Genomic DNA, 90,003 nt, shown 5'->3' on the forward strand with positions numbered 1-90,003 from the left:
GGGCATGCCCCGCCTCTTACACCACATCTCTGTGCGCTACCTGCTCCGCGACATGGAAGCGATGGAAGCGCTCGCATGGCGCATCCACCAGCGCATGCGAAAGCGGTACCGGAATCGTGTCGATGCCCGCAGGAAGAAGCAAGAGGCGTTGCTTAACACGCTGCGGGCGTGTTTTGGGCTTAAGCTGGTCTAATTCACGTCGAAAATAGGGGGTTAATCATATGCCCTGGCCAAAATATGGCAAATATGAGTACTGTCACTAAATCAGTAACAGCAAAATCAAAGATTTTAGGACTCGGAGGCGGCATAAAGTAAGAAGATAATAAACAAATGTAGAATAACTAAGCATCAGATTGGCGACACTGAGCGCAAAATCTGTCCGAGAGGTCAAAATTGCCTGTTACTAAATTGGTGACAGTACTCATATTTGCCGTTTTTTGGCCACGGCACCCCAAGAAGGGTGCCCCGGAGCTCCCCATAGGGGAGCTCCGGGCTTCACAGAGGCACGAATAGCCCACTCCGACCTGCGAAATCTGTACTCGCGATGCGAATGACGCCCCTAACCTTAAACTTTAGCTTGAACTTAGCTATAATGCGCTACGTTCCTACCAGGCTGTGGTTGCGGACGGACGAAATGCCCGTCCTAGTCCAAGACAGACGCGGTCAAAGGGATCCACGTAAGCGACCGCGTGCGCGCGGCGCGATCATGGCGCGTCCTAGATGTAAGCCGCACCGTCCGTTCTACTTTCTTTGGGGCAATACCGCCTCGCGGGCGAGCGGGCCAGTCGTGAAGGTGGCTGCGGCCTCCCGAGCAAACACCCCGGTGCGCAAGTGTGGGGTCAAATACCAGGTCAGCTGGTGGGAACAATCTGATATTCCGCGCAACGCACGGATCGTATACGACACAGAAGGCAGGGTAGTGGACATGGTGAGGGGCAGCTTGATGCACGCGGCTCGGTTAGGTGCTGGGACCGCAGCGGTCATCGCCGTTTTGGGCCTGAGCGGATGCGCGTTCAACCCGCTGTCTACGTTCACGACTCCCACGATCGACCAGATCGAGTACGAGACCGTCACGCCCACGGTGTCGGATGATGCCCTGGTCACTCCCGGTACCCTGACGGTCGCCCTCGATACCTCCGATGCGCCGCAGGCCATGCAGGGCGCTGACGGCGAGCTCACGGGGTATGCAGTCGACGCTGCCCGCGCCCTCGCAAGCCGCATGGGCCTTAAGGTCGCCTTTGTCGATGCGTCCTCGGCAGGTTCCGCGCTCGGCGACAAAAAGGCTGATATCTTTATCGGCGAGATCAACTCTACGGACGGGGACGTTAGCTCGCTCGGCACCTGCCTGTACGATGCCGCTTCCGTGTTCGGTAAAACCAGCGATGGTGGGTCGCTAAGCGTTTCCACCGATACCCTTAACACGTCTACTCTGGGTATCCAGATGTCCTCGGCCTCGCAGGAGGCGCTTGCTAAGCAGAGCATCACCGCCAACCAAAAGACCTACTCCAACATCAACGAGTGCTTTGAGGCGCTCGAGTCCGGCGAGGTCGACTATGTGATCTGCGACTCCACGGCCGGCGGCTACCTTGCACGCCTGATGAGCGAGATCTCCTATGTCGGTGCGCTCGAGGCACCCTCGACGCTTGGTGTTGCGGGCCTCTCGTCCAATGACGAACTGTGCCGTGCCGTGAGCGATGCCCTCGACGGTATTACGGCCGACGGCACGCTCGAGGCGGTCCACTGCGTCTGGTACGGCACGATGCCCTACGACCTCACCACTAAGACGGTTTCGGGCGCTAACGTGCAGCCGGGCGACTCTGAGTCCAGTGAGACCACGTCCTCTGGCAGCGAGTCCTCCGATTTCAACAATGAGACCGCATCCTCCGAAGACAAATCGTCCAGCCAGGAAGACACCATCACCGACGACGACATTAACAAGCTTAATAGCTAGTTATTGCTAGGGGTGGTGTCTCCTATACGTTGGAAAGGATGCCTCTTCACGGTTTCAACACGCACTGCCGGGCTTCCCCAATAGGGGAGCCCGGCTTTTTCATCTCTATAAAACCAGCAGGTCAAAGCCAATTTTCGGGACCAAATACAAAGTCGCCGGCTCCCTCCTATAGCGCACTTTGCCACAGAAAAGTGCGAGACTTCGGTATGCGGTATCAAGCAATCGTTATTCGGGTCTTTGGGAATCCGCGTGATTAAATGCACGGCAATGGGTACATAGCCAGTACAGTAAGTCCCCGAGGCAGATTGGAGCCACGTATGGATATCAAGGTTTCTGGACGCAAGACGACGGTAACCGATGCTCTGCGTGCGCATGTGGATGAGAAGATCGGCGAGGCGCTCAAGGTTTTCGATATCGAGCCCATGACGGTCGACGTTGTACTTCGCTATGAGAAGAACCCCTCGAACCCCAACCCGGCAATCGTCGAGGTTACGGTTCGTGCCCGCGGTTCGGTGATTCGCGTTGCCGAGCACGGTGCAGATATGTACGCCGCCATCGACCTCTCCGCCGATAAGGTCACCCGCCAGCTGCGTAAGTTCAAGACCAAGGTCGTGGACAACCGCCAGGGCGGTGCCAGCGCCGCGGATGTCGCGCCGGTCGAACGCGTCGAGGATCTGGCCGACCTGCTGCTGCCCGAGGAGGAGGACGACCTGCTCGTCCGCGAGAAGGTTATCGACGTCACCCCGATGACTGAGGAGCAGGCGCTGGTGCAGACCGATCTGCTGGGTCACGACTTCTACGTGTTCGAGAACGCGACGACTGGCCTCATCAATGTGGTGTATCACCGTAAGAATGGTGGATATGGCATCATCAAGCCCCGCATCGAAACACTTGACGAGTAAAATACGTTAACTTGCATGAGTTAACGGTTGGCGGCCATCCCATGCGGATGGCCGCCTTTTTACGTAAGGAGTCGCTTTGATGGACAAGGCCGCATCCGCCGGTCATTCGGACCGTTGCCGCATCGTCGTCGATACCTGCTGCGACTTTAGCCCCGAGGTCGCCGCGAACCTCGATGTCGATATCTTGGGCTTCCCCTTCATTATCGATGGCGAGGAGCGCACGGACGATATCTGGTCGAGCATCACGCCTAAGGAGTTCTACGACCGCATGCGCGCCGGCGCTCGCGTGTCTACCTCCGCCGTGTCACTCGGTCGCTATATCGAGTTCTTTACCGAGTGCGCCAAAGAGGGCACGCCCACGGTCTACCTGTGCTTTACCTCGGCGCTGTCGTCGAGCTACAACTCCGCGTGCCAGGCGGCGGACGCCGTGCGCGCCGAGTATCCCAACTTTGAGCTCTACGTGGTCGACAACGCTCTGCCCTGCGCGACCGGCGCGCTCTTGGCGCTCGAGGCCGTGCGCCAGCGTTCGGCGGGACTGACCGCCAAGCAGCTGGTCGATTGGGCAAACGAGGCAAAGACCTACGTGCACGGCTACTTTACGCTCGAGAGCTTCGACGCACTGGCTGCCGGCGGCCGCATTCCGCCCGCGGCGGCACAGCTCACGGCAAAGCTCGACGTCAAGCCCGAGCTCTCCTACGACCTGGCCGGCTCGCTGTCGCTGATCGGCGTCAACCGCGGCCGCAAGAAGGCGCTCAAGTCCATCCTCAAGTCGTTCCGCGAGAACTACGTGCCCGATCGCACCATGCCCATCGCCATCATGACGGCCGATGCCGAGAAGGACGGCGACTGGCTCGAAGCCGCCATCCGCAAGGAGGAGGGCTGCGCCGACGTCACGATCATTCGCAGCTCCGTGGGCCCCACCATCGGCTCGCACGTGGGCCCCGGCATGGTGGCCTGCGCGTTTTGGGGCAAGAACCGCGCCGACAAGGCATCGCTTTCCGACCGCATCGCCCGCCGCGTGCGCGGTCAGTAGGCAAGTAGCGCGGCCGTAATCGATCCCAACTCACAGCCCAAACGCTGGCACCGAGTATTCAACCTGGTAATAACACCCAACCCAAAAGGAAAGGTTTCATGGCAAACAAGCTCTCTGTCGCATTTATCGGCACCGGAATCATGGGTGCCCCCATCGCCGGCCACATCCTGGATGCCGGCTATCCCGTCACGGTCAACAACCGCACCAAGTCCAAGGCTGCAGCGCTCGTTGAGCGCGGTGCCGTCTGGGCCGATACGCCGGCAGATGCCGCGGCGAACGCCGACGTCGTCTTTACCATGGTGGGTTATCCCTCCGAGGTCGAGGAGCTCTACCTGGCGGGCGACGGCCTGCTGGCCTGCACCAAGCCCGGCGCGGTGCTGATCGACCTCACCACGAGCTCGCCCGAGCTGGCGCGCGACATTGCCGAGGCCGCTCAGGTTTCTGGTCGCATGGCGTTTGACTGCCCCGTCACCGGCGGCGAGTCGGGCGCTATCGCCGGTACGCTCACGGCTATCGTGGGCGCTACCGAGAACGACATCGCGCCGGTCCGCGATATCCTTGCCACCTTTGCGGCCAACATCTGCTGCTTCGACGGCGCCGGCAAGGGCCAGGCTGCCAAGCTCGCCAACCAGGTGTCGCTGGGCGCCTGCATGGTCGGCATGGCAGACGCCATGGCATTTGCCGAGCTGAGCGGCCTCGATCTGGAGAAGACCCGCCAGATGATCCTGGGCGGCACCGGCAAGTCCGGCGCCATGGAGAGCCTGGCTCCCAAGGCGCTCGACGGCGACTACAAGCCCGGCTTTATGGTCGAGCACTTCATTAAGGACCTGCGTCTGGCGCTCGCTTACGCCGACGACCGCGAGCTTGCGCTGCCCGGCGCCGACGTGGCCTTTACGCTCTATGACATGCTCGACGCCATCGGTGGTGCCAAGCTGGGCACCCAGGCCATCACAGTCCTCTATAAGGAGGAGGCCGACGCTATCGCCGCCGGTCTGGACTGGTCGCAGTATCGCCCCGAGGAGCATGGTGCTCACGAGGAAGGCTGCGGTTGCGGCGAGCACGGCGACGACCATGAGTGCGGTTGCGGTCACCATCACGGCGAGGACCACGAGTGCTACGGCGGCCACGGCCATGACGACGGCCACGAGTGCTGCTGCGGCCACCATCACGGGGAGTAGCGCCCATGAGCTGGACGTTCGTGGTGCTTGCGCTGGTACTCTTTCTCTTCGCGATTTACATTGGCTTTTTGTGCGGCCAGTGGGCCTGCGAAAAGCGCGTGATCACCAAGCGCGACTACTGGATTGCCAACTTTGCAGGCGCGGCGGCAGTCGTCCTACTGACCTGGGTGTTCTCGCTGTTCCCGCTGGTGCAGTTTGCGCCGATCGGCTGGCTCGGCGGCTTTATCGCCGGTCTTAAGATGAGCTTTGGCGAGTCCGTCGGTCCGTGGCGCAAGCACGACGAGGTCTTTAACGTCAACAAGGCTCATCGCGCCGCCGCCGACGCGGGCGACGCTGAGGAACGCCGCCGTGCGCGTCGCAATGGCGCGGCCGACCGACAGCTCATCTCGGTCACCGATGACAGCAAGGGTGCTGGCAAGCACGCTAAGAAATAGTAAGAAGAGGTAACTATGGCAGAAAACAAAGACGAACAGCTCACCGACGAGGAGCTGGCACAGCTTCAGCTGGCAGAGGAGAACGAGAACGCCGTCGACCGTCTGGTCAAGGAGCTCGGCTGCCCCACGCGCCGCATCCGCCAGTTTGCCGCCCGCGTGCTGCATCTGCTTGCCGAGCGCGATCCGCAGCGCGTCGTGCCCTGCGTGCCCGCGCTGATCGAGGCGCTCGACCGCCCCGAGGCTCAGACCCGCTGGGAGGCTCTCGATGCCCTGACGGCGCTCGCCACTACCTGCCCCGAGCAGCTGGGCGATGCCTTTGAGGGCGCCGAGACCGCGCTGTTTGACGAGATTTCCTCCACGCTGCGCTATGCCGCCTTCCGCCTGCTGTGCGTGTGGGGCGCCACGAGCGTCGAGCGTTCGCGCGAGGCTTGGCCCATCCTGGACGAGGCCATCCAGTGCTACCACGGCGACCTTGAGTATCGCGACATGCTCGGTTGCCTGTACGAGTTTTGCCAGGGCGAGATCGACGCCGAGGTTGCCGAGAAGCTTGCGCTGCGCCTTAAGTTCGATGCCGAGAACGGTAAGGGCAGCTATCTCAAGGCCCGTTCGAGCGAGATTTGCGAAATGCTTGTTAAACGTTTTGGCCTGGATCTCTCCAAAAAGAAGAAGCGTGCTAGCGTTAAAAAAGCTGACGACGCCGAGGACGAGGAGTAACAGATTATGGCGCACGATGTAGTCCTGATTCCCGGTGACGGTATCGGTCCCGAGATTACGAAGGCCATGCGCCGCGTGGTCGAGGCCGCCGGTGTCCAGATCAATTGGAATGTCCAGGAGGCCGGTGCCGGCGTCATGGACGAGTTTGGCACGCCGCTGCCCCAGCACGTGCTCGATGCGGTCGCCGAGACCAAGGTTGCTATCAAGGGCCCCATCACCACGCCGGTCGGTACGGGCTTCCGCAGCGTTAACGTGGCCCTGCGCAAGCATTTTGACCTGTACGCCTGCGTGCGCCCCTGCCTGTCGCAGCCGGGCGACGGCTCGCGCTTCCGCGACGTCGACCTGGTTATCGTGCGCGAGAACACCGAGGACCTCTACGCCGGCATCGAGTTCGATGAGGGCGCTGCCGAGGTCGAGGAACTCTCGCAGCTCGTCGAGCGCTCGGGCCAGAAGACCTTCGCCGCTGATTCCGCCATCTCGATCAAGCCCATCTCCATCGCCAAGAGCCGCCGCATTGTGGAGTACGCCTTTGAGTATGCCCGCCGCTGCGGCCGCAAAAAGGTGACGGCCGTGCACAAAGCCAACATCATGAAAGCGACCGACGGCCTGTTCCTGCGTGTGGCGCGCGAGGTGGCCGCCAACTATCCCGATATCGAGTTCAACGACAAGATCGTCGACGCCACCTGCATGGGCCTGGTCCAGAACCCCAACGACTTCGATGTCCTGGTGCTGCCCAACCTGTACGGCGACATCGTGAGCGACCTGTGCGCTGGCCTGGTGGGCGGCTTAGGCATGGCCCCCGGCTCCAACATCGGTGCCGACTGCGCAATCTTTGAGGCTACGCATGGCTCCGCGCCCGATATCGCCGGCCAGGATATCGCCAACCCCACGGCCGAGATCCTCTCTGCTGCGATGATGCTCGATCACCTGGGCGAGAACGATGCTGCCAATCGCATTCGTGCCGCCGTATCTGCCACGCTCGACGAAGGTGAGCAGGTTACCGGTGACGTGCGTCGTGCCCAGACCGGTTCCGTTGAGGGCGCCGTGGGCACGCAGGCCTTCGCCGATGCCGTTATCGCGCACCTGGTCTAAGGCATGCAGGCTGCAAACGCCTAAATAGTACTTAAGTGTTTGCGTATAACCTAAGAATCAATACGCCCGGCGCTCCGTCGGGCGTATTCTATTGGGGACTATGTTTCCTAACAAGGAGTAACTGATATGGGTCTGATTCAAAAGAAGGACGAGAAGGACGAGATCGACGGCATCCAGATCATCGAGCGCGGCGAAGGCCCCGACGGTGACGAGGACGAGAAGATCGACCTGGTCGCCGGTACGTCTGCCGAGCACATTGCTGCTGGCACGACGGCCGAGGAAGAGGACGCCCGTCTGGAGGCTCAGATCGCCGCAGATGCCGCTGACGAGAATCTGATGCCCGAGGCCCAGGATGAGGACGACGATATCCTGGGTTCCGACGGGGACGATCACGTATCCAAGCACAAGAAGACGATGATTGCCGCCTTTGTGGTTGCAGTCGTAATCGCTGCGGTGGTCGGCTTCTTTATTGGCAATGGCGGCTTTGGCGGCAAGGGCGTCGGTTCGTCGACCCTGACCGAGGACCAGCTCGATTCGACCGTGGCAAGCTATAGTTATAACGGCAAGAAGAGCGACATCACCGCGCGCGAGGCCATCGAGAGCCAGTACAGCCTCGATACCGTCAAGGATAGCAACGGCAACTACACCGCCCCCTCTGCCGACGTCATCCTGTCCTACGTGCGCAACAAGATTCTGCTCGATGCTGCCGAGGACGAGGGCATTACCGTCTCTTCTAAGGAGATGAAGAAGTACGCCGAGGATTCTATCGGCACCTCGGACTACGACACCATGGCCAAGCAGTATGGCGTGTCCAAGGACCAGGCCAAGCGGATCGTCCGCCAGTCCGCGACGCTGCAGAAGCTCTACAAGAAGAAGGTGGGCGATGCTTCCGCGAGCATGCCGACCGCTCCGACTGAGCCTTCTGACGGCAACGAGGACACCGCGAGCAAGGATTACGCCGATTACATCATCAACCTTGCCGGTGACGAGTGGGATAGCTCGAAGGGCACCTGGAAGGACGAGAACAGCACCTACGCTAAGGCCTTCGCTAACGATGCCTTTACCGCCGAAAGTGCCACCTATAAGCAGGCCATGACCGCCTATTACACCGCCTACCAGCAGTATTCCTCGCAGGCCTCAAGCGCTAGCTCCAAGTGGACCGAGTATGCTAACGGCCTCTATGCCAAGGCCAACATCAGCATCTACGGCCTGTTTGCGTAAGATCTGTCTGCACTACTGCGCGCTAACCGATCTACCTGATTAAGCCCGCTAGAACGACAAAGTTCTAGCGGGCATTTTGTTACCGAAACCACTAGGATAGGACTTGCGCCCGTGCAAGTGCTTCATCGGGTATCCTCAATTCATCCTGGAAAACGGCCGTAAACGATTGCAAATAACCGGTGAACGGTCAAAAACTACCGTTCACCGATAATATCGAAACTGGTTCTAACTGGTATTAAGTCAAAAAGACCAATTCACAAATCTTCACAATGACCTGCATTTTTTCTACACGCCATTTTTAGCCACCCTGCGTTGTTTAGACACGAAAAAAGTTCCGATCTTTCGTCAAATCATTTCGAAACGGTTTCAAAACTGCAGGTAGAAGTGTTAATGAGCGGTAAACGGTCGATTTATCACCGTGAACGGTGCAAAAACGTTTTACTGTATGAATCAGCGAAAGCGACCTCTTCTGGGGTGATATAGTGACAACAACACGTCACGTGGTTACTACCAGTTTAGAAACCACTGGTCTTCAAAGAACGCTTTCTAAGAAGCTTTAAGGGCGAGCGCCCGCTGGCTTCCGAAAATTATCGGACTCAGATCGTACACACCTTCGGAAGGGAAATTTGAATGGTTGGCTTTATTCTTACCGGTCATGGACAGTTCGCACCCGGCCTTGCAAGTGCTATCGCTATGGTTGCCGGCGATCAGCCCGCTTTTACCGTCGTTCCTTTTGAGGGCGACCAGGCTGCTTCCTACGGTGAGGATCTCCGCGCCGCTATTACCGCCATGCGCGAGGAGTGCGATGGCGTGCTCGTCTTTACCGACCTGCTCGGTGGTACTCCGTTCAATCAGTCGATGATGATTGCCCAGGATGTCGACAACGTCGAGGTTCTGACTGGCACCAACCTTCCCATGGTTATTGAGCTTCTGTTCCTCCGCGGTAACGCCACGCTCGCCGAGCTTGGCGAGCAGGCCGTGACCGTTGGTCAGACGGGCGTCACCGCCCAGACGGTCGCATCCGTTGCCGGCTCCGACGAAGAGGATATCTTCGGCGACGAGGACGGCATCTAATGGCCGATTTCGGAGCCAACGTCCTGAGCTCCTCGGTCGCCCTTTTAGGCCTGCTTGTCATCATGGGCTTGATTTACACCATCTGGTCGCAAATCAACATGAAGAAGAAGCAGAAGTACTTCAAGGAGCTGCACACCGAGCTCAAGCCGGGTCAGGAGGTTCTTTTCGCCGGCGGTATCTACGGAACCGTCAAGGGCATCGAAGGCGAAAAGGTCCAGATCAAAGTCCGATCCGGTGCCGTCGTAGATGTTTCGCGTTACGCGATTCAGGAGATCAAGTAACTGTCGTCAGCAAATAACGAAAGGAAGCTGATCAACATGGCAGAACCCAACATTCTTCTTACCCGCATCGATAACCGACTGGTCCATGGTCAGGTCGCTACCCAGTGGAACTCCACCCTGGGCTCCAACCTCATCCTCGTCGCCAACGACGATGTGTCGACCAACACCATGCGCCAGAACCTCATGAAGATGGCCGCTCCCGCCGGCGTCGCTACGCGTTTCTTCTCCCTGCAGAAGACCATCGACGTCATTGGCAAGGCGAGCCCGCGCCAGAAGATCTTCATCGTGGCCGAAACACCGGAAGACGTGCTTACGCTCGTCAAGGGCGGTGTGCCTATAAAGAAGGTAAACATCGGCAACATGCACATGTCGGAAGGAAAGCGCCAAGTCGCCACCTCCGTCGCAGTTAACGACGAGGATGTCGCTGCGTTTAAAGAGCTGCAGGAATTGGGGGTGGAGTTGGAGATCAGGCGCGTTCCGAGCACGCCTGTTGAGGACACGAGCAAGCTCTTCTCGTAATCCTCGTGATCCACGTTGTCAGGATTGAAACCCTGACGTTCTGTACGTGATATCCAAAGTGCGTACATACATTTTGAAAGGAGGAGCAAGATGGAATACTCGATCATCCAGGTCGCTCTGGTCTTCATCGTCACGTTCGTCGCGGCAATCGACCAGTTCAACTTCCTCGAGTCTCTCTATCAGCCCATCGTCACCGGCGCCGTCATCGGTCTTATCCTTGGCGACCTCAACACCGGTCTTCTCGTGGGTGGTACCTATCAGCTCATGACGATCGGCAACATGCCGATCGGAGGCGCTCAGCCGCCTAACGCCGTCATCGGCGGCATCATGGCAGCCATTCTCGCTATCGCTACGGGCCTCGAGCCCAACGCGGCAGTCGGCCTTGCCATTCCGTTCGCTCTGCTTGGTCAGCTCGGCGTTACCCTGGTCTTCACGCTTATGTCGCCCCTCATGTCCTCCGCGGACAACATGGCTCATAACGCTGACACCAAGGGCATCGAGCGTCTGAACTACTTCGCCATGGCTCTGCTCGGCCTGATCTTCGCTGTCGTCGTCACCCTGTTCTTCATCGCTGGCGCTACCATCGGTCAGACCATCGCTTCCGCCATCCCGACTTGGCTGCAGACCGGTCTGTCCGCTGCAGGCGGCATGATGCGCTTCGTCGGCTTCGCCGTCCTGCTCAAGGTTATGATGAACCGCGATATGTGGGGCTTCTTCCTCATGGGCTTTGGCCTCGCGCTCATCACCGTTGCCAACGATTCTCTGGCAACCCCTGCCCTGCTCATCCTCGCTCTCATCGGCTTCGGCATCGCTTTCTGGGACTTCCAGCAGCAGACCGAGCTGAAGGGTGCAGCTGTTTCTGACGGAGGTGACTTCGAAGATGGCATCTAATGAGTATGTGATCCCGGAGCACTACGAGGATCTCACTCCTGCTCCGCAGCTCGACCAGAAGACCCTCAACAAGATGGCTTGGCGCTCCTGCTTCCTGCAGGCATCGTTCAACTACGAGCGCATGCAGGCCGCTGGCTGGCTTTACTCCATCATCCCCGGTCTGGAGAAGATCCACACCAACAAGAACGACCTCGCGGCTTCCATGAGCCACAACCTGGAGTTCTTCAACACCCACCCGTTCCTCGTCACCTTTGTTATGGGTATCGTGCTTTCGCTCGAGCAGAACAAGGTTGACATCCCCACGATCCGCGCCGTCCGCGTCGCCGCAATGGGCCCGCTCGGTGGTATCGGTGACGCCCTGTTCTGGCTGACGCTCGTGCCTATCACGGCCGGCATCACCTCCAACATGGCCATCAACGGCAACGCCGCTGCGCCGATCATCTTCCTGGTGATCTTCAACGTCGTCCAGTTCGCTCTGCGCTTCTGGCTCATGAACTGGTCCTACAAGCTTGGCACCAGCGCTATTGACGCTCTGACTGCCAACATGCAGGCCTTCACGCGTGCCGCTTCCATTATGGGCGTCTTCGTCGTCGGTTGCCTGGTCGTCACCATGGGTGGCACCCAGATCAACCTCCAGATCCCCAACGGCACCACCCGTGGCCTCTCCGCTACTACCGTGATCGTCTCCGAGAAGGAGGCCGAGAACTTCACCGGTATGGAGGGCATCGATACCGAGACCGCTGAGGCCGGTACCATCGCCATGACCGATGAGGACGGCAACGCCCTCACCGCTTCCGATGCCGACGGCAACGCTGTCGAGTGCGGCGTCACCGATCTGGGCAACGGCATGGAGTCCGTTACCTACGGCACCGTCACCGAGGATCCGGTCAACTTCTCTGTTGCCGACACCCTCAACACCATCGTCCCGAAGCTCGTCCCGCTTATGCTTACGCTGCTGCTTTACTACATGTTCGCTAAGCACAGCTGGACCCCGACCAAGGGCATTCTGCTGCTCTTCGTCCTGGGCATCCTGGGCGCTGGCCCGCTTGGTCTCTGGCCGAGCATCTGGTAAGGCTCTAGCTTGAGGGGTGTGTCCCTGCGCGGCTCACACCCCGACCCCTTAAGCCATGTGTATGTTAAAAGCCGCGTGCTCGAAAGAGCGCGCGGCTTTTGTTTTCTTGATGAGTCGGGTGTTGCAGAACGATAATGCTTAACACCCTAGGTAGTTAGCCGAATTCGAGCAAAAGGGAGGATAGGATGGCGATCGGAGCGCGTAGGCAGCCGCTGTACGATCAGCTGGTCGATATTCTGACCGAAAAGATTGACCATGAATATCGCGCCGGTGACATGATTCCTTCCGAGCGCGAACTTTCGGAGCGCTATGGTCTCTCGCGCACTACGGTACGCTTGGCTCTGCAGGAACTGGAGCGTTTAGGACTGGTGGTTCGGCAGCACGGTCGCGGTACCTTTGTGACCGACCGTTCGGCAAAAGCAACCAATCTTATGCAGTCCTACAGCTTTACCGAGCAGATGCGCGCGATGGGTCGAGAACCCGAGACCACGATTCTCGAGTTTTGCGAGATGGAGGCCGATAAGAATCTGGCCGAGCATATGGGATTGCGTATCGGTGATCGCATTTTTAAGCTTAAGCGCCTTCGTTCTGCCGACAACATGCCCATGATGGTCGAACGCAGCTATCTACCGGTTCGTCAATTTCTGTCCCTAAAGCGACCGCTGCTGGAGCGCAAGCCGCTTTACGATGTGATTGAGCAGGACTTTCAGCAAAAGATACGCGTGGCTGAAGAGGAGTTCTATGCGAGCATAGCCCGTCCCACCGACGCCCACCTTTTGGGAATTGTCGAGGGCTCGCCTGTGCTCGATTTGGTCAGGACTACGTATAACGAGTCAAACGAGGTTGTGGAGTATACACTCTCGGCTGCTCGTGCCGATCAGTTTAAATACAAGGTTTACCACCAGCGTAGCAACTAGTGTCCGCATCGTTTCCATATGGTGATTCTTTGCATTTAACTGGTTACTACCAGATAACCAACCGAAGTGTATAATTGCACGTCAGAGGATTACTTCTAGAGAGAGGTATTAGAAATGTTCGAGAAGAGTGTCGAGGAGCTCACCGAGCTCGGCGCCCAGATCACCACGGCCGAGATTGCTCAGCAGCCCGAGCTTTGGCGTGATACGCTCAACATCTATCGCGAGAACAAGGAGGCCATCGAGGCCTTCCTGGCCGAGGCTCGTGCTATGGGCGAGGGCCGTCTGTCCGTTGTCTTCACCGGTGCCGGTACGTCCGACTACGTTGGCGATACCTGCGCCCCGTACCTGCGTCACGCTGGCAACACTGATCTCTACGACTTTAAGCCCATCGCCACGACAGACATCGTGAGCGCTCCGCGCGATTTCCTGCGCGCCGAGGATCCCACGCTCGTGGTTTCCTTTGCCCGCTCTGGCAACAGCCCCGAGAGCCTTGCCGCCGTTGCCGTTGCCAAGGAGCTCGTCCACAACGTCAAGTTCCTCAACATCACCTGCGCGCCCGAGGGCAAGCTCGCCGTCGAGTCCGCCGATGATCCCAATGCGCTGACGCTGCTCATCCCGCGCGCCAACGACAAGGGCTTCGCCATGACCGGTTCCTACACCTGCATGACCCTGCTCTCTACCCTCATCTTTGACGAGGCTTCCGACGAGCAGAAGGCCGAGTGGGTCGAGACCATCGCCAAGATGGGCGAGGAGGTCATCGCTCGCGAGTCCGAGGTTGCCGATTACCTGGCTGGCGACTTCAACCGCGTGACCTACTTGGGTTCCGGCTCCTTCGGTGGCCTTGCCCAGGAGAGCCAGCTCAAGATCCTCGAGCTTGCTCATGGCCTGGTTGCCACTTCCTACGACACCTCCATGGGTTATCGTCACGGACCCAAGTCCTTCGTCGACGACAAGACCCTCGTGTTCGTGTTCGTCAACAACGATGCCTACACCCGTCAGTACGATATCGACATCCTCAACGAGATCGGTGGCGACGAGATCGCTCAGCACACCGTTGCCGTTCAGCAGGATGGCGCTATCGTCTACGAGGGCGAGTCCTTCACCTTTAAGGGCTATGAGGCACTCCCCGAGGGCTACCTTGCCCTGCCGTTCGTGATGTTTGCCCAGGCCATCAGCCTGCTCAACTCCGTGCGCGTGGGCAACACGCCCGATACGCCGAGCCCCACCGGCACGGTCAACCGCGTGGTTAAGGGCGTGACGATTCACCCCTTCACCGCTTAATCGCGTCCCCCCTGTAAGGGCGCCCGTCCGCTCATAACGGCGGGCGGGCGCTTTTTGTTTTCACTTGGACCGGGTATAAGCATCACCACAGTCAACTGCTTTAGAAGCAAGGAGTGCATATGAGCACGTACGCAATTAAGGCTGACAAGTTCTTCTTGCCGGCAGGTCCGCAGCTGGGCGGCTATCTTATGGTCGAGGATGGCGTCTTTGGCGCCTGGCAGGCCGACGAGCCCTCTTGCGAGATCAAGGACTACACGGGATCGTGGATCGCACCGGGTATGGTCGATACCCACATCCATGGCTTCTACAACCACTCAACTACCGATAACGACCCCGAGGGTATCGATATCAGCTCGACTGAGCTCGCCCGTCGCGGTACCACCAGCTGGCTACCCACGACGTTCACCGATGGCGTCGAGCAGATCAAGGACGCCTGCGCCGCCATCGCTCAGGCGGACGAGGGTCGCGGCCCCGACTTCTGCGGTGCTCGCATTCAGGGCATCTACCTGGAGGGCCCCTTCTTTACCATGAAGCACGTGGGCGCGCAGAACCCCGCTTATCTTATCGATCCCTCCGAGGAGGTCTTTGATCAGTGGCAGGAGGCTGCGGGCGGTCGCATCGTTAAGAGCGCCATGGCGGCCGAGCGCGACGGTGCCGCTGCTTATGCGGCTGCTCTGAACGCCAAGGGTGTGGTGACCAGCATCGGTCACTCCGACGCCACCTACGATGAGTGCATCGCCGCCATCAACGCCGGTGCCAGCTGCTTTACGCATACCTATAACGGCCAGCGCGGGCTGCATCACCGTGAGCCCGGTGTCGTGGGTGCTGCTATGTCCACGTCCGAGACCTACGCCGAGATCATCTGTGACGGCAAGCACGTAAACCCTGCCGCCATCAAGGCGCTGCTGCAGGCCAAGGGCTGGCAGCACACGGTACTCATCACCGACTGCCTGGGCTGCGGCGGCATGCCCGAGGGCAGCTACACCAGCGGCGGCATGGACGTCATCATGAAGGACAACCTGTGCTGGCTCGCCGATGGCAAGAGCATTGCCGGTTCGGTGCTCACGCTTGCCCAGGGCGTCAAGAACATCGTCGACTGGGGCATCGCCAGCGCCGATATCGCCATTCGCATGGCAACCGAGGTGCCGGCACGCTCCGCGCACATCGAGGATAAGTGCGGCAGCATCATGCCGGGTCGCGACGCCGACTTTGTCGTGTTCGACCATGAGCTCACCCTCGTCGAGACGTATGTTGGCGGCCAGAGCGTCGGCAACGCCTTTACCGAGTAACGAAAGCAAAAGACGGCGGGCCCGAATCTGCTCGGACCCGCCGTACGGGTTAAACGCTCAAAAGCACCTTTACAGTTACAGCTTGCTAGCGATTTTCTTTGCCGTGCGCTTAACGCCGGCCACCAGGCCTCCTGCAGGATGCTCCTTCTCGTATGCTAGGCGCTTCTCGCGCTTGGCGTACTCTTCGACGATGATGTCTCCATACTCGTCTTCGATCTTGTCGAAGAAGTCGACGGCACCCTTAATTTCCTCAGCGGTCGGGTGCCCCTTTTGGACACCGCCGGTGAGTTTGAACGGCCCCCACGTATCAAAGCCGGGGCAGCCGTAGACACCCATAAAGATGGCCTGCCTCATGCGGCAGATGCCATCGATATCCTTGCCGTACCACTTGTTTTTGCCACCGTAGGTCATAAGGCCAAACACCTTGTCCTGCGGCTGCAACACGTTAGTGAGCACGCGTGCCATGTCCTTGTCGATCTCGGAGTAATAGATGCCCGTGGCGACACCAATCAGATGGTATTCGTGCAGGTTGGGATACTCGTTTTTGCCGAGCGTTTTCACATCGAGGGTATCGATTTCGGGGTGCGCCTCGACGATGGCGTCCACGAGCTTTTTCGTATTGCCGTGGTGGCGTGAGGCATAAAGAATGATGGTTCGCATAAGAAGGCCTTTCAGCTGTAATTGCATCAATGTCTGTATGGTACCCCGTTACATGGCCGGGATACCGGACGCATCGATGAGCGTGCGGGTTTGTTCTATGGTTAGGATTGAAACGGGCGCTTGCGTGAAATAAAGCAGTTGTTCGAAAGGATGGGTAATGGAATACGCTCTCTCCAACGATTCGATTTCTATTAAGGTTTCCACGGCTGGTGGCTCGTTTACCTCGATTGAGGCCGGAGGTCGCGAGTACTTGTGGCAGGGTGATCCCACCGTGTGGTCCGGCCAGGCGCCGATTTGCTTCCCGATTTGCGGAGGCTTGCGCGACAACAGCGCCATGACGTTTGCCGGGCATCATGTAAAGCTCGCTCGCCACGGCTTTGCGCGCAAGCAGGAATGGAAGCTGCTGAGCCAAGGCGAGAACGAGTTGGCTATGTGCCTGGCTTCGGAGGATAACGCCGCGCTGCTGAGCGATTATCCGTATCCGTTTAGGCTCGTCGCCCGCTATACGCTCGAGGACGCCGCCGTGCGTGTCTCCTATGAGGTTACCAACGAGGGCACCGAGGACATGCCGTTCTTTATCGGTGGGCATCCCGGCTTTAGGTGCCCGCTCGATGAGGGCGAGGCCTATACGGACTACGAGTTGCGCTTTGAGAAAGAAGAGGCTGCAGAGCTTTGCACCGCTGTCCCTTCGACTGGCTTGATTGACGTGGACAAGCGCTCCAAGAATCCCATGGTGGGAAAGACGCTGCCTCTGTCGCATGAGCTCTTCGATTTTGCGGAGACCATCTTTGACGTGCTCGAGAGCCGTCAGGTCACGCTTTCCAAGAAGGGCGAGGACAAGGGTGTTCGCCTGAGCTTTGAGGGCTTCCCGTATCTTATTGTGTGGAGTAAGCCCGAGGGTGATTTTGTGGCAGTTGAGCCCTGGGGTGGCCTTTCGACCTGTTCCGATGAGGATGACGTGCTTGAGCATAAGCGCGGCTGCCTGATCGCCAAGCCCAAAGAAACCATCGTGCGCTCGTTCACGATCGAGATTCTGTAATTCCGTTTTGTCGACTCGTATCGCGAGGCACAAGGAGCCTGCGAGATAAGGAGCTAAAAATGATCCTCACCGTTACGATGAACCCGTCTGTCGATACGCGCTATCAGCTCGATGAGCTCGTTATCGACGACGTCAACCGTGTGACGCCCGAAAAGACCGCCGGCGGCAAGGGCCTCAACGTGGCCCGTGTGCTGGGTCAGCTGGGCGACGACGTTGTGGCAACCGGTCTGCTCGGCGGCCACATGGGCGCCTATATGGCGGAACTCATGGATGTCAACGGTATTAAGAATGATTTTGTGCCCATTAAGGGCGAGACTCGTATCTGCCTCAATATCCTTCATGCTGGCAACCAGACCGAGTTGCTCGAGAGCGGCCCGACGATAGTCCCCGAGGAGCTCGATGCCTTTACCGCCAAGTTCGCCGAGCTTGCGAGCAAGGCCGATGTCGTTACCATCTCGGGTTCGCTGCCCCGCGGCGTCGAGGCGGACTACTACGCCAAGATCACGGGCATTGCCGAGAACGCCGGCGCCAAGGTGCTGCTCGATACCTCGGGTGCTTCGCTTGAGGCCGCCCTTAAGTCCGAAATTAAGCCCGAGCTGGTCAAGCCTAACCTGACCGAGATCAACGGCCTTTTGGGTACGAGCTTTACCACCGACGATGTGGACGAGCTCCGCGCCGCGCTCGCCTCTGATGCCCGCTTCTCCGATATCCCCTGGGTCGTCGTGTCCATGGGCGCTGCCGGCTCCGTTGGCTTCCACAATGGCCGTGCGTTCCGCGCAAAGACGCCCGATATCCCTGCCGTTAACGCTACGGGCTCTGGCGATTCGACCATTGCCGGCTTCGCGCATGCGATTGCTGCTGGCGCGGATGACGAGACGGTGCTGCGTACCGCCAACACCTGCGGCAAGCTCAATGCCATGGATCCCATGACTGGCCACTTGGTTATGGATCGTTGGGACGAGGTTTACAACGGCGTTGTCGTGACCGAGCTGTAGGAGCTTGTGCGCCGCCCCCGGCATCGGTTGCTTGCTTGTGGTTAGAGTTGACGGCAAGTGCGGTAGCATTATGCCGGGGCGCGACGCCGAGTTTGTCGTGTTCAATCCCGACCTTACCCTGGTCGAGGCGTATGTGGGTGGCAACAGCATCGGTAACGCGTTTGCCGATTAGCCGCCAAAGAAGCGATCCGAGAGGGGATTTAGATGATTTACGGTGCATTGGGCGATATCGAGGAGTACCGCGGAATGCTCAAGGGCCTCGACGTGCTGATCGACTGGCTCGAGGAGAACGACCCGGCACAGCTCGAGGTCGGCAGCCATCCGATTTTGGGTGAGAAGGTCTTTGCGAACGTCATGTCTCCCACGACGCGTCCCGAGGCCGAGGCTCACTATGAGACGCATCAGCGCTATCACGACCTGCAGATCGACGTCGAGGGTCGCGAGGCCTTTAAGGTCGCCACGGGCAGCCTGACGCTGGTTCAGGAGTTTGACGAGAAGGACGACTACGATCTGGTCGATTCCGACGCTTCGATCGCCGGCGATCTTGCCGACGATAAGTTTGCACTGTTCGTTGCCGGCGAGCCTCACATGCCCACGCTCGAGTTCCCGGGCGATGGCGCACAGCCGGTCAAGAAGATTTGCTTTAAGCTGCTTGCAGATGCTTACTGGGAGGAGTAGCGAACTGCTCGGCTGAGCTGCTCGTCTGATGGCGTGATCCCCTTAGGGAAAACACGCCAGGACCCCGCCAAGCGTTTTTTCCCTAGGGAAATCACGTTTGGCGGGGTTTTCGGTTTTTTGAATAGGGAAGCCTCATTTATTTGCGAAGAACATCGGCTAGCCGCAGGATTGAAATCATCGACCGATAAGTGAGTTCCACTTTTTCGCCCGCAAGCAGTCGTTTCGAGCCAATCTCATCTAGCCCCACAAGCCGAGAAAACAGCGGGCCGCTCATCGTTCCCTCGTCAATTGATTCCCTTATGGTCTTCAAAACGTCCGTATCATGAAGCGATGCCGAGCTGTAGGGGGCAACACGAGCGGAACTCTCAATTAACGACGAGACAAAAGGATGGAGATGCTTTGGACATAGTCCATCAAACACCACGTCCCCATTGTCGTTCGAGCCGACCAGGCGCCAAGTATAATGATCGACCCAGTCATCTCCGTCATATATGGCGTCCATGAGCAACTTCCCGTCTAGAGAGAGAAACCTATTTGGACATCGGGGCGCAAGACCGCAATCCATATCGGGCCTGCAGCAGCTCCAACCCAACGCACCACATAGGTTCCCTTTCGTACATGTGTATCAATCTGCCCCGAAATGCCGGTGAATGCAATTCCAGACCCGTTTGTCGGATAGCAATCGACGTATTTTTGTTTTCCGCTCACAACCTTGTATAGATATATCGTTCCAGCAAAAGAGAAGGGATCGTTCGCAATTTTGTCCGGAAGAACTTGCCACCTCAAAATCCCGCTACCAATATGGTCAAGCTTGACCGTTCCGCCGTCCCCCTCAAAAGTGGCAAGGGGATTTACCCCAGACTGAGAGTCGGCATCGCCCTCCTTAGCAGTTATCAGCAGGCTGCCCGTATAAGACTGCTGAGGCTCACCTTCAGGACAGGCAGCCTCGGCCCAAGAAGGGCCACTCAGGCAGAACAGTCCGAGCAGCATCATTACCAACAAAAGAAAACCCTTAGTTCTTTTCATCTATATCGCCAATATCTCTCGACATTTGTATATTGTGACTATTTTAGATCTATATGGCCAATTTGAGCCCTCACCATGGCAATTGTTGCAGCTGGGTTTCTTTTCATTAAGATTTCACTTTGGTAAATCCCCGCCCCTAAGCATTAAACCCGAAGTCCACCGAGTGGGCCGCCGTTGACGTGGCGATGTTTGGATTGGCGCGCACGCACTCAAAATCGGCAACAAAAAAGCCGCCCGAAAGCGGCTATCTTGTGTAATGGAGCCAGCGACCGGGCTCGAACCGGTGACCCCCGCTTTACGAGAGCGGTGCTCTACCAACTGAGCTACGCTGGCGGCCATATGATGACGCAACTGAGGCGTCAACGGCTGTCTATGATACGGGACATCACACATCCGCGCAAGTGTTCTGACGGCTTTTCTCACTTTAAATGCACTAATATTAGAGGCGTGATGTCTGCAGTGCCCATTTGTTACTTGACCTGCTGTTGAGTTGGTGGTCGACGTCCCGCTCGTATGGGTCTCAAACAGAATGGGGCAGCCATGGCTCAACCCAAGATTCTTCTTACGCGTATCGATGACCGTTTCATTTACGGGCAAGACGTTGAGCTGTGGAACGAAGCCGTGGGTTCCAACCTTGTCTTAATCGTTAACGACGAGATTGCGGCGGATTCGCGCAAGTGGGCGCCTATGAGGGTCGCGGTGCCAGAAGGCGTGTGGACACGGTTTTTCTCGGTGCAAAAGGCCATCGAGGTCATGCATTCTGCAACGCCGCGCCAATGGATCCTGATTATGGTGGCCTCACCCGCCGATGCACTCGCGCTGGTTAAGGGCGGTGTGCCCATTACCAAGATCAGCATAGGTCACATGCGGACAGGGGAGGGCAAGCACCCCGTAACGCCCGCAGTTGCCGTAGACGACGCAGATGTCGCCGCCTTCAAAGAGCTGCAAGAGCTCGGCATAGAGCTAGAAATCCGCTACCTCCCCAGCTCCAATCCCGATCCCCTCGAGAACCTGCTCACGTGATCCCCTGGGGGCGGAGGAAAAACGGATCATTTAGCCCAAATAGAGGGCCTGTGTTGCGCCGCCTGCCAAAACTATGCCGGTTTACTATGGTGAATTGTCAATCGCCGAGCACGCCGAATATGCGAAAAATAAAACCGCAGGTAGACGGGGTGTTCATTTCCTAAAAACCAGCGTGTGGTCGGATATCGCGGGTTTATCGTAGTAAACCGGCATAGTTTTGTTATGCCATCAATTCAGTAGTAGCAATAATAAGCCAAAAGAATGAAAAAGCGCCCGTCGGCGGAGGTGCCGGCGGGCGCTGCTGTGCGATATGTTGCGTTATGGGCTTAATGCCTCATAAAGTGGTATTCGATCACATTGCTGTAGGGGTGACCTGGGCCCACAATGCCCTGCGGGAACAGCGGCTGGTGCGGCGTGTCGGGGTACATTTCTGCCTCGAGGGCAAAGCCGGCGCCCCAACCATAGTTGGCGTCGTCCTTGGCATGCTCGTCGCCCAGCCAGTTGCCGGTGTAGAGCTGCACGCCCGGGGCGGTGGTGTAGTAGTCCATCTCACGACCGGTCCACATCTCCTCGACGTGCATCGCGCGGCGCAGGTTGCGGCCGTACTGATAGCCATCGATGCACAGGCAGTGATCGTAGCCACGGGCCTGCTTGATCTGCGGGTCGTCGGCCTCCATGCCGGGTGCGACGGGGCGAAGCTCGCGAAAGTCAAACGGTGTTCCCTCGACCGGAGCAATCTCGCCGGTGGGGATGTTCTGCTCGTTAATGGGCAGGTAGTGGGCGGCGTTGGCGACAAAGAAATGTTCGCAGTCCATGCCGGCGTTATGGCCTGCAAGGTTAAAGTACGTGTGGTTGGTCATGGACACGTAGGTGGCGCGGTCGCTCTCGCAGCCATAATCGATGCGGAAGACGCCGGTGCGCGTAACGGTAAACACGGCCGTAAAGGTTCGGTTGCCGGGCAGGCCCAGCTCGCCATCCTTAAGCGAGGTGGTCATGCGCACGGCGTTATGGACCTCGTCGAGCTCAACATCCCACACACGTTTGTGCAGGCCGTGCTCAAGGTCGCTGTGCAGGTTGTTGGCGCCCTCGTTGGCGGGCATATGCCAGTCCGTGCCGTCGATGGCGATCGTGGCGCCAGCGGTGCGGTTTGCCACGGGGCCGATGGTCGCACCAAAGCAGGCGGGGTTGTCAAAGTAATCCTCGAGCTTATCAAAGCCCAGCACCACATCGCGTACGTTGCCGGGAATGTCGGGCACATCGATGCCCAGCACGGTGGCGCCATAGTCCATAATGCGAACGCAGATCTCGGGCCCGTTGAGGGTGTAGCGATGAACGGGGGTACCGCACGGCGCGGTGCCGAAAAGCTCGGAAGTGATCATTTGGTTCCTAACATCGAGGTATTCCGACAAACTGTAGCGCGAACAGGCGAGATTATCACTACACCCCACTAAAGCTGGGGGTATTTTTCTCAAAAAAGTGATGATTGGAGCTGTGCGGGCGTTCATTTTTGACGCGTACGAGTCTGATACAATTTGTTCGTTACTGTTTGAATGATATGCGCGCAAAGAACGGCAAGGATTCATCGTGATTAAGGCAGAGCGACAGGATAAGGTTCGTCAGCTGCTCGAGGAGCAAGGCACGGTCTCGGTCAAAGAGATTTCGGATGCGTTGGGCGTTTCGGACATGACGATTCGCCGCGACCTCGAAGAACTTGCGAGCCTAGGCGAGATTGAGCGCGTGCACGGCGGAGCCCGCAGTGCACAGGGCCGTCCGCACGCTATGTTGCGCCATGAGTATTCGCACAGCGAAAAGCGCACTAAGCATGCCGAGGAAAAGCTGCAGATTGCGCGCCGTGCTGTGGAGCTTATCGAGGAGGGCTCGACCATCTTTTTGGGCACGGGCACCACGGTTGAGCAGATGGCGTCGATGCTGCCGACGTTTCGCCTGCGCATTGTGACCAATTCGCTTTCGGTGTTTAACCTGCTCGAGGCGCGCGAAGACTGCGAGCTGTGCCTCGTGGGCGGTATGTACCGCCGCCGCACTGCCGCTTTTGTGGGGCCGACGGCCGAGGATACCCTACGTGCGCTGGGCATCGATGCGGCGTTTATCGGCGCCAACGGTATCTTGGACGGTGACGTATCCACGTCCAACATGGACGAGGGCCGTATCCAGCAGCTCGCCTTTAGCAAGGCCGATTCACGCTATCTGATCGCCGACTCCAGCAAGATCGGCAAGCGCGACTTCTACACCTTCTGCCGCCTGGACAATTTAGACGCCGTGGTGTGCGAACCGGGTATTGCTGATGGAGATCGAGCCGCCATCGAGGAGCACACGCAGGTCATCTGCTAGCTAACGCTGCAGACGATACTTCCGTCCTCTGCCGGCGCGGGGATTATCGCTTCACAATGACGTGCAGAATGACATGCATATACGCTCGGGCCAAGTATTCAGCTTGTGGGCTAGACCAGGCGGGCGTAGTCCAGTGACTGATGAAAGATGTGGGCGATATAGATTGTTTCGTGCTCAAACTTGTATAGACACACGTAGTTGTTGACGGGAAACGAACGGTAATTACGTGCCGCCAGCTCTTGTATGTGCGAGAGGGGACGTAAAAGCGGCTGCTCGCGAAGCAGATCAAGCTGATATTCAAACTCAGCGATATAATTGCCTGCTGCACGCGGATTCTTGAGGATTTGAGCAAGGTATCCGACAGTACTCTCGTACTCATATCGCGCGCTTTTGAGGATTGCGACGTTATAGGTCATATTTGTCTCGTATCGAAGCCGCGAAGGATTCGTAGTCGCTGTAGTCGCCTTGCGATATTTCGTCTTCTGCCAACATCATACGAGACAACAGTTTTGCCTTGGCGATCTCTTCTTGCATGAGGCGATACTGGTCGCTGCTGATGCAGTGCATGGCCTCGTAGCCGTTCTTAGTTACGGTGACGTCGCGCTCAGACTCAACAAGTGCGGTGAATGTGGCAGTGTCCTTCATGTCTCGGACGGGCACACAGATGGGCATAAGTATCTCCTTCGCATTGGGACATAATTGTACCACGCCGTATCGAATAGTCGGCATCGTTGAATTGTCTTGATCTGTAACAGATAGACGCCCAAAACCGGGTTTAGTGTTACAGATCGAGACGGCTCGGCATAGCATCCGTTATACATGAAGCTCGGTATTATTGTATGTTTAGACCAATGCAATGGTCGGTATTTTTGTAGCTATAAGCTCATTTAAAGCTCGGTATTTTTGTATTATTAGATATATCTGAAGGTCGGTATTTTTGTAAACTAGCACGTAAATTATGCTGAGGTGAGATTATGTTTAAACGGAAGGCATATGATCGTCTGCAGGAGTGGAAAGAACGCTCGCAAGGGCGCACTGCGGTGCTTATTGAGGGTGCAAGACGCGTTGGCAAAACGACGCTCGTCAAGTGCTTCGCGCAAAATGAATACAAGGATTATCTGTACATTGACTTTTCGGCTGCTAGCAAAGCCACGCTCGATATATTTCTGAACCATCGTGAAGATGTCGATCTTTTTTTACGCATGCTTCAGCTGCAGTATGGTAAGGCCCTCGAACCGAGAGAGTCGCTGGTCATTTTTGATGAAGTGCAGCGGTTTCCCATCGCGCGCGAATACATAAAGCATCTTGTAGAAGACGGCAGATTTGATTACATCGAGACAGGCTCTCTTGTCTCCATCAAAAAGAATGTCGATAGCATTGTCATACCGTCAGAGGAAGAAAGAATCCCTCTCGAGCCCCTCGATTTTGAGGAGTATCTTTGGGCGACCGGAAAAGATCTTTATGCAGAAGAGATCCGTAAAGCGCGCGAATCTCGGACCGCGCTTCCGGACGGCGTTCATGCGACGTGCATGAGATTATTTGATGAGTATATGCTTGTCGGTGGTATGCCTCAGTCGGTCGACTCCTTTGTGGCAGAGAATGATTTTAGAGGATGCGACAGGGTTAAACGGCAGATTATCGCACTGTACAGGGAGGACATTGCCAAGTTTGGAGGTTCGGACGCTAGACGTGCGCGGGCGGTTTATGACGATATTCCGGGTCAATTATCTGCGGCAAATAAACGGTTCAAATTTGACAGCTTGGAGAAGGGGTCCCGTTTTGAGACATATGAGTCGGCGTTAATCTGGCTTGAGGATGCGCGACTGATTAACCGTTGCTATTTATGCAGTGATCCGAGCGTGGGTTACCGCCTGCACGAGGACGCGTCTTCGCTTAAATGCTATATGGCGGACACGGGATTGCTCGTGAGCTTGGCGTTTGATGATGGTCCGGACCTTATGGATGTTCATAGAGACATTCAATTTGGAAGAATTTCAATTAATAAAGGAATGCTAATCGAGAACATCGTGGCGCAGCAGCTTAAGAGTCTGGGGCATTCGCTTTTTTATTACAGCTGGCAGGAGCCTTCCAAAACAGAGGGGAGTCGGCCCAGAACGCGTGAAATTGATTTTCTTGTTTCGCGCGGCTTTGAAGACGCGGCTGGAAAACCGCGGGTCACTCCTGTTGAAGTTAAATCTTCCAAATCGTATTCAACAATCTCGCTTGACGATTTCGGCAGACGATTCGAACGACGAGTCGGAGAAGAGATAGTTCTTCACCCAAAACAGCTCAGGGCTGAAGGGCATAGGATATATCTACCTCTGTATATGACGATCTTTATCTGATCGGTGGAATGCGGCCAAAAAGGGGGCATGCGGCTGAGATTGTCAGCCCGGTCTATTTTATTTGTCTCGATCTGTAACAGCTAGGGGCGAAAACACAAGCTAGTTGTTACAGATTTAGATTGAAGGGATTGGCTCGCACGTTTATCTAAATCTGTAACAACTAGACGTCCAAAACCGGGTTAAGTGTTACAGATTTAGATATTTCGGCCCGGCCTCCACGTTTGTCTCAATCTGTAACAGGTGGGACCGAAAAACTCGGCTAGATGTTACAGATTGAGACAAACGGACCCCGACCCGCTCAAAAACAAAAAGGCCGGGGGCGGCGCGCCGTGTGACGTGCCGCCCCCGGCTGAGAAATGGGGACAAGTTATGTGAGTGGGGCAATGCCGCTAGTCGCAAGTCGCTAGTCCAGACGACGGGTCTGCGCCACGTGCTTGTACCAGTAGGCGCTTGCCTTGGGCGTGCGCTTCTGGGTTTCAAAGTCTACGTAGAAGAAGCCATAGCGCTTGTTGTAGCCGTTGGTCCAGGAGAACTGATCCTGCAGGCTCCACAGGAAGTAGCCGCCCACGTTGACGCCCACCTCCATGGCCTTGAGCAGCCAGCGCAGGTGCTGCTCGATGTAGTCGATGCGCGGCTGGTCGTCCACAAAACCGTCCTTGTAGGGGTCCTTGTAGCCCATACCGTTCTCGGTGATGAAGATCTGCTTGTAGTTGGGGTAGCGCTGCTTAATGTAGACGAGCAGATCGAACAGACCCTCGGGATAGATGATCCAGTCCCAGTCGGTGGTGGGGATGCCGGGCTTGTTCACATGCTCGCCAATGCCCTTGACGCGCCAGCGACCGGTGCCCTTCTCGCCCGTACCGTTGTGGTGCAGGTCGTTCTCGCCATCGTAAGCCTTGAGGAAGCGGCACTGGTAGTTGTTAACGCCCAGGTAGTCGTTGTAGAGCGCTGCCTCGCGCATAATCTCGAGGTCCTCGTCCAGGATCTCGATGGTGCCGCCCGAGATGGCGGCCAGGCGGTTGGCGCACTCGAGGGTGTCGGGGGCATAGTCGCCGCGGAAGGTGGCGTCGAGCAGGAACTGGTTTTGCAGCACGTGCTCGTTGTTGGCGGCCTTGATGTCGGCGGGGTCGTTCTCGTTGAGCGGGTACTTAAACTCCAGCGACTGAATGACGCCGATCTTGCCCTTAAAGCCTCCGTTGTGGAAGGCCAGTACAGCCTTGGCGTGGGCGAGCATCATGTTGTGCTCGCACTGGAAGGCTTCGGCCAGATGAGCTTTGACGCCGCCGGGGAAGGTGCCCTCGATGTAGGTGTTGGAGGCGTCGGCCCAGATCTCGTTAAAGGTGAACCAGTAGGTTACCTGGTCGGCGTACTCCTTAAAGCAGAAGGTGGCAAAGTCCACAAAGGCGTCGATGGTCTCGCGGTTGAGGAAGTCGCCCTTCTCAAAGAGGGGCAGCGGCGTGTCGAAGTGATGCAGCGTGACAAACGGCTCAACGTGGTGCTTGTGGCACTCGGCAAATAGGTCGTGGTAGAACTGCACGCCCTCGGGGTTCACCTTGCCGGTGCCCTCGGGGAAGATGCGGCTCCAGGCGATGGAGAGGCGAATACCGTTGATGCCAAACTCCTCGCACAGCTCCAGGTCCACCGGATACTGGTTGTAGAAGTCGGAGGCGGGATCGGGAGAGAAGCGGCCCTGGGCCTCCAAGAAGTCGTCCCAGGCGACCTTGCCCTTACCGTGGGTGCGGGTCTCGCCCTCTACCTGGTAGGCAGCAGTGGCGCCGCCAAAGACAAAGTCCTCGGGGAACTGCGCGGGCGGGTTGGTGACGCTGGCGGGGTTAACGGACATGATGATCCAATCGTTTAAATCGAAGGGCCAGCCTGTCTTGGATAGCTGGCTGGCCCTAAGCGTTGCTTACTTCGACAGCTGCTCGCTCACAAAGGCGAGAGACTTGTCGCCGTTCTGGGAGAGCTCAATGTACTGCTTACCACGGCAGGCGACGCACTTGTTGCCCACGCGCTCGCAGTCCTTCTGCAGGTCGGCCAGGTAGCTGGCAGCCTGCGGAGCCAGGACGACCAGGTCAAAGTCGGGAAGCATGTCCACGTGGTTGCCATAGGCATCGGCAGCGGTCTCAAGATCGATGCCGCGCTCCTTGGCGGCCTTGGCCAGCGCGTTGGCGAGCAGGCCCGAGGTGCCGCCGCCCTGGCAGAGCACGAGCACGCGCTTGCCGTTGAGGTCGCTGGCGGCCGTAGCCTCGGTGGTGGCAGCAGCGGGGGCGGCGTCGGTCTTTACGACCTCGGCAGCGGCGCCGGCGGCAACGCTCTTGGCGTCGGCCTTACCCTGGAAGGCGTCGTTGAGCTTGGCGGCCTTCTCGGCGTTCTTGGCGGCGAGCTCCTCCCGGGAGATTTCGGCCTCCTCGGCGCACTTCTGGGCGTCATAGGCACGGAAGAAAGGGTAGTACAGGGCAAAGTCGACGACCAGGATAAGGGCGAGCATCACAAAGGCGAGCGGCTGGAAGCCCAGGCCCATGATGGTGCCAATGGGGCCGGGGACGGTCCAAGGCAGGGTGTACATAAAGCCGTTCATGCCCAAGAAGTCGATAAAGACCTTGAGGATCCAGATGTTGGCGATCGGGGCAAAGACAAACGGGACAAAGAAGACGGGGTTGAGCACGATGGGCGCGGCGAACAGCAGCGGCTCGTTGACGGCAAAGCACACGGGGACGATGGCGGCCTTACCGACGGCGCGCATCTCCTGGGACTTGGCCAGGAAGCAGAACATAAAGACCAGGACGAGCGTGGCGCCGGTACCGCCCATGCAGACGACGAAGTACTGGGCACCCTGGGTCAGGACAGCGGAAGCGTGCTGGCCAGCCTGGAACGCAGCCAGGTTGTCGGTCATGTTGGCAACGAGCGCGGCGGCGATGGCGGGCTCGACGATCGAGGGGCCGTGGACGCCCACGAACCAGAACAGGCTCATGGCGCCGTAGATCACAGCGAGGCCGATGTAGCCATCGGCAGCGGTGAACAGGGGCTGGAACACCTGGATGACGCCCTGGGCAAAGCAGAAGCCAAAGGCAGCGCGGAAGGCGATGTCAAAGACCCAAAAGACGGTGATGCAGACGGAGAAGGGGATGATGTCCTTAAAGGTCTGCGAGATGTTGGGCGGAACCTGCTCGGGCATCTTGACGGTGATGTTGCGCTTGATAAAGAACTTGTAGATGATGCCGGTCACAAACGCAGCGATGAAGGCAGTCAGCAGGCCCTTGGAACCAAGATAGGTGGTGTTGAAGCCGCTGGCGGCGTCCGTGGCGATGGTGTCGCTCGAAAGGAGCAAGAAGCCGATGATGGCCGCGCACATGCACGAGATAAAGTTGATCTGATTGTTCTTGGGCAGATCGCGGTTCTGAGCGTCGGCGAAGTGCTTGGCCGTGGTGGCGGCGCAGGCGATGGCCAGGATGCCCATGGAGTAGTTGTAGCACTTCCACAGGGCGTTGTTGATGTCATCGGGCCAGTAGAAACCCCAGATGTTGGGGACCGAGGCTACCAGGCAGAAGATGGACGAGAAGATGATGATGGGGATGACGGAGATAAAGCCGTCGCGGATCGCCTTGAGGTACTTGTTGCGGGCGATCGCGTTGAAAAAGGGCTGGCCCTTTTCGATGATGGCGATGAGTTGCTCCATGCAATGCTCCTAAGAGTCGGTGGGTTAGCAACGATGGTAACTTTTGGCGTTCGGTTGCCAAAATGTTGACGTTGCCATTTTGCGACACAAAAAAAGACGCGAACTGATGGTTCCTGTGCCTGCGAACCGTCGATTCCTTATGCGTAAACGTTTGAGCCGCCCGGTGGCTCTGTGTTTGCACAATGGCAACGTTAACATTTGGGCGACAAAAGCCGTTCGGGGAAGCAAGATTGTCGGTGAACGGTAGGTTTTAGGTGGTAAACGTATTGTGGGGGAGGTGTTGGATATACTTGAAGGCGTTCATTTGACTGCGTAGGGTGCCGCCAATGGCATCGTTGACATAGAAAGATCGACCTATGGCCGCTGTTAAAAAATCGGTTTCCGTTAAGGACGTGGCGCGTCTCGCGGGCGTCTCGGAGCAGACGGTCTCGCGCACCGTGCACGATTCGCCCAGCGTGCGCCCCGAGACCAAGGAGCGCGTGCGTGCCGCCATGCGCGAGCTGGGGTATCGTCCCAATTTTGCCGGTCGATCGCTGCGCCGCGGCAAGTTTAAGACCGTCGGTGTCGCCATGTTCAACATTACCGGCACCGGCAACCTCGACCGTATGGAGGGCTTTACCGCTGCGGCCGACAAACACGGCTATGCCATCACCCTAACTAAAGTAGACGGGCATCCGTATACCCTCGAGAGTGCATCGTCGCGCATGAGCGCACTTCCGGTGGATGGCATGGTTGTGATCATGAATCGCATGCCGGCGGACTTTGGCACCTTCGAGCCGCTGCCCGGTATGCAGACGGTGCTCGTTACCATGCTGGAGCACCCGCTCTGTTCAACGGTCGATAACGACCAGTTCGATTGCTCGCGCCAGGTGGTCGAGTACTTGCTGGTGCAGGGGCACAAGACCGTGCACTTTATCTCATGCCCCGAGCGCTCGCTTTCGGGCATGCAGCGCGAGGAAGGCTGGCGTGAGACACTGCGCGCACATGGTATTGAGCCGCCGCGACTCGTCCGTGGCGATTGGACGGCACAGAGCGGATATGCTGCCGGTCAGGCTCTAGCGGACGATCCGACCTGTACCGCCATCTATGCTTCCAACGATGCCATGGCCTACGGCTGCATTCGCGGGCTCGAGTCGCGCGGGAAGCGCGTGCCCCAGGACGTGAGCGTAGTGGGTGTTGACGATAGTCTGGGCGACATCGTGCCCGACCGTCGCCTGACCACGGTGCGCTTTGACAACAAGCGCGTCGGCATGTGGGCTGTCGACAAGATTGCCGGCGCCGAGGGGGGTGCGTCTGGCGTGGAGCACATGCTGATCCCCGGCATGCTCGTAGAGGGTGATACGGTGCGCGATGTACGCTAGGGTGTGGACCTGTTTGGGTTGCCACTAATTGTGTTCGATATTGTTCGCATTGGTTTAAAAACCGTTCACGGGCGAAAATCGACCGTTCATAGCTCGAAATTGCGTTTTGCATTGTTCTGTTTTGTTTGAATGTTAATGTTTCTGTCATACACAACGCAGCGCGTATGCCCGGACGCGATGCTCTCCATTGGTTCATATGTGAAAGGAACGCAATATGGCAACCAAAGAAGAAATCTCGATGGTTGGATTCGAGATCGTCGCATACGCGGGTGACGCCCAGACTGATCTGCTTGCAGCGCTCGATGCTGCTCGCGAGGGTGATTTTGAGAAGGCCGAACAGCTGCACAAGGATGCGAGCGATGCACTCATTGGCGCCCACGACACGCAGACCAAGCTGCTTTCGCAGGAGGCCGGCGGCGGCGAGATGGAGATGACCTTCATCATGGCTCACGCTCAGGATACTCTCATGACCACCATGATCCTGGAGAAGCAGACCCGCTTTACCATCGATGCCTATAAGCGCATCGCCGCACTCGAGGCCAAGCTCGCTTAACGAACCTTCGCAACCAAGTCCCCTTCCAAAAACCCTGCCGCGGGTAGCGGCAGGGCTTTTTCTGTTAATCCGGCACTTGGGGACGTTCCTTATCTGCCGGCAGTTTGGGACACTCCTGCCATGCATTTGATCCTTTGAGGATGGAAGAAAACGGGTTATTAGGTTTGTTGCGGTGCCGACTCGACCCGTCGGTTACAAAACTATGCCGGTTTACTACGATGAATCGTATTCTTTCAACTATGGAAAGAACAGCGTTATCAAAGCCGCAGGTAGAAAGCTTGCCATTTTCTGCTAATAGCAAATGTGGTCGGTCCTATCGGTTTTACGGTAGTAAACCGGCATAGTTTTGAAATGGCACTGTTCGACTAGCAGCGTTATGGAGCTTCTGCACGCCCTCTCGTTCGGTTTTTCGCTGGATGGGTATACTTTCACCCGCAATACAGGCCGGAATGAGGAGGTATCCAAATGCCGGATAACGGGTCAATACAAAAAAGAGACGCGCACGAGATGGCTCATGGGCGTCCTGTCCAGATAACCGAGCACACGACGGTAACCGAGCTGCAGCCCAGCCTGTCCGATATCGTGTGCGCAAACAAAAAGCTACAGATTGGCTTTATCGTTGCGCTCGTGGTACTGGCGCTGCTGTCGGGCTTTGTAGCTCGTCCGCATTTTGCCGATACCAAGACTTGGGACTCCACCATCGAGGTCATCGATCAAAAGAAGGGCAATGTTTTGGCGCTCACGACCTCGTGCGTCGCCCTATCTGCGGGTATCACTGCGCTGCCGGGCGATACTGGAACGCCAGTCGCCGAGCAGCTCGCACAGCTTTCAGGCAACCTTGGTATCGTGCTTGCCGTGCTATACCTAGAGAAATATTTGCTTACGATTTTGTGGTCGGTTGGCCTGGGCATCCTGATCCCGTTTGCGCTGGTGCTCTTTGCGATCTCACTTGGCATTCACGGACGCTGGAGCACGAGCACAGTCATTCGCCGCGTGGCAACGCGTGTGCTGGTGGTCGCCATAATTGGCATGGTGTTGGTGCCCGCAAGCGTATGGGTGTCGCAGAAGGTCGATGAAACGTATCGCGTAAGTATTGAGCAAGCTCAGCAAAAGGCTGCGGATGCGGCAGATAGCGACAGCTCCAAAGCAAGCAAGAAAAAGACCGAGTCCACAGAGTCCAAGAATGTGCTTGAGCAGCTTGCCGACGGCGCCTCGGGTCTTGTCACGTCGGTGACCAGCGGCGCCAAGCAGATGACCGATGAGATTGTGCAACAGGTGACCGATCTGATCGAAGGTGTCATCGTGATGATCGTGACCTCGTGCGTGATTCCATTGCTGGTGCTCGCGGCGTTTCTGTGGCTGGGGCACGTGCTGCTGGGGATTGATATTTCCGGCCCGGCGAACTATTTAACGGGCCGCTTTCTGAGTACTCCGTCCAAGCACACCAAAAAGGTGGGCAGTCCGAGTAACTAAAACAGCTGTATATACCGGGGCATACCGCCGAAGGGCGGCCGAGACACGTTCTCGGCCGCCCTTTTGTTTGTTGAACACATGGTCGCTATGTTCGCGCCGGGCCCAAACGGTCGCCAATCATCCGCGAACGGTATTTGTTCAAAAAAGAACAAAGACAAACAAATTATTGTTGCAGTCTCTGTTCGAATGTGTTCAAATAAACATGAACAGTGAAGAACCGCACATTCAGATGCCCGGACCTGAACGCGATTCAACACTTCCAAACAGAAACTGCGCACCTGCGTATCTCTCAAGGAGGATGTCATGAGGGCTGTAATCGCTTCTGATGCCGACGGTATGTCGATGAAGGAGTCCATCAAGGAGATGCTCATCGCCGACGGTCACGAGGTCGTCGACTATTCCGAGACCCCTGCCGCGGACTTTGTCGATTCCGCCACCGCCGTTGCCAAGGACCTGCTGGAGCACAAGGATTCCCAGGGCTTCGCATTCGATAAGTACGGCGTCGGCTCCTATATGGCCGCCGTCAAGATCAAGGGCATGGTCGTCGCCAACATTTCCGATGAGCGTTCCGCTTACATGACCCGCGAGCACAACGGCTCGCGCATGGTCACCATGGGCCCGGGCGTTGTGGGCACCGAGGTCGCCAAGAAGATCGCCCGCGAGTTCCTGCGCGCCCAGTACGCCGGCGGCCGTCACCAGATCCGTGTCGACATGCTCAACAAGATGGCCTAACGAGAGCCACCGAGAACTCGAACTTCTACCTCAACTTGTGAATTCAGACGAAAGGACGTTCTGATGAAGAAGACCATCGCAATCGGTTGCGACCATATCGTTACGGACGAGAAGATCTATCTGGCCGACCGCCTGGAGCAGGCTGGCTACAAGGTGCTCGACTGCGGCACCTACAGCCACACCCGTACGCACTATCCCATCTACGGTAAGGCCGTGGGCGAGGCTGTTGCCAGCGGCAAGGCCGACTTTGGCGTGGCCCTGTGCGGCACCGGCATCGGCATCACCAACGCCGTCAACAAGGTTCCCGGCGCCCGCTGCGCCCTGGTTCGCGACATGACCTCTGCCCTGTATGCCCGTCGCGAGCTCAACGCAAACATCGTGGGCTTTGGCGGCAAGATCACCGGCGAGTTCCTGATGGCTGACATCATGCTTGCCTTCCTGGAGGAGCCCTACGACAAGACTCCCGAGCACGATGCCCTGATTGCCAAGATCGACGCCTGCAACAAGGCCGACGCCGAGGCTCAGGCTGATCCGCACTTCTTTGACGAGTTCCTCGAGAAGTGGGACCGCGGCGAGTATCACGACTAGTGGGGTTACGCGGTTTTGCCAAACCGCGTAACGGGTCGACGCTGCGAAGCCATCTGGCGGGCAATCTGCCGCTCAGCTTCGACGGCATGACCAGAAGGTCAATGCCGTCTCGCTTCACGGCACCTTGCCTCGCCAGCTGGCTTCTCGCTGATGTCTGAGTGACCTGTGGGGTTACCGCTGTTGTTGCGAAGATTTCTGATACGGCAAGCTGCTCCGATAACACGTTTGCTTGCTTGGCTTGAGTGCTTCGCTCTTGGCGGTCCCCGGCATTCTGCAGCTTTTCAATTGACGGCTCGCGTTTCTGTGAGGGGGCGCGGGCCGGTTTTCTATCAGCCCTATTGACTTGGCGGGCTGTCGTAAGAAAGGGAAGGCTCCTATGGAGTTTGTTCTTGATAACGGCTTGATTCGTGTGGCGTTGAGCACGGCGGGCGGGTCGTTCACTTCTATTGCGGCCAACGGCCGTGAGTACCTGTGGCGGGGTGACCCGGCGGTCTGGTCGGGCCAGGCACCCATTTGCTTTCCGATTTGCGGCGGCCTTCGCGACGGTCACGCAATGACCATGGGCGGCCGCGAGGTTAAGCTCGCCCGCCACGGCTTTGCGCGCAAACAGGAGTGGAAGCTCGAGGAACAGAGTGACAACATGGTTGCGCTGAGCCTAAGCTCTGCCGACCATGCCGAACTGCTCGAGCAGTACCCGTATCCGTTTAAGATCGTTGCTCGTTACACGATCGATTCGGAAAAGGTGGCCGTGTCGTACGAGGTGACCAATGAGGGCACCGAGGACATGCCGTTCTTTGTAGGCGGTCACCCCGGCTTTAAGTGCCCGCTCGACGAGGGCGAGTCCTATGACGATTACGAGCTTCGTTTTGAGCAGCGTGAGGCCACCGAGCTCTGTACTGCCGTTCCCTCGACGGGCCTGATTGATGTTGAGCATCGCAGCAAGAACCCCATGATCGGCCAGAACCTGCCGCTGACCCACGAACTCTTCGACTTCGCGGAGACCATCTTCGACGTGCTCGAGAGCCGTGTGGTTACGCTGACCAAGAAAACCGAGGACAAGGGCGTGCGCCTGACGTTCCCCGATATGCCGTACCTGATTGTGTGGAGCAAGCCCGAGGGCGATTTTGTGGCCGTGGAACCGTGGGGCGGCCTGTCTACCTGCTCCGATGAGGACGATATTCTGGAGCACAAGCGTGGCTGCCTGGTTGCCAAGCCGGGGGAGACCGTCACCCGCGGCTTTGAGATCGAGATCCTTTAACGAGCTATCGTATGTTTGGGGTGGGTCATGCCGCCCCGGAACAGGAGTTCAATATGATTCTGACCGTTACCATGAACCCGTCGATTGATACGCGCTATCAGCTCGACAAGCTGGTCATTGACGACGTTAACCGTGTGACGCCCGAAAAGACCGCTGGCGGCAAGGGCCTCAACGTGAGCCGCGTGCTGCTGCAACTGGGAGACGACGTGCTCGCGACTGGTCTGCTTGGCGGCCACATGGGTGCCTATATGGCCGAGCTTATGGATGCCGACGGCGTCAAGAACGACTTTGTGCCCATCGCCGGTGAAACGCGCATTTGCCTGAATATTCTGCACGAGGGTAATCAGACCGAGCTGCTGGAGAGCGGCCCGCAAATCGCCCCGGCCGAGCTCGAGGCCTTTACGGCCAAGTTCGCCGAGCTTGCAGCGAAGGCGGACGTCGTGACGCTTTCGGGCTCGCTGCCGCGTGGCGTCGATGCCGGCTACTATGCCGAGCTCGTCAAGATCGCCGAGGAGGCGGGCGCCAAGGTGCTGCTCGACACCTCGGGTGCATCGCTGGAGGCAGCGCTGGAGTCCGATGCCAAGCCCGAGCTCGTAAAGCCCAACCTGACCGAGATTAACGGCCTACTGGGTACGTCCTTTACGACCGATGATGTCGATGCCCTGCGCGAGGCGCTTGCCGCCGATGACCGTTTTGCCGGTATCCCCTGGGTTGTCGTTTCGATGGGCGCTGCCGGTTCGGTGGGCTTCCATGAGGGTCGCGCGTTCCGCGCCAAGACGCCCGCGATTGCGGCTGTGAACGCAACGGGTTCCGGCGACTCGACTATCGCCGGTTTTGCGCATGCCATTGCTGCTGGTGCCGACGACGTCACGGTGCTCAAGACCGCCAATACCTGCGGTAAGCTCAACGCCATGGATCCCAAGACCGGCCACCTGGTCATGGACCGCTGGGATGAAATCTTCAACAACGTTGTCGTGACTGAACTGTAGAGTTACGCGGTTTTACCAAACCGCGTAACCAGCCGACGCTGCAAACCCGCCAGAGCGGCAATCTGCCTTTCAACTGCGGCGGCATGACCAGAAGGTCAATGCCGCCTTGTTTCAAGGCACCTTGCTCGCTCTGGCGGGTTTTCGCTGTCGTTGCCAAAACATCGACGTAGTCATTGGGGACGCTCTTTAATGACTGGTCGTTTAAGAACGTCCCCAATGGCTACACTCAAAAACGGCGCCCGTCGGCGATGTTGCCGGCGGGCGCCGTTGTCTTGAAGACGAAATGATCCGTTTTCCTTCGTCCCCAGGGGATCATTACAGTGAGTCGATAAAGCGCTGCTGGGCGGCGCGTCCGGCCTCGTCCCACTTAAAGACGCCGGCGTTGTCGAGCACGTGACCAAACACCACGCCAACCTCCTCGTGCAGGATGTCGATGGCGTTATCTGCCGCAAGCTCGTCGGCGCGGCGGGCATAGACGTCCTCGGCCCATGCGGCATGGCTGCGGCAAAGGTCGTCGCCCTCGAGCGCACTGGCAAGGTCGTAGCTGGTATCGGCTTTGGCTGCCAGCAGGTGCTCGCGGACAGCGCCGAGCTCGGGAACCAGGCGCGGCGGAAGAATAGCCAGGCCCATGACCTCGATCAGGCCGATGTTCTCCTTCTTAATGTGGTGATACTCGGCATGCGGGTGGAAAACGCCCAGCGGATGCTCGTCGGTCGTGATATTGCAGCGAAGCGCCAGGTAGGCCTCGTAAATCTCGCCGCCGGCGTTGCCGCGGGAGTCGACGCGGCGGATGACGGGCGTCACGGTGTTGTGCGCTACGCCGTCGGCCGTGTGCGCGATAACGCCCACAGACTCGTCGGTCCACTCGCGCCAGGCGAGGATAATCTTCTCGGCAGCGTCGAGCAGCTGAGCGCGGTCATGCGAGCGCAGGCGCAGCACCGAGAGCGGCCACTGCAGCACAGTGCCGGTGACCTGGTCAAAACCGGGCACGCTAAACTGCGAGACCTCGGCGGCATGCATCATGGGGAACTCGTGCGCGCCGCCCTGGAAGTGGTCGTGCGACAGAATCGAGCCGCCCACGATAGGCAGGTCGGCGTTGGAGCCGATGAAGTAATGCGGGAACAGGTCCACAAAGTCGAGCAGGCAGGTCAGGCCCTTGCGGTCGACGTGCATCGGACGATGCTCGGAGCTCATGGCAATGCAATGCTCGTTAAAGTACGCGTACGGGCTGTACTGGAAACCCCAGCGCTCGCCGTTGAGCTGGATGGGGATAATGCGCAGGTTTTGGCGAGCGGGGTGAGCGCCGCCGTCGGCTGCAGCGGAGCGTCCGGGATAGCCCTCGTTTTCGATGCAGAGCTGGCAAGCGGGATACTTCTCGCCCGTGTTCTTGGCGGCACCTGCCGCGGCGATATCGCGCGGGTCCTTCTCAGGCTTGGAGAGGTTGATGGTGATCTCAAGATCGCCCCAGTTGGTGGGGGTGCTCCATTTGATGTTGCGCGCGATGGCGGCGCGGCGCACGTAGCCGGCGTCGCAGCACAGGCCGTAGAACCAGTCGGTTGCGGCGCGGGGCTCGTTGACGCCCATACGTCCGTTGAACTCCTCGTTTACAACCGAAGGCCTCGGCATGAGCGCACCCATGATGCGCATGGCGATGCGGTCGCGGCCTGACGCCGTGTCCTCGGCGGCACCGTTGGTAACGGCGGCCTCGGAAAGCGCGGCAAGCGTGCCTTCAAGATCAAAGTCGGGCAAGGTATTGGGGTGCAAGAGCGAGAGTTTCTCAACCCGGAGCGCCCAGGCCATATCGAGCGCGGGACCCGTAGCGCCGATGCACTCCAGAATGGTGTTGTATGCCCAGATCCGGTCGTCCTGGCCGATCATCGATCGGTGGATGGCGTACTCGATCAGGTTCTGCGCGGCCTCTCGCACGTCAGTCATTACAGCCATGCCGCGTAAGCCCCCTTGTCAGAGATGGCGTAGTGACGGGCAGAGCCCTCGCCCAGCCAGCCGTTCATCTTGGCAATGAAGGTGTCGACCAGATCGAGCGGCACGAAGGCCTGGATGGTGCCACCAAAGCCGCCACCGTGAATGCGAACGGCGCCGCGGCCGTCGAGCACGTGCTCGGCCAGCGCCAAGGCATACATGGAAGGCTGTTCAGATCCCAGCTTGGCAACGACATTCTGCAGGTACATGGCAGAGCTGGCGCCGGACTCGCGCGTCAGGACCAGGAACTGGTCAATGTCGCCGGCGTTGAGCACTGCCCAGCGCTTGTCGACCAGGCCGTTCTCGTACCAGTAGTGAACGGCGCGCAGGCAGGCGCGGTCGCCCAGCTTGGCGCGCAGCTCGGGGAGTTTAGCGTCAAAGTCGGCAACGTCGACCTCGCACAGGCGTGCCTTGCCAAACTCGGCGGCGACGTCCTGCATCTCGCGCGGAACGGCGGCGTAGTCGTCGGTAGCTGCCACATGGTCGGCGCCAACCTTAACGAGCACAAGCGCATAACCGTGATCCTCAAAGTTGAGCTCGAGCTTTTGGGTCTTAGGCTGGGCCTGGTCCTCAAAGTCCATGTAGGCAAGGCCGCCCAGGCACACAGCGGCCTGGTCCATCAGACCGCAGGGCTTGCCGTAGTAGTTGTTCTCGGTGCGCTGACTCATCTGGGCGAGCGTGACGGGCTCAATGGCGGGCGCGCCCCAGAGTGCCTCCATGGCACGACCGTACGCGGCCTCGACGGCGGCAGAGCTGGAAAGGCCGCCACCCGAGGGGACGGAGCAGGTGAAGGCGAAGTCGAAGCCCTGGGGCTCAACACCAAGCGCTGCGACCTCGTGGGCCATACCGCGCACGAGGCTTGCGGACGTGCCCTTCTCGGACTCCTGAACATTCAGCGTGTCGAGCACGATCTCAAACATGGGATAGCCCTCGTCGGCAACGCGGACCTTGTTGGAATCGGTTGCCACGGCGATGCCGTCAACGGCGACATCGAGCGAGCCGGCGATAACGTGGCCGCCCTCGTGGTCGGTGTGGTTGCCGCTGATCTCGGAGCGGCCGGGCGCGTGCACATAGAGCACCTGGCGATCGCCGATGGGGCCAAACTCCTCCTCAAACAGCTTGGTGAGCGTGGCGAGTGTCTTTTCGTCGGGGGTGGTCATGAGGGTCCTTTCCTTGGCGCATACTGACGAGTTTTCCGTCGTAGTGAGTACGTTAACAATCTGAAGCGGCATAAACTCAGCATCTACGATGCCGCACGTTACGGGCTATGTTAACGTACTCATAACACAACACTTATCACTTTTTGAGAATCTGGTAATCGGTAGAAATTCAGCCGTGAACGGTACTGCCGTATGGACTTATAAAGCAGAAGAGGCGCTGATAGAAAAAGTAGAGTACGTTAACATGCGTCCGACGATAGCGGGCATCGGTGCGGGGCGTATTTCCGCCCGGTCCGACATTCACGCTATTTAGATCTCGCAAGAGCGAAGGTGATTTTGTGGCAAGGCGCCCTTCCAACGATACAGGTATGCGTCCGGTTTCCATGGCCGACGTCGCCCGCGCTGCCGGCGTTTCGCAGCAGACGGTCTCGCGCGTTGCCAACGGCCTTCCTAACGTCAACGAGCAGACGCGCCAGCGCGTGCAAGCCGCTATGCAAGAGCTCGGCTTCCGTCCGAGTTATGCCGGTCGTTCGCTGCGCGATGGTCGTTACCATTCGGTCGGCCTGTGTGTCAACGATGTCACCAAGTTTGGCAACCTGACGATGATCGACGGCATTGCCAGCGCGGCCCGCGAGCACGGCTGCGCCATCACGCTGGTCGAGATGTCCAAGACCGAGGAGTTTTCGCTTGCCGAGGCCACGCGTCGTATGGCCGCGCTGCCCGTGGACGGTATCATCATCGGCATGAGTCGCATGGCGCCCGATTTCGAGACGTTCGATCCGTTGCCGGGCATTGGAACGGTCATCGTTACCATGTACGCGCATCCGCGCGTGACCACGGTCGATTCCGACCATTACGGCTGCTCGCTATTGCTTATGGATCACCTGTTTGAGCTGGGGCACGAGCAGATTCGTTATATCGGCGGCCCGTCGTTCTCGGTCGACGAGCAATTTCGTCGCGCCGGCTGGCAGGATGCACTCGAGCGTAAACACATTAAGCCGCAGGCACCACTCGAGGGCGACTGGTCTGCCAACAGCGGCTACGAGGCCGCTCGGTACTTGGCTGAGCACGACCGCACCATGACGGCGATTTACGCGGCAAACGACCAGATGGCAAACGGCGCCATTGCCGCGCTGCGCGATAGCGGCTTGCGCGTGCCCGAGGACGTGAGCGTGGTGGGCGTCGATGACTCGCTCGACGACTTTGTCGCACATAACGAGCTCACGACCGTTCGATTCGATCTGCATCAGCGCGGGCGCGAGGTGTTCGAGCGCGCAGTTCCCAAGGCGGGGGCATCGGACAAAACCGTCGCCATTCGTATTCCCGGTCAGCTCATCGTTCGACACACCACGGCAGCGCCGCGCGCATAGTTTTCGCAGGTCAACGGCTCGGCGTTGCATATCAATAACAATCGGTAAGGATGCCGGCAGATAGCCGTGACTATGAAGGCGAGTGCTATGATAGACGGGTTCATTTGTCTATCTAGGAGGCTTTGCCTGATGGAGATCACCAAGGATATCCGCTACATTGGCGTTGACGATCATGACATCGACCTGTTCGAGGGCCAGTACGACGTGTCCGAGAACGGTATGGCATACAACAGCTACGTTATCTTGGGCGAGAAGATCGCTGTCGCCGATTCGGTCGATGGCGGATTTGTCGACGAGTGGCTCGGCAACCTCGAGACCGTACTCGACGGCCGCACGCCCGACTACCTGGTCATCCATCACATGGAGCCCGATCACTCCGCCGGCATCGCCGCCTTTATGGAGCGCTATCCCCAGGCGCAGATTGTGGCAAGCATGGGCGCCTTCCGCATGATGGTCAACTACTTTGGCACCGACTTCCCCGAGCGCAAGATGGTTGTCAAAGAGGGCGACGTGCTTGATCTGGGTGGCCACAGCCTGACCTTTGTCGGCGCCCCCAACGTTCACTGGCCCGAGGTACTCTTCTCCTACGAGGCTACCGACAAGGTGCTCTTTAGTGCCGACGGCTTTGGCAAGTTTGGCGCCAACGACATCGAGGATCCGGAAGGGTGGGCCTGCGAGGCGCGCCGTTACTACTTTGGCATCGTGGGCAAGTTCGGCAAGTTTGTGCAGGCCGTGCTCAAGAAGGCCGCCGACCTGGACATCCAGATCATCTGCCCGCTTCACGGCCCCGTGCTGACCGAGAACCTTGGCTATTACCTTGACACCTACAACACTTGGTCGAGCTATCAGCCCGAGGACGAGGGCATCACCATTGCCTACGCGAGCGTCTACGGCCATCTGAAGGCTGCCGTTGAGGAGCTTGCATCTGCGCTCGAGGCCCGCGGCCAGAAGGTTTCCGTCTTTGACCTGGCTCGCGACGACATGGCCGAGGCCGTTGAGGATGCGTTCCGCTATGACCGTCTGGTACTCGCTTCCATCACCTATCAGGGCGAGATCTTCCCGTTCATGAGCACCTTTATCCATACGCTTGCCGAGCATGCCTACCAGAACCGTACGGTGGCGCTCGTCGAGGGCGGCTCCTGGGCGCCCGCAGCTGCCAAGATTATGACCAAGGAGCTCGAGGGTATGAAGGACATCACCCTGACGCAGAACAAGGTGACCGTCCTGGGTTCGCTCAACGACGCCTCGCGCGCTCAGATCGAGGCCCTCGCTGACGAGCTCTCCAAGTAGCGATACGTTCACGTTTAACGCTCAAACCACCACAAAGGGGACGGTGAACCTTTGTGGTGGTTTTTGTTTACGCGCCGGCGATGAGGAGATTTGGGCGGGCGTTGTCGACGATCTCGGCGATTGAGGTGGCGACGGCGTGATCGGGGTCACGGTCCATCACGATGGCGTTGACGTCGGTCAGCTCGGCAAAGCGGTACATGCCCCGTCCGTTGACCTTGCTGGCGTCCATGAGGGCGATACTTTGGCGGGCGGCGCCAATCATGGCCGCTTTGGTCTCGGCCATCTGGGGAAAGTCGGTGGTAAAGCCGCAGCCGGGAACGAAAGCGCCAGGGCACATGACGGCAAGATCGGCGTGGACCATTTGGAGCGCCTGCATGGTAAGTGGGCCGTACAGATAGCGATGGCCTTTGCGCAGTGCCCCTCCCAGCATGACGACATCAACCGAGGGCATGCTTTCGTCGATGTAATCGGCAATGGTGATGTCGGCCGTGATGACGGTGATGCCGTCGCGCTGATCGAGGAGCCGGACAAACTCGAGTGCCGTGGTGCCCGAGTCGACGAGCAGGGTGTCACCGTTGCCGACGAGTTCAATGGCACTTTGTGCGATAGCCTGCTTGGCGGCGACATTGATGTTTATGCGGCGATCTTGCGTGGAGACAGTTAGGCGTTTGTGGAGCGACACGGCGCCGCCATGCGTGCGACGCAGCTTGCCGGATTCGGCGAGCGCGTCCAGGTCGGCGCGGGCGGTGACGGAGGATACGCCAAAGGTTTGGGCGATGTCTGCCACCTGAACGGAGGCGTTATGCTCGAGCATTTCCATGATGGCGGCGCGCCGCTCGTCGGCGAATGCTCGAGTTGTTACGTGGGCCATAGCTGCTCCATCCGCGTCTGAAATTTGCAGGAATTGTGTTGAGTCCATTTTCGTTCATTTTCTTTTTAAGTAAGAAAACACCTTTTGATTACTTATCTTTTCTATAAAAGAAAGACGATTCGCGTGAAAACTTCAGTGTCGGATAGAGAAATTTGGTCCGAATCCCTTCCGTTTGCTTTTCAAAAACGGGTGTCCTGACCTGCGTGCCGGTGATATCTCATACATGTAACACGAACGATTTCCATACAATGGGGGCAGCAAAACGCAAGGTAAAACGCCTTGTGAACAACTACGCCCGATGTCCAGATGCGGGCGAGGGAGAGGAGCAAACGCTCATGGCACTTGTTACCACCGAAAAGATGCTCAAGGACGCTCAGGCCGGCCACTACGCCGTCGGCGCGTTCAACGTCGAGAACCTCGAGTTTGTTATGGCCGTTCTGGCCGCTGCCGAGGAGACCAAGTCCCCCGTCATCATGCAGACCACCCCGGGCACCATCAAGACCGCTGGTCTGGACTACTTCTACGGCATGGTCAAGGCTGCTGCCGAGCGCGCTTCCGTGCCCGTCGCTCTGCACCTCGATCACGGCGATGGCTATGACCGCTGCATGCAGGCTTTCCGCACCGGCTATACCTCTGTCATGATCGACGGCTCGCACGAGTCCTTCGAGGACAACATTGCCCTGACCAAGTCCGTCGCCGATGCCGGCCGCGCCATGGGCGTGCCCGTCGAGGCTGAGCTTGGCAAGGTTGGCGGCAAGGAGGACGACGGCCCCGCGGTTGAGGGCGAGAGCCCCTACACCGATCCGGCCGAGGCCAAGGAGTTCGTCGAGCGTACCGGCTGCACCTCCCTCGCAATTGGCGTTGGCACCAGCCACGGTGTGTACACGAGCGATCCGCACATCGAGCAGTCCGTGGTCAAGGCCATCCGCGACGCCGTCGACGTGCCGCTGGTCCTGCACGGCACCTCCGGTGTGCCCGATGAGCAGGTTGCCGAGGCTGTGAAGAATGGCATCTGCAAGGTTAACTACGCCACCGAGCTGCGTCAGGCCTACACCAAGGGCTTCATGGCCTACATGGCCGAGAACCCCGCCTGCTTCGATCCCAAGAAGCCGGCCAAGGAGGGTATGCGTGAGATCACCGAGCTGGTTAAGATCCGCATGACCAACCTCAACTCTGTGGGCAAAGCAGAGTAACAGCAAGGGTACTCCGACTCGCTACATATCCCGGGGAGGGACGAGGGCTTAGTTCCCCAATCGTCCTCGGGCATGCAAAAAGCCTCGCTGCGCACTTCGTGCGGCGAGGCTTTTTGCCCCCTGCGGAAAGATTGGGGAACTAAGCCCTCGTCCCTCCCAGGTTGACCTACTCGAGGTCGTCGCCCTTGTGGCGTTGGGCGGAAAATAATAAGAAGCCTTCGCGCTGCGGAATGATTTTGGAAACTAAGTACGGGGACCCGCCCAAACCGTCCTGCTCAATCGCCCTTGTGGTGTTGGGGCTGAAAGGGTGGGACGCGTGGGTCATTTGGTTGTTAGGGTTAGTAGGTCGTTGGGGGTTTTGAGGTTGTAGGTGGCGTTTGGGATATCTTGGTGTGATCCCCATGCTGCTCGGGCAAAACTGACCCCTGCCGAAGTTGCGCATTGTTCGTCGTAGACGGTGTCGCCAACGTAGACGACGTTGCCAGGATTCGCGCCCGTACGCCGGAGATATTCGAGCATGGGAGCGGGTGCGGGTTTATGTTCGGTTGTGTCTTCGACAAGGATGATGTGCTCAAAATACTTATCGAAGCCAAGGGGTGCAATTTCTTCTGCGTATTCGTCGCGCGCACGTGAGGAGACGATGCCAAGTTTGCAGCCGTTGTCGGAGAGTGTTGCGATAACTTCGTGCAAGCCGGGAAACACGCTGATGGTGCTTTTAAAGCTGGCGGCAACTTGGCACCAGCGATTCAGCGTTGCCTGTGAGTAGATCCCAAGTTTCTCAAGGGCGTTCTTGCCGGGTATGCCGAGGGCAAATTCAAGCTCGTGTCGGGGGAGCGTTTTGCCGGTTTCTTCTTGGATAATCTGGCCAAGCGATGACAGCACGCTTTCTTCTGTATCTGCCAATGTCCCATCAACGTCAAACACGATATAGTCAAAGTACTTCATATAGTAGCTCCTATCCGTTGTTTGCCTGCAAGTTTGATGCAGTGACAGAAGAAGGGCTAGCGGGATTTCTGCCTGGTACTATCGAGATTCTGCCTCGCTGCTCGATAGCTCGAAGGAGTGCATCCCATTTGTTCTTTAAATACCTGGCCAAGATGGCTTGCTGTCGCAAAGCCGCATTGGCGCGCGACTGTCTGGACCGTTCGCGTGGTGTGTGCCAAAAGTTCGCAAGCACGGTTTACGCGGTATGCGCGCAGATATGCCGCCGGGGTCGTTCCTGCGCAAGCTTCGATAATGCGGTAACACTCTCTTTCGCTTACGCCGGCTGCAGATGCCATCTGGGGCACATCTATAGCGGCTGCATAGTTTGCGCGGATATAGTCCAGGATTGCCTTGAACTGTACGTCGCGGTTGGTCATCCAAGAGGCGTTGTCGGAGGAAAAGAGCGGTTCGGCCTTGGCGTAAATCTGAATCCAGAGCTCTGACAAGCTATTCCGAAGCGCCATCTCGTTCTGCGGCCGTTGAAGGTCGTGGTTAAAGGAACTCTTTAGCAAATCGATAAAGGGCATATCGTCGGGGTTGGTGGGCGACCATTTGAGCACATCGACGCCTCGACATTGCAGCAAAGGATTGATATAGCGCTTTTGAAGGCGTCCCGCGGGATCGCCGAGCATCGACGGCTGAAAGATATGCAACATTTGAATGGCTGGTGCCGAATTGGGTGATTGCAGCGTGCTGTGCAAAACGCCGCCGTTGATAAAGCCGGCGGACCCTTCCTCAAAGCGTACGTGCTCATGAGCCGCGCGCGTTCGATAGTCAATCGCTCCCTGTTCCATGTAGAAAAGCTCAACTTCGGAATGCCAGTGCCAGGGGACGGAATTGCCCGGATAGCGAGCGAATTCTGCGCGTTCGGCAATATAGGGCCAGTCTTCGGCGGTCTCGGGAAACGCTTCCTCGCGTCCTCCGCGGTGCAATTCTATGTGATCCATGTTTCGCATGGCATCAGTATAAAGCGCGATGGGCTTAGATTGCTCTTGCCTGTTCGGGGAACGCCTTGTTTAGGGATGCTTGGAGCTTTTCGAACGATGCTCGCAAGTTGTGGCTCTGGTTGGTTGAGCGTTTGGCTTTTGTGGTGGGGGAGTCGAGGAGGCCGTCTCTCTGTGTCGGGGGGAAGGAGAAAAGGTCTGCATGTTTTAGGGACGGCTGCCGTGCTACGGCATTGGAAGAATGCATGCTTATGCGGCCTCCTCGATGTCCACCAAAAGATTGCGCGCGGGGTGTGCTGCTAGGCCCCGTGCGTTGGCAGTATTATGCCGTGGCTGCTGCAAAGAAGCGCTAAAGAAAGGCTTAATGAGGTTTGACGTTGCGATGAAACCGCAGGTAAAAGCTATCGAGTAACACTCTTGAAAGGTTTTGGGCTTAAGGGTTTTCTAAGGTTTGTGGCGCGGATGTGGCTTGCCTGTGTGGGGCGTGTGGACGGCTCGTTCCTAGCACTGCGGTGCGGCGGCGCGTACTTGTTCGATGACCTTTTCCATCGTGGCGTCGATGCGGTCCTTTTTGAGTTCGCATTCCCAGATGGTTATGGGCGTCCAGCCCATTTGAGTGAGTGCTGCCACGGCAGCGCGGTCGCGCTCGACGTTGCGACGGAACTTTGCCTCCCAAAACTCAACGTTGCGCTTGGGCTGGCTAGGGTTGCACTTGGGGCAGCGGTGCCAAAAGCAGCCGTTGACGAAGATGGCGATCTTGCGCCCGGGAAAGGCGATGTCGGGCTTTCCGGGCACCTTCCATTCCAAGCGATAACCCGTAAGGCCTGCTGCCCGCAGGCGCTGGCGAACGAGCAGCTCGGGCTTGGTATTGGCGCGCTTGTTGCCCTTCATGGACTTTTTGATAGCGGCGCGACGGCGGACCAGTTCGCGCTCGTCAGCGGAGAGGTCCGAGGTATCGATGCCGTCCAGCAGGCCGGGCTTCGGACGCTTTTTGCTGCGGCGCTTAGGTGCACGCTTGGGTTTGTCGGCTGTGTTGGGCGCGGCGTCATCGGCAGAGCTTGTCTCAAGCCGATCTTCCTTCAGCTCAATCAGGGCATCAATGAGCCCCTTGTCAGCGGGCATCCATTCCACCGTGGCAAGTGAGGTGCGTGGAATCCAGCGGATATCGAGCTGGCGGTCGCGCTTCTGGGGCTCATCGGATTCATCGGCCAGCGAGCAGTAGTAGCACTCCATGGAGAGATGAAAATCGGGGTAGTCGTACTCAACGGTGTAAAAATCGCGCAGGTTGGTGACTTTTACCTGCAGCTCTTCCATAAGCTCGCGTCGCACGGCGTCTTCGGGCGTCTCGCCGCGCATGAGCTTGCCACCGGGGAACTCCCAAAGTCCCTGCATGTCGCCATAGCCGCGCTGCACGGCAAGCAGCTCGTCAGATCCTTCCTTGCGAATGATCCCAGCGGCAACATGAACGGTCTTCAACAGGAGTCCTCTCTCAACATCAACACGTGGCAGGGTAGCCAAATGAGATACCCGTACCTTACACAACGGTAAGGCAAGCGTAAGCCATATCGATGGTAGCCGACTCGGCTTCTTGCGACTATAGATGCCGTAGACTAATCGCAAGAAAGGACTCGGTATGCAAACCACGCACATGGCGACCCCGGTACTGGAGGTCGCGCATCTCGAAAAGGTATATGGAGCGCTGGGCAACGTGACCCGCGCGCTCAACGATGTCAGCTTTACCGTCAACCGCGGCGAATTCGTTGGCATCATGGGCGCCTCGGGCTCGGGCAAGTCGACGTTGCTCAACTGCGTGTCGACCATCGATGCCGCCACGAGTGGCGCCATCCGCATCAACGGCCAGGATGTGACGCGCATGAAGCAGGCCAAGCTTTCGCAGTTCCGCCGCGAGGAGCTGGGCTTTATCTTCCAGGATTCCAACCTGCTCGATACGCTCACGGCACGCGAGAACATCGCCCTGCCGCTCACCATTGCCCGCACAAACTCGGCAGAGATCTCGACCCGCGTGCAGGACGTGGCCGCGCGCCTGTCTATTAGCCAGGTGCTCGACAAGTACCCCTACCAGATGTCCGGCGGCCAGCAGCAGCGCGTTGCCGCGGCTCGCGCGCTCGTCACCGACCCCACCATGATCATGGCCGACGAGCCCACCGGCGCCCTCGATTCCAAGAGCGCCCGCCTGCTGCTCGAGAGCTTGGAGGCCCTGAATCGCCGCCTGCGCGCGACCGTGCTCATGGTTACGCACGACAGTTTTGCCGCCAGCTACACGAGCCGTGTGCTGTTTATTCGCGACGGCAAGATCTTCACCGAGCTGCGCCGCGGCGACACCGACCGCCGAGAGTTCTTCGACCGCATTATGGAGGTCGTTACCATGATGGGCGGTGAGGGCTCCGATGCTCTGTAAACTCGCTTGGGGCAACGTCCGCCGCGCCGGCCGCGATTACCTTGTCTACTTGCTGACGCTCACCCTGGGTGTCACGGTTTTCTATGCCTTCAATACCGTCTCGATGCAGGTCGACATTGCCGGCATCAAGGAGGAGGGACTGTCCGAGCTCATGGGCAGCATGCTCGGCTACCTGACGTACTTTTTGGCCGGCGTCATGGCCTTTTTGATGGTATATGCCAACAACTTCATTATGAAACGCCGCAAAAAGGAGTTTGGCCTGTACCAGGTGCTCGGCATGGGGCGCGGTCGCGTTGCCACGATCATGGCGCTCGAGACCGTGATCGTTTCGGTCGGCGCCTTTGTCGCCGGCATTGTGCTGGGCGTGGGGCTCTCCCAGCTCATGACATTCTTTACGGCCTCGCTCTTTAAGACACAGATCGCTAATTTCCACTTCTTTTTCTCGGTGCATGCGTTCAACCTGACCCTTGCCTGCATGCTCGTGATGTTTGTGCTTACGCTGCTGCTGAACCTTCGCGCCGTGCGCCGTACCAAGCTCATCGAGCTTATGGGCGCCGAGCGGCGCAACGAGAGCATCAAGACGCGCAACCCCTGGATTGCGATCGCCATCTTTGTCGTGGGCGTGGTGCTGGTGGGCGTGGCCTATTACCGCCTGTTGCGCGATGGGTTCCCGCTCACCGCGACGGAGGGTAAGCTGCAGGAGGCCATGAACCAGTTTGGTATCACCACGGCCATGGTTACGGTGGGTACCTTTGCCCTGTTCTGGGGCCTTTCGGGCATGCTTATCAAGCTGCTGCAGAGCCTGCGCAGCGTGTATTGGCGCGGCCTCAACATGTTTACCGTGCGCCAGCTTGCGGCCAAGGTCAACACGGTGTGCTTTTCGATGGGCGTCATCGCGATGATTCTGTTTTTGGCCATTACCTCGGTGACCTGCGGTATGTCGATTGCCAACGTGATGAACGAAAACCTCGAGCGCTATAACCCTGTTGACGTGTCTCAAACGTATGTCTATTACACGCCCGAAACGCTCGACTACTACAAGGAGTATGTCAATCCGTCTGAGGCCGATCGCATGGTGCTGGCCGATGCAACGGTCGATTTGTACGCTGCATGGCATGGCGAGCGCAAGTCGGCGGACAACAACGATGAGACAGGCAAGAAGGTCAATATCGCCGATGTTGCCGGTGAGCATGTGCAGATCGATTCGTATCTGAGTTACCCGCTTGGCGGCTCGGGCCCCTCGGTGGTGGCGGGTGAGATGTGCAAGGCCATGGGAGAAAAGCTTCCCAAGGCGCTCGAGGGAAGCAACGCCGATGCGATGGGTCTGTATGTGACGCCGGCGAGCCAGTACAACAAACTGCGCCAGATGATGGGCGAGGAGCCGGTGAGCATTGGCCGCGACCAGTACTTGCTTACGTGTGATATGGGCGGTGAGCTGGGCGACCTGTACACCAAATACATGGCCGGCGGCCATACCCTCACCTTGGACGGGCATGAGCTCAAGCCCGCAACCGATAAGTCGGACGAGGACACGGCGGCCATCGCCAACTCGGCGATGGGCAGCAATCCCGGTACCGTGGTCGTAGCCGATGAGCTGCTGTCCCAGCTTAATCTGCAGCCGTATTCCAGTAATCTGCTCGTTAATTACAAACAGGGTATGGATACGACCGAGGCAGACGAGAGCATTAAATACACCTTGCTCGATAATCTGCTCGTTGACGGCAAGGAGCCGGGGTCGTGGGGAGTCTTCATCACGCGTTCCGAGATGTACACGCAAGCAGCGCAGATGAACGGCATGATTAGCTATCTGGCCATCTACATTGGCTTTGTACTGGTCGTTGCGTGCGCGGCGATACTGTCGATCCAGCAGCTCTCCAATGTGGCCGACGGCAGCCGCAGCTATCGTGTGCTGGCACAGATTGGCTGTGACGACCGCCAGATTCGCCATTCGGTGATGGCGCAGCAAGCGGTATTCTTCCTGTTCCCGCTGGCAGTGGGCCTGGCGCACTCCTTTGTGGCGCTCAAGGTGATCATCGAGCTGGTGAGCATATTCGGAGATATGAGCATCGCCGGCACCGTGGGCCTCACCTGCGCGATTTTCCTGGCGGCCTATGGTGGCTACTTCCTGGTAACGTACCTCATGAGCGCCGGCATGGTACAAGCTGCCATCGCCACCCGCTACAGTGAGTAACAGGCGGGCAAAACCGTCGCAAAATCAGAGCGAATAACCGCCGCGAAGGGAGTCCAGCTCCCTTCGCGGCGGTATTTTGCGTATCTAGAGCATCTCAGATGCAAGTGAGTAGGCTTTTTTGGATCCGCCGAGCACATCGCGGCAAGTGCTCAATAAAATCGCAGGTCAGGGCTGTGGCGTTTTGAGGTGTGCTCGGCATCCCGCCAAAAGACTACTCACTTGGTTTTACTGCTAGAAAACCGCCGCGAGGGAAAGTAGCTCCCTCGCGGCGGTTTTTGACGTTTGCCCAGATAAAACCTGCCAAAACAAACCTGTCCCTTTTTAGCAGGTTATCGCTTCCAAAAGTGGAGGATCAGCGTGGTGCCTTTTGGTGGAGGGGGGATATTGATTAATTCGGGTAACATTTTTTTAACGCCGGGAACGATGTTAAAATACCCAAAATGCTATCTAGGAGCTTTGATTTTATGGCAACCGAGGCAGCTACCCTGCAAAACGTGACGCGCTCGTTCCTCTGGCATTCAATTATGTTGTTTATAGGGGCGGCTGGTCTGTATTGTGTGGCGCCAAGTATTTATACGGGCCTTTCTGGCACCGTTCTTATCGGTCTGCATCTGTTTTCGGGCTTCTGTGTGGGCCTCATCTCTCGCCCTGTGAGACCGGGTATTTCCAAAAGGCTTTTTGGACTTATGCTCGTAGACATTGCACTTCTTGTGATGTACACGATATCTCTTAATGTCTTTCATCAATTTCATGTTGTGGTTTCGGCGCTCGCGTTCATTTTGTTGTTACTAGCCCCCTTGCTTGTCGCTTGCTGTTCTTGGGTGCTTGGCGGTGAATTCGCAAACATACGTGCGGGATTAAAGGGGAAACATGTGGCCGATGGCTCTGCTCTCCACGGGTATCCTGAGCTCGCACTTTACAGCCCCGTTGTGCTCTTGATTGCTTTGCTTGTTGGCCTTCAGTTTCTTCTCGTCCCGTTGATGGACTCCATCGGTTCTTTCCTTTCCGTTAACGCCGAGATGGGGGTTGCTGCCTCGCTCGTCGAACCTCTTGCGTTTGGTAATGCCGCCGTTATTCTCGATACGGATTGTTTGTTTTCGCGCAATATAAACATCGGGGCTGTGCTCCTGAGCTTTGGTGGGCATCAAGAGATCGTATTGCTTCTGGTTACCGTTTTGGGCAGTATCCTTGCCAGGGCCATAACGCGATTTTTCCCCGACTTAACGAGCGCTTTTTCTGCGGCCGCCAAATTAGGAGGAAAACACTCTGCAGTTGCCGATATCCTTACGGCTTCGGGTTTTTCTCAAAGGGAGTCCGCGGTTTTCTCTATGAGGATAGAGGGAAAAACGTACGAGGAGATTGCTTCTGCCTTGGACATTTCCCCGTCTACTGCCCGTACCTATTTGTCGCGGGCCTTGACTAAAACCGGATATAAAAACATTTCAGAGGCGACGGCTGGACTTCTCTTGTCAAAGGATGCGTGGCATCTTGACGCAACAAAAGGCCATGATCACCGTTCAGAATCGCTGGGGTCCTCATCGTTCAATCAGAACTGCAGGATAGTCTTCGTCTGCTTCCTGTTTATGTATGCGTCTGGAATGGGCATCGAGGAAATCCTCGTATGCTTCGGCTTTGAGCATGATGCGATAATCCTATCGATAGCTATAGTGCTTGTGGCCCTGTGTTGCCGTGCGGCTATACGGTGGATGTCTGAAATGCACTTGTGCCTTTCGCCTGAACTCACCCTTTCTTCGGTGTCTGTGGGTGCTGGAGCAGCGTTCTGGGTTCACGATGTGGTAAGTCGACTGTACATTTTCTTTGAGTCCGTTGGGAGCGGTGAGGCCGTTGGCGGCCTTATGCCTGCCTTACGCGTGACTGCGTTCCTTGTCGTACTTATCCTTATGGCTAATTCGCTGCTATTCTTGCGTTCGAAAGATACGGTTCGGGTGGGTGATCGACGCGATACCGTGCGTGAGGCCTTCTTGAGGCTTGGTTTCACGCCGCTTTATGCCGATATCATGACATGCGTTTTTGATGGCAATAGAACCACCGAGATTTGCGCACATCTTAACGTTGCTCGGGGAACCGTCAAAGAGGCCAAGAGCAAGAGCTATGCCTTGCTTGGAGTTCACTCGGAGCGTGAACTTAGAGATAGGGTTTTTAGTCTTATGGCAGATGTTATAGAAAATAGCAGGTAGAAGCCTGTAGACAAATAAGATTGTAAATCCATCCTACACGTCTACAGACAGTTCTGACGATGAAGGCGATACTTCCGGACAACGGGTCCGACGACTCGTGTGTTGCGAACCGGAGGTGCTTGCTGTGAAGACCTGTGATTGCCTCACATATGTACGGCTTAATTTAGAAGTTCTTGCGCGCAACCGGGGAATTATGTTGCTGACGGCGCTGCTCGCGCTCGTATTCTGCATCCCGGTATTTCTATCCGTTCCAACGGGAGCAGATTATCTATATGGTAGAGCTTCCATCGAAGACCAGAGAGCCCTTTTGGTCTCTCAAGTCTCTGACGGCGTTTATGACACTGCCCCACAGGAGCTCAACAGCATCATTGCCGACGAAAGGGCGTGCCTTGATCGGGCGCTTGAAAGCAAGGCGGACTCCAGAGAGTATTACGATGCGATTGCCGATTACGACAATCTATTGCTCAAGGAATACCGACTCGGTTATTTGAATGGTGTTGATTCGGAGTTATCGCTTGAAGCCCAAGAACGTCTTCCCCGAGCCATATCGATGCTGGCCCATCCGGAATCGTACGACTCAACAACAAAAATGCCCGGGATGATCCTTCTCGCATATTATTGCGGCGCTGTTCCTGCAATAGCGTGGCTTTTGGTCCCGGTCCTCGTCCTCTATATGTCGCTTGAGGGGGATGGAAAGCGGTTCTACGATCGAGCGTTGTTGTCAAAGTTAGAGATGAATGCATGCCGCGTTCTCGTCTCTGGTATTGCATCGATGCTGGTTTTGGTTCTGGCGTTGGCTCCCTGTTTTGTATTGGCAACGGTGTTTAACGGTGTAGGTCAGACAGAGTACCCAGTCGTATTCATTCAGTATGGTGACGTAGTCGAAAGAACTGTGTTAGTTCAGCTAGGGCTATTTGCCGTCTTTGAAGCTGTGCTGTCGATGATGTTTGCTTGCTTGGGCGTGTGCGTGTACGCCGGAAGCAGAAACAGGGCCATTTCGTCCATGGTGATCGCTCTTGTGGGGGGCATAAGCCAGCTTCCGTTTTATGCGAGCAAAGATGCTCCATGGCATGCGTTGCTGCCGTATATGGTGTCGAGCTATTCTGCCTCTTCGTTTGCGCTCGGCGGCGCATCTTACGCCAATGGAGCGGAGGTATCTCTCGTTCCTGAAGCCAGTGCATCGCACTGCCTCTTTGCCGTGATGGGCGCGTTTGCTGTTTGCGCGTTGGGGGTCATTTCGTTTTCGCGTCTAAAAAGCAAGAATCGCTGGGCCTGGAACCATATTCGCCCGGATAGTTTGGGCGAGAAAAGCTTGCTCTCTCTGTCGCTGGATGCGTTGACGGTTGGAAAAAACCAGCTGGTAAAGGGATTGCAGTTTGATATGCCCGCTGGCCAGATATGGGGTCTTGTCGCGCCAAATGGACATGGCAAGACTACGCTACTGAATACTCTTTGGGGAGATGCTGGGCCATCAGTGCGCGTGTCAGGTTCTCTCTGTTTTCATGCAAAAGTATGCGTCGACCGTGAGGAAATGAGAAAGGTATTCTTTTTGGTTCCGAATAGGCCGTCGCTATTGATTCCATACATGACCGTCGCTTTTCATCTCGACCGATGCAGGAGAATTTGGCATTCACCTCGCACTTTGGACCAAGTGCTTGATCGCTTTGACTTGACTGGGTTGAAGAATACGCCCGTATCTAGGCTGTCTGATGGAAATAGACAATTACTTAATGTCGCGATGGCGTATATGTCCTATTGCGAAGTCGTCCTTTTGGATGAGCCCATGAATGCACTTGATGTGAGACACGTTGCGATTGTTTCGAATGCTCTTAGAGATGAAGCGGGTAGAGGAGCACATGTCATTATCTCTTCTCATCTTATCGGAAACCTCGAATCGCTCTGCGATGCCTCCGTATTGCTCACAGGGGATGACTCGCGTGTCGTTACCAGAGAAATGGGAGGTGATTCGAAGTGGATCGCTAATGTATACGCGCAGCTTTTCAAGACGAACGACAGTAAAACTAGGAAAGGAAGATAACCATGAAACGCCATGTAACGAAGAACTTTGTGAAGGCAATGTTCGCATGTTTTATGCTTACCCTGTCGATGGTCACAATTCCCATTTGTGCGACGGCGAAACCAGATGCAGGTTCTGTCGCGCCTTGTCGTCTTGTGACAGCGGACGTCTTGGACACTTACAAGTCGTTCTCCACTGCGAACCACCCGAGCGAGAATGTTGATTGTTTCGACCAGACATACAAGAGGCTGTCTTTCAAAACTTCGTATTCTCGTACGGGGCAAACGATTCTCTATACGGGTGCCGCGTTAAGCCCACGCGGCAACGGGATGCCCGGGTTTGAGACAAAATATCAGTGCACATATCGTACCTGGTAGACAACTCTAGGATCGGATCTCTCCGAATAACTTTGTGGCGGACTTGTTTAACGCTACCGCTCCTTCGTTTATCTCAATCTGTAACATCTGACTGGCAAAAACGCTTCTACCTGTTACAGATTGAGATTATTCGACGCGCGTTCTGTAACTCGTCTCGATCTGTAACAGTAAGACGGCGATTTGGTCTCCATATGTTACAGATTGAGACGAAAGAAAGCGTGAGCTAGAAAACCGCCGCGAGGGAAAGTAGCTCCCTCGCGGCGGTTTTTGACGTTTGCCCAGATAAAACCTGCCAAAATAAACCTGTCCCTTTTTGGCAGGTTATCGCTTCCAAAAGTGGAGGATGAGCGTCGTGCGGTTTTGCTGTTCGGTTTTGACCAGGATGTTGTGGATGTGGGTCTTGACGGTGCCCACGGCAAGGAAGAGCTCGTCAGCGATCTCTTGGTTCGATTTGCCCAGTACGACCAGACGCATAACTTCGGTCTCACGGTTGGAGAGCTTGTAGGCGTTGCGATAGAAGGGCATCTGCTCTTCGATGTGCCGATCAAGATCGCTGACGTTCTTTTCCTCGGGCGCCTCCTGCATGCGGATTGAAAGCACGTGGTAGGAGTAGATGATCAGCAGAATCGCAAAGTAGCAGGCAAAGACGTTTTCGCTAAAGTTGCGCTCGGACAGATATAGTTGCAGCCAAGAGGGCGCCAGACTCATGGGGACAATCAGAATGTTGTAGAAATCCTCGGCAACGATGCAACCGACCAGAATAGCGCCGATAATCAGGTGCTTTCGTTGGTTGTTAACGCGTGCCTTCAGCTCGACTTGTGTGCTCTTGCGTGCCGTCCAAAAGATATATAGCCCCACGAAAACAAGGAATACCTGACGCATCGTGTAGTAGAGCCATTGATGAATGGGGCCGTAGGGGACAGCGACGATAATCAGCAGCTCGCTCAGCAAGAACGTTGCGACGGGAATGACAAACTGCTTTTTTGAATGCTTGTCGAGCAAATCCATGGCAATGAGCCAAATAAAAGCCTGCGAAGCGGTCGCCACAAGGGTCCGCAACACAGGCATGGTAATTGAGTAATAGTCGCTGGCTGGAAAACTCTGGTTTTGCAACGTGTATTCAAAAAAGAAGATCTCGGTCATCTCGATGGCATAGCAAATAAAAACGCCGCTGCCATAGATAAAGAAGCGTCGACGAGACGAGGCATAGGCGGCAAGCGAAAGCACTGCCGTCACAATACAGATCACGAGTATCGCTAGGGTATAGAAGAACATCAGGGTGTTCATCTGTCACCGTCCCATCTCATTTATTCTATGGCCGAGCTCTGTATACCTTGTGGGATATAGACGTCTCAACCCTTCGTTTCATTGCGGATTAGGCGCCGAGATACAGCATAGCCGTATACCGTTCGCGGTTCTAGATGGTAAACCCCCTGCAAGCCAGCTACCTGCGGGTTTATATTGGTTTAGAGGGGGTGTAACTCCGTGAACGGTCTTTAATCCCGAATAAACTAGGTAAAAATTGCATACGGGTGAATGATGGTCTTGTCAACACGAGGCGTGATGTTCGAGCGCCTCATAGTAATAGTCGGCAAGACCGGCGGAAAGGAAATCGACATGGCACTGCCTAAGGATTTCATCGACACCAACGACTTCACCAAAGAGCAGATCCTGGCTATCGAGGATCTTGGCCTGGCAATGAAGAAGGCCATCAAGGTTGACGGTTATTATCCGCACCTGCTCCGCAACAAGAGCCTTGGCATGATCTTCCAGCAGGTCTCCACCCGCACTCGTCTTTCCTTCGAGACCGCTATGACCGACCTCGGCGGCCATGCTCAGTTCTATGGCCCTGGCACCATCCAGCTCGGCGGTCACGAGTCCCTGGGCGACACCGCTCGCGTTATGGGCTCGCTGCTCGACATCATGATGGCTCGCGTTGACCGTCACAAGGACGTCGTCGGCCTCGCCGAGGGCTCTGCTGTGCCCGTCATCAACGGCATGTCCGAGTTCAACCATCCCACGCAGGAGATGGGCGACCTCATGACCATGCTCGAGAACCTCCCCGAGGGCAAGAAGATCGAGGACTGCACCCTGGCCTTCATCGGCGACGCCACCCAGGTCTGCGTCTCCCTCATGTTCATCGCCTCTAAGGTCGGCATGAAGTTCGTCCAGTTTGGACCTAAGGGCCACCAGATCCCCGACGGCGGCCTGCACGTTGGCACCGTCGAGGAGCGCGCCGAGTTCGGCAAGCAGATGATGGCCATCGCCGAGGAGAACTGCAAGGTCTCCGGCGGCTCGGTCGTCATCTCCGACGACATCGAGTGCATCAAGGGCGCCGACTTCATCTACACCGACGTGTGGTATGGCCTGTACGACGAGGAGGTCTCGGGCGAGAACTACATGGACGTGTTCTATCCCAAGTATCAGGTCACCATGGACATGATGAACTTCGCCGGCCCCAACTCCAAGTTCATGCACTGCCTGCCGGCCACCCGCAACGAGGAGGTCGTCGACGAGGTCATGGACGATCCCGAGCGCTCCCTGTGTTGGGTCGAGGCCGAGAACCGCAAGCACTCCATCCGTGCTCTCCTTGCCGCCCTGGGCAAGCGCACCCCGCTCAACGACGAGGGTGTCGAGTACTCCGCCAAGGCTGAGCTCCACGCCGCTCTCGAGGCTCTCGAGCAGCTCTAAGCCTCAAGGCTTCTAAAAGCACGTTTGCGGGCGGCGGATGCTCGTCTCCTGTCGCCCGCTCACCGAGGCCCAAGCAATTGCCTTTAATACCTTAGGGCCTCGGATCTGTCCAAGACTGAGCGAAGGAGCTCATCATGAGCGACGGAAAGAAAAAGCTTTCCTTCTTGACGGTCATTTCGACCATCATCTGCGTCGTCTTCGTTTGCGAGGCCGCCGCTCCTGCTGCTGCCATTGGCAACCAGCAGTTCTTCTGGTGGATCTTCCTGATCCTGACCTTCCTGCTTCCCTACGGCATGGTTGTCGCCGAGCTCGGCACCACCTATGACGGCGAGGGCGGCATTTACGACTGGGTACGCGATGGCCTGGGCGACAAATGGGGCGCCCGCATCTCGTATTACTACTGGGTCAACTACCCGCTGTGGATTGCCTCGCTGGCTACCATGTTCCCTGACATTTTGGGCATGGTCTTTGGCGTTGAGTTCAACTTGATCGCCAAGATGGGTATCGATCTTGCCTTTGTGTGGATCGTCTACCTCATGGGCCGCTCCAAGGCGGCCGACTCCGAGTGGGTCCTTAACGGTGGCGCCATCATCAAGGTCGCCGTCGCCGTTATCGTTGGCGCTTTGGGCATTTGGTATGCCATGGAGAACGGTTTTGCGAACGACATGTCCGCTGCCACCTTCCTGCCCGAGCTCACCAACACCAACGCTCTCGGTTACCTGTCGATCATCATCTTTAACTTCATGGGCTTCGAGGTCATCTGCACCATGACCGATGACATGGCCGATCCCGCTCGCGATATTCCCAAGGCTATCATCGTCGGTGGCCTGTCCATCGCCGTGATCTACCTGTTCGCTGGCTTTGGCATCGGCGCTGCTGTGCCGGCCGATTCCATCGACCCCGACTACGGCATGATTTATGCAGTCCAGACCATGGTGGGCGACTCCATGATCTTTAAGGTCATCTGCATTGCCTTCCTGATCACCCTGTTCGCCAACATGGCTGCTTGGTCCTTCGGCGTTAACTCCGTTGCTCGCTACGCTGCCGAGCACGGCAACATGCCCAAGGTCTTTGCTTCGATGATCTCTGATGACGACATGCCCAACGGTGCCAACCTGGTCAACGCCATCGTTGCCTCCCTGGTGCTGTGCCTGCAGCTTGTTCCTATCGACGCCATCTCCAACGGCGTTTTCTGGATGCTCTTTGGCACCTCCGTCGTCTTCCTGCTGCTCACCTACATCCCGATGTTCCCGGCGTTCCTCAACCTTCGTAAGAACGACCCGAACCGTGAGCGCATCTTCACGTTCCCGTTTAAGGGCGCCATGATGAAGGTTATGCTAGCCATCCCCTGCATCGAGCTGATCCTGGCCATCGTTGCAACGCTGGTGCCGCTCTCTGCCGCTGAAATTGGCGACAAGCTCCCGATGATCGTTATCTTCATCGTGCTTCTGCTCATCGGCGAGGTTGTCCGCGTCGTCAGCGCCAAGGGCCGCGAGACCGAGTACAAGGGCCTCACTCCCGAGCTGGCAGCTCAGCGTCTCGCTGAGGAGGCCGCCGAGGCCGAGGAGGACTAGAGCACCCGGATTCGGGGCTCCAACCCTCCTCGCGTACCAAAGTACGCTTCGTCGGGCTTGTCGCTCCCGACTCCAGGCACTCTAGCCTCTTCGAGGGCGTGCCCAAAGCGACAGGTTTGCTAACCATTCCCCGGGGTGGGTGTGAGCGATAGCTCCGGTAACCACCGCCCACCCCAATCTCTCTTCCGTATCCTTCGTGCGTTTTGTCTCCGCGCACTTGGTTACGTCGTCGCTTGCCGGTGCGACTCCGTGAAAACCGGCGCCGGGCGCCCCGACCTTTGCCGGGGAACGGGCGCCTACCATCTCTTGGTTTTAGGCTGCGGGTAACCCGCCCGCAGCAAGCGATCGTTCGATTTGGAGGAAATCTTATGCGTACGATCACCGAGTCCGAGTCCACCCCCAAGGCCGACGGCTTCTTTATGCCCGCTGAGTTCGCCCCGCAGGATCGCGTGTGGATGGGTTGGCCCCACCGCACCGACACCTGGGCCCACGGCGCCAAGCCGGCTCAGAAGCAGTATGCCGCCATCGCCCGCGCCATCTCCGAGTTCACCCCGGTCTATATGTGCGCCAACCAGGTCGACTACGCCAACTGCAAGGCCGTCTTCGAGAACGACGAGAACGTCACCGTCATCGAGATGACCACCGACGACGCCTGGTTCCGCGACACCGCCGCCACCTACGTCATCAACGGCAAGGGCGAGAAGCGCGCCAACCACTGGCACTTCAACGCCTACGGCGGCCTCGTCGACGGCCTGTACTTCCCGTGGGACAAGGACGAGCAGATCGCCCTCAAGATGGCTGAGCTCTCCGGCTGCCGCCGCTACCGTCCCGACGACATGATCCTCGAGGGCGGCTCCATCACCGTCGACGGCGAGGGCACCCTTGTCGTGACCGACCAGTGCCTGCTTTCCCCGGGCCGCACCTGCTCTGCGGTGCTCGAGGAGGAAGAGGATCCCGAGTCCATCTGGCCCAAGTTCAAGAAGAAGTTTGAGCCCTGGAGCGAGGAGCTTCGCGCCTACATGGACGAGCACCTCAAGGATTACCTGGGTGTCGAGAAGGTCATCTGGGTCAAGGAGGGCATCGACCCCGAGGAGACCAACGGCCACATCGACGACGTCGCCACGTTCATCGCCCCGGGCGTCATGGCCTGCATCTGGACCGACGATCCCGAGTATCCGTTCTACGAGCAGTGCCACGCTGCCTACGAGACCCTCTCCAACGCCGTTGACGCCAAGGGCCGCAAGATGAAGGTCTACAAGCTCTGCATGCCCGTGAACCCGCTGTTCATGGACCAGGCTTCCTGCGACACCATCGACGCCGACGAGAACGCCGAGCCGCGCGTCCCCGACGAGCCGCTGATCGCCTCTTACATGAACTACCTGGTCACCAACCACGGCGTTATCGTCCCGCAGTACGGCGACGAGAACGACCAGCTGGCCGTTGACACGCTCCAGAAGATCTACGACGAGGTCTGGGGCGAGGGCGTCTACAAGTGCGTCGGCGTCCAGTCCGAGCAGGTCGTCTTCGGCGGCGGCAATATCCACTGCATTACCCAGCAGGAGCCGTCCGCGTAATTGTCTGTCTTCCCGAGGCACGGCACCTTGCCCTTCAATCGTCGGGCATGACCCTTAAGGTCTATGCCCTCCTCTTTCAGGGCAATCTGCCGCACCTCGGAAACCCAGCCAATCACGCAGACGCTTAATCGTCTGGCTTCCTGAGCCGTGATGCTTCGGGAACCCAGCCGATCAATCGGACGGTCGGTGAATCGGACCATCTCGGGGCATTGATGGTCGGTTTATTCGATGTCTTGGTCGGCTGGGTTTTTCTTTGGGCACTCCGTTGCCTCCACTTCGGAGTGCCCTTTTCTTTGATTGAGTACGCGTCTGGCCTGGGATTTTTTGCGGGTTAGGCCAATTGTTCGCTTGAATTTCCCAGGTCAGACGCGTCTTCAATTGCCGAAAGTTATCGGTCGTGAACGCGGCCGTTTTGATCGGAGTATCTATGTACCAGCGTATCGTTATCTACACGCGCCTGTTCCGCGAGCGTTGGTCCAACAAATGCATCCTCTCCTCTCTCTGGGATGGCACCTGCACCGGTGACGCGGCCTGCAACCCTACCTTGGGCTGCGCCTTCGGTACAGATGCCATCCTTTTTGCTGTAGGGGGAGCGCGCCATGGCAGGTAAAAAGTTCTCCCTGATCGAGGTCATCCTTTCGGTTATCTGCGTCGTGTTTACCATCGAGGCGGCGGCTCCGGCATCTGCCATGGGCAACGTGCAGTTCTTCTGGTGGATCTTCCTTATCATTACGTTTTTGCTTCCCTATGGTCTGGTGGTGGCCGAGCTGGGTACGGCGTTTGATTCCGAGGGCGGCCTGTACGATTGGGTTCGCTTGGGCCTGGGCGACCGTTGGGGCGCCCGTTGCTCTTGGTGCTACTGGGTTAACTTTCCGCTGTGGGTGGCAAGTATCGCCTGCATGTTCCCCAGTGTCATTAATGCGGTGTGGGGTATCGAGTTTTCACTCGGGATCCGAATCGCCATCGAGATTGTCTTTGTGTGGGGCGTCACGGTCATGGCAATGCAGCCGGTGGCCGAGGCAGATTGGGTCATGGACGGCGGCGCCGTCATCAAGGTGCTCATTACCGCTGTGGTGGGAATCGTCGGCATTTGGTTTGCCTGCAATAACGGCTTTGCCAACGACATGTCGTTTAAGACCTTCATTCCAGATCTGGGCGACACCAATTCGTTGACGTACCTATCGATTATCCTGTTCAACTTTATGGGCTTCGAAGTGGTCGCGACCTTTGCCAGCACGATGAAGAACCCGTCGCGTGATATCCCCAAGGCGGTTATTGCCGGTGGCGTGGCCATTGCGGTGATCTACATCATCTGTGGCATTGGCATTGGAGCCGCGGTTCCCACCGAGCATCTTTCACTCGATTCGGGCATTGTGGACGCAGTCGCCGCCATGGTGGGGCGCACCCACCCGCTGACGATGGTCGTGGGCGTGGCCTTTTTGGTGACGCTGTTCGCCAATATGATCTGCTGGAGCTTTGGCGTCAACAACGTAGCGAGCTATGCCGCGCGCCATGGCAACATGCCGCGTCCCTTTGCGTTGGTGTCCAAAAAGACCGGCATGCCCAACGGCTCGGCGCTCATTAACGGCTGTTTTGCCAGTCTGGTGCTGCTGCTCCAGATTCCGCTGGGTGAGGGTTCCGACGTCTTTTGGGTCTTCTTCTCGATGAACGTCGTCTTTCTGCTCATGAGCTATATCCCCATGTTCCCAGCGTTTTGGCGTCTGCGCAAGCACGATAATCGCTCGCGTGTGTTCCGTGCGCCTTTCGAGGGCAAGGTGCTCGCGGTGGCGCTTGCGATTCCCGTGGTGGAGCTCGTGCTTTCGATTGTTGCTACGATTGTGCCGCTCAACAGCTCACCTGCCGAGATGGCAAAGTTGCCGATTCTCGCGGGCGTAGTGATTGGCCTGTTATTGGGCGAGGTTTCGCGCCTCATATCGCGCCGCGGCCGAAGCGTCGACAATCCCGGCGTTGGTGCACGGGGGTCAGGTTACTTTGCACCAAAACAGTAAGCGCCGCGAGTTGCGCAGCGCTTGGTGCATCTTGGATTACTGTTCGCGGTGCTCGGGATCGGAAACGAGCTTAGGCGCAAAGAAGGGGACGTGGCCCAGATAGGGGCAGCTGTCCGAACGCTCTTCGACGACACAGGGGACGTCATTGTAGGTAAGTGAGTCGCTCAGGTGGACGATGGCCTTGGCGGCAGGAGCAACGAGTATTTTGAGCGGTGCGATAGGCGCCATGGCATCTCCTTTCATCGGTGAGACACAGCTTGTTTATCTAAACGATACAGTACGTTTAATCGGTGAGTCTAATCTTGCGGCAAAGAATCTGTCAACATCCTCACGGCATCTAGACAGGGGAGGCGGGCATGAGTTTCGCGTTCTATATCTACACCACGATTATCATGGGTGTGGCTCTGGTGACCAGTGCCGTGGCATTGGTGGTTTGGCTCATGACGCGCCGTCGCGACAGCCTGGTGGCCGCGGCGGGCTTTTTGCTCTACATGCTCGATATGTCGGTCATTTTTTTTGACGAGTACAATCGGCTCAAATACGACTACGCTGTTACCTTTAGCGAGCCGTTGCAGCACCCCTTGCTGCGCTGCGTGCTCGGTATTGCCATCTATGCCTGCGTGGTACTGTGGATGTTTGCGCGCTTGCGCAAAAGGGCGACGTCGCGCATGCTCGGACTTGCTATCGTGCCGTTTTCAATCTTGCAATTGGTGCTGGTGCCTCGCAGCGGTGCTGCCGGAGAGATGCAGCAGTATCTCTTTTGGCTCACGCGTGACCTGGGCAATGTAGGATGTCTTGCCTATGCCGCCTGGCATTACCGGCACAGGGCCACGCGTGTTGAGAAACTCGACCTCGACCGCTCAAAGCTCTTTTGGAAGGTGGCACTCGTTCTTGCGTTTTGCGTAATCGCCGAGGACACCTACATGATTTTGCTCTGTCGCCCCGACTCTCAAAACCCCGTCATCAGCCTCTTTTTGTGGTATCTGTCCGAGCGCAATATCTCCGAAAACGTGCTGCTCATGGCATGCGCGGTCCAACTCTTTTGCCAGTTTAGCCATATCCTGCGCGTGTATGCCCGTCATCCGCGTGCCGATGAGGACGTGGCGGCCGAGAGCGCACGCTCTGGGGACGATCTAGCATCACGCGTTGTGATCTATGCCGATGCCCATAAGCTGTCGCGGCGCGAGCAGGAGGTGCTCACGCTGGTGCTGAAGGGCAACGACGCCCAAAACATCGCCAGCGAGTTGGTCATCAGCCCTGGCACTGTCAAGGCGCACTTGCATCGCATCTACGTTAAAAGCGGTGTCTCCAACCGAGATGACCTCATAGATGCCTTTTGGCGTTCCTAGTCCTATTCTTCCTTGCATGCGGGTCTTGCCGTGTGGGCGGGCACGCCGTTGGGCGTAATGACGCGGTAATAATCTCAGACAATAAACCTGCAGGTAAAGCGTGTAAACCTGCTTAAACTGACCGTTTGCGATCCCTGGCCTTGGCACGGATTTGCCCCTGTGTATCAATGGGTGTAGCGCGAAGCCGCGGACGTGGGACAGACGTCCGAGCACGGCTTGTAGGCACGCGCCGATGCGGGAGCGCTACGCTCCCAACCGAGTGCCCACGCGGGCGGTGCGTCCGCGTTGCAACCAAAGATGCCTGAGGAGGCTCACATGGACAAGGCTGATGTAGTTATCAAGAGCAACGCCGTCTTTACCGGCGATGGGCTCGAGCCGTTTAAGGGCGGCGTTGCCGTGCGCGGTGATAAGATTGTTGCCTGCGGTGACGATGCTCACCTGGCACCGTTTATCGGTCCCGATACCGAGGTGCGCGACTTTGGCGACCAGCTCGTCATGCCCGGCCTGATCGACTCGCACACGCATTTTGCCCAGGGCGCGTTTATGACCGACCCCGATTTTGCCGTCAACCTCATCGACTGCACCAGTTTTGAGATGGCGATGGAACGTGTCGTGGCGTTTGCGGCCGACCATCCCGATAACGAGTGGATTCTGGGCTGCCAGATTATCCAGTTCCAGTGGGATGTCCCCGAGATGCCCACAGCCGCGATGATCGATGAGTACATCTCGGACCGCCCGGTCTTTCTGCAGCAGGTTGACCTGCATACCTTTAGTGCCAATACCTGCGCCATCAACAAGGTGGGAGTAACTTCGCAGACGCCCGATCCCGCAGGCGGCAAGATCCTTAAGGATGCCGAGGGCAATCTGACGGGCGTGTTTTCCAACAACGCCGGCGTCTTCTTTATGGACGAGGTCTACGACCCAGCGCCCGAGGTTGTTGACGCGTCGTTTGCAAAAACCGCCCGGCGCGCCAATGCCCTGGGAATCACTACGGTCGGCATGGTCAATCCTACGTTTGTGAGCATGGAAAACCCGTATGCGGTGTTGGCAGGTCTTAATGCCAAGGGCGACTTGCCACTGCGCGTGTTCCTGTACACCGATCTGTTCGAAAACGAGTCCTTAACGCTCGAGCAGATCAAGGAGAAATACGCCTTCTCGGGTACGCAGGTCGAGTGGCACGGCTTTAAGCAGTTTCTTGATGGCGTGTGCTCCGACCACACCGCTTGGATGCTTGAACCCTATTCCAACGCGCCCGATACCTGCGGTGAGCCCGCGGAGGATCCAGAGCGCATCCGTGCCGCCATTGTCAGGGCGCAGGAATGGGGCGTTGACACGCGCGTCCATACGATCGGCGATCGCTCGGTGCGTTTTGTGCTTGATTGCTTTGAGGAGGGCGAGCGCTTGCATGGTAAGCGGGGTTGCCGCCACTCCATGGAGCACAACGAGACGGTTCAGCCCGAGGATCTGCCGCGCTATGCCGAGCTGGGTATATGCCCTGGTATGCAGCCGTGGCACATGCTGCTCGATATGGCTGACCTTGCCAAGGACGATGCCGTGGGCCCCGAGCGTGCTGCGCTTTCGTGGCCCCTGCATAGCCTGCTTGCCAGCGGTGCCGTGGTGCACCTGGGCAGTGACTTCCCCGTTGTGGGCTTGGAGCCCATGGAGGAGGTGTACGGCGCGGTCTTCCGCATGCTCGAGGACGGCTCCAACCCAGAAGGGTGGTTCCCGCAGGAGCGCATCACCATGGCCGAGGCCCTGCGCGCCTACACCTACGGCAGCGCCTACGCCATGCATGCCGAGGATCGCATCGGTACGCTCGCATGCGGCAAACAGGCTGATATCTGTGTGCTCGACCGTAACCTCTTTGACTGCGAACCGGCTGAGGTCCTCGAGGCCACGGCGTCTCTCACGATGATTGCCGGCAAGGTGGTCTACGAGGCCTAGCGGGGCTGCTGCATCGCTAGGCGGTGCCGCAGCCTGTGCGTGCCGCCCATCCATTCATGCATCCATTCATCAATCTCTCATGGAAAGGGGAGAACAATGGCAGAAGAAACGACCGCCGCTGTTGAGGAGGAGCGTGAGCTTGCCTCGCAGCCGATTCCCGGCCTGGTGCGCAAGTACACCATCATCACCGGCCAGGGTATGCTCGCCCAGATTATCATGGTGGTCCTTGAGGGCCTCGTGATGGGTTGGGGCCTGGGTGCACACGGCCTGGCCTGTGTTTCGATCATCATGTCGGTCGAGTACATTAACCTGGCCTTTGGCAACCTGTTTGGCACCGGCGTGCCCGCCGTGGTGGGCAACCTTTTGGGTGCCGGCGACATTAAGGGCGCCAGCAAGGCGTTTAGCCAGGGTTTTTGGCTTACCACGATTGTGAGTGTGCTGCTTGCTGTGGTGATGGCTGTGTTTACCGAGCCCATCTGCGCATTCTTCGGCGCCACGCCCGACATCATGGCCGATACCGTTGCCGGCGTGCGCACCTTCTCCGTGCTGCTGCCGCTCACGGTCATTGGTCAGATGGTCACCGCCGTCATGCGTGTGGACGAGAAGGTTCAGATCCAGGCCAACCTCATGACCGTGTCTGCCATCGTCGCTATCTGCTGGCTTGCGCTTTCCACGTTTGTGCTCAAGCTTGGCGTTATGGGAGCTGGCGTGTACTACGGTCTTTCCATCGGTATCTGGGCCATCGGTATCTTCTGGTTCATCGGCGGTAAGAAGTCGCAGCTCCAGATCAGCGCCGCCGACCTCAAACTCGACATGGCCATCTGCGGCCAGATCATCAAGATTGGTTTCCCGTTCTTTTTGGTGCAAGCTGCCACGTTCATCTTCAACACCGTTGCCAACTCGTTGCTTGGCCAGCTCGGCGGCGACATGGGTTCGCTCTACATCGCGGCCTTTGGTGTGATCAACGGCTACATCCTCTACATTACCATGATGGTCGCCCAGTGCTTCTCGTACGGCCTGCAGCCCATTGCCGCCTTCAACGCCGGCGCCAAGGCGTGGGCGCGCCTCAAGGAAACGCTCTCCTGCACGCTTAAGTACCAGGTCGTGACGCTTGCTGCGGTGTCTGCTGTGCTATGGGTGGCCGCAACGCCGGTCTGCGCCTTTTTTGCTGGTAGCGACCCGGCGCTCGTCGAGGTTGCCGCCAACGCCACGCGCATCGTTATCCTGGCCGTGGCCCTGGGCTATCTTGCCATGACCATGTCGATGTACTTCCAGGCGGTTGAGAAGGTGGGTATCGCCACGTTCACCGGTCTGCTCCGCTACGTGATCTGCTCCGTGCCGCTTATGTACCTGCTTGGCAACATGATGGGCGTTCAGGGTGTCTGGTTTGCCTTGGTGGCGGCTGACGCCATCACTGGTCTTATCTCCATCGCCCTCGCCGTCCGCGAATCCAAGCGACTTGCCACGCTCTAGACTCGGACACGGCCGGCCCGCGATAGTCGAATAAGTCAACTCGCCTGCAAGCCACCACAATGGGGACAGTTCCCATTGTGGTGGCTATTGTTATTTAGGGTCTGAGATTTCGGCTCTATAAATAACGTTTTTGAACTGGGCTACTAAAAGATTGTGGAAAACACTACTACAAGATTATGGAAAACGCTACTGCAAGATTATGGCAAATGATACTATACGATTATGGTAACAGCGTTATAAGGGGCGTTGATATGGCCGAGTACATTAACAGGGATTTGCATGAGTTGCTCATTCGCATGGCGGGTTGGTTTCCTGTTGTGTCGTTGACGGGGCCTAGGCAGAGCGGTAAGTCTACGCTGGTTCGGCATGCCTTTCCCGACTATTCCTATGTTACGCTTGAGGACCCCCAAACGAGGCGCGCGGCCTTGGAGGATCCGGTGAGTTTTATCCGCAACCGAAAGGGCGGACTCATCATCGACGAGGCGCAATACGCCCCGGATTTGTTCTCGATGATTCAGGTTGTTTCGGATGAGCGGGGAGACGCCGGTCAATACATCCTTACGGGATCGCAAAACTTTTTGATGATGAAAAGCATCGGCCAGTCTCTTGCCGGGCGAGTCGGGATCTTAAAATTGCTGCCATTTTCGTTTCGAGAAGCGGAGAGGGGCCAGCAGGGGCAGTTGGAAGTGGATTTGTTTGCGCTCGAAGGGGGATACCCTCGCCTGCGTTCCGCCGGAATGCCGTCCTCGGTTTATTTCCCCAGCTATATTGATACCTATGTTGAGCGCGATGTTGTGGGCTTGCTTGACGTGCGCAATAAAGCGGAGTTTCATAAGTTTCTGTCCATAATTGCCCAGAGCGCCGGTGCTCTCATTAATATATCTTCGCTTTCTCGAGATACGGGTGTGAACGTATCGACCATTAAAAGCTGGTTGTCTATCCTGGAGCAGAGCTACCTGACGTTTTCACTGCAGCCCTATTATGCAAATGCCAGGAAACGTTTGACTAAAACGCCCAAGCTTTATTTTTACGACACGGGGCTGCTCTGCTACTTGCTCAAAATTGGATCACTGGAGCAACTTTTGGAGAGCTCTTATCTGGGGGCAGTTTTCGAAAACCTCATCGTTTCCGAAACGGCGAAGAGCCATCTCAACGTGGGCGAGAATCCCGAGTTGTATTTCTATAGGGACGACGGCAAGCGAGAAATCGATTTGCTCGACTGCACAAACTCAGGGAGTCCCAAGGCTATCGAAATAAAATCATCCAGAACGTATCACGATAAGTACGCCCGCCATTTACAGGCTGTATGCGATGAGATCGACATTGCAAAAGATGCGCGCTATGTTGTGGCCCGCGTGGATTCAACGTATGAGTCGAAAGACTGTAGCGTGGTCTCGGCGCGTGATTGGCTTTTGCGATAACAAGTTCGGCGTATTAACAACTGCCGCGAAGAGGATCGGACCCCTTTCGCGGCGGTTTTTTGCCGATCCGGTGCGCCTCAGATGCAAGTGAGTAGGCTTTTTTGGATCTGTCGAGCACACCGCGACAAACGCTAAATAAAACCGCAGGTCAGAGCTGTGGCGTTTTGGAGTGTGCTCGGCCTCCTGCAAAAGGTCTACTCACTTGGTTTTTCGGCGAGAAGGCCGCCGCAAGGGCAAGCAGCTCTCCTCACGGCGGTTGGCGTTTGCCCAGATAAAACCTGCCAAAATAAACCTGTCCCTTTTTGGCATGTCCCTTTTGGCGCGGCTGATTGGTTTGGGCTGTTTTGGAGAAAGCCCATGAGGCGGCACTCAGGCTAATCCTGCGTGTCGCCTCCGTACATGTAGACGATAAAGCCGTCGCCGGTGTCTTGGCTGTGATCCTCCAGGATGCGTTTCATGTTGAGGTGCTCGTAGAACTGCCAGTCAGAGTTGCAGTCGCTCATCAGGAAGAACTTGGTGCACCCGGCTTTGGCGAGTTCGGCGCGCGCAAGGTCGATGAGCTCGCGGCCGAGTCCCTTGCCCTGCCACTCGGGCACAATGATGATCAGGTTGAGCTGGCCCTGGGCATACTCGTCGCCCGTGGCGGCAAAGCGATCGGCCGTGGCCTTTTCGCGACTGTCGCCAAAGAGCGAGCCCTCGAGTTTGGCATCGGCGGTCTTTGCCATCTCGGTTGCCTGGGCGAACATCTCGTCGTAGCAGGGTACCCACGTGGGGTTGGTACGCGGCTTGCCGTCCTCGAAGATACCGATGCAGCAGGCGGCGATAATGCGGCCCTCTGCCTCGGCGACGAGCGCGATGGGGGAGCGCTGCAGCTGCATGGCAATGTTGAAGCGCGCGCAGAAATCGGCAGCTTCGACGTCGCCGCGGTTGCGCAGCGTGTTGCACCACAGCTGGTTGTAGATGGCGGCGATGCCAGCCAGGTCGTCGAGCGTGGCGGCGCGCAGGGTTACGTTGTCAAGGCTCATGGAGGCTCCTTCCAAGGTGGGTCAGGCCACCTCTGAGTGTGACATGGGCGCACCGCTGCCGCATCAACCATTCGGTAGACGAGCTTCGATCTCTCGGGGACGGAGGAAAAGGGGCCACGAGCGAGGATTTTCGGACGCTTGCTCGACGAGAGTGGATAATCTCCCACTTTTAGCGCGAACATAGGTCAAAAACGGGAGATTATCCACTCTCGTTGGAAGCGCCCGAAAATCCTCGCTCGTTATCCATTCCCTTTTTGGCTGGTTGTGCTTGCACTTTAGCGTGCGACAGCGGATAATGCCGAGCATTCGACAATGTTCTCGTTGCCATCAATTGATTGAGGAGGCCCCGCATGGCCATGGAATTTAAACGCAGGCTGCCGATCCCCATGGAGATCCGCGAGGAAATGCCGCTTTCCGCCGAGCTTACCGCTAAGAAGCAGGCATTCGACGCCGAGGTCGCCAAGGTCTTTACCGGCGAGGACGCGCGCAAGGTGCTCATCATCGGACCGTGCTCTGCCGACCGCGAGGACTCGGTCCTCGAGTACATGAACCGCCTGGCCAAAACCGTCGAGGAGGTCAAGGACAAGCTCATCATCATTCCGCGCGTCTACACCAACAAGCCGCGTACTAAGGGCACTGGCTACAAGGGCCTGCTGCACAACCCCGACCCCGAGGCGCCCGATGACCTGCTCGAGGGCGTTAAGGCCATCCGCCACATGCACCTGCGCGTCATCGAGGAGACTGGCTTCTTCACTGCCGACGAGATGCTCTACCCGTCCAACTACCAGTACCTCGTCGACCTGTTGAGCTACGTCGCCGTGGGTGCGCGCTCGGTCGAAAACCAGGAGCATCGCCTGGTGTCGAGTGGCATTTCGGTGCCGGTGGGTATGAAGAACCCCACTGCCGGTTCCACCACCGTCATGCTCAATTCCATCTACGCCGCCCAGGCGCATCAGAGCTTTATCTTCCGCAACTGGGAGGTCGAGTGCGACGGCAACCCGCTCGCGCATGCCGTCATGCGCGGCTACATCGGCCTCGACGGTCGTACCTACCCCAATTACCACTACGAGCACCTGGAGCGTCTGGCCGAGCGCTACACCGAGCACGCCGGTTACGCCAACCCGGCAGCGGTTATCGACTGCAACCATGACAACTCGGGCAAGCGTCCGCTGGAGCAGTATCGCATTTGCAAGGAAGTGCTCGACAGCTGCCGCCGCAACGAATCCATCTCCAAGCTGGTCAAGGGCTTTATGATCGAGTCCTACCTTGAGGACGGCAACCAGCCGGTCGACGGCGGCGTCTTTGGCAAGTCGATCACCGATCCGTGCCTGGGCTGGGAAAAGACCGACTACCTCATTCACGAGATCGCGGAACGTATTTAGTTACGCGGGTTTACCAACCCGCGTAACGGCGCTCGCTGTCCGCCCTCTACCTGCGGCGTTGTCTTGCTCCAGGGGCACTCATTGGGCACTCATTGGGGACATACTTAAATGAGTAGTCGTTGGGGACGTTCTTGTTTGACTAGTCGTTTAAGAACGTCCCCAATGACTACCTTTCAAACCTGGCAGTTAGGGACGTTCCTTATCTGCCGGCACTTGGGGACACTCCTTGCATCGGCTGACGCGGTTTGCTCGCTGGCATTGCTAGATTTTTTGGCGTTCTCTAAGTCCTGTGGACAAAAAATGGCAAATATGAGTACTGTTGCTAGCGTAGTATCATATCGATCTTACAAGATAATAGACACAACAGTAAATATGTTCATTAACGTTGGCACACAGAAGCATGCTACCGGGCATTTTGATCAATTTGAAGGCATATCTAGGCCGCAATGAGGTCGTTTGGGGCAGTTTTGGCTGTTACTAAAAAGGTGACAGTACTCATATTTGCCATTTTTTGTCCACGGGGCCTTGAGGGAGGGCGTCAATCAGGTCCCAGGGGAGGCGGTTCGAGGGCCGCAGAACAAAAAACGGGGGCGCAGGCTGTCCTGCGCCCCCGTTCTCGGGCGTTATTCGTTCCCTGCGGCAGAATTTACGCCGCTTCGTCGAACTGCGAATTGTACAGGTCGGCGTAGAAGCCGCCTTGGGCGAGCAGCTCGTCGTGCGTGCCCTTCTCGACGATGTCGCCGTCGCGAATCACCAAGATCACGTCGGCGTTGCGGATCGTGGACAGGCGATGCGCGATGACAAAGCTCGTGCGGCCCTGCATCAGCGCATCCATGGCGCGCTGAATAAGCTCTTCGGTACGGGTATCGACGTTGGAAGTCGCCTCGTCCAAAATCAGCGCCGGACGGTCGGCCAAAATGGCGCGGGCGATGGTCACGAGCTGGCGCTGACCCTGCGACAGGTTAGTGCCCTCCTCGTTGATCATAAAATCGTACCCGCCGGCGAGCGTATGGATAAAGTGGTCGCAGCGTGCGGCGCGTGCGGCGGCCTCGACCTCGGCGTCGGTCGCATCGGGGCGTCCGTAGCGGATGTTCTCGCGGATGGTGCCGTTAAACAGCCAGGTGTCCTGCAGCACCATGGCAAACTCGCCGCGCAGCGCCGCGCGGTCCCAGTCGCGCACGTCGACGCCTTCGACGCGCAGCGAACCGCCGTCCACGTCGTAAAAGCGCTGCAGCAGCTTAATGAGCGTGGTCTTGCCGGCGCCGGTGGGGCCGACGATGGCAATGGTTTGGCCGGGCTGCGCCTCGCAGCTAAAGTCGTGGATGATGGTCTTGTCGGGCGTGTAGCCAAACTTGACATGGTCGAACTCCACGTGGCCGGGGCGCTTCTCGGGAATCTGCGCGTCGGCCTTCTGCTCCTCCTCGGGCGCGGCGAGGAACTCAAAGACGCGCTCGGTGGCAGCGGCCATCGACTGCATCGTGTTGCTCACGTTGCCCAGCTGCTGCACGGGTTGCGTAAAGTTGCGAACGTACTGGATAAAGCTCTGGATGTCGCCGGGTGTGGCATTGCCGGTCAGCGCGAGCTGCGCGCCCACCACGACGACGCCCACGTAGCCCATGTTGCCCACCAGACTCATAAGCGGCATCATCAGGCCCGACAGGAACTGAGAGCGCCAACCGCTCATAAAGAGGCGGTCGTTCTCTTTGTCGAACTCCTCGATCGAGGCCTCGGCGCGGTCGAACACCTGAATGACGTTCTGGCCGGCAAAGTCCTCCTCGATGATGCCGTTGACGGCGCCCAGGACCTGCTGCTGCTCGCGGAAGTACGGCTGCGAGAAGTGAATCATCACGGTCAGGATAATCGCGGCTGCCGGCAGCGTGAGCACGGTGACGCCGGTGAGCGGCAGACTGATCGACAGCATCATGACGAGCACGCCGATAATCTGCGTCACCGATGTGATGAGTTGCGTCACGCTCTGGTTGAGTGACTGACCCAGCGTGTCGACATCGTTGGTGATGCGGCTGAGCACGTCGCCCTTGCTGTGGCCGTTGAAGTAGCTCATCGGCACGACAGCGATCTTGGCGGCGATCTCCTTGCGCATGCGATAACAAATCTTTTGCGTGACGCCGGTCATGAGCCAGCCTTGGATCAGGCTGCAGGCAGAGCTCGCCAGATACAGACAGAGCAAAAAGCCGAGCGTCTTGGCGATCCAGGCAAAGTCGACATCGCCGGTGCCGTTGACCTTGGCAACCAAGCCCTCGAACAGCTTAGTCGTAACCTGGCCAAGCACCTTGGGCCCCACAATGTTAAAGATGACCGAGCACACGGCAAAGGCGACGGCGGCAAACACGGCAATCTTGTGCTGGCCGATATAGCCGAGCAGCTGCCTCATGGTGCCCTTAAAGTCCTTGGCCTTTTCGCCACGGCGCATGCCACCCATGCGGCCCATGGGACCACGCTGGCGGGTGGGCTTGGGAATCTGAGTCTTGGTCTCGTCTGCCATTAGCGCTCGCCTCCTTCCATGACGGCTGCAATTTCTTCTTGGGTAAGCCCCAGCTCCTCGGCGGAAAGCTGCGACTGTGCAATCTCCAGGTACGCCGGGCAGCCGTGCAGCAGCTCCTCGTGCGTGCCGGTGCCCACTACGTGACCGTCGTCGAGCACGATGATCTGGTCGGCGTGCATGATGGTCGCGATGCGCTGGGCCACGACCACGAGTGCGGCGTCGGTGACGTTTTTGGCCAGCTCCTCGCGCAGGCGCGCGTCGGTCTTGTAGTCGAGGGCGCTAAACGAGTCATCGAACACCACGACCTCAGGCTTTTTGGCCAACGCGCGGGCGATGGCCAGGCGCTGGCGCTGGCCGCCCGAGACATTGGAGCCGCCCTGGCTGATGGGGGAGTCGTAGCCGCCCTCGCGCTCGGCGATAAAGTCCTCGGCCTGTGCGATGCGTGCCGCCTGGCGCATGTCATCATCGCTCACCATGTCGCCGGCAAATTTGAGGTTGCTCTCGACGGTGCCCGAGAACAGGCGACCCTGCTGCGGGATGTAACCAATGCGGCGGCGCAGCTCGGAAAGGGTCATGTCGCGCACGTCGATGCCGTCGAGCGAAATGCTGCCGCCCGTGACGTCGTATAAGCGCGGAATCAGCTGCACGAGCGTGGACTTGCCCGAGCCCGTGGAGCCAATGATGCCGAGCATCTGGCCGGCGTGCGTGGTGAAGTTCACGCCGCTGATGACATCGGCGCGAGCGTCGGGGTATTGGAAGCTCACGTCGCGGAAAGTGAGCTCACCGTGCGGCGCGCTGGCCGCGGGCAGTTTGGGCGAGGCGGGGTCGTTGATGCTCGTGGGGCAAGTGATGACCTCTTCCACGCGCTCGGCTGCGACCTCGGCACGGGGCAGGATAACCGAAACCATGGTGAGGATCATAAACGCCATGACGATCTGCATGGTATAGGAGATAAACGCCATCATGTTGCCGACCTGCATCACGCCGTCGGACACACCCTGCGCGCCAAACCAGACGATAAGCACGGTGATGCAGTTCATGACGAGCATCATGAGCGGCATCATAAAGCTCATAGCTCGGTTGGTGTAGAGCTGTGTGGTCATCAGGTCGAGCGATGCCTTGTCAAAACGCTCGAGCTCATGCTCCTCGCGGTTGAACGAGCGGATGGGCATAAGGCCGTCGAGCAGCTCGCGGGCGGTGAGGTTCACGCGGTCCACAAAGCTCTGCATCTTTTTGAACTTGGGCATGGTAAGGCCCATGAGCACGCCGACGACGGCCGAGACCGCGATGATGGCCACGGCGATGGTCCACTCCAGGCCGGTGTGGTTGGCCAGGACGCGCATGACCGCGACGATACCCATGACGGGCGCCATGAGGCACATGCGAATGAACAGAGTCGCTGCCATCTGGATCTGCTGAATGTCGTTGGTGCAGCGGGTGATGAGCGAGGCCTGGCTAAACTTGCCCACCTCGGCCGGCGAGAAGTGCATGACCTTGTTGAAGGTCTCGCGGCGCAGGTCGCGGGCGATGGAGCAGGCGGTGCGCGACGCCACAGCGCCGGTCAGGATGGTGGCGACCAGCGAGATCAGGCACAGGCCAAACATCGTGGTCGCCATGCGGCTCAGGTAGGCGTTCTGCACGTCGGCGGGGTCGATGCCCTGCGCCTTGTACTCGTCCTGCACGTAGGTCACGGCGCGCTGCGTGACGATAGAGCCCGACATGGAGCCCATTTTGTCCGCCATTTCGTTGGCGCCTTCGACGAGCTTGCCCTGGTCGATCAAGCCACCTTCAACGCCCAGACGCAGGCTCTTCATGGTGATCTTGCCGCCGTCGGCATCAATCTGCTTTTGCATGTTTTGCGCCGCTGTGGCCTTCTGCTGCATCTCGGCGAGCTGCTCGGGCGTCATTGCCGCCATCTGCTCGGGGGTGGGCATGGCCTGGGCGCCGCCGCCATTGCTTGCCTCGGTGGATGCGCCGGTCATGTCGCCCATGGAGCTGGCGTCGATGCCCTGGTTGAGAGAAAGGACGACGGTCTCGGGCAGGCTCATAATGTCGGCAATCTTGCCGCCATCGGCACGCTCTTCCTCGGTGCCCTTGTACGTTCGAATGCCTTTTTTGTCAGCCTTGCTAAACACGGCCTCCACAGCTTTGGCGTCCTTGGTGCTCATAAAGAGCTCAAGGTCATCGAGTGATTCGGCACGAATGGTGTCGGGCACGGGCGAGGCGATGCCGCCTTGCTGTACGCCCACGTCGACGATGTCGCTCATGTAGGTAGGCAGTGCCAGATCGGCGTTGCAGCTGATTACGATAAGTACGATAGCTGTGAACAGTGCCAGGACATGCTTTTTAAAGAGCTTGAGAATCCTCACTCGGCATCTCTCCTTTCTTGATTGCGGTCGATAATTTCGTTGAAACGCCTTAGAAGGCGCACCATCTCTTGGGTATCTGTTTCGCCGAGCTGCTCGAGGAAGGCCGCGGTGCGCTCCTCGAATTCCCGACGTTTGATTTCGAGATTCTGGAATCCCTTATCGGTCATCGTGACGTGTACACGACGACGGTCGGTCTTTGAGTGCTCGCGCTCGACCCAGCCCTTGGCTTCGAGAGTGCGTAAGATATTGGCGATGCGGGCACTCGAGACCCAGGCGCGATTTGCGAGTTCGCTCGGCGTGAGCGAACCGCCAGCGAGCATGAGGGCGCGCATGACAGCCATCTCGCCGCCGAGAGCTTTGTCCGCAGAGCGTGAAATGCGATGATGCATGCTGCCAAACTCAGTTAAGAGCTGACGCCCAAGCTCATGGAAATCGGTATCTTCCACCGAAAACCCCTAACACTAGAAACTATTTTTGGTGAAAGATGATACCCCTGTATGCACACCTCATACAGTAGATTTTTGGGACATGCCTAGAAATCTACCTTCGTGGGCATTTCATGCCACCGCCTCCGTCGCGGCGAAAAAGTAGATTTCTAGGCATGTCCCAAAAATCTATCGGTGGGCACTTTACCCTGCTAAAGCTGGCATAACAGCTAGAGTGAAGGACGTATAAAGGCAAGGGGAAATATCAAATAATTCGGTGAACGGTAGATGATGGCGGGCGCGTTTCCTGCGGATTTGTTGAAAACGCTCTAATGACACAAAAAAAGGAACATATAACAGCCCTGATGAAGGGGGTGGCTATGTTATCCTTCACTAACGGGTGAAATCTTGGGTTTAGGGTTGCAAGACCAAGGTGAATAAACGTTTTTCCCTGCGCTAACGCGCGACGGAAGGCGAATGAAGCCGGTGGTGCAAGCCGAACATTCAAGAATTCAATAAGCAGCGGTGTGAGAGAGCGCCGCATTACACGTAACTAGGAGCGTGGTTACACAATGCAGGAGGCATGGGAAGGCTTCAAGGAAGGCATCTGGACGGGAGAGGTTGACGTCCGAGACTTCATCCAGAAGAACTACACCCCCTACGAGGGCGACGAGTCGTTCCTCGCCGGCCCGACCGAGCGTACCAAGGAGCTGTGGGGCGAGGTTCTCGACCTGCTGCTCAAGGAGCGCGAGCAGGGCGGCGTCCTCGATATGGACACCAAGACCGTCACGGGTATCGTGAGCCACCCCGCTGGCTACATCGATAACGCCCACCGCGAGAAGGAGACCATCGTCGGTCTCCAGACTGACAAGCCGCTCAAGCGCGCGCTGCACGTCAACGGCGGTATCCGCATCGCTTGCCAGGCTGCCAGCCAGCACGGCTACAAGATCGACGAGAACGTTGTCGAGCGCTACACCTTCGAGCGCAAGACCCACAACGCCGGCGTCTTCGATGTCTACACCCCCGAGATGCGCGCCTGCCGTTCGGCCCACATCATCACCGGTCTGCCCGATGGCTATGGCCGCGGCCGCATCATCGGCGACTACCGTCGTGTCGCCCTGTACGGTGTCGACTACCTGATCAAGGACAAGGAGGCCCAGAAGGCTTCCACCCCGACGGTCATGACCGCCGACAACATCCGCGATCGTGAGGAGCTGCAGGAGCAGATCCGCGCCCTCGGCGAGCTCAAGATGATGGCCGAGACCTATGGTTTCGACATTTCCAACCCTGCTACCAACACGCAGGAGGCCATCCAGTGGATGTACTTCGCCTACCTCGCTTCCGTCAAGGAGCAGAACGGCGCCGCTATGTCCATCGGCCGTACCTCCACGTTCATCGACATCTACGCTGAGCGCGACCTTGCCAACGGTACCTTCACCGAGGAGCAGATCCAGGAGTTCGTGGATCACTTCATCATGAAGCTCCGCATGGTCAAGTTTGCCCGTACCCCCGAGTACCAGGCCCTGTTTACCGGCGATCCGCAGTGGGTCACCGAGTCCATCGGCGGCATGGGTGTTGACGGCCGTACGCTCGTTACCAAGATGAGCTACCGCTACCTGCACACGCTCGAGAACATGGGCACCAGCCCCGAGCCCAACATGACCGTTCTGTGGTCGACCCGTCTGCCCGAGAACTTCAAGAAGTTCTGCGCCAAGACTTCTGTCGCCAGCTCCTCGATTCAGTACGAGAACGACGACCTCATGCGCGTCTACCACGGCGACGACTACGGCATTGCCTGCTGCGTGTCCTCCATGCGCATCGGCAAGGAGATGCAGTTCTTCGGCGCCCGCGCCAACCTGGCCAAGTGCCTGCTGTACGCACTCAACGGCGGTGTTGACGAGGTCTCCAAGAAGCAGGTCGGCCCCAAGTATCGCGCCGTCGAGGGCGATACGCTCGATTACGACGACGTTGTGGCCAAGTACAACGACATGATGAAGTGGCTCGCTGGCGTGTACGTCAACTCGCTGAACATCATCCACTACATGCACGACAAGTATTGCTACGAGCGCATCCAGATGGCTCTGCACGACAAGCACGTGCACCGCTGGTTCGCTACGGGCATTGCTGGCCTTTCCGTCGTGGCTGACTCCCTGTCCGCCATCAAGTACGCCAAGGTCCACCCCGTCCGCGACGAGAACGGCATCATTGTCGACTTCGAGACCGAGGGCGAGTTCCCCAAGTACGGTAACGACGACGACCGCGTCGACCAGATCGCTCACGACGTTGTGCACCAGTTCATGGAGTACATCCGCATGAACGACACCTACCGCAACTCCGTGCCCACGACCTCGGTTCTGACCATCACCTCCAACGTCGTGTACGGCAAGAAGACCGGTTCTACGCCTGATGGCCGCAAGGCTGGCCAGCCCTTCGCCCCGGGTGCTAACCCCATGCACAAGCGCGATAGCCACGGCGCCATCGCTTCGCTGTCTTCGGTTTCCAAGCTCCCGTTCCGCGATGCTCAGGACGGCATCTCCAACACCTTCTCCATCATCCCGGGTGCGCTCGGCAAGGAGGACCAGGTGTTCTTTGGCGATATCGACCTTGATCAGCTGGGCGAGTAACTATTGTTAGTGCTATACTAACAATAACGATTACTGATTAGTGCGCCGGTTTCGGCCGGCGCCTATCGATCGAAGGAGACACATTATGAAGGTTTCTGAAGTTTCCGAGACTCAGGCCGATAACCTGGTCCACATGCTCGACGCTTACGCCGAGAAGGGTGGCCACCACCTGAACATCAACGTCTTCAACCGTGAGACGCTGCTCGACGCTCAGGCTCACCCCGAGAAGTATCCGCAGCTGACCATCCGCGTTTCCGGCTATGCCGTGAACTTCCACACGCTCACCAAGGAGCAGCAGGACGAGGTCATTTCGCGTACCTTCCACGACAAGTTCTAAAGGGACTCAACTCCCGCAGGATCGCCGGGCCGTTTTGGGTTACTTTCCAAAACGTCCTCGGACATGCAAAGGGCTCCGCTGCGCGCTTCGCGCGGCGGAGCCCTTTGCGTCCTGCGGAATATTTTGGAAAGTAACCCAAAGCGGCCCGGCGGGGGTCCTGTGTAGTCACCCTTTAGGCGGAACTCTCCTAATGGGCTGGGCGTTCTGGATACTTGCTTGCTACCGTTTATCGCGTATAGCTACCGTTTGCGGAATAAGTAACACTCCTTAATAAACCGTGTAGAATCTCAGATAAGCACGGAGTTTTTCAGGGAGACGCTGTCCTTTGTTGTGCGCAAGGGGCGGCGTCTCTTTGGCGCTTAGATGCCGTTGCGCAACAGTGCGGTGGCCTGTGCTTGGTATTGGAAAGTCGACGTTGAGATAGGTCGTGATGATAATGGGCAAGTACGTAATCGTGGTTGAGTCTGGGTCGGATGTGACGCCGGAGCTCTGCGAGCGCTATGGCATCGTGCGCGTGCCTATGCATGTCACGATTGGTGACGAGACCGTCGAGGACGGCTCGATCGATCCGCTCGAGATTTACTCGCGCTGTAACGAGTTTGGTGTGATGCCCAAGACCAGTGGCTGTTCGCCAGCGGATTTTGCGCATGTGTACGACCGCATCCATGCCGAGCAACCCGACGCGACTATTTTGCATCTTGCATATTCCGAGGCCACGACCTGTTCGCATCAGTCCTCTAAGATTGCGGCCCAGGGGCGCGACTACGTGTTCTCCATGGACACGCGCTTTGTCTCGGTGGGCCAGTCGCTCGTTGTCGTCGAGACTGCCAAATACATCGAGGCTCACCCCGATGCCACCGTCGACGAGATCTTTGCATTTACGAACTCCGTCATGGACCGCGTGCTGCTGGGCTTTGTTCCTACGGACCTTGCCTTCCTTAAGGCGGGCGGTCGCTTGTCCAACGTCGCGTTCCTGGGCGCCCGTCTGCTCAAGATTAAGCCCTGCATTGAGGTAACGGGCGGCAAGTTCGTGGCAACCAAGAAGTTCCGCGGCTCTATGCTCAAATGCGCCCGCGCCTTTATTGACCACATGGTTGCCAAGGGCGAGATCGACTACTCGCACATTGGCTTGGCATATTCGGTAGGTCTTTCCGAGGAGCTGCGCGACGACATGGAAGTCTATGCGCACGACCTGGGCTTTAAGGACATTACCTGGACTCAGGTCGGCGGCGTCATCTCGAGCCATTGCGGCCCGACCGCCTTCGGCGCGGTGCTCACGCTCAAGGCGTAAGGCCTGGCGTCTATCGATATCTATTGTCTCGGCGGCGGGTGGGTTGTGACAACCTTCCCGCCGCTTTTGTGTGGCGCCAAATAGAACAACCCAATTGACCACTAAACCGTTTCACCATCATGCGTATGGGCTAGAATGGCTCTGGCATTTATGTAACTAAAACCAATGAGAGGTAAGGTAGCGGGAATGGCTGAGATGACGCTCGAGGGTGTGGACGCTCGTCCCGAGGACTCCGCGTTTGCCCTGGGCCGCGTACATTCGATTGAAACGATGGGTACGGTCGACGGACCCGGCATCCGCTTCGTAGTGTTTGTCCAGGGCTGTCCCATGCGCTGCGCGTATTGCCACAATCCCGATACCTGGTCGGTTAACGGCGGCACGATGGTGACCGTCGAGCACCTGATGGACGAGTTCCAGAGCAATCATGAGTTTTACCGCAGCGGCGGAATTACGGTTTCGGGCGGCGAGCCACTTCTGCAGCCCGAGTTTTTGGCCGACCTGTTCCGTGCAATGCACAACAACCCCGATGGTCGTGTACATACCTGCCTGGATAGCTGTGGCTACGCCTTCGACCCTCAGCATCCCGAGAAGTTCGATGCCGTGCTCAACGAGACCGACATGGTTTTGCTCGACATCAAGCATGCCGACCCGGTCGAGCATAAAAGGCTGACCGGTTGTGACCCCGCACGCATCCTGGCGTTTGGCGATGAGCTGGCGCGTCGCAGGATCAAGGTCGTTATCCGCCACGTGGTGGTACCGGGCATTACCGACACGGTGGAGGAGTGCGAGGCGCTCGGTCGTTTAATCGCCCCGTGGCATAACGTGGTCGGCCTGGAGATGCTGCCGTATCACACCATGGGTGTCGTCAAATACGAGCAGCTGGGGATTCCCTATAAGCTTGAGGGCGTGCCCCAGATGGATACCGCGCGCATGCCCGAGCTGCGCAACGCCGTCATGACGGGCATGAAAAAGCGCCGCGCCGAACTCAAAAACGCCATCGACTAGCGAGCCATTTTCGCCCCCAAGGGCACTCATTGGGGACAGACTTAAATGAGTGCGCGATGGCATTGCGGGCGAGCATGTTTTGGTGCGCAACAAGGCAGGCTGGATTAGCGAGGATGGTTACTATTCGACATGCGATGCGGGCCTTATCGGCATCGATGGTCGTACCTATGTCATGAGCGTCATGACATCGATGCCGTGGGGCGACCGCTCGAGCGAGGTTACGGCCGTGATTGCAAAGGCTCTGTTTGATATGCGAGCTGCGCTGGCTTAGCGTGTTCGTTTGGCGAGGTCAAACAAAATGCTGGTACCATACCGTGGTTGAGAATTTCGTATAGGTTTGGGGAATGGTATGGCTACCATCGCGATTATCGGTGCGCTCGAAAAAGAGATCATGCAGATTAAGGAAGAGCTGAGCGACGTTTGCGAGGCACGGGAGGCAGGCTTGACCGTTGTAAGCGGCGAGCTCGACGGCCTGACAGTTGTCGCCACAACGGCGGGCATGGGCACGGTGAACGCCGCCGCTGCAACACAGCACCTCATTAGCAAGTATGCTCCGCAGGCTGTTGTGTTTTCGGGCATTGCGGGCGGTTTGAACCCCAAGCTCCATATCGACGACGTGGTCATTGGTAAACGCCTGCGCTATTTGGATACCGATACCGCGCTTATCGCCGAGTCCGCACCGGGGCTCGAGGAGTTTGGCTCGACGCCTGCGCTGGTCGATATTGCCGCCGATGTGCTTGCTGAGCGTGGGTTTGTTGACGCTTCGACAAATGCAGTCGCTTCGAACGAGGGCACCAAGCAGTTCCTGGTCGGCACGATTGCCACGGGTAACCGCTTTGTGACGGGCGCCGTCATGCGCAACGACGCTATCGAGGCGACGCATGCCGATTGTGTCGGCATGGAGGGCGCGGCAATTGCCCATGTCGCAACCAAAAATGGTGTCGATTGCCTGGTGTTGCGCGCTATCAGCGATAATTGTGACGAGGCGTACGATGCAATTTGCGAGCGCGAGTTCGATCTGTTCGAGTACGCGCGTGTCGCAAGTGACATCACGCTCGATATCGTCCGCCGCATTGCCGCTGCGCAATAGCGCGTCTGTTTGTAAGAACCTACGACCAAGGAGTGTCCATGGCCGATTCCATTAACTACCAGCTTGCCAAGTTCGTCGCCAGCTACGGCAAGGTTTCGCAGATTCCCGAGTCCACCTGCCCCGAGGTGAGCTTTGTCGGCCGCTCCAACGTGGGCAAGTCGTCGATTATGAACAAGCTCTTTGGCCGCAAGAACCTGGTCAAGGTTTCCAGTACGCCGGGCAAGACGAGCAACATCAACTTCTTTGAGGCCGACGACGTGCATTTCGTGGACCTGCCGGGTTACGGTTTCGCCCGTCGCTCCAAGGCCGAGCGCGACCGCTGGGCCGAGCTTATTGGCGACTTCTTTGACTCCGAGCGCAGCTTTAACCTGGTCGTATCGCTGGTTGACATTCGTCACGACCCCAGCAAGCTCGATCATGACATGATCGACTACCTGCAGGGCAACGAGTTCAACTTTATCGTCTGCCTCACCAAAGCCGACAAGCTCAGCCGCACCCAGCAGGCCCGCCAGGCGGCAGCCATCAAAAAGCAGCTCAACGTCCCGGCCGAAAACGTAATCATCACAAGCTCCCAAACCGGTGTGGGCATCGACGAGCTCAAGCGCCGCATTGCCGAGGCGTGCCTCTAATAAGTGCTTCAGTCTAGCAAGAGCCCCTACCAATAAAAAGCCAAACTATCAGCCCGGCGCCCCTTCAAAGCGTGGGTCCCTGTAGACATCCTCAGCAAGGTAGGCGCAGGGACGGTCGGGATGTTCCCTCAAAATCATTCCGCAGCGCGAAGGCCCCTTGTCCGTCGCTCCGTAGGAGCAGGACAAGGGGCCTTCATGCGCGAGGACGATTTTGAGGGAACATCCCGACCGTCCCGGACAGGTATATGAGGAGGATGTCTACAGGTACTCGATTTGAGCGCCTTCCGTGTCGCACGTCAGAATATGCGTATCACACTTAGGGAACTGCTCGCGCAGCTTGACCTGCAGGAACTTTGCCACGATGGTGTCGTCGGTTACGGCCATGAGGGTCGAACCCGAGCCGCTGATCCAGATGGTCTTGGCGCCGCCGTTAAGGCAGGTGTCGCGCACGGCGTTGTAGTCGGGGATGAGACGGCGACGATAGGGTTCTTGGATGCGGTCGTCATTGGCGGCGGCAATCAGGTCAAGGTCGCCGGTCTCCAGACCGCGCGTCATGCCAGCAATGCGGCCCATCTGCCACACGGCGGTGGAGAGCGGAATCTCCTGCGGCACGACCTTGCGCGCCTCGCTCGTATGTACCTCGTAGGGCGGAATCACGGTAATAAAACGTAAGCGATCGCTCACCTCGTAGCGCAGGCATTGGGGGAGCGAATCGGTCGGCGTAAAGGAGCAGACGGCGCCGCCAAGGATGGCGGGAGCGACGTTATCGGGATGCCCCTCGACCGCGGTGGCGATGCGGACGAGCTCGGCACGGTCGACGGTGTGGCCCGTCAGCGCGGCGGCCGCCATAATGCCGGCGACGACGCAGGTGGAGCTGGAGCCCAGGCCGCGTGCGACGGGCACATCGGTTTGAATGTCGATGGCAACGGGAAAAGCCGGCTCGCCCCATGCGGCCAGCGCATCGACAAAGCTGACGTAAACCAGGTTGTTCTCGTTTTGGAACTCTTCGGGGCAGCCCGTGATGGTGAGCTTGTCGGCGCGCTCGAAGGTGAAGTGCGAGTAGAGGCTGACGGCCATGCCGAGGGTGTCGTAGCCGATGCCTAGGTTGGCGCTGGTTGCTGGGACGGTGATTTTGATCATGTGGGTCCTCCTGGGCGGGTCTGACCGTTTAGTTCGCTGCTCGGGCAGTCCTGGCTCGCTCGGAAAGCACATTAAGTGCTTTCCGGCTCGTGCGGAACTCGCGACGAACTAAACGGCCAGATCCGCTCGCATGCTCGTCATCATCCCGAAAGCTAAATAAAAAGAAGGTGCGCCGGCTTTCGCCGGCGCCTTATATGGGGTTTAGTTGGTAGCCATCTTTTTTGCTGCAGACTCGACGTAGCTGGCCATCTCATCGACGTCGCAGACGTCTTCGAAGCGGACGGGCTTGGACTCGAGTTCGGCGAGCTGGGTCGGGGCGACCGTATTGGTGGCTTGCCCGAGTACGCGCATGGCCTCAAAGTCGTCCTCGGGAACGTTAAGGCCCAGGGCGTCGCAGCAGGCGCGCGGGAACTTGTAGGGGCTTGCGGTCGAAAGCAGCACGCGGGCCTTGGTGCCCTCGGCGGGGGCGACCTTTTCAAAGACGTGATAGCCGCAAGCGGTGTGCGGGTCGATTACGTAGTCGTTCGCGTCCCAGCAGCTTTTGATGGCAGCGCGAACCTCGTCTTCGCTGGCCCAACCGCAGCCAAAGACGCTCTGGATCTTGGCCAGCAGCTCGGCGGGCACCTCGTAGCGACCAGTCTGTGCCAGCTGCTCCATAAGGCCGGCAACGAGCTCGCAGTCGCCATCGGACAGGAAGTACAGCATGCGCTCCAGGTTAGAGCTGATGAGGATGTCCATCGACGGCGAGATGGTCGTGAAGAACGGACGGTTGCGGTCGTAGACGCCGGTGGTCAGGAAGTCGGCGAGCACGTTGTTCTTGTCGCTGGCCACGACGAGTTTGGCGACGGGCAGGCCCATGCGCTTGGCATAGTAGCCGGCCAGGATATCGCCAAAGTTGCCGGTCGGTACGCAGAACTCCACGGCGTCGCCGGCCTTGATGGCGCCGGCACGCAGCAGCTGCGCATAGGCGGCAAAGTAGTAGACGACCTGCGGCACCAGGCGGCCGACGTTGATGGAGTTGGCGCTGGAAAGTACCGTGCCGGCGGCCTCCAGACGCTCGGCAAGCTCCTTATCGGCAAAGATGCGCTTGACGGCACTCTGGGCATCGTCGAAGTTGCCGCGAATGCCGCAGACGGCGACGTTATCGCCCTCCTGGGTGGACATCTGCAGATTCTGCACGCGGCTGACTTTGCCCTCGGGATAAAAGACGGTGATGCCCGTGCCCGGGGCGTCGGCAAAGCCGGCGAGTGCTGCCTTGCCCGTGTCGCCCGACGTGGCGGTGACGATCATGATGCGCTCGGCGCCGCCGTCCTTGGCGGAGGTGCGGGCCATCAGGCGGGGGAGCATCTGCAGGGCGACGTCCTTGAAGGCGCTCGTGGGGCCGCCAAAGAGCTCCATCACATAGGTTTGAGGAGCGTCGGTGCCCGGCGCTGCGTCGAGTTTGACGAGCGGCGTGACCTCTTCGCTCGCGAATGTGCCGCGGTATGCCTCGTCGACACACGCCGAAATTTCTTCGGCCGTGTAATCATTCAGTAACATTCCCAACACATCTTGAGCGATTTCAAAGTACGATTTATCTGCAAGCGAGCTGATATCGACCTGCTGGGTGCCGAGCTCGTCCGAGACAAACAAACCCCCGTCGGGAGCGATGCCAGTACGGATTGCCACCTTACTTGAGCACGATAAAGTGCGTCCTCGTGTACTATGATAAGTTCCCATATAACACTGCTCCTCGGATGCCTTGGTCCCAATCGGTGAAACCATGGTATCAGAGCGCGCAAAACAGGTTTGCAGAGGCTTTTAGAAAGGTAACCTCAAGCCCATGATTAAGATTGCCAAGTTTGGCGGCTCGTCGGTCGCCGACGCCGAACACTTTAAGAAGATCAAGGCCATCGTCGATGCCGACCCTGCCCGCCGTTTTGTGGTGGTTTCCGCCTGCGGCCGCCGCTTTAAGGGCGACACCAAGGTGACCGACCTGCTCTACCTGGTTAACGCGCACGTTAAGTATCACGTTTCGTGCGAGGAACTGCTCGAGGACATTGGCCAGCGCTATTTTGATATCGCTGACGAGCTGGAGCTCACCTATCCCATCCGCGAGGAGTTCGCGGCCTTTGCCGAGCGCGCCCGCTCGGGCGGCTACTCCACCGAGGAGCTTGTGAGCCGCGGCGAGTACTTCACCGCTCGCCTGATGGCCGAGTACCTAGGCCTGCCGTTCCTGGACGCCGCGACGGTTGTGGCGTTCCATCACGACGGCACGCTCAGCATGAATCGCACCTCCGAGCTGGTGCAGGAGTATGGCCAGCAGGGCGGCTTTGTTATGCCCGGTTTCTACGGCGCGACGCGTGAGGGCCAGATCAAGCTGCTCGATCGTGGCGGCGGCGATATCTCGGGCTCGATTCTGGCCAAGTGCCTGGGCGCCGACCTGTACGAGAACTGGACCGACGTCTCGGGCTTCTATTCTGCCGACCCGCGTATTGTTCCCGAGGCTCAGCCCATTGCGCGCGTTACTTACGAGGAGCTGCGCGAGCTTTCGTACATGGGCGCAAGCGTCCTGCACGAGGAGGCCGTGTTCCCCGTGCGCGAGGCGGGCATTCCGCTGGTCATCAAGAACACCAATGCGCCGCAGGACCCCGGCACCATCATTAGCGAGACGGCTGACGAGGGCGAGGCAGAGCCCATCATTACCGGCGTGACTGGCAAACGCGGCTTTGTCGCCATCAACGTCGCCCGCGACCGCACCAAGCCCCGTGTCGGCTTTATGCGCCGTGCACTTTCGGTGTTCGAACGCTATGACGTTTCCGTCGAGCACATGCCCACTGGTGTCGACCGCTTTGGCGCCGTGGTGCAGGAGCAGGATGTGCACGATTCGCTGTACTCGCTTGTGGGCGACATCCAGCAGGAGGTCGAGCCGCTCGAGATCGAGGTCGTTGAGGGTCTGGCACTTATTGCTACCGTCGGTCGTAACCTGCGCGGTCGTGCAGGTATCTCGGGCCATCTGTTTGGCATGCTCGGCCAGGCCGGCGTGAGCGTGCGCATGATTTCGCAGAGCTGTGACGAGATCAACATCATTATCGGTGTCGAGGAGAAGGACTTCGACCTGGCGATTCGGACCATTTACCGTGCCTTCTCCGACGAAAATGGCATTGTGAAGGTCTCCGACCTGGAGGCTTCCGCGCCGGTTGATCCCGCTCTGGCCGCGCTCAAAAAGTAGCGACTGCTCGGTAGATTTTTGGGTCATGTCAAAAAATCTACGGCGGGGCGTTTCGTTTCGGTTTCGTTTCGACGGGGCGGGTTTCGTGCCTGCCCCGTTCTTGTATACACTGGCAACAATAATCGGCCTGCTTGGCGTGCGGGCGATAGCCACAACCTTTAAAGGGGGAAGCATGAAACAGTACACGGTTGCTATTTTGGGCGCGACGGGAGCCGTGGGCACCCAGATGCTCGAGTGCCTGAACGAGCAGGAGTTCCCGGTCGGCAAGCTCAAGCTGCTGGCGAGCGCACGCTCTGCGGGCAAGACCGTCGAGTTCCGCGGCGAGCAGGCTGTGATTGAGGAGGCTTGCCCCGAGGCTTTTGAGGGCTGCGACATCGTGCTCGGCGCTGCCGGCGACGATATCGCCAAGGAGCTGCTGCCCGAGGCCGTCAAGCGCGGCGCCGTCGTGGTCGACAACAGCCATGCCTTCCGTATGGATCCCGAGGTACCGCTGGTCGTGCCCGAGATTAATGCCGACGACATCAAGTGGCATCACGGTCTTATCGCCAATCCCAACTGCGCGACCATTATCGGCCTGGTTCCCACGTGGCCGCTGCATCAGCTCGCTGGCGTGAAGCGCATGATCGTCTCGACGTACCAGGCGGCTTCGGGCGCTGGTGCCCCCGGCATGGCCGAGCTTGAGGCCCAGCTGGCCGCCCTGGGCCGTGGCGAAGAGATTCCCGAGCCGCGCGCGTTTGCCGCCCAGCTGGCGAGCAACCTGATTCCGCAGATTGGCGGCGTCAAGGAAGAGGGCTTTACCTCCGAGGAGATGAAGCTGCAAAACGAGGGCCGCAAGATCATGCACCTGCCCGAGCTGCGCGTGAACTGCACCTGCGTGCGCGTGCCCGTGCTGCGCTCGCACTCCGAGAGCATTACGCTCGAGTTTGAGCGCGACATCACGGTGGAAGAGGCCCGTGCTGCGCTGGCTGCCGCTCCGGGCGTCAAGCTGGTTGACGACATGAGTGCCGAGGATGCGCACGATCGCTTCCCCATGCCGATGGACACCTCCGACCAGGACCTGATTTGGGTCGGTCGCGTACGCCGCGACATCTCGAACCCCGAGGCCGCACGTGGCATTACCTTCTGGTGCTGCGGCGACCAAATCCGTAAGGGCGCGGCAACCAACGCCGTCCAGATCGCTAAGCTGCTCTGCGAGTAGCGGTGGACCTGTCCGGCGGGGGCCGGGCTTGGTTTTCAGAGCGTCCTCGACCATGTGTGGCGCCTTGTCCTGCTCCTTCGGAGCTGCGGACAAGGCGCCACACTGGTCTGACGCTCCTATTTGGCAAGGTGTTTTTTAGAATCCATTT

Annotated in this window: 77 protein-coding genes, 1 tRNA gene and 1 pseudogene; 56 read left to right on the top strand and 23 right to left on the bottom strand. The window is 58.0% G+C overall.

The window, feature by feature from the left end; genetic code table 11:
- From DWV20_RS10060 to nagA, 17 genes and pseudogenes are all read left to right on the top strand, one after another.
- Positions 1-193, top strand: a pseudogene (locus tag DWV20_RS10060) (hypothetical protein); the annotation flags it as partial.
- Between the two features lie 750 nt (positions 194-943).
- Positions 944-1,951 (top strand): ABC transporter substrate-binding protein, encoded by a 1,008-nt coding sequence (locus DWV20_RS05670; protein ID WP_158566326.1) that lies wholly within the window; start codon positions 944-946, stop codon positions 1,949-1,951.
- 317 nt (positions 1,952-2,268) lie between these two features.
- Positions 2,269-2,853 (top strand): ribosome hibernation-promoting factor, HPF/YfiA family, encoded by a 585-nt coding sequence (gene hpf / locus DWV20_RS05675; protein ID WP_035137685.1) that lies wholly within the window; start codon positions 2,269-2,271, stop codon positions 2,851-2,853.
- Between the two features lie 79 nt (positions 2,854-2,932).
- A complete protein-coding gene (locus DWV20_RS05680) occupies positions 2,933-3,886 on the top strand; it encodes a DegV family protein (protein ID WP_117635812.1) in 954 nt (317 codons plus the stop codon).
- Between the two features lie 98 nt (positions 3,887-3,984).
- Positions 3,985-5,064, top strand: coding sequence for an NAD(P)-dependent oxidoreductase (locus DWV20_RS05685; RefSeq protein ID WP_118256576.1), 1,080 nt, complete (start codon positions 3,985-3,987; stop codon positions 5,062-5,064).
- A gap of 5 nt (positions 5,065-5,069) precedes the next feature.
- Complete coding sequence (locus DWV20_RS05690) at positions 5,070-5,498, top strand: hypothetical protein (protein ID WP_055310425.1); 429 nt, start codon at positions 5,070-5,072, stop codon at positions 5,496-5,498.
- Positions 5,499-5,513: 15 nt separating this feature from the next.
- On the top strand, positions 5,514-6,212 hold the full coding sequence (locus tag DWV20_RS05695) for a HEAT repeat domain-containing protein (protein WP_118256577.1): 699 nt from the start codon (positions 5,514-5,516) through the stop codon (positions 6,210-6,212).
- A 6-nt stretch (positions 6,213-6,218) separates the two neighbouring features.
- The gene (locus tag DWV20_RS05700; RefSeq protein ID WP_118256578.1) at positions 6,219-7,304 is read left to right on the top strand and encodes an isocitrate/isopropylmalate dehydrogenase family protein; all 1,086 of its coding nucleotides are present in this window, start codon (positions 6,219-6,221) and stop codon (positions 7,302-7,304) included.
- 126 nt (positions 7,305-7,430) lie between these two features.
- On the top strand, positions 7,431-8,525 hold the full coding sequence (locus DWV20_RS05705) for a hypothetical protein (protein ID WP_118256579.1): 1,095 nt from the start codon (positions 7,431-7,433) through the stop codon (positions 8,523-8,525).
- A 630-nt stretch (positions 8,526-9,155) separates the two neighbouring features.
- Entirely contained in the window at positions 9,156-9,599 is a 444-nt protein-coding gene (locus DWV20_RS05710; protein ID WP_117772902.1) for a PTS fructose transporter subunit IIA, read from the top strand.
- Positions 9,599-9,880, top strand: a complete 282-nt coding sequence (yajC, locus tag DWV20_RS05715) for a preprotein translocase subunit YajC (RefSeq protein WP_022094612.1) — start codon at positions 9,599-9,601, stop codon at positions 9,878-9,880. Before DWV20_RS05710 ends, yajC begins: the two co-directional genes overlap by 1 nt.
- Before the next feature lie 36 nt (positions 9,881-9,916).
- A complete protein-coding gene (gene agaV / locus DWV20_RS05720) occupies positions 9,917-10,399 on the top strand; it encodes a PTS N-acetylgalactosamine transporter subunit IIB (RefSeq protein ID WP_089572404.1) in 483 nt (160 codons plus the stop codon).
- A gap of 90 nt (positions 10,400-10,489) precedes the next feature.
- Positions 10,490-11,290 (top strand): PTS sugar transporter subunit IIC, encoded by an 801-nt coding sequence (locus tag DWV20_RS05725; protein WP_089572403.1) that lies wholly within the window; start codon positions 10,490-10,492, stop codon positions 11,288-11,290.
- Positions 11,280-12,362: a PTS system mannose/fructose/sorbose family transporter subunit IID gene (locus tag DWV20_RS05730; protein WP_022094609.1), complete on the top strand. Its 1,083-nt coding sequence runs from the start codon at positions 11,280-11,282 to the stop codon at positions 12,360-12,362. Before DWV20_RS05725 ends, DWV20_RS05730 begins: the two co-directional genes overlap by 11 nt.
- Before the next feature lie 185 nt (positions 12,363-12,547).
- Positions 12,548-13,279 (top strand): GntR family transcriptional regulator, encoded by a 732-nt coding sequence (locus DWV20_RS05735; protein WP_118256580.1) that lies wholly within the window; start codon positions 12,548-12,550, stop codon positions 13,277-13,279.
- A gap of 114 nt (positions 13,280-13,393) precedes the next feature.
- The gene (locus DWV20_RS05740) at positions 13,394-14,560 is read left to right on the top strand and encodes an SIS domain-containing protein (RefSeq protein ID WP_117785951.1); all 1,167 of its coding nucleotides are present in this window, start codon (positions 13,394-13,396) and stop codon (positions 14,558-14,560) included.
- Between the two features lie 119 nt (positions 14,561-14,679).
- A complete protein-coding gene (gene nagA / locus DWV20_RS05745; protein ID WP_117646248.1) occupies positions 14,680-15,849 on the top strand; it encodes an N-acetylglucosamine-6-phosphate deacetylase in 1,170 nt (389 codons plus the stop codon).
- A 75-nt stretch (positions 15,850-15,924) separates the two neighbouring features.
- On the opposite strand, the gene DWV20_RS05750 is transcribed toward nagA, so the two are convergent.
- On the bottom strand, positions 15,925-16,509 hold the full coding sequence (locus tag DWV20_RS05750) for a hypothetical protein (protein ID WP_089572399.1): 585 nt from the start codon (positions 16,507-16,509) through the stop codon (positions 15,925-15,927).
- A gap of 157 nt (positions 16,510-16,666) precedes the next feature.
- Between DWV20_RS05750 and DWV20_RS05755 the strand changes: the two genes are divergently transcribed.
- From DWV20_RS05755 to DWV20_RS05770, 3 genes are all read left to right on the top strand, one after another.
- Complete coding sequence (locus DWV20_RS05755) at positions 16,667-17,548, top strand: aldose 1-epimerase family protein (protein WP_118256581.1); 882 nt, start codon at positions 16,667-16,669, stop codon at positions 17,546-17,548.
- Between the two features lie 59 nt (positions 17,549-17,607).
- Complete coding sequence (locus DWV20_RS05760; protein WP_118256582.1) at positions 17,608-18,543, top strand: hexose kinase; 936 nt, start codon at positions 17,608-17,610, stop codon at positions 18,541-18,543.
- A 204-nt stretch (positions 18,544-18,747) separates the two neighbouring features.
- Entirely contained in the window at positions 18,748-19,221 is a 474-nt protein-coding gene (locus DWV20_RS05770; RefSeq protein ID WP_089572396.1) for a YhcH/YjgK/YiaL family protein, read from the top strand.
- A 136-nt stretch (positions 19,222-19,357) separates the two neighbouring features.
- On the opposite strand, the gene DWV20_RS05775 is transcribed toward DWV20_RS05770, so the two are convergent.
- The 3 genes from DWV20_RS05775 to DWV20_RS05785 form a co-directional block, all read right to left on the bottom strand.
- The gene (locus DWV20_RS05775) at positions 19,358-19,723 is read right to left on the bottom strand and encodes a hypothetical protein (protein ID WP_117736085.1); all 366 of its coding nucleotides are present in this window, start codon (positions 19,721-19,723) and stop codon (positions 19,358-19,360) included.
- A gap of 14 nt (positions 19,724-19,737) precedes the next feature.
- Positions 19,738-20,247 carry a hypothetical protein gene (locus DWV20_RS05780; protein ID WP_117736086.1) on the bottom strand — a complete coding sequence of 170 codons (510 nt, stop codon included), beginning with the start codon at positions 20,245-20,247 and terminating at the stop codon, positions 19,738-19,740.
- Positions 20,248-20,504: 257 nt separating this feature from the next.
- Positions 20,505-20,580, bottom strand: a tRNA-Thr gene (locus DWV20_RS05785).
- Between the two features lie 207 nt (positions 20,581-20,787).
- Between DWV20_RS05785 and DWV20_RS05790 the strand changes: the two genes are divergently transcribed.
- On the top strand, positions 20,788-21,270 hold the full coding sequence (locus DWV20_RS05790) for a PTS sugar transporter subunit IIB (protein ID WP_118256583.1): 483 nt from the start codon (positions 20,788-20,790) through the stop codon (positions 21,268-21,270).
- 326 nt (positions 21,271-21,596) lie between these two features.
- Here DWV20_RS05790 and DWV20_RS05795 read toward each other — a convergent pair whose 3' ends face one another.
- Positions 21,597-22,649, bottom strand: coding sequence for an aldose epimerase family protein (locus DWV20_RS05795; RefSeq protein ID WP_117635796.1), 1,053 nt, complete (start codon positions 22,647-22,649; stop codon positions 21,597-21,599).
- 205 nt (positions 22,650-22,854) lie between these two features.
- On the opposite strand from DWV20_RS05795, the gene DWV20_RS05800 reads away from it, so the two are divergent.
- Positions 22,855-23,619 carry a DeoR/GlpR family DNA-binding transcription regulator gene (locus DWV20_RS05800; RefSeq protein ID WP_233539783.1) on the top strand — a complete coding sequence of 255 codons (765 nt, stop codon included), beginning with the start codon at positions 22,855-22,857 and terminating at the stop codon, positions 23,617-23,619.
- A 110-nt stretch (positions 23,620-23,729) separates the two neighbouring features.
- Here the strand turns inward: DWV20_RS05800 and DWV20_RS05805 are convergent, their stop codons facing one another.
- The gene (locus tag DWV20_RS05805; RefSeq protein ID WP_118256585.1) at positions 23,730-24,035 is read right to left on the bottom strand and encodes a type II toxin-antitoxin system RelE/ParE family toxin; all 306 of its coding nucleotides are present in this window, start codon (positions 24,033-24,035) and stop codon (positions 23,730-23,732) included.
- Positions 24,025-24,291, bottom strand: coding sequence for a type II toxin-antitoxin system Phd/YefM family antitoxin (locus DWV20_RS05810; RefSeq protein ID WP_118256586.1), 267 nt, complete (start codon positions 24,289-24,291; stop codon positions 24,025-24,027). Before DWV20_RS05810 ends, DWV20_RS05805 begins: the two co-directional genes overlap by 11 nt.
- 302 nt (positions 24,292-24,593) lie before the next feature.
- Here DWV20_RS05810 and DWV20_RS05815 point away from each other — a divergent pair, with 302 nt between their 5' ends.
- Positions 24,594-25,964, top strand: coding sequence for an ATP-binding protein (locus DWV20_RS05815; RefSeq protein ID WP_117629883.1), 1,371 nt, complete (start codon positions 24,594-24,596; stop codon positions 25,962-25,964).
- A 403-nt stretch (positions 25,965-26,367) separates the two neighbouring features.
- Here the strand turns inward: DWV20_RS05815 and lacG are convergent, their stop codons facing one another.
- Together lacG and DWV20_RS05825 are read right to left on the bottom strand one after the other, a co-directional pair.
- Positions 26,368-27,807: a 6-phospho-beta-galactosidase gene (lacG, locus tag DWV20_RS05820; RefSeq protein WP_118256587.1), complete on the bottom strand. Its 1,440-nt coding sequence runs from the start codon at positions 27,805-27,807 to the stop codon at positions 26,368-26,370.
- Positions 27,808-27,873: 66 nt separating this feature from the next.
- Positions 27,874-29,643 carry a PTS transporter subunit EIIC gene (locus DWV20_RS05825; RefSeq protein ID WP_118256588.1) on the bottom strand — a complete coding sequence of 590 codons (1,770 nt, stop codon included), beginning with the start codon at positions 29,641-29,643 and terminating at the stop codon, positions 27,874-27,876.
- Positions 29,644-29,999: 356 nt separating this feature from the next.
- On the opposite strand from DWV20_RS05825, the gene DWV20_RS05830 reads away from it, so the two are divergent.
- The 7 genes from DWV20_RS05830 (at position 30,000) to DWV20_RS05860 (ending at position 36,597) form a co-directional block, all read left to right on the top strand.
- Positions 30,000-31,004 (top strand): LacI family DNA-binding transcriptional regulator, encoded by a 1,005-nt coding sequence (locus tag DWV20_RS05830; protein ID WP_117862751.1) that lies wholly within the window; start codon positions 30,000-30,002, stop codon positions 31,002-31,004.
- Between the two features lie 214 nt (positions 31,005-31,218).
- Entirely contained in the window at positions 31,219-31,557 is a 339-nt protein-coding gene (locus tag DWV20_RS05835) for a PTS lactose/cellobiose transporter subunit IIA (protein ID WP_089572387.1), read from the top strand.
- Positions 31,558-32,022: 465 nt separating this feature from the next.
- The gene (locus tag DWV20_RS05840) at positions 32,023-33,030 is read left to right on the top strand and encodes a hypothetical protein (protein WP_147346310.1); all 1,008 of its coding nucleotides are present in this window, start codon (positions 32,023-32,025) and stop codon (positions 33,028-33,030) included.
- Between the two features lie 303 nt (positions 33,031-33,333).
- Positions 33,334-33,762 (top strand): galactose-6-phosphate isomerase subunit LacA, encoded by a 429-nt coding sequence (gene lacA / locus DWV20_RS05845; protein WP_117654933.1) that lies wholly within the window; start codon positions 33,334-33,336, stop codon positions 33,760-33,762.
- Positions 33,763-33,825: 63 nt separating this feature from the next.
- Positions 33,826-34,350: a galactose-6-phosphate isomerase subunit LacB gene (gene lacB, locus DWV20_RS05850; protein WP_117583544.1), complete on the top strand. Its 525-nt coding sequence runs from the start codon at positions 33,826-33,828 to the stop codon at positions 34,348-34,350.
- A gap of 376 nt (positions 34,351-34,726) precedes the next feature.
- Entirely contained in the window at positions 34,727-35,608 is an 882-nt protein-coding gene (locus DWV20_RS05855; RefSeq protein ID WP_118256590.1) for an aldose 1-epimerase family protein, read from the top strand.
- Positions 35,609-35,661: 53 nt separating this feature from the next.
- The gene (locus tag DWV20_RS05860; RefSeq protein WP_118256615.1) at positions 35,662-36,597 is read left to right on the top strand and encodes a hexose kinase; all 936 of its coding nucleotides are present in this window, start codon (positions 35,662-35,664) and stop codon (positions 36,595-36,597) included.
- A 315-nt stretch (positions 36,598-36,912) separates the two neighbouring features.
- Here DWV20_RS05860 and DWV20_RS05865 read toward each other — a convergent pair whose 3' ends face one another.
- Positions 36,913-38,541 (bottom strand): UDP-glucose--hexose-1-phosphate uridylyltransferase, encoded by a 1,629-nt coding sequence (locus tag DWV20_RS05865; protein ID WP_233539784.1) that lies wholly within the window; start codon positions 38,539-38,541, stop codon positions 36,913-36,915.
- Positions 38,532-39,737 carry a galactokinase family protein gene (locus DWV20_RS05870; RefSeq protein ID WP_118256592.1) on the bottom strand — a complete coding sequence of 402 codons (1,206 nt, stop codon included), beginning with the start codon at positions 39,735-39,737 and terminating at the stop codon, positions 38,532-38,534. Before DWV20_RS05870 ends, DWV20_RS05865 begins: the two co-directional genes overlap by 10 nt.
- A 383-nt stretch (positions 39,738-40,120) precedes the next feature.
- Here DWV20_RS05870 and DWV20_RS05875 point away from each other — a divergent pair, with 383 nt between their 5' ends.
- Together DWV20_RS05875 and DWV20_RS05880 are read left to right on the top strand one after the other, a co-directional pair.
- Positions 40,121-41,107: a LacI family DNA-binding transcriptional regulator gene (locus DWV20_RS05875; RefSeq protein WP_118256616.1), complete on the top strand. Its 987-nt coding sequence runs from the start codon at positions 40,121-40,123 to the stop codon at positions 41,105-41,107.
- Between the two features lie 129 nt (positions 41,108-41,236).
- Positions 41,237-42,397: an FprA family A-type flavoprotein gene (locus tag DWV20_RS05880; RefSeq protein WP_187361794.1), complete on the top strand. Its 1,161-nt coding sequence runs from the start codon at positions 41,237-41,239 to the stop codon at positions 42,395-42,397.
- A 67-nt stretch (positions 42,398-42,464) separates the two neighbouring features.
- On the opposite strand, the gene DWV20_RS05885 is transcribed toward DWV20_RS05880, so the two are convergent.
- Positions 42,465-43,268 (bottom strand): DeoR/GlpR family DNA-binding transcription regulator, encoded by an 804-nt coding sequence (locus DWV20_RS05885; RefSeq protein WP_118256593.1) that lies wholly within the window; start codon positions 43,266-43,268, stop codon positions 42,465-42,467.
- A 335-nt stretch (positions 43,269-43,603) separates the two neighbouring features.
- On the opposite strand from DWV20_RS05885, the gene DWV20_RS05890 reads away from it, so the two are divergent.
- Positions 43,604-44,461, top strand: coding sequence for a class II fructose-bisphosphate aldolase (locus DWV20_RS05890; protein WP_022095149.1), 858 nt, complete (start codon positions 43,604-43,606; stop codon positions 44,459-44,461).
- Positions 44,462-44,782: 321 nt separating this feature from the next.
- On the opposite strand, the gene DWV20_RS05895 is transcribed toward DWV20_RS05890, so the two are convergent.
- From DWV20_RS05895 to vsr, 3 genes are all read right to left on the bottom strand, one after another.
- Entirely contained in the window at positions 44,783-45,406 is a 624-nt protein-coding gene (locus tag DWV20_RS05895) for an HAD family hydrolase (RefSeq protein ID WP_118256594.1), read from the bottom strand.
- A gap of 56 nt (positions 45,407-45,462) precedes the next feature.
- Entirely contained in the window at positions 45,463-46,392 is a 930-nt protein-coding gene (locus DWV20_RS05900; protein ID WP_158566328.1) for an AraC family transcriptional regulator, read from the bottom strand.
- 498 nt (positions 46,393-46,890) lie between these two features.
- Positions 46,891-47,865: a DNA mismatch endonuclease Vsr gene (gene vsr, locus DWV20_RS05905; RefSeq protein WP_118256596.1), complete on the bottom strand. Its 975-nt coding sequence runs from the start codon at positions 47,863-47,865 to the stop codon at positions 46,891-46,893.
- Positions 47,866-48,022: 157 nt separating this feature from the next.
- Between vsr and DWV20_RS05910 the strand changes: the two genes are divergently transcribed.
- From DWV20_RS05910 to DWV20_RS05925, 4 genes are all read left to right on the top strand, one after another.
- Positions 48,023-48,808: an ABC transporter ATP-binding protein gene (locus tag DWV20_RS05910; protein ID WP_118256597.1), complete on the top strand. Its 786-nt coding sequence runs from the start codon at positions 48,023-48,025 to the stop codon at positions 48,806-48,808.
- Entirely contained in the window at positions 48,798-50,999 is a 2,202-nt protein-coding gene (locus DWV20_RS05915; RefSeq protein WP_118256598.1) for an FtsX-like permease family protein, read from the top strand. Before DWV20_RS05910 ends, DWV20_RS05915 begins: the two co-directional genes overlap by 11 nt.
- Positions 51,000-51,463: 464 nt before the next feature.
- Positions 51,464-53,197 (top strand): LuxR C-terminal-related transcriptional regulator, encoded by a 1,734-nt coding sequence (locus tag DWV20_RS05920; protein ID WP_199410548.1) that lies wholly within the window; start codon positions 51,464-51,466, stop codon positions 53,195-53,197.
- 124 nt (positions 53,198-53,321) lie between these two features.
- Positions 53,322-55,235 (top strand): ATP-binding cassette domain-containing protein, encoded by a 1,914-nt coding sequence (locus DWV20_RS05925; RefSeq protein ID WP_118256599.1) that lies wholly within the window; start codon positions 53,322-53,324, stop codon positions 55,233-55,235.
- Between the two features lie 677 nt (positions 55,236-55,912).
- Here the strand turns inward: DWV20_RS05925 and DWV20_RS05935 are convergent.
- Entirely contained in the window at positions 55,913-56,878 is a 966-nt protein-coding gene (locus tag DWV20_RS05935) for a response regulator transcription factor (RefSeq protein ID WP_118256601.1), read from the bottom strand.
- Between the two features lie 330 nt (positions 56,879-57,208).
- Between DWV20_RS05935 and ptcA the strand changes: the two genes are divergently transcribed.
- The 5 genes from ptcA (at position 57,209) to DWV20_RS05955 (ending at position 63,439) form a co-directional block, all read left to right on the top strand.
- Positions 57,209-58,282: a putrescine carbamoyltransferase gene (gene ptcA, locus DWV20_RS05940; protein ID WP_117583532.1), complete on the top strand. Its 1,074-nt coding sequence runs from the start codon at positions 57,209-57,211 to the stop codon at positions 58,280-58,282.
- A 134-nt stretch (positions 58,283-58,416) separates the two neighbouring features.
- Complete coding sequence (locus DWV20_RS05945) at positions 58,417-59,856, top strand: APC family permease (protein WP_118256602.1); 1,440 nt, start codon at positions 58,417-58,419, stop codon at positions 59,854-59,856.
- A gap of 368 nt (positions 59,857-60,224) precedes the next feature.
- Entirely contained in the window at positions 60,225-61,430 is a 1,206-nt protein-coding gene (locus tag DWV20_RS05950) for an agmatine deiminase family protein (protein WP_118256603.1), read from the top strand.
- 427 nt (positions 61,431-61,857) lie between these two features.
- The gene (locus DWV20_RS09850; RefSeq protein ID WP_117637033.1) at positions 61,858-62,040 is read left to right on the top strand and encodes a hypothetical protein; all 183 of its coding nucleotides are present in this window, start codon (positions 61,858-61,860) and stop codon (positions 62,038-62,040) included.
- Positions 62,030-63,439, top strand: a complete 1,410-nt coding sequence (locus tag DWV20_RS05955) for an APC family permease (RefSeq protein ID WP_118256604.1) — start codon at positions 62,030-62,032, stop codon at positions 63,437-63,439. The genes DWV20_RS09850 and DWV20_RS05955 overlap by 11 nt, the downstream gene beginning before the upstream one ends.
- Positions 63,440-63,475: 36 nt before the next feature.
- On the opposite strand, the gene DWV20_RS05960 is transcribed toward DWV20_RS05955, so the two are convergent.
- Positions 63,476-63,667 carry a hypothetical protein gene (locus DWV20_RS05960; protein ID WP_118226925.1) on the bottom strand — a complete coding sequence of 64 codons (192 nt, stop codon included), beginning with the start codon at positions 63,665-63,667 and terminating at the stop codon, positions 63,476-63,478.
- A 128-nt stretch (positions 63,668-63,795) separates the two neighbouring features.
- On the opposite strand from DWV20_RS05960, the gene DWV20_RS05965 reads away from it, so the two are divergent.
- The 4 genes from DWV20_RS05965 (at position 63,796) to DWV20_RS05980 (ending at position 69,626) form a co-directional block, all read left to right on the top strand.
- On the top strand, positions 63,796-64,788 hold the full coding sequence (locus DWV20_RS05965) for a helix-turn-helix transcriptional regulator (protein ID WP_118256605.1): 993 nt from the start codon (positions 63,796-63,798) through the stop codon (positions 64,786-64,788).
- Between the two features lie 315 nt (positions 64,789-65,103).
- Positions 65,104-66,732 (top strand): amidohydrolase, encoded by a 1,629-nt coding sequence (locus DWV20_RS05970; protein ID WP_158550994.1) that lies wholly within the window; start codon positions 65,104-65,106, stop codon positions 66,730-66,732.
- A 96-nt stretch (positions 66,733-66,828) separates the two neighbouring features.
- Complete coding sequence (locus tag DWV20_RS05975) at positions 66,829-68,205, top strand: MATE family efflux transporter (RefSeq protein WP_089572364.1); 1,377 nt, start codon at positions 66,829-66,831, stop codon at positions 68,203-68,205.
- Between the two features lie 251 nt (positions 68,206-68,456).
- Complete coding sequence (locus tag DWV20_RS05980) at positions 68,457-69,626, top strand: ATP-binding protein (protein ID WP_199408734.1); 1,170 nt, start codon at positions 68,457-68,459, stop codon at positions 69,624-69,626.
- Between the two features lie 374 nt (positions 69,627-70,000).
- Here the strand turns inward: DWV20_RS05980 and DWV20_RS05985 are convergent, their stop codons facing one another.
- Positions 70,001-70,651: a GNAT family N-acetyltransferase gene (locus DWV20_RS05985; protein WP_089572363.1), complete on the bottom strand. Its 651-nt coding sequence runs from the start codon at positions 70,649-70,651 to the stop codon at positions 70,001-70,003.
- A gap of 350 nt (positions 70,652-71,001) precedes the next feature.
- Here DWV20_RS05985 and DWV20_RS05990 point away from each other — a divergent pair, with 350 nt between their 5' ends.
- The gene (locus DWV20_RS05990; protein WP_118256606.1) at positions 71,002-72,033 is read left to right on the top strand and encodes a 3-deoxy-7-phosphoheptulonate synthase; all 1,032 of its coding nucleotides are present in this window, start codon (positions 71,002-71,004) and stop codon (positions 72,031-72,033) included.
- A 646-nt stretch (positions 72,034-72,679) separates the two neighbouring features.
- Here the strand turns inward: DWV20_RS05990 and DWV20_RS05995 are convergent.
- The 3 genes from DWV20_RS05995 to DWV20_RS06005 are packed head-to-tail and all read right to left on the bottom strand — an operon-like array spanning position 72,680 to position 77,351.
- Positions 72,680-74,536, bottom strand: coding sequence for an ABC transporter ATP-binding protein (locus DWV20_RS05995; RefSeq protein ID WP_118256607.1), 1,857 nt, complete (start codon positions 74,534-74,536; stop codon positions 72,680-72,682).
- Positions 74,536-76,905, bottom strand: a complete 2,370-nt coding sequence (locus DWV20_RS06000; RefSeq protein WP_118256608.1) for an ABC transporter ATP-binding protein — start codon at positions 76,903-76,905, stop codon at positions 74,536-74,538. The genes DWV20_RS05995 and DWV20_RS06000 overlap by 1 nt, the downstream gene beginning before the upstream one ends.
- Positions 76,902-77,351, bottom strand: a complete 450-nt coding sequence (locus DWV20_RS06005) for a MarR family winged helix-turn-helix transcriptional regulator (protein WP_117637026.1) — start codon at positions 77,349-77,351, stop codon at positions 76,902-76,904. Before DWV20_RS06005 ends, DWV20_RS06000 begins: the two co-directional genes overlap by 4 nt.
- A 551-nt stretch (positions 77,352-77,902) precedes the next feature.
- Here DWV20_RS06005 and pflB point away from each other — a divergent pair.
- The 7 genes from pflB (at position 77,903) to yihA (ending at position 84,306) form a co-directional block, all read left to right on the top strand.
- The gene (pflB, locus tag DWV20_RS06010; RefSeq protein ID WP_055252438.1) at positions 77,903-79,954 is read left to right on the top strand and encodes a formate C-acetyltransferase; all 2,052 of its coding nucleotides are present in this window, start codon (positions 77,903-77,905) and stop codon (positions 79,952-79,954) included.
- Positions 79,955-80,039: 85 nt separating this feature from the next.
- Positions 80,040-80,291, top strand: a complete 252-nt coding sequence (gene grcA3, locus DWV20_RS06015) for an autonomous glycyl radical cofactor GrcA3 (RefSeq protein WP_117583521.1) — start codon at positions 80,040-80,042, stop codon at positions 80,289-80,291.
- Between the two features lie 436 nt (positions 80,292-80,727).
- Complete coding sequence (locus tag DWV20_RS06020; protein ID WP_118256609.1) at positions 80,728-81,582, top strand: DegV family protein; 855 nt, start codon at positions 80,728-80,730, stop codon at positions 81,580-81,582.
- Between the two features lie 186 nt (positions 81,583-81,768).
- The gene (gene pflA / locus DWV20_RS06025) at positions 81,769-82,587 is read left to right on the top strand and encodes a pyruvate formate-lyase-activating protein (RefSeq protein WP_118256610.1); all 819 of its coding nucleotides are present in this window, start codon (positions 81,769-81,771) and stop codon (positions 82,585-82,587) included.
- Positions 82,588-82,636: 49 nt separating this feature from the next.
- Positions 82,637-82,858, top strand: coding sequence for a hypothetical protein (locus DWV20_RS06030; protein ID WP_117758362.1), 222 nt, complete (start codon positions 82,637-82,639; stop codon positions 82,856-82,858).
- A gap of 78 nt (positions 82,859-82,936) precedes the next feature.
- The gene (gene mtnN / locus DWV20_RS06035; protein ID WP_118256611.1) at positions 82,937-83,677 is read left to right on the top strand and encodes a 5'-methylthioadenosine/S-adenosylhomocysteine nucleosidase; all 741 of its coding nucleotides are present in this window, start codon (positions 82,937-82,939) and stop codon (positions 83,675-83,677) included.
- A gap of 38 nt (positions 83,678-83,715) precedes the next feature.
- Positions 83,716-84,306, top strand: a complete 591-nt coding sequence (gene yihA / locus DWV20_RS06040; protein ID WP_089572350.1) for a ribosome biogenesis GTP-binding protein YihA/YsxC — start codon at positions 83,716-83,718, stop codon at positions 84,304-84,306.
- A gap of 258 nt (positions 84,307-84,564) precedes the next feature.
- On the opposite strand, the gene thrB is transcribed toward yihA, so the two are convergent.
- Both thrB and thrC read right to left on the bottom strand, forming a co-directional pair.
- The gene (thrB, locus tag DWV20_RS06045; protein WP_118256612.1) at positions 84,565-85,446 is read right to left on the bottom strand and encodes a homoserine kinase; all 882 of its coding nucleotides are present in this window, start codon (positions 85,444-85,446) and stop codon (positions 84,565-84,567) included.
- A 201-nt stretch (positions 85,447-85,647) separates the two neighbouring features.
- Entirely contained in the window at positions 85,648-87,165 is a 1,518-nt protein-coding gene (thrC, locus tag DWV20_RS06050) for a threonine synthase (protein WP_118256613.1), read from the bottom strand.
- A 103-nt stretch (positions 87,166-87,268) separates the two neighbouring features.
- Between thrC and DWV20_RS06055 the strand changes: the two genes are divergently transcribed.
- A complete protein-coding gene (locus DWV20_RS06055) occupies positions 87,269-88,657 on the top strand; it encodes an aspartate kinase (RefSeq protein ID WP_117800971.1) in 1,389 nt (462 codons plus the stop codon).
- Between the two features lie 172 nt (positions 88,658-88,829).
- Positions 88,830-89,855: an aspartate-semialdehyde dehydrogenase gene (locus tag DWV20_RS06060; RefSeq protein WP_117790509.1), complete on the top strand. Its 1,026-nt coding sequence runs from the start codon at positions 88,830-88,832 to the stop codon at positions 89,853-89,855.
- Positions 89,856-90,003 lie beyond the last annotated feature (148 nt).

This window comes from Collinsella sp. AF02-46-1, from assembly GCF_003465825.1.
Lineage (GTDB): Bacteria > Actinomycetota > Coriobacteriia > Coriobacteriales > Coriobacteriaceae > Collinsella.

Excerpts from the sequence above, each read along its gene's own strand:
- DWV20_RS05670 (WP_158566326.1), top strand. The coding sequence starts at position 944 with ATGCACGCGGCTCGGTTAGGTGCTGGGACCGCAGCGGTCATCGCCGTT.
- hpf (WP_035137685.1), top strand. The coding sequence starts at position 2,269 with ATGGATATCAAGGTTTCTGGACGCAAGACGACGGTAACCGATGCTCTG.
- DWV20_RS05680 (WP_117635812.1), top strand. The coding sequence starts at position 2,933 with ATGGACAAGGCCGCATCCGCCGGTCATTCGGACCGTTGCCGCATCGTC.
- DWV20_RS05685 (WP_118256576.1), top strand. The coding sequence starts at position 3,985 with ATGGCAAACAAGCTCTCTGTCGCATTTATCGGCACCGGAATCATGGGT.
- DWV20_RS05690 (WP_055310425.1), top strand. The coding sequence starts at position 5,070 with ATGAGCTGGACGTTCGTGGTGCTTGCGCTGGTACTCTTTCTCTTCGCG.
- DWV20_RS05695 (WP_118256577.1), top strand. The coding sequence starts at position 5,514 with ATGGCAGAAAACAAAGACGAACAGCTCACCGACGAGGAGCTGGCACAG.
- DWV20_RS05700 (WP_118256578.1), top strand. The coding sequence starts at position 6,219 with ATGGCGCACGATGTAGTCCTGATTCCCGGTGACGGTATCGGTCCCGAG.
- DWV20_RS05705 (WP_118256579.1), top strand. The coding sequence starts at position 7,431 with ATGGGTCTGATTCAAAAGAAGGACGAGAAGGACGAGATCGACGGCATC.
- DWV20_RS05710 (WP_117772902.1), top strand. The coding sequence starts at position 9,156 with ATGGTTGGCTTTATTCTTACCGGTCATGGACAGTTCGCACCCGGCCTT.
- yajC (WP_022094612.1), top strand. The coding sequence starts at position 9,599 with ATGGCCGATTTCGGAGCCAACGTCCTGAGCTCCTCGGTCGCCCTTTTA.
- agaV (WP_089572404.1), top strand. The coding sequence starts at position 9,917 with ATGGCAGAACCCAACATTCTTCTTACCCGCATCGATAACCGACTGGTC.
- DWV20_RS05725 (WP_089572403.1), top strand. The coding sequence starts at position 10,490 with ATGGAATACTCGATCATCCAGGTCGCTCTGGTCTTCATCGTCACGTTC.
- DWV20_RS05730 (WP_022094609.1), top strand. The coding sequence starts at position 11,280 with ATGGCATCTAATGAGTATGTGATCCCGGAGCACTACGAGGATCTCACT.
- DWV20_RS05735 (WP_118256580.1), top strand. The coding sequence starts at position 12,548 with ATGGCGATCGGAGCGCGTAGGCAGCCGCTGTACGATCAGCTGGTCGAT.
- DWV20_RS05740 (WP_117785951.1), top strand. The coding sequence starts at position 13,394 with ATGTTCGAGAAGAGTGTCGAGGAGCTCACCGAGCTCGGCGCCCAGATC.
- nagA (WP_117646248.1), top strand. The coding sequence starts at position 14,680 with ATGAGCACGTACGCAATTAAGGCTGACAAGTTCTTCTTGCCGGCAGGT.
- DWV20_RS05750 (WP_089572399.1), bottom strand. The coding sequence starts at position 16,509 with ATGCGAACCATCATTCTTTATGCCTCACGCCACCACGGCAATACGAAA.
- DWV20_RS05755 (WP_118256581.1), top strand. The coding sequence starts at position 16,667 with ATGGAATACGCTCTCTCCAACGATTCGATTTCTATTAAGGTTTCCACG.
- DWV20_RS05760 (WP_118256582.1), top strand. The coding sequence starts at position 17,608 with ATGATCCTCACCGTTACGATGAACCCGTCTGTCGATACGCGCTATCAG.
- DWV20_RS05770 (WP_089572396.1), top strand. The coding sequence starts at position 18,748 with ATGATTTACGGTGCATTGGGCGATATCGAGGAGTACCGCGGAATGCTC.
- DWV20_RS05775 (WP_117736085.1), bottom strand. The coding sequence starts at position 19,723 with ATGGACGCCATATATGACGGAGATGACTGGGTCGATCATTATACTTGG.
- DWV20_RS05780 (WP_117736086.1), bottom strand. The coding sequence starts at position 20,247 with ATGAAAAGAACTAAGGGTTTTCTTTTGTTGGTAATGATGCTGCTCGGA.
- DWV20_RS05790 (WP_118256583.1), top strand. The coding sequence starts at position 20,788 with ATGGCTCAACCCAAGATTCTTCTTACGCGTATCGATGACCGTTTCATT.
- DWV20_RS05795 (WP_117635796.1), bottom strand. The coding sequence starts at position 22,649 with ATGATCACTTCCGAGCTTTTCGGCACCGCGCCGTGCGGTACCCCCGTT.
- DWV20_RS05805 (WP_118256585.1), bottom strand. The coding sequence starts at position 24,035 with ATGACCTATAACGTCGCAATCCTCAAAAGCGCGCGATATGAGTACGAG.
- DWV20_RS05810 (WP_118256586.1), bottom strand. The coding sequence starts at position 24,291 with ATGCCCATCTGTGTGCCCGTCCGAGACATGAAGGACACTGCCACATTC.
- DWV20_RS05815 (WP_117629883.1), top strand. The coding sequence starts at position 24,594 with ATGTTTAAACGGAAGGCATATGATCGTCTGCAGGAGTGGAAAGAACGC.
- lacG (WP_118256587.1), bottom strand. The coding sequence starts at position 27,807 with ATGTCCGTTAACCCCGCCAGCGTCACCAACCCGCCCGCGCAGTTCCCC.
- DWV20_RS05825 (WP_118256588.1), bottom strand. The coding sequence starts at position 29,643 with ATGGAGCAACTCATCGCCATCATCGAAAAGGGCCAGCCCTTTTTCAAC.
- DWV20_RS05830 (WP_117862751.1), top strand. The coding sequence starts at position 30,000 with ATGGCCGCTGTTAAAAAATCGGTTTCCGTTAAGGACGTGGCGCGTCTC.
- DWV20_RS05835 (WP_089572387.1), top strand. The coding sequence starts at position 31,219 with ATGGCAACCAAAGAAGAAATCTCGATGGTTGGATTCGAGATCGTCGCA.
- DWV20_RS05840 (WP_147346310.1), top strand. The coding sequence starts at position 32,023 with ATGCCGGATAACGGGTCAATACAAAAAAGAGACGCGCACGAGATGGCT.
- lacA (WP_117654933.1), top strand. The coding sequence starts at position 33,334 with ATGAGGGCTGTAATCGCTTCTGATGCCGACGGTATGTCGATGAAGGAG.
- lacB (WP_117583544.1), top strand. The coding sequence starts at position 33,826 with ATGAAGAAGACCATCGCAATCGGTTGCGACCATATCGTTACGGACGAG.
- DWV20_RS05855 (WP_118256590.1), top strand. The coding sequence starts at position 34,727 with ATGGAGTTTGTTCTTGATAACGGCTTGATTCGTGTGGCGTTGAGCACG.
- DWV20_RS05860 (WP_118256615.1), top strand. The coding sequence starts at position 35,662 with ATGATTCTGACCGTTACCATGAACCCGTCGATTGATACGCGCTATCAG.
- DWV20_RS05865 (WP_233539784.1), bottom strand. The coding sequence starts at position 38,541 with ATGGCTGTAATGACTGACGTGCGAGAGGCCGCGCAGAACCTGATCGAG.
- DWV20_RS05870 (WP_118256592.1), bottom strand. The coding sequence starts at position 39,737 with ATGACCACCCCCGACGAAAAGACACTCGCCACGCTCACCAAGCTGTTT.
- DWV20_RS05875 (WP_118256616.1), top strand. The coding sequence starts at position 40,121 with ATGGCCGACGTCGCCCGCGCTGCCGGCGTTTCGCAGCAGACGGTCTCG.
- DWV20_RS05880 (WP_187361794.1), top strand. The coding sequence starts at position 41,237 with ATGGAGATCACCAAGGATATCCGCTACATTGGCGTTGACGATCATGAC.
- DWV20_RS05885 (WP_118256593.1), bottom strand. The coding sequence starts at position 43,268 with ATGGCCCACGTAACAACTCGAGCATTCGCCGACGAGCGGCGCGCCGCC.
- DWV20_RS05890 (WP_022095149.1), top strand. The coding sequence starts at position 43,604 with ATGGCACTTGTTACCACCGAAAAGATGCTCAAGGACGCTCAGGCCGGC.
- DWV20_RS05895 (WP_118256594.1), bottom strand. The coding sequence starts at position 45,406 with ATGAAGTACTTTGACTATATCGTGTTTGACGTTGATGGGACATTGGCA.
- DWV20_RS05900 (WP_158566328.1), bottom strand. The coding sequence starts at position 46,392 with ATGGATCACATAGAATTGCACCGCGGAGGACGCGAGGAAGCGTTTCCC.
- DWV20_RS05910 (WP_118256597.1), top strand. The coding sequence starts at position 48,023 with ATGCAAACCACGCACATGGCGACCCCGGTACTGGAGGTCGCGCATCTC.
- DWV20_RS05915 (WP_118256598.1), top strand. The coding sequence starts at position 48,798 with ATGCTCTGTAAACTCGCTTGGGGCAACGTCCGCCGCGCCGGCCGCGAT.
- DWV20_RS05920 (WP_199410548.1), top strand. The coding sequence starts at position 51,464 with ATGGCAACCGAGGCAGCTACCCTGCAAAACGTGACGCGCTCGTTCCTC.
- DWV20_RS05935 (WP_118256601.1), bottom strand. The coding sequence starts at position 56,878 with ATGAACACCCTGATGTTCTTCTATACCCTAGCGATACTCGTGATCTGT.
- ptcA (WP_117583532.1), top strand. The coding sequence starts at position 57,209 with ATGGCACTGCCTAAGGATTTCATCGACACCAACGACTTCACCAAAGAG.
- DWV20_RS05945 (WP_118256602.1), top strand. The coding sequence starts at position 58,417 with ATGAGCGACGGAAAGAAAAAGCTTTCCTTCTTGACGGTCATTTCGACC.
- DWV20_RS05950 (WP_118256603.1), top strand. The coding sequence starts at position 60,225 with ATGCGTACGATCACCGAGTCCGAGTCCACCCCCAAGGCCGACGGCTTC.
- DWV20_RS09850 (WP_117637033.1), top strand. The coding sequence starts at position 61,858 with ATGTACCAGCGTATCGTTATCTACACGCGCCTGTTCCGCGAGCGTTGG.
- DWV20_RS05955 (WP_118256604.1), top strand. The coding sequence starts at position 62,030 with ATGGCAGGTAAAAAGTTCTCCCTGATCGAGGTCATCCTTTCGGTTATC.
- DWV20_RS05960 (WP_118226925.1), bottom strand. The coding sequence starts at position 63,667 with ATGGCGCCTATCGCACCGCTCAAAATACTCGTTGCTCCTGCCGCCAAG.
- DWV20_RS05965 (WP_118256605.1), top strand. The coding sequence starts at position 63,796 with ATGAGTTTCGCGTTCTATATCTACACCACGATTATCATGGGTGTGGCT.
- DWV20_RS05970 (WP_158550994.1), top strand. The coding sequence starts at position 65,104 with ATGGACAAGGCTGATGTAGTTATCAAGAGCAACGCCGTCTTTACCGGC.
- DWV20_RS05975 (WP_089572364.1), top strand. The coding sequence starts at position 66,829 with ATGGCAGAAGAAACGACCGCCGCTGTTGAGGAGGAGCGTGAGCTTGCC.
- DWV20_RS05980 (WP_199408734.1), top strand. The coding sequence starts at position 68,457 with ATGGCCGAGTACATTAACAGGGATTTGCATGAGTTGCTCATTCGCATG.
- DWV20_RS05985 (WP_089572363.1), bottom strand. The coding sequence starts at position 70,651 with ATGAGCCTTGACAACGTAACCCTGCGCGCCGCCACGCTCGACGACCTG.
- DWV20_RS05990 (WP_118256606.1), top strand. The coding sequence starts at position 71,002 with ATGGCCATGGAATTTAAACGCAGGCTGCCGATCCCCATGGAGATCCGC.
- DWV20_RS05995 (WP_118256607.1), bottom strand. The coding sequence starts at position 74,536 with ATGGCAGACGAGACCAAGACTCAGATTCCCAAGCCCACCCGCCAGCGT.
- pflB (WP_055252438.1), top strand. The coding sequence starts at position 77,903 with ATGCAGGAGGCATGGGAAGGCTTCAAGGAAGGCATCTGGACGGGAGAG.
- grcA3 (WP_117583521.1), top strand. The coding sequence starts at position 80,040 with ATGAAGGTTTCTGAAGTTTCCGAGACTCAGGCCGATAACCTGGTCCAC.
- DWV20_RS06020 (WP_118256609.1), top strand. The coding sequence starts at position 80,728 with ATGGGCAAGTACGTAATCGTGGTTGAGTCTGGGTCGGATGTGACGCCG.
- pflA (WP_118256610.1), top strand. The coding sequence starts at position 81,769 with ATGGCTGAGATGACGCTCGAGGGTGTGGACGCTCGTCCCGAGGACTCC.
- mtnN (WP_118256611.1), top strand. The coding sequence starts at position 82,937 with ATGGCTACCATCGCGATTATCGGTGCGCTCGAAAAAGAGATCATGCAG.
- yihA (WP_089572350.1), top strand. The coding sequence starts at position 83,716 with ATGGCCGATTCCATTAACTACCAGCTTGCCAAGTTCGTCGCCAGCTAC.
- thrB (WP_118256612.1), bottom strand. The coding sequence starts at position 85,446 with ATGATCAAAATCACCGTCCCAGCAACCAGCGCCAACCTAGGCATCGGC.
- thrC (WP_118256613.1), bottom strand. The coding sequence starts at position 87,165 with ATGGGAACTTATCATAGTACACGAGGACGCACTTTATCGTGCTCAAGT.
- DWV20_RS06055 (WP_117800971.1), top strand. The coding sequence starts at position 87,269 with ATGATTAAGATTGCCAAGTTTGGCGGCTCGTCGGTCGCCGACGCCGAA.
- DWV20_RS06060 (WP_117790509.1), top strand. The coding sequence starts at position 88,830 with ATGAAACAGTACACGGTTGCTATTTTGGGCGCGACGGGAGCCGTGGGC.